General features: G+C 71.4%; 110 protein-coding genes and 2 pseudogenes (2 of these 112 cut by a window edge). 61 read left to right on the top strand and 51 right to left on the bottom strand.

The annotated features are described in order from the left end of the window. The 3 genes from F4553_RS01735 to F4553_RS01725 form a co-directional block, all read right to left on the bottom strand. Positions 1 to 1186, bottom strand: the 5' portion of a protein-coding gene (locus F4553_RS01735) for an alpha/beta hydrolase (RefSeq protein WP_184831199.1). It extends 236 nt beyond the left edge of the window; only the first 1186 of its 1422 coding nucleotides appear in the window; its start codon is at positions 1184 to 1186; its stop codon lies beyond the left edge, outside the window. 162 nt (positions 1187 to 1348) lie between these two features. After that, positions 1349 to 2344 (bottom strand): cytochrome d ubiquinol oxidase subunit II, encoded by a 996-nt coding sequence (gene cydB, locus F4553_RS01730; protein ID WP_184831197.1) that lies wholly within the window; start codon positions 2342 to 2344, stop codon positions 1349 to 1351. A 9-nt stretch (positions 2345 to 2353) separates the two neighbouring features. After that, positions 2354 to 3763, bottom strand: coding sequence for a cytochrome ubiquinol oxidase subunit I (locus F4553_RS01725; RefSeq protein ID WP_184831195.1), 1410 nt, complete (start codon positions 3761 to 3763; stop codon positions 2354 to 2356). 181 nt (positions 3764 to 3944) lie between these two features. On the opposite strand from F4553_RS01725, the gene F4553_RS01720 reads away from it, so the two are divergent. After that, on the top strand, positions 3945 to 4724 hold the full coding sequence (locus F4553_RS01720; RefSeq protein ID WP_184831193.1) for a lysophospholipid acyltransferase family protein: 780 nt from the start codon (positions 3945 to 3947) through the stop codon (positions 4722 to 4724). Between the two features lie 228 nt (positions 4725 to 4952). Here F4553_RS01720 and F4553_RS01715 read toward each other — a convergent pair whose 3' ends face one another. Then, a complete protein-coding gene (locus tag F4553_RS01715) occupies positions 4953 to 5189 on the bottom strand; it encodes a hypothetical protein (RefSeq protein WP_184831191.1) in 237 nt (78 codons plus the stop codon). Positions 5190 to 5406: 217 nt separating this feature from the next. Here F4553_RS01715 and F4553_RS01710 point away from each other — a divergent pair, with 217 nt between their 5' ends. The 7 genes from F4553_RS01710 (at position 5407) to F4553_RS01680 (ending at position 12939) form a co-directional block, all read left to right on the top strand. Then, complete coding sequence (locus F4553_RS01710; protein ID WP_184831189.1) at positions 5407 to 6771, top strand: MFS transporter; 1365 nt, start codon at positions 5407 to 5409, stop codon at positions 6769 to 6771. 11 nt (positions 6772 to 6782) lie between these two features. Further along, positions 6783 to 7424 carry a thymidine kinase gene (locus F4553_RS01705; RefSeq protein ID WP_312875058.1) on the top strand — a complete coding sequence of 214 codons (642 nt, stop codon included), beginning with the start codon at positions 6783 to 6785 and terminating at the stop codon, positions 7422 to 7424. 59 nt (positions 7425 to 7483) lie between these two features. Next, positions 7484 to 8275, top strand: coding sequence for a methyltransferase domain-containing protein (locus F4553_RS01700; protein ID WP_184831187.1), 792 nt, complete (start codon positions 7484 to 7486; stop codon positions 8273 to 8275). Between the two features lie 20 nt (positions 8276 to 8295). Then, positions 8296 to 8826 (top strand): DUF6886 family protein, encoded by a 531-nt coding sequence (locus F4553_RS01695; RefSeq protein ID WP_184831185.1) that lies wholly within the window; start codon positions 8296 to 8298, stop codon positions 8824 to 8826. Beyond that, complete coding sequence (locus tag F4553_RS01690) at positions 8823 to 9800, top strand: tyrosine-type recombinase/integrase (protein ID WP_184831183.1); 978 nt, start codon at positions 8823 to 8825, stop codon at positions 9798 to 9800. The genes F4553_RS01695 and F4553_RS01690 overlap by 4 nt, the downstream gene beginning before the upstream one ends. A 109-nt stretch (positions 9801 to 9909) precedes the next feature. Next, positions 9910 to 11343 carry a rifampin monooxygenase gene (gene rox, locus F4553_RS01685; RefSeq protein WP_184831181.1) on the top strand — a complete coding sequence of 478 codons (1434 nt, stop codon included), beginning with the start codon at positions 9910 to 9912 and terminating at the stop codon, positions 11341 to 11343. Between the two features lie 147 nt (positions 11344 to 11490). Then, the gene (locus F4553_RS01680; RefSeq protein ID WP_184831179.1) at positions 11491 to 12939 is read left to right on the top strand and encodes an FAD-dependent monooxygenase; all 1449 of its coding nucleotides are present in this window, start codon (positions 11491 to 11493) and stop codon (positions 12937 to 12939) included. 28 nt (positions 12940 to 12967) lie between these two features. On the opposite strand, the gene F4553_RS01675 is transcribed toward F4553_RS01680, so the two are convergent. Then, positions 12968 to 13609 (bottom strand): TetR/AcrR family transcriptional regulator, encoded by a 642-nt coding sequence (locus F4553_RS01675; RefSeq protein ID WP_184831177.1) that lies wholly within the window; start codon positions 13607 to 13609, stop codon positions 12968 to 12970. A gap of 102 nt (positions 13610 to 13711) precedes the next feature. On the opposite strand from F4553_RS01675, the gene F4553_RS01670 reads away from it, so the two are divergent. The 3 genes from F4553_RS01670 to F4553_RS01660 all read left to right on the top strand — a co-directional run bounded on the left by F4553_RS01670 (position 13712) and on the right by F4553_RS01660 (position 16469). Continuing rightward, on the top strand, positions 13712 to 14068 hold the full coding sequence (locus F4553_RS01670) for a DoxX family protein (RefSeq protein WP_184831175.1): 357 nt from the start codon (positions 13712 to 13714) through the stop codon (positions 14066 to 14068). Between the two features lie 147 nt (positions 14069 to 14215). Beyond that, the gene (locus tag F4553_RS01665) at positions 14216 to 15406 is read left to right on the top strand and encodes a sporulation protein (protein ID WP_184831173.1); all 1191 of its coding nucleotides are present in this window, start codon (positions 14216 to 14218) and stop codon (positions 15404 to 15406) included. 322 nt (positions 15407 to 15728) lie between these two features. Then, positions 15729 to 16469 carry a sulfite exporter TauE/SafE family protein gene (locus F4553_RS01660; RefSeq protein ID WP_184833114.1) on the top strand — a complete coding sequence of 247 codons (741 nt, stop codon included), beginning with the start codon at positions 15729 to 15731 and terminating at the stop codon, positions 16467 to 16469. A gap of 122 nt (positions 16470 to 16591) precedes the next feature. On the opposite strand, the gene F4553_RS01655 is transcribed toward F4553_RS01660, so the two are convergent. Next, positions 16592 to 17815: an MFS transporter gene (locus F4553_RS01655; RefSeq protein WP_184831171.1), complete on the bottom strand. Its 1224-nt coding sequence runs from the start codon at positions 17813 to 17815 to the stop codon at positions 16592 to 16594. A 262-nt stretch (positions 17816 to 18077) separates the two neighbouring features. Between F4553_RS01655 and F4553_RS01650 the strand changes: the two genes are divergently transcribed. The 6 genes and pseudogenes from F4553_RS01650 (at position 18078) to F4553_RS01625 (ending at position 27031) form a co-directional block, all read left to right on the top strand. Continuing rightward, positions 18078 to 19727 carry an IucA/IucC family protein gene (locus tag F4553_RS01650; RefSeq protein WP_312875057.1) on the top strand — a complete coding sequence of 550 codons (1650 nt, stop codon included), beginning with the start codon at positions 18078 to 18080 and terminating at the stop codon, positions 19725 to 19727. Continuing rightward, positions 19724 to 21256 carry an IucA/IucC family C-terminal-domain containing protein gene (locus F4553_RS01645; protein WP_184831169.1) on the top strand — a complete coding sequence of 511 codons (1533 nt, stop codon included), beginning with the start codon at positions 19724 to 19726 and terminating at the stop codon, positions 21254 to 21256. Before F4553_RS01650 ends, F4553_RS01645 begins: the two co-directional genes overlap by 4 nt. Further along, positions 21246 to 22403: an alanine racemase gene (locus F4553_RS01640; protein ID WP_184831167.1), complete on the top strand. Its 1158-nt coding sequence runs from the start codon at positions 21246 to 21248 to the stop codon at positions 22401 to 22403. The genes F4553_RS01645 and F4553_RS01640 overlap by 11 nt, the downstream gene beginning before the upstream one ends. A gap of 163 nt (positions 22404 to 22566) precedes the next feature. Then, positions 22567 to 24354 (top strand): substrate-binding and VWA domain-containing protein, encoded by a 1788-nt coding sequence (locus tag F4553_RS01635; RefSeq protein ID WP_184831165.1) that lies wholly within the window; start codon positions 22567 to 22569, stop codon positions 24352 to 24354. A 34-nt stretch (positions 24355 to 24388) separates the two neighbouring features. Then, positions 24389 to 24598: pseudogene (locus F4553_RS42795) on the top strand (leucine-rich repeat domain-containing protein); the annotation flags it as partial. Between the two features lie 24 nt (positions 24599 to 24622). After that, on the top strand, positions 24623 to 27031 hold the full coding sequence (locus F4553_RS01625; protein WP_184831163.1) for a COR domain-containing protein: 2409 nt from the start codon (positions 24623 to 24625) through the stop codon (positions 27029 to 27031). A 133-nt stretch (positions 27032 to 27164) separates the two neighbouring features. Here the strand turns inward: F4553_RS01625 and F4553_RS42185 are convergent, their stop codons facing one another. Next, entirely contained in the window at positions 27165 to 29054 is a 1890-nt protein-coding gene (locus F4553_RS42185) for an FG-GAP repeat domain-containing protein (protein WP_184831161.1), read from the bottom strand. Positions 29055 to 29063: 9 nt separating this feature from the next. Beyond that, positions 29064 to 29531: a hypothetical protein gene (locus F4553_RS01615; RefSeq protein WP_184831159.1), complete on the bottom strand. Its 468-nt coding sequence runs from the start codon at positions 29529 to 29531 to the stop codon at positions 29064 to 29066. A 147-nt stretch (positions 29532 to 29678) separates the two neighbouring features. Between F4553_RS01615 and F4553_RS01610 the strand changes: the two genes are divergently transcribed. From F4553_RS01610 to F4553_RS01595, 4 genes are all read left to right on the top strand, one after another. Continuing rightward, positions 29679 to 31949 (top strand): tetratricopeptide repeat protein, encoded by a 2271-nt coding sequence (locus F4553_RS01610; RefSeq protein WP_184831157.1) that lies wholly within the window; start codon positions 29679 to 29681, stop codon positions 31947 to 31949. 4 nt (positions 31950 to 31953) lie between these two features. Then, positions 31954 to 32688, top strand: coding sequence for a Type 1 glutamine amidotransferase-like domain-containing protein (locus tag F4553_RS01605; RefSeq protein WP_184831155.1), 735 nt, complete (start codon positions 31954 to 31956; stop codon positions 32686 to 32688). A gap of 243 nt (positions 32689 to 32931) precedes the next feature. Beyond that, positions 32932 to 33333 (top strand): helix-turn-helix domain-containing protein, encoded by a 402-nt coding sequence (locus F4553_RS01600; protein WP_221469653.1) that lies wholly within the window; start codon positions 32932 to 32934, stop codon positions 33331 to 33333. A gap of 79 nt (positions 33334 to 33412) precedes the next feature. Beyond that, a complete protein-coding gene (locus tag F4553_RS01595; RefSeq protein WP_184831153.1) occupies positions 33413 to 34357 on the top strand; it encodes a sporulation protein in 945 nt (314 codons plus the stop codon). 37 nt (positions 34358 to 34394) lie between these two features. On the opposite strand, the gene F4553_RS01590 is transcribed toward F4553_RS01595, so the two are convergent. After that, entirely contained in the window at positions 34395 to 35174 is a 780-nt protein-coding gene (locus F4553_RS01590) for a class I SAM-dependent methyltransferase (protein WP_184831151.1), read from the bottom strand. A gap of 123 nt (positions 35175 to 35297) precedes the next feature. Between F4553_RS01590 and F4553_RS01585 the strand changes: the two genes are divergently transcribed. Beyond that, positions 35298 to 35717, top strand: coding sequence for a DUF6188 family protein (locus F4553_RS01585; RefSeq protein WP_184831149.1), 420 nt, complete (start codon positions 35298 to 35300; stop codon positions 35715 to 35717). Here the strand turns inward: F4553_RS01585 and F4553_RS40525 are convergent. After that, complete coding sequence (locus tag F4553_RS40525) at positions 35708 to 35848, bottom strand: hypothetical protein (protein WP_246465797.1); 141 nt, start codon at positions 35846 to 35848, stop codon at positions 35708 to 35710. The genes F4553_RS01585 and F4553_RS40525 overlap by 10 nt on opposite strands. A gap of 33 nt (positions 35849 to 35881) precedes the next feature. On the opposite strand from F4553_RS40525, the gene F4553_RS40520 reads away from it, so the two are divergent. Next, entirely contained in the window at positions 35882 to 36022 is a 141-nt protein-coding gene (locus F4553_RS40520) for a hypothetical protein (RefSeq protein ID WP_246465796.1), read from the top strand. Positions 36023 to 36046: 24 nt separating this feature from the next. Here the strand turns inward: F4553_RS40520 and F4553_RS01575 are convergent, their stop codons facing one another. The 10 genes from F4553_RS01575 to F4553_RS01525 form a co-directional block, all read right to left on the bottom strand. Continuing rightward, positions 36047 to 36724: a nucleoside/nucleotide kinase family protein gene (locus tag F4553_RS01575; protein ID WP_184833109.1), complete on the bottom strand. Its 678-nt coding sequence runs from the start codon at positions 36722 to 36724 to the stop codon at positions 36047 to 36049. 20 nt (positions 36725 to 36744) lie between these two features. Then, positions 36745 to 37590 carry an alpha/beta fold hydrolase gene (locus tag F4553_RS01570; protein ID WP_184831145.1) on the bottom strand — a complete coding sequence of 282 codons (846 nt, stop codon included), beginning with the start codon at positions 37588 to 37590 and terminating at the stop codon, positions 36745 to 36747. Between the two features lie 309 nt (positions 37591 to 37899). Further along, a complete protein-coding gene (locus tag F4553_RS01560) occupies positions 37900 to 40386 on the bottom strand; it encodes an FAD-dependent monooxygenase (protein ID WP_221469651.1) in 2487 nt (828 codons plus the stop codon). Then, positions 40379 to 41737 carry an NtaA/DmoA family FMN-dependent monooxygenase gene (locus F4553_RS01555; protein ID WP_184831143.1) on the bottom strand — a complete coding sequence of 453 codons (1359 nt, stop codon included), beginning with the start codon at positions 41735 to 41737 and terminating at the stop codon, positions 40379 to 40381. The genes F4553_RS01560 and F4553_RS01555 overlap by 8 nt, the downstream gene beginning before the upstream one ends. Positions 41738 to 41761: 24 nt before the next feature. Further along, positions 41762 to 42586, bottom strand: a complete 825-nt coding sequence (locus F4553_RS01550) for an ABC transporter ATP-binding protein (protein WP_184831135.1) — start codon at positions 42584 to 42586, stop codon at positions 41762 to 41764. Beyond that, positions 42576 to 43427 carry an ABC transporter ATP-binding protein gene (locus F4553_RS01545; RefSeq protein ID WP_184831133.1) on the bottom strand — a complete coding sequence of 284 codons (852 nt, stop codon included), beginning with the start codon at positions 43425 to 43427 and terminating at the stop codon, positions 42576 to 42578. The genes F4553_RS01550 and F4553_RS01545 overlap by 11 nt, the downstream gene beginning before the upstream one ends. Further along, positions 43427 to 44299: an ABC transporter permease gene (locus F4553_RS01540; protein WP_184831131.1), complete on the bottom strand. Its 873-nt coding sequence runs from the start codon at positions 44297 to 44299 to the stop codon at positions 43427 to 43429. The genes F4553_RS01545 and F4553_RS01540 overlap by 1 nt, the downstream gene beginning before the upstream one ends. Before the next feature lies 1 nt (position 44300). Then, on the bottom strand, positions 44301 to 45284 hold the full coding sequence (locus tag F4553_RS01535; protein WP_184831129.1) for an ABC transporter permease: 984 nt from the start codon (positions 45282 to 45284) through the stop codon (positions 44301 to 44303). After that, on the bottom strand, positions 45281 to 46795 hold the full coding sequence (locus F4553_RS01530) for an ABC transporter substrate-binding protein (RefSeq protein WP_184831127.1): 1515 nt from the start codon (positions 46793 to 46795) through the stop codon (positions 45281 to 45283). Before F4553_RS01530 ends, F4553_RS01535 begins: the two co-directional genes overlap by 4 nt. 32 nt (positions 46796 to 46827) lie before the next feature. Then, positions 46828 to 48210, bottom strand: a complete 1383-nt coding sequence (locus F4553_RS01525) for an LLM class flavin-dependent oxidoreductase (protein ID WP_184831120.1) — start codon at positions 48208 to 48210, stop codon at positions 46828 to 46830. Positions 48211 to 48620: 410 nt separating this feature from the next. On the opposite strand from F4553_RS01525, the gene F4553_RS01520 reads away from it, so the two are divergent. Together F4553_RS01520 and F4553_RS01515 are read left to right on the top strand one after the other, a co-directional pair. Next, the gene (locus F4553_RS01520) at positions 48621 to 49514 is read left to right on the top strand and encodes a LysR substrate-binding domain-containing protein (RefSeq protein WP_184831118.1); all 894 of its coding nucleotides are present in this window, start codon (positions 48621 to 48623) and stop codon (positions 49512 to 49514) included. Further along, positions 49514 to 50026, top strand: coding sequence for a cupin domain-containing protein (locus F4553_RS01515; RefSeq protein WP_184831116.1), 513 nt, complete (start codon positions 49514 to 49516; stop codon positions 50024 to 50026). The genes F4553_RS01520 and F4553_RS01515 overlap by 1 nt, the downstream gene beginning before the upstream one ends. Positions 50027 to 50033: 7 nt before the next feature. Here F4553_RS01515 and F4553_RS01510 read toward each other — a convergent pair whose 3' ends face one another. Then, the gene (locus tag F4553_RS01510; protein WP_184831114.1) at positions 50034 to 51377 is read right to left on the bottom strand and encodes a HEAT repeat domain-containing protein; all 1344 of its coding nucleotides are present in this window, start codon (positions 51375 to 51377) and stop codon (positions 50034 to 50036) included. A 90-nt stretch (positions 51378 to 51467) separates the two neighbouring features. Next, positions 51468 to 52955 carry an MFS transporter gene (locus F4553_RS01505; protein WP_184831112.1) on the bottom strand — a complete coding sequence of 496 codons (1488 nt, stop codon included), beginning with the start codon at positions 52953 to 52955 and terminating at the stop codon, positions 51468 to 51470. A 306-nt stretch (positions 52956 to 53261) separates the two neighbouring features. On the opposite strand from F4553_RS01505, the gene F4553_RS01500 reads away from it, so the two are divergent. Next, positions 53262 to 53801 carry a hypothetical protein gene (locus F4553_RS01500; RefSeq protein ID WP_184831110.1) on the top strand — a complete coding sequence of 180 codons (540 nt, stop codon included), beginning with the start codon at positions 53262 to 53264 and terminating at the stop codon, positions 53799 to 53801. Positions 53802 to 53898: 97 nt separating this feature from the next. Beyond that, positions 53899 to 55239, top strand: a complete 1341-nt coding sequence (locus F4553_RS01495) for a hypothetical protein (RefSeq protein ID WP_184831108.1) — start codon at positions 53899 to 53901, stop codon at positions 55237 to 55239. Here F4553_RS01495 and F4553_RS01490 read toward each other — a convergent pair. Further along, positions 55139 to 56455 (bottom strand): tetratricopeptide repeat protein, encoded by a 1317-nt coding sequence (locus F4553_RS01490; protein ID WP_184831106.1) that lies wholly within the window; start codon positions 56453 to 56455, stop codon positions 55139 to 55141. The genes F4553_RS01495 and F4553_RS01490 overlap by 101 nt on opposite strands. A 295-nt stretch (positions 56456 to 56750) precedes the next feature. Here F4553_RS01490 and F4553_RS01485 point away from each other — a divergent pair, with 295 nt between their 5' ends. The 9 genes and pseudogenes from F4553_RS01485 (at position 56751) to F4553_RS01450 (ending at position 64965) form a co-directional block, all read left to right on the top strand. Then, complete coding sequence (locus tag F4553_RS01485) at positions 56751 to 57752, top strand: acyltransferase domain-containing protein (protein ID WP_184831104.1); 1002 nt, start codon at positions 56751 to 56753, stop codon at positions 57750 to 57752. Between the two features lie 25 nt (positions 57753 to 57777). After that, entirely contained in the window at positions 57778 to 59646 is a 1869-nt protein-coding gene (locus F4553_RS01480) for an acyl-CoA dehydrogenase family protein (RefSeq protein ID WP_184831102.1), read from the top strand. Beyond that, on the top strand, positions 59643 to 60671 hold the full coding sequence (locus tag F4553_RS01475) for a 3-oxoacyl-ACP synthase III family protein (protein WP_184831100.1): 1029 nt from the start codon (positions 59643 to 59645) through the stop codon (positions 60669 to 60671). Before F4553_RS01480 ends, F4553_RS01475 begins: the two co-directional genes overlap by 4 nt. Beyond that, positions 60668 to 61510, top strand: a complete 843-nt coding sequence (locus F4553_RS01470; RefSeq protein WP_184831098.1) for an SDR family NAD(P)-dependent oxidoreductase — start codon at positions 60668 to 60670, stop codon at positions 61508 to 61510. The genes F4553_RS01475 and F4553_RS01470 overlap by 4 nt, the downstream gene beginning before the upstream one ends. Next, on the top strand, positions 61507 to 62559 hold the full coding sequence (locus F4553_RS01465) for a beta-ketoacyl-ACP synthase 3 (protein WP_184831095.1): 1053 nt from the start codon (positions 61507 to 61509) through the stop codon (positions 62557 to 62559). The genes F4553_RS01470 and F4553_RS01465 overlap by 4 nt, the downstream gene beginning before the upstream one ends. 13 nt (positions 62560 to 62572) lie before the next feature. Continuing rightward, positions 62573 to 62821, top strand: a complete 249-nt coding sequence (locus F4553_RS01460) for an acyl carrier protein (RefSeq protein WP_184831093.1) — start codon at positions 62573 to 62575, stop codon at positions 62819 to 62821. Beyond that, positions 62818 to 63396 (top strand): annotated as a pseudogene (locus F4553_RS40515) (beta-ketoacyl synthase N-terminal-like domain-containing protein); the annotation flags it as partial. The gene F4553_RS01460 and the pseudogene F4553_RS40515, both read left to right, overlap by 4 nt. 133 nt (positions 63397 to 63529) lie before the next feature. Beyond that, complete coding sequence (locus F4553_RS40510; protein WP_312875107.1) at positions 63530 to 64054, top strand: hypothetical protein; 525 nt, start codon at positions 63530 to 63532, stop codon at positions 64052 to 64054. A 539-nt stretch (positions 64055 to 64593) separates the two neighbouring features. Beyond that, positions 64594 to 64965, top strand: coding sequence for a histone-like nucleoid-structuring protein Lsr2 (locus F4553_RS01450; protein WP_184831091.1), 372 nt, complete (start codon positions 64594 to 64596; stop codon positions 64963 to 64965). An 11-nt stretch (positions 64966 to 64976) separates the two neighbouring features. Here F4553_RS01450 and F4553_RS01445 read toward each other — a convergent pair whose 3' ends face one another. The 3 genes from F4553_RS01445 to F4553_RS01435 all read right to left on the bottom strand — a co-directional run bounded on the left by F4553_RS01445 (position 64977) and on the right by F4553_RS01435 (position 67998). Beyond that, positions 64977 to 65957, bottom strand: a complete 981-nt coding sequence (locus F4553_RS01445; protein WP_184831089.1) for a DMT family transporter — start codon at positions 65955 to 65957, stop codon at positions 64977 to 64979. A gap of 89 nt (positions 65958 to 66046) precedes the next feature. Then, positions 66047 to 66730 carry a response regulator gene (locus F4553_RS01440; protein WP_184831087.1) on the bottom strand — a complete coding sequence of 228 codons (684 nt, stop codon included), beginning with the start codon at positions 66728 to 66730 and terminating at the stop codon, positions 66047 to 66049. Beyond that, positions 66727 to 67998 carry a sensor histidine kinase gene (locus tag F4553_RS01435; RefSeq protein ID WP_221469650.1) on the bottom strand — a complete coding sequence of 424 codons (1272 nt, stop codon included), beginning with the start codon at positions 67996 to 67998 and terminating at the stop codon, positions 66727 to 66729. The genes F4553_RS01440 and F4553_RS01435 overlap by 4 nt, the downstream gene beginning before the upstream one ends. A 91-nt stretch (positions 67999 to 68089) precedes the next feature. Between F4553_RS01435 and F4553_RS01430 the strand changes: the two genes are divergently transcribed. Both F4553_RS01430 and F4553_RS01425 read left to right on the top strand, forming a co-directional pair. After that, positions 68090 to 69031 carry an ABC transporter ATP-binding protein gene (locus F4553_RS01430; protein ID WP_184831085.1) on the top strand — a complete coding sequence of 314 codons (942 nt, stop codon included), beginning with the start codon at positions 68090 to 68092 and terminating at the stop codon, positions 69029 to 69031. Continuing rightward, positions 69028 to 69819, top strand: a complete 792-nt coding sequence (locus tag F4553_RS01425) for an ABC transporter permease subunit (RefSeq protein WP_184831077.1) — start codon at positions 69028 to 69030, stop codon at positions 69817 to 69819. The genes F4553_RS01430 and F4553_RS01425 overlap by 4 nt, the downstream gene beginning before the upstream one ends. Before the next feature lie 66 nt (positions 69820 to 69885). Here the strand turns inward: F4553_RS01425 and F4553_RS01420 are convergent, their stop codons facing one another. Further along, positions 69886 to 71469 (bottom strand): M4 family metallopeptidase, encoded by a 1584-nt coding sequence (locus F4553_RS01420; RefSeq protein WP_246465795.1) that lies wholly within the window; start codon positions 71467 to 71469, stop codon positions 69886 to 69888. Continuing rightward, entirely contained in the window at positions 71466 to 72161 is a 696-nt protein-coding gene (locus F4553_RS40505; protein WP_246465794.1) for a PepSY domain-containing protein, read from the bottom strand. The genes F4553_RS01420 and F4553_RS40505 overlap by 4 nt, the downstream gene beginning before the upstream one ends. A gap of 112 nt (positions 72162 to 72273) precedes the next feature. On the opposite strand from F4553_RS40505, the gene F4553_RS01415 reads away from it, so the two are divergent. The 3 genes from F4553_RS01415 to F4553_RS01405 all read left to right on the top strand — a co-directional run bounded on the left by F4553_RS01415 (position 72274) and on the right by F4553_RS01405 (position 74160). Then, complete coding sequence (locus tag F4553_RS01415; RefSeq protein ID WP_184831075.1) at positions 72274 to 72753, top strand: PASTA domain-containing protein; 480 nt, start codon at positions 72274 to 72276, stop codon at positions 72751 to 72753. Between the two features lie 49 nt (positions 72754 to 72802). After that, positions 72803 to 73528 carry a hypothetical protein gene (locus tag F4553_RS01410; protein ID WP_184831074.1) on the top strand — a complete coding sequence of 242 codons (726 nt, stop codon included), beginning with the start codon at positions 72803 to 72805 and terminating at the stop codon, positions 73526 to 73528. A 161-nt stretch (positions 73529 to 73689) separates the two neighbouring features. Then, on the top strand, positions 73690 to 74160 hold the full coding sequence (locus F4553_RS01405) for a DUF8189 domain-containing protein (RefSeq protein WP_184831072.1): 471 nt from the start codon (positions 73690 to 73692) through the stop codon (positions 74158 to 74160). 47 nt (positions 74161 to 74207) lie between these two features. On the opposite strand, the gene F4553_RS01400 is transcribed toward F4553_RS01405, so the two are convergent. Then, positions 74208 to 75032, bottom strand: a complete 825-nt coding sequence (locus F4553_RS01400; protein ID WP_184831070.1) for an MOSC domain-containing protein — start codon at positions 75030 to 75032, stop codon at positions 74208 to 74210. A gap of 165 nt (positions 75033 to 75197) precedes the next feature. Here F4553_RS01400 and F4553_RS01395 point away from each other — a divergent pair, with 165 nt between their 5' ends. Further along, positions 75198 to 76544: an RDD family protein gene (locus F4553_RS01395; RefSeq protein ID WP_184831068.1), complete on the top strand. Its 1347-nt coding sequence runs from the start codon at positions 75198 to 75200 to the stop codon at positions 76542 to 76544. A gap of 91 nt (positions 76545 to 76635) precedes the next feature. Here the strand turns inward: F4553_RS01395 and F4553_RS01390 are convergent, their stop codons facing one another. Further along, positions 76636 to 77409 (bottom strand): ABC transporter ATP-binding protein, encoded by a 774-nt coding sequence (locus tag F4553_RS01390; protein ID WP_184831066.1) that lies wholly within the window; start codon positions 77407 to 77409, stop codon positions 76636 to 76638. Beyond that, entirely contained in the window at positions 77402 to 78301 is a 900-nt protein-coding gene (locus tag F4553_RS01385) for an ABC transporter permease (protein WP_184831064.1), read from the bottom strand. The genes F4553_RS01390 and F4553_RS01385 overlap by 8 nt, the downstream gene beginning before the upstream one ends. A gap of 128 nt (positions 78302 to 78429) precedes the next feature. Between F4553_RS01385 and F4553_RS01380 the strand changes: the two genes are divergently transcribed. After that, a complete protein-coding gene (locus tag F4553_RS01380; protein ID WP_184831063.1) occupies positions 78430 to 79032 on the top strand; it encodes a TetR/AcrR family transcriptional regulator in 603 nt (200 codons plus the stop codon). 68 nt (positions 79033 to 79100) lie between these two features. Continuing rightward, on the top strand, positions 79101 to 79625 hold the full coding sequence (locus F4553_RS01375) for a hypothetical protein (protein WP_184831061.1): 525 nt from the start codon (positions 79101 to 79103) through the stop codon (positions 79623 to 79625). Between the two features lie 386 nt (positions 79626 to 80011). On the opposite strand, the gene F4553_RS01370 is transcribed toward F4553_RS01375, so the two are convergent. Continuing rightward, entirely contained in the window at positions 80012 to 81613 is a 1602-nt protein-coding gene (locus F4553_RS01370) for a pectate lyase family protein (RefSeq protein WP_184831059.1), read from the bottom strand. 345 nt (positions 81614 to 81958) lie between these two features. Between F4553_RS01370 and F4553_RS01365 the strand changes: the two genes are divergently transcribed. Then, entirely contained in the window at positions 81959 to 83623 is a 1665-nt protein-coding gene (locus F4553_RS01365) for a pectate lyase family protein (RefSeq protein ID WP_184831057.1), read from the top strand. Positions 83624 to 83660: 37 nt separating this feature from the next. On the opposite strand, the gene F4553_RS01360 is transcribed toward F4553_RS01365, so the two are convergent. After that, positions 83661 to 84482 (bottom strand): DUF1206 domain-containing protein, encoded by an 822-nt coding sequence (locus F4553_RS01360; protein WP_184831055.1) that lies wholly within the window; start codon positions 84480 to 84482, stop codon positions 83661 to 83663. Positions 84483 to 84558: 76 nt separating this feature from the next. Here F4553_RS01360 and F4553_RS01355 point away from each other — a divergent pair, with 76 nt between their 5' ends. Further along, a complete protein-coding gene (locus tag F4553_RS01355; protein WP_184831053.1) occupies positions 84559 to 85203 on the top strand; it encodes a class I SAM-dependent methyltransferase in 645 nt (214 codons plus the stop codon). Here F4553_RS01355 and F4553_RS01350 read toward each other — a convergent pair. Then, entirely contained in the window at positions 85200 to 85637 is a 438-nt protein-coding gene (locus tag F4553_RS01350; RefSeq protein WP_184831051.1) for a winged helix DNA-binding protein, read from the bottom strand. The genes F4553_RS01355 and F4553_RS01350 overlap by 4 nt on opposite strands. 93 nt (positions 85638 to 85730) lie before the next feature. On the opposite strand from F4553_RS01350, the gene F4553_RS01345 reads away from it, so the two are divergent. Further along, on the top strand, positions 85731 to 86162 hold the full coding sequence (locus F4553_RS01345) for a MarR family winged helix-turn-helix transcriptional regulator (RefSeq protein ID WP_184831049.1): 432 nt from the start codon (positions 85731 to 85733) through the stop codon (positions 86160 to 86162). On the opposite strand, the gene F4553_RS01340 is transcribed toward F4553_RS01345, so the two are convergent. Then, a complete protein-coding gene (locus F4553_RS01340; RefSeq protein WP_184831046.1) occupies positions 86159 to 86770 on the bottom strand; it encodes a dihydrofolate reductase family protein in 612 nt (203 codons plus the stop codon). The two genes, F4553_RS01345 and F4553_RS01340, sit on opposite strands and share 4 nt — an antisense overlap. 105 nt (positions 86771 to 86875) lie before the next feature. Between F4553_RS01340 and F4553_RS01335 the strand changes: the two genes are divergently transcribed. Then, entirely contained in the window at positions 86876 to 87691 is an 816-nt protein-coding gene (locus F4553_RS01335) for a phosphotransferase (RefSeq protein WP_184831044.1), read from the top strand. Here the strand turns inward: F4553_RS01335 and F4553_RS01330 are convergent. From F4553_RS01330 to F4553_RS01325, 3 genes are all read right to left on the bottom strand, one after another. Further along, a complete protein-coding gene (locus tag F4553_RS01330; RefSeq protein ID WP_221469649.1) occupies positions 87645 to 87806 on the bottom strand; it encodes a hypothetical protein in 162 nt (53 codons plus the stop codon). The genes F4553_RS01335 and F4553_RS01330 overlap by 47 nt on opposite strands. Before the next feature lie 69 nt (positions 87807 to 87875). Beyond that, positions 87876 to 88001, bottom strand: a complete 126-nt coding sequence (locus tag F4553_RS41650; RefSeq protein ID WP_281394927.1) for a hypothetical protein — start codon at positions 87999 to 88001, stop codon at positions 87876 to 87878. Positions 88002 to 88050: 49 nt separating this feature from the next. Beyond that, positions 88051 to 88290 carry a hypothetical protein gene (locus F4553_RS01325; protein ID WP_184831042.1) on the bottom strand — a complete coding sequence of 80 codons (240 nt, stop codon included), beginning with the start codon at positions 88288 to 88290 and terminating at the stop codon, positions 88051 to 88053. Between the two features lie 229 nt (positions 88291 to 88519). Here F4553_RS01325 and F4553_RS01320 point away from each other — a divergent pair, with 229 nt between their 5' ends. Continuing rightward, a complete protein-coding gene (locus tag F4553_RS01320) occupies positions 88520 to 88852 on the top strand; it encodes a helix-turn-helix domain-containing protein (RefSeq protein ID WP_246465793.1) in 333 nt (110 codons plus the stop codon). Between the two features lie 54 nt (positions 88853 to 88906). Then, a complete protein-coding gene (locus tag F4553_RS01315; protein ID WP_184831038.1) occupies positions 88907 to 92158 on the top strand; it encodes a SpoIIE family protein phosphatase in 3252 nt (1083 codons plus the stop codon). 19 nt (positions 92159 to 92177) lie between these two features. Here the strand turns inward: F4553_RS01315 and F4553_RS01310 are convergent, their stop codons facing one another. Together F4553_RS01310 and F4553_RS01305 are read right to left on the bottom strand one after the other, a co-directional pair. Continuing rightward, positions 92178 to 92561 carry an ATP-binding protein gene (locus F4553_RS01310; protein ID WP_184831036.1) on the bottom strand — a complete coding sequence of 128 codons (384 nt, stop codon included), beginning with the start codon at positions 92559 to 92561 and terminating at the stop codon, positions 92178 to 92180. A 95-nt stretch (positions 92562 to 92656) separates the two neighbouring features. Then, positions 92657 to 92986 carry an STAS domain-containing protein gene (locus tag F4553_RS01305; RefSeq protein ID WP_184831034.1) on the bottom strand — a complete coding sequence of 110 codons (330 nt, stop codon included), beginning with the start codon at positions 92984 to 92986 and terminating at the stop codon, positions 92657 to 92659. Between the two features lie 193 nt (positions 92987 to 93179). Between F4553_RS01305 and F4553_RS01300 the strand changes: the two genes are divergently transcribed. Continuing rightward, positions 93180 to 94100: an ATP-binding cassette domain-containing protein gene (locus tag F4553_RS01300; protein ID WP_184831032.1), complete on the top strand. Its 921-nt coding sequence runs from the start codon at positions 93180 to 93182 to the stop codon at positions 94098 to 94100. Beyond that, positions 94097 to 94891: an ABC transporter permease gene (locus F4553_RS01295; RefSeq protein WP_184831024.1), complete on the top strand. Its 795-nt coding sequence runs from the start codon at positions 94097 to 94099 to the stop codon at positions 94889 to 94891. The genes F4553_RS01300 and F4553_RS01295 overlap by 4 nt, the downstream gene beginning before the upstream one ends. A gap of 18 nt (positions 94892 to 94909) precedes the next feature. On the opposite strand, the gene F4553_RS01290 is transcribed toward F4553_RS01295, so the two are convergent. Both F4553_RS01290 and F4553_RS01285 read right to left on the bottom strand, forming a co-directional pair. Then, the gene (locus tag F4553_RS01290; RefSeq protein ID WP_184831022.1) at positions 94910 to 96355 is read right to left on the bottom strand and encodes an MATE family efflux transporter; all 1446 of its coding nucleotides are present in this window, start codon (positions 96353 to 96355) and stop codon (positions 94910 to 94912) included. 93 nt (positions 96356 to 96448) lie between these two features. Further along, positions 96449 to 96886 carry a MarR family winged helix-turn-helix transcriptional regulator gene (locus tag F4553_RS01285; protein WP_184831020.1) on the bottom strand — a complete coding sequence of 146 codons (438 nt, stop codon included), beginning with the start codon at positions 96884 to 96886 and terminating at the stop codon, positions 96449 to 96451. 84 nt (positions 96887 to 96970) lie between these two features. Here F4553_RS01285 and F4553_RS42180 point away from each other — a divergent pair, with 84 nt between their 5' ends. The 4 genes from F4553_RS42180 (at position 96971) to F4553_RS01265 (ending at position 99738) form a co-directional block, all read left to right on the top strand. After that, positions 96971 to 98116, top strand: a complete 1146-nt coding sequence (locus F4553_RS42180) for a sensor histidine kinase (protein ID WP_221469647.1) — start codon at positions 96971 to 96973, stop codon at positions 98114 to 98116. Beyond that, on the top strand, positions 98107 to 98754 hold the full coding sequence (locus F4553_RS01275; RefSeq protein ID WP_184831017.1) for a response regulator transcription factor: 648 nt from the start codon (positions 98107 to 98109) through the stop codon (positions 98752 to 98754). The genes F4553_RS42180 and F4553_RS01275 overlap by 10 nt, the downstream gene beginning before the upstream one ends. Positions 98755 to 98784: 30 nt before the next feature. Further along, positions 98785 to 99369, top strand: coding sequence for an adenylate kinase (locus F4553_RS01270; protein ID WP_184831015.1), 585 nt, complete (start codon positions 98785 to 98787; stop codon positions 99367 to 99369). Between the two features lie 81 nt (positions 99370 to 99450). Next, entirely contained in the window at positions 99451 to 99738 is a 288-nt protein-coding gene (locus tag F4553_RS01265; protein ID WP_184831013.1) for a DUF1905 domain-containing protein, read from the top strand. A gap of 64 nt (positions 99739 to 99802) precedes the next feature. Here the strand turns inward: F4553_RS01265 and F4553_RS01260 are convergent, their stop codons facing one another. Further along, positions 99803 to 100762: an EamA family transporter gene (locus tag F4553_RS01260; RefSeq protein ID WP_184831011.1), complete on the bottom strand. Its 960-nt coding sequence runs from the start codon at positions 100760 to 100762 to the stop codon at positions 99803 to 99805. Between the two features lie 98 nt (positions 100763 to 100860). Between F4553_RS01260 and F4553_RS01255 the strand changes: the two genes are divergently transcribed. Next, positions 100861 to 101403, top strand: a complete 543-nt coding sequence (locus F4553_RS01255) for a CGNR zinc finger domain-containing protein (RefSeq protein ID WP_184831009.1) — start codon at positions 100861 to 100863, stop codon at positions 101401 to 101403. A 54-nt stretch (positions 101404 to 101457) separates the two neighbouring features. Continuing rightward, positions 101458 to 102432, top strand: coding sequence for a hypothetical protein (locus tag F4553_RS01250; RefSeq protein WP_184831007.1), 975 nt, complete (start codon positions 101458 to 101460; stop codon positions 102430 to 102432). Here the strand turns inward: F4553_RS01250 and F4553_RS01245 are convergent. Genes F4553_RS01245 through F4553_RS01235 form a run of 3 tightly spaced genes read right to left on the bottom strand, consistent with a single transcriptional unit; the run spans position 102429 to position 103605 of the window. Next, positions 102429 to 102803, bottom strand: a complete 375-nt coding sequence (locus F4553_RS01245; RefSeq protein WP_184831005.1) for a nuclear transport factor 2 family protein — start codon at positions 102801 to 102803, stop codon at positions 102429 to 102431. The two genes, F4553_RS01250 and F4553_RS01245, sit on opposite strands and share 4 nt — an antisense overlap. A gap of 26 nt (positions 102804 to 102829) precedes the next feature. Next, the gene (locus tag F4553_RS01240; RefSeq protein WP_312875056.1) at positions 102830 to 103264 is read right to left on the bottom strand and encodes an SRPBCC family protein; all 435 of its coding nucleotides are present in this window, start codon (positions 103262 to 103264) and stop codon (positions 102830 to 102832) included. Next, complete coding sequence (locus tag F4553_RS01235; RefSeq protein WP_184831002.1) at positions 103261 to 103605, bottom strand: ArsR/SmtB family transcription factor; 345 nt, start codon at positions 103603 to 103605, stop codon at positions 103261 to 103263. Before F4553_RS01235 ends, F4553_RS01240 begins: the two co-directional genes overlap by 4 nt. Positions 103606 to 103874: 269 nt before the next feature. Between F4553_RS01235 and F4553_RS01230 the strand changes: the two genes are divergently transcribed. Then, on the top strand, positions 103875 to 104402 hold the full coding sequence (locus F4553_RS01230; protein ID WP_312875055.1) for a DUF1062 domain-containing protein: 528 nt from the start codon (positions 103875 to 103877) through the stop codon (positions 104400 to 104402). 59 nt (positions 104403 to 104461) lie between these two features. On the opposite strand, the gene F4553_RS01225 is transcribed toward F4553_RS01230, so the two are convergent. Beyond that, on the bottom strand, positions 104462 to 105277 hold the full coding sequence (locus F4553_RS01225) for a hypothetical protein (protein WP_184830998.1): 816 nt from the start codon (positions 105275 to 105277) through the stop codon (positions 104462 to 104464). A 125-nt stretch (positions 105278 to 105402) separates the two neighbouring features. On the opposite strand from F4553_RS01225, the gene F4553_RS01220 reads away from it, so the two are divergent. Then, a complete protein-coding gene (locus F4553_RS01220; protein WP_184830995.1) occupies positions 105403 to 105846 on the top strand; it encodes a hypothetical protein in 444 nt (147 codons plus the stop codon). Here F4553_RS01220 and F4553_RS40495 read toward each other — a convergent pair. Both F4553_RS40495 and F4553_RS01215 read right to left on the bottom strand, forming a co-directional pair. After that, positions 105839 to 106696, bottom strand: a complete 858-nt coding sequence (locus tag F4553_RS40495) for a tetratricopeptide repeat protein (protein ID WP_281394955.1) — start codon at positions 106694 to 106696, stop codon at positions 105839 to 105841. The two genes, F4553_RS01220 and F4553_RS40495, sit on opposite strands and share 8 nt — an antisense overlap. Before the next feature lie 19 nt (positions 106697 to 106715). After that, positions 106716 to 108821, bottom strand: coding sequence for an AfsR/SARP family transcriptional regulator (locus F4553_RS01215; RefSeq protein WP_184830993.1), 2106 nt, complete (start codon positions 108819 to 108821; stop codon positions 106716 to 106718). A gap of 115 nt (positions 108822 to 108936) precedes the next feature. Here F4553_RS01215 and F4553_RS01210 point away from each other — a divergent pair, with 115 nt between their 5' ends. Next, on the top strand, positions 108937 to 109356 hold the full coding sequence (locus F4553_RS01210) for a hypothetical protein (protein ID WP_184830991.1): 420 nt from the start codon (positions 108937 to 108939) through the stop codon (positions 109354 to 109356). Between the two features lie 106 nt (positions 109357 to 109462). Here F4553_RS01210 and F4553_RS01205 read toward each other — a convergent pair whose 3' ends face one another. Together F4553_RS01205 and F4553_RS01200 are read right to left on the bottom strand one after the other, a co-directional pair. Beyond that, positions 109463 to 110653 (bottom strand): tetratricopeptide repeat protein, encoded by a 1191-nt coding sequence (locus tag F4553_RS01205; protein ID WP_184830989.1) that lies wholly within the window; start codon positions 110651 to 110653, stop codon positions 109463 to 109465. Continuing rightward, positions 110650 to 111631: the final stretch of a CHAT domain-containing protein gene (locus F4553_RS01200; RefSeq protein WP_184830987.1), read on the bottom strand. Its footprint extends 1280 nt past the window's final position; 982 of the gene's 2262 nt are visible here — the last part of the coding sequence; its start codon lies off the right edge, out of view; it ends in the stop codon at positions 110650 to 110652. The genes F4553_RS01205 and F4553_RS01200 overlap by 4 nt, the downstream gene beginning before the upstream one ends.

Below are 111631 nucleotides of genomic sequence, written 5' to 3'. Positions count from 1 at the left end.
GGGCGCCGAACTCGTCGCGGCTGGGGTTGAGGCCGTGGATCAGTTCGCCGCGGGCCTCGTTGACGATGACGCTGGGGATCGGGGCGAGCGGGTGGGGCACGACGGCGTACTGGATGGGGTCGTTGGCGGCGGTGGTGGACCAGACGTGGTCGCTGCTGATGCCGAGGTCGCCCGCGTTGTCGACGCCGACGCCGGGGCTGCCGACGAAGATCATGTCGTCGACGGCGAGGCCCTGGTCGCGTCCGGCGATGCCGACGGTCGTCGACCCGTACGAGTGCCCGATGATCGAGTTGTGCGAGGGCTCGCCCTCGTGGGTGATCCGCAGCCCGTCCTGGAACCGCGACAGCCCGCCGGCGGCGTTCTCGGCGTATCCGGGGTTCATCGCGTCGGGGACGATGCTGTCGGGGGCGTCGTAGCCGAGCCACAGGACGGCGCTGGTCTGCCGGGTCGGGTCGAGCTGGTTGGCGTCGGCGGCCATCCGGTCGGCGCGCACGAGGTCGCCGTCGATCTTGGACAGGTCGGCGCCGGTGCCGGGGACGTAGGTGATGACGTTCGCCGACTCGTCGGGGTTGTTGATCGCGACGATGGCCCGCCCGTCGCCGTTGGCGGCGAGCCCGAGCAGGTAGGCGCGGGGGTCGTGTTTCCCGGCGAGCCGGTCGTGCAGGGCGTCGAGGCCGGGGTTGTGCGGGTCCTTGCGCAGCAGCTGCTCCAGCAGGACCCGGTTGGCCGTGTCGCGGTCGGCGGCGGGGATGCCGTCGAGCGCGCCGATGCGCTGCGGCTGGTGGTGCATGAGGTCTTCGCGCTGCCGCTGGGTGAGCCCGGCCCACCAGTCCCGGACCGCGGCCGGGTCCGCGCCGGTGTGCGGGATCTGCGACACCGGGATCCGCTGCGCCGGTACGCCGCCCGAGGACGCGCCGTCGGCGGCGCTCGCACCGCGCTGCTGCACGGCGTGGTGGAGCAGTGCCTGGCTCATGGCGCGCAGCAGGTCGACGGCGGCGCCGAGGGCGGGTGCGTGCGAGGTCTCCCAGTCCGCGCGGGTCTCCTCCGCGTCGGCCCCCGTCCAGTCGGTGCCGTAGAGCTGCCCGCCCAGGCCCGCCCGCAGTTCGTCGATGCTGCCCGCCTGGGCCAGCAGCGACTGGCCGAGCGCGTCGAGCCGGTCGGGGTCGGCGCCGAGATAGCCGCTCATGTCGACAATCTAGACACCTCGGGCGCGGAAGGCCACGGGGAGAACTCCCCTGTGGCCGCGTTTCGCGCAGCGGTCACGTTTTGCAGCAAAGCGTGGCCATGTCGCGCGCCGAGGCCACGCTTTGCTGCAAAACGTGACCCGTCGCGACCGCGACGCGCTGCCTCACTCCGGGATGTGGTGGACGCCGATGCGCTTGCGGAAGACCCAGTAGGTCCAGCCCTGGTACATGAGCACGATCGGCGTGAACACCACCGCGACCCAGGTCATGATCTTCAGCGTGTACGGCGTGGACGACGCGTTGGTGACCGTGAGGCTGAAGACGTCCAGCCCGGTCGAGGGCATCACGTAGGGGAACAGTGCCGTGAACAGGCTCGCCACGGTGAGCCCGATGCACGCCGCGGTCCCCGCGAACGCCCACCCCTCGCGCTTGCGCCGCACCATCAGCAGGGCCCCCACCAGTGCCGCGGCCGCGAGCACCCCCAGCACCACCGACGCCGGACGGCTGCGGATGGCGAAGGTGAACGACAGGAACGCCACGGCGACGACCGCCACTGCGATCCCCAGCCCGTTGGCGAACCCGCGGGCCTTGTCCCGGATCTCCCCGGCGGTCTTCAGCGACACGAAGATCGCCCCGTGCAGTCCGAAGAGCAGCAGCGTGGTGACGCCGCCGAGGACGGCGTACGGGTTGAGCAGGTCCCAGAAGGTGCCGATGTACTCGTGGCCGGGGCCGAGCTTCACGCCGCGGAAGATGTTGCCGAACGCGACGCCCCACAGGAACGCCGGGACCGCCGATCCGGCGATGATGCACAGGTCCCACCGTCCGCGCCAGCGGTCGTCGTCGCGCTTGCCGCGGTACTCGAACGCCACCCCGCGGATGATCAGCGACACCAGGATCAGCAGCAGCGGCAGGTAGAACCCGCTGAACAGGGTGGCGTACCACTCGGGGAACGCGGCGAACGTGGCGCCGCCCGCGGTCAGGACCCAGACCTCGTTGCCGTCCCAGACGGGTCCGATGGTGTTGATCAGGACGCGGCGCTCGCGTTCGGTGCGGCCCAGGACCGGCAGGAGCATGCCGACGCCGAAGTCGAAGCCCTCCAGGACGAAGTACCCGGTCCAGAGGATCGCGATGAGGATGAACCAGACGGTGGTCAGTTCCATGTTCGGTCCTTAATACGCGAAGGCCAGGGGGCGGTCTTCGTCGTCCAGCGGTGGTTTCTCCGGCGGGGCCACGACGTCGGGAAGGCCGGCTTTGGCGTACTTGAGCAGCAGCCCGACCTCGACGACGGCGAGGATGCCGTAGAGCGCGGTGTAGACCGACAGCGACGTGATGACGCTGCCGGCGCCGACGGTCGGCGAGACGCCGTCGGCGGTGCGCATCTGGCTGAACACGATCCACGGCTGCCGGCCCATCTCGGTGAAGATCCACCCGAAGGCGTTCGCGGCGAGCGGGGTCAGGGGCAGCAGCAGCGCCGCGCGCAGCAGCCATGTCGAGGTGGGTACGCGGCCGCGGCGCAGCGTCCACAGTGCCAGCAGCGCGATGGCGGCGGCGAGCAGTCCGAACCCGATCATGGCGCGGAAGGTCCAGTAGGTGACCGGGATGATCGGTTTGTAGTTGCCGGGCCCGTACTTCGCCTCGTACTGCGCCTGCAGGTCGTTGATGCCCTCGACCTTGCCGTTGAAGTCGCCGGTGGCGAGGAACGACAGCAGCCCGGGGATCTCGATCTGCCAGACGGGCTCGGTGCCGTCGAGGGTGCCGATGGTGAGGATGGAGAACGGGGCGGGCTGCGCGGTCTCGTAGAGGGCTTCGGCGGCGGCCATCTTCATCGGCTGCACCTCGGTCATGATCTTGCCCTGGATGTCGCCGGTGAGCAGGATGGCGGCGGTCGCGATCAGCGTGGTCCAGGCGCCGACCTTGACGGCGCTGCGGTAGTCGCGCACGTCGACCCCGGGCCGCCGGATCAGGTGCCACAGCCCGACGGCGGCGACCAGGGCCCCGGCGGCGAGGAACGCACCGGCCAGGGTGTGCGGGAAGGTGATCAGGGCGACCTTGTTGGTCAGCACCGCACCGAAGTCGGTCAGCTCGGCCCGCTTGGTCTCGGGGTTGAACCGGAACCCGACCGGGTTCTGCATGAAGGAGTTCGCGGCGAGGATGAAGTACGCCGACAGCGCCGTGCCGATCGCGACCAGCCAGATGCAGGCGAGGTGCGCCTTGCGGGGCAGCTTCTCCCACCCGAAGATCCACAGCCCGATGAAGGTCGACTCGAGGAAGAACGCGAGCAGCGCCTCGATCGCCAGCGGCGCGCCGAAGATGTCGCCGACGAACCGGCTGTAGGCCGACCAGTTCATGCCGAACTGGAACTCCTGCACGATGCCGGTGACGACGCCCATCGCGATGTTGATCAGGAACAGTTTCCCGAAGAGCTTCGTCAGCCGCAGCCAGCGGTCGTCCCTGGTCCGCACCCACGCGGTCTGCATGCCCGCGACCAGGAACGACAGGCCGATCGTCAGGGGCACGAAGAGAAAGTGGTAGACGGTGGTGATGCCGAACTGCCACCGTGCCCAGTCGAGTGCGTCCATGAGCTGCTGACTCCCCCCACACGCGGGTTGATCTCAGCGTCACCATACGGTCCGGTCGTCCCCTTCGTGGGGGAAATGTGATCTATGCCGTAAGTGGCGCCCGTCACGGGAAGAACCCGGGGGCAGCCTCGGCGTCCCGGCGGAAGCGGACACCGGCCCCGGTGTGGCACGATCGGTCGCCATGAGCTCCCCGAGCATCCAGCGCTGGCGCAGCCCGCTCGTCTGGCGTTTCGCGCAGTGGGTGGCGCGCGGCGCCGTGGCCCTCGTGGCCCGCCTCGAGGTGACCGGCGACGTCCCGGCGGAGCTGCGCGACGGGCCGCTCATCCTCGCCGGGAACCACATCGGACCCTTCGACCCGATCCCGATCGGGGCGGCGACGGGCCTGCTCGGCGTACACCCCAGGATCATGGCCACCGGCGGCCTGTTCCGGGCGCCGGTGATCGGGCCGCTGATGCGCGCGGCCGGGCACCTGCGCGTCAACCGCACCCGCGTCGACCCGTCGGAGCCCGCCGCCGGCGCCGCGGTCGACGACGCCCTCGCCGCGCTCGCCGCCGGGTCGGTCGTGTTCGCCTACCCGGAGGGCCGCATCACCCTGGACCCGCACCTGTGGCCCGAGCGCGGCAAGACGGGCCTGGCCCGGCTGGCGCTCGCCGCCGACGTGCCGGTGATCCCGGTCGCGCAGTGGGGGTCGCACGAGGTGCTGCCCTACGCTGCGCCGACGGGCATGTGGCCGGCGGTGTGGGCGAGCATGCGGCACCGCCGCACGATCCGGATCCACTTCGGCGCCCCGGTGGACCTGTCGGGGCTGGTCCTGGGCCGTCCCGGCGACGCGATGCGCGCCACCGACCGGATCATCGCCGCGATCCGCGACAACCTGGTGCCGCTGCGCGCCGACGAGCCCGGCGCCCCCCGCCACACCGACCCGACCCGCCCGGCCGACACCACCCGCACGTTCCGCTGACCCGCCGGCGCCAGTCCCGATCCCGATCCGCGGCACGGTCCCCGAGATCGCCGCGACTGTTCAAGAGTTGGTCCTAACTGGAGCGCCGATAGCACCGACTCTTCAAGAGTCGGTGCGATCGGGAGCGCGGACGGCACCAACTCTCTTGAACAGTTGCGGCGATCTGCGGGCACGGTGCCGCGCGCGACCGGCGGGACACAGCCAGGCCGCGTCGGAGCGCACACTCCGCTATCTGCGCATGCGCCACCGGACATAGGCCGCTACTAATTCCCGGGTCGTGCCGACGCCGCGCCGTTCGCGCAGGTCGGCGACGCGCCGGTTGGCGGTGCGCAGCGACAGGAACTCCCCCGCGGCGGCAGCCGCGATCGTCTGCCCGTCGGCGAGGCGGTCCAGCAGCGCGCACTGGTCGGCGGCCATCTCGGCGAAGCAGTCGTCCGGGTCGTGCGGGGCGGCGCCGTCGGTCATGGAGACACCTCTCGGTGATACGACTTCATCGATAACGACCATGACCGCCAACACCCGAGGCAGTGCCGAACGTCGATGGTTTCCATCGGTGACGACGAGGTTTAGACATTGTTACCGACCAAGTCCGAATTGACCAGAGACCACGGCCGAACCGGTCGATCGACCCGCCGGAACGCCTGACCCCCATAAGCCGACCGGTCCTGGCATCATCTGCGCCATGACCGTCACCGTGGACGATGGCGCACCCGCCGCGCAGCCCAGCACCCGCCGCGAAAGAGTGGGGTGGTACTTCTACGATTTCGCGAACTCCGCGTTCTCCACGACGGTCATCTCCGTCTTCCTCGGCCCCTACCTGACCGCGATCGCCGAGAACGCCGCCGGCTGCGGCGACACCTGCGACGGGCAGGTCCTGCACCCCCTCGGCATCCCCGTGGCACCCGGCTCCCTGTTCGCCTACATGGTGTCGCTGTCGGTGCTGCTGCAGGTGGTCGTGCTGCCCGTCGTCGGCGCCATCGCCGACCGCTCCTCCCACAAGAAGCAGCTCCTCGCGCTGCTCGCCTACATCGGCTCCGGCGCCACCATCGCCATGCTGTTCCTCACCGGCGACCGGTACCTCGTCGGCGCGGTCCTGTTCCTCATCGCCAACATCGCCTTCGGCGCCAGCATCGTCGTCTACAACTCGTTCCTGCCGCAGCTCGCCGGCCCCGACGAGCGCGACAAGGTCTCCAGCATCGGCTGGGCCCTGGGCTACATCGGCGGCGGGCTGCTCCTGCTGCTGAACCTCGTCGCGATCATCGCGCTGCCCGACGTCGACAAGGGCCTCATCGCCCGGTGGAGCATCGTGTCGGCCGGTGTCTGGTGGGCGGCGTTCACCACCCTGCCGCTGCTGCGCCTGAAAAACCGCCCCGCGACCGGCGGCGAACGCCGCGGCTCGGCCCTCGTCGACGGGTTCCGGCAGCTCGGCCACACCATCCGCAGCCTCAAGGCGTACCCGCTGACCCTGTTCTTCCTGATCGCGTTCCTCATCTACAACGACGGCATCCAGACCGTCATCACCATGGCGTCGGTCTACGCCGACAAGTACCTGGGCCTGCCGCAGGAGGTGCAGCTGCAGACGATCCTCATCGTCCAGTTCACCGCGTTCGGCGGCGCCATGGCCCTGGGCGCGCTCGCCAAGCGCATCGGCGCCTGGAAGACGGTCCTGTTCAGCCTCGCCATGTGGACCGTGGTCCTGGTCATCGCGTTCTTCCTCCCCAAGAACCAGGCCCTGCCGTTCCTGCTGCTCGGCATGCTGCTCGGCATCGTCCTGGGCGGCAGCCAGGCCCTGAGCCGGTCCCTGTTCTCCCAGCTCATCCCCGCCGGCAAGGAGGGCGAGTACTTCGGCCTCTACGAGATCTCCGACAAGGGCACCAGCTGGCTCGGCCCGCTGCTGTTCGGCCTGACCTACCAGCTCACCGAGGACTACCGGGTCGCGATCATCTCCCTCATCGCGTTCTTCGTCATCGGGTTCGTGGCGCTGCTCGCGGTGCCGATGCGCAAGGCGATCGTCGCCGCCGGTAACACCCCGCCGGAGGTGTTGTAGGCTCCCCCGTCGTGCCTGATGCTTACCGCGAACCCCGGACCTGCCCCCCTGCCACGCTCAAGTTCTTCTGGGGCCCGATGGACTGCGGCAAGTCGACCCTGGCGCTGCAGATGGACCACAACCACGCCCGCCAGGGCCGCAAGGGCATCGTCCTGACCCGCAACGACCGCTCGATGGGGCCGAAGGTCACCACCCGCATCGGCCTCACCCACGACGCGATCGAGGTCACCGACGACCTGGACCTCACCGCCCTGGTCACGGACCGCCGTGACCAGGGCGGCACCGTCGACTACCTGATCTGCGACGAGGCCTGCTTCTACACCGAGGACCAGGTCGAGCAGCTCGCCGACCTCGTCGACACCCACCACGTCGACGTCTACGCCTTCGGCCTCGCCACCGACTTCAGGTCCTACCTGTTCCCGGCCGCGCGGCGCCTGTTCGAGCTCGCCGACGAGGTCCACCGGCTGCAGGTCGAGGTGCTGTGCTGGTGCGGCCGCACCGGCCAGCTCAACGCCCGCGTCGTCGACGGCGCCGTGGCCCGCGAGGGCGCCCAGGTCGTCATCGGCGACACCGACTCCCCGCACCACGACCCCGCCGAGGTCCGCTACCAGGTGCTGTGCCGCCGCCACCACCGCACCGGCGAACTCGGCTGATCTCCGGATCGACGCGTGGCGGGGTTGTTCGCCTGATCTTCGGCGATTAGCGTCACCGTATGGCATACGTGACGAGCGGTACCTTCGACGACGCGGTGGCCTCGTTCCGCCAGTGGCAGGACGCGCCGTGGGGCCGGCTGCGCTACACCCTCGCCGACGCCAACCTGCGCCGCCACCTCGACGACCAGCCGATGCGGGTCCTCGACGCCGCCGGCGGCAACGGTGTCGAAGCGGTCCGGCTCGCCACCGCCGGGCACCGGGTCACCCTGGTCGACTACTCGGGGCAGATGCTGCGCGGCGCCCGCGACCTGGCCCTCAAGGCCGGTGTCGCGGACCGGGTCACGATCATCGAGGCCGACATCGCCAAGCTCGGCGACCACGTCGAGGCCGGCGACTTCGACCTGGTCCTGTGCCACAACCTGCTGCCCTACGTCGAGAACGTCGCCGCGACCCTCGACACGTGCCTGACGGCGCTGCGCCCCGGCGGGCTGCTCTCCGTGATCGCCGTCAACGCCCACTCCGACGTGCTGCGCATCGCGGTCCGCGACCAGGACCCGGCCGCGGCGCTCGAGGCCGTCCTCACGGGGGTACGCACGACGAAGACCTTCGGTGCGAAACTCACCCCGCGCACGGCCGAGGAGACCATCGACCAGCTGCGCGACCTCGGTGCGTCGGTGCTCGGCCACTACGGCATCCGGTCGGTGTGCGACTACATGGCCGACGACGACCGCAAATACGACGCGAGTTTCTACGCCGAGCTGGAGAGCCTGGAGCTGGCGCTGGCCGACCGGCTGCCCTACAAGCTCACCGCCCGCCTGTTCCACGTCGTGGCGGTCAAACCGGACCTGTGACCCGCGGTTACAGTGTCCTGATGAGACCAGGTCCGGGTGAGGTGCTCCACTTCTCGGAGGACCCGACGATCACCGTCTTCACCCCGCACGTCGCCGCCACCGCCCGGCAGCCCGACGCGCTGGTCTGGGCCGTCGACGCACCGCGCAGCCCCGACTACTGGTTCCCCCGCCGGTGCCCCCGCGCCATGGCCTGGCGGGAGCCGCAGACGACCGCCGCCGACGCCGACCGGATCCTCGGCGCGGCCGATCGCGTCCACGCCGTCGAGTACACCTGGCTGCCGCGGCTGCAGTCGGTGCGCCTCTACGCCTACCGCCTGCCCGCGGCCCCGTTCGCCCCGATCGGCGACCCCGTCCCGCACGCCCACGCCGCCCGCGTACCCGTGCGCCCCCTCGGCCCGCCGGAGCCCGTCGGGGACCTGCTCGAACTGCACCGTGCCGCCGGGATCGAGCTGCGCCTGCTCGACAACGTGTGGCCGTTCTGGGACCGGGTCACCGCCAGTACCGTCGGGTTCAGCGGCATCCGCCTCGCCAACGCCGCCCCGCGCCCATGACCGAGCCCGCGCGCACCGCCGCGCTCATCCCCGCCCAGCCGGGCCCGGCGGCCCTGGCCGTGCCCGCGGCGACGATGGAGTTCACCGAGGCGTGGCTGGCCAACCGGCGGTTCTCCGACCACACCCGCGCCGCCTACCGCCGCGACGTCGCCGGGTTCCTCGCCTGGGCCGCAGCCGCCGGACTGGACCCGCTGCACGTGAACTTCCTGCACGTCAACGCCTACGCCCGCGACCTGGAGGCGACCGCCGACCCGCGCACCGGGCGGATCCTCAGCCAGGCCACCGTCGCCCGCAAACTGTCGGCGCTGCACAGCTTCTTCGACTTCCTCGCCAAGCTCGGCGCCCTTCAGAACAACCCGGTCGCCGCCGCCGACCGGCCGTCGGTCAACCGCGACCACTCCGGCACCGTCGGCCTCACCCCCGCCGAGGTCCGCGCCCTGCTCGCCGAGACCGCGTCGGCCCGCGGCGCCGTCGGCGCCCGCAACCACGCCCTCATGGTGCTCCTGGCCGACCTGGGGCTGCGCGTCAGCGAGGTCGTCAACCTCGACCTCGACGACCTCGGCGTCGAACGCGGCCACCGCACCGTCCGGTTCACCGCCAAGGGCGCCAAGCTCCGCCGCCGCGTCCTGACCCCCGGCTGCGCCGAGGCGGTCGACGCGTGGCTCGCCCTGCGCGGGTCCAAACCCGGGCCGCTGTTCGCGACGGAGACCGGGTCGCGCCTGGACCGCCACGCGGTGTTCCGGCTGCTGCGGCGGTACGCCAAGAACGCCGGCATCTCGTCCTGGGAGCACCTGTCGCCGCACTCGCTGCGGCACGCGTTCGCCACGACGGCGCGCGCGGAGGGCGTACCCCTGGAGGATGTGCAGGACGCGATGGGCCACGCGGACCCGCGGACCACGCGCCGCTACGACCGGGACCGCCACAACCTGGACCGCGACCCCGCCTACACCGTCTGGGCCGCCCGCGTCCGCTGATCTTCCTCCCACTTCAACGTATACCGGACCCCCGGTCTTGCCGCAAGACCCCGGTCGTGGGGCAGAATCTCCAGACGTCGCCAGTACCAGGGCTTTTGGGGGAATTCTCATGATTGATGTGGTCATCGCCGGTGGCGGGCCGACCGGCGTCATGCTCGCCGCCGAACTGCGGCTGCACGGCGTGCAGGTCCTCGTCCTGGAACGCGACACCGCACCGACCCCGGTCGTCCGGTCCCTGGGCCTGCACGCGCGCAGCATCGAGATCATGGACCAGCGGGGCCTGCTCGACCGGTTCCTCGCCCTCGGCACCCGCTACCCGATCGGCGGGTTCTTCGCCGGGATCCGCAAACCGGCACCGCAACGCCTCGACACCGCCCACCCGTACGTCCTGGGCATCATGCAGCCCGTCACCGACCGCCTGCTCACCGAACACGCGCTCGAACTCGGCGCCGAACTGCGGCGCGGCACCGAACTCGTCGGGCTCCGCCAGGACGACGACGCCGTCACCGTCGAGCTCGCCGACGGCACCACCCTGCGTACCCGCTGGCTCGTCGGCTGCGACGGCGGCCGCAGCACCGTCCGCAAACTCCTCGGCGTCGCCTTCCCCGGCGAACCGTCGCGGGTCGACACGCTGCTCGGCGAGATGGAGCTGACCGCGCCCCAGGACGAGGTGACCGCCGTCATGACCGAGGTCCGCAAGACCCAGCTGCGGTTCGGCGCCGGACCCGTCGGCGACGACGGCCTCTACCGCATCGTCGTCCCCGCCGCCGGGGTCGCCGAGGACCGCGCCGTCCCGCCGTCGTTCGAGGAGTTCCAGCAGCAGCTGCGGGCGACCGCCGGCACCGACTTCGGCGTGCACTCCCCGCGCTGGCTGTCCCGCTTCGGCGACGGCACCCGCCAGGCCGAACGCTACCGGGTCGGGCGGGTCCTGCTCGCCGGCGACGCCGCGCACACCCACCCGCCGCTGGGCGGGCAGGGCCTCAACCTCGGCATCCAGGACGCGTTCAACCTCGGCTGGAAACTCGCCGCCGACATCAACGGCTGGGCGCCCGCAGGGCTGCTCGACACCTACCAGACCGAACGGCACCCCGTCGCCGCCGACGTGCTCGACAACACCCGCGCCCAGATGGAGCTGATGTCGACCGCCCCCGGCCCGCAGGCCGCCCGGCGCCTCGTCGCGGAGCTGATGGACTTCGACGAGGTCAACCGCCACCTCACCGAGAAGATCATCGCCATCGGGATCCGCTACGACCTCGGCGACGCCCACCCGCTGCTCGGCCGGCGGCTGCGCGACGTGCAGCTCAAGCACGCGCGCCTCTACGAGCTCACGCGCACCGGCCGCGGGCTGCTGCTCGACCAGACCGGCCGGCTCTCCGCCGACGGCTGGGCGGACCGGGTCGACCACGTCGTCGACGTCAGCGAGGAGCTCGACGTCCCCGCCGCCCTGCTGCGCCCCGACGGCCACATCGCCTGGGTCGGCGACGACCAGCGGGAACTCCTCGCCGCCCTGCCCCGCTGGTTCGGCGCACCGCGCCAGGAGTAACGTGCAGGCGACCGTGACACCGCCCGAGGAGGTGAGACCCATGAACGCTGCACCGACCTGGGTGCTCCCCCTGCCGTCACGGGCGGGCGACTGACGTAGCCGTCGCCGGGAGCGCCGCCCACCAGGCACTCCCGAAAGGCGACACCCATGCACTCGCCACAGCCCACCCCCGCCTTCGACGTGGTCATCGCCGGATGCGGACCCACCGGCGCCATGCTCGCCGCCGAACTCCGCCTCCACGGCGTCACGGTCCTCGTCGTGGAGAAGGAGACCGAACCCGCGTCGTCCGTCCGCATCGTCAGCCTGCACATCCGCAGCCTCGAACTGATGGCGATGCGCGGCCTCCTGGACCGCCTCGCCGCACACGGACGGCGCCGCCCGGTCGGCGGCATCTTCGCCGCCATCCCCGCACCCGCCCCCGAGGACCTGGACTCCCCATACGCCTACCTGCTCGGCATCCCGCAACCGGTCGTCGAGCACCTGCTCGAAACCCACGCGGTCGACCAGGGCGCGCAGGTCCGGCGCGGTCACGCGGTCACCGGACTCGAGCAGGACGACGACGGCGTGACCGTCGAACTGGCCGACGGGCACCGGCTGCGCACGCGCTACCTCGTCGGCTGCGACGGCGCCCGCAGCACCGTACGCAAACTCCTCGGCGTCGCCTTCCCCGGCGAACCCGCACGGACCGAGACCCTGATGGGCGAGATGGCGGCGACCGCACCGCCCGACGAGATCGCCGCCGCGGTCGCCGAGATCAGCCGCACCCGCCGGCCGTTCTGGCTCCGGCCCGCAGGCACCGGGGTCTACAGCGTCGTCGTCCCCGCCGCCGGGGTCAGCGACCGGGCGCACCCGCCGACCCTCGAGGACTTCCAGCGGCAGCTGCGCGCCGTCGCCGGCACCGACTTCGGTGTCCACTCCCCGCGCTGGCTGTCCCGCTTCGGCGACGGCACCCGCCAGGCCGACCGGTACCGGGTCGGGCGGGTCCTGCTCGCCGGCGACGCCGCGCACATCCACCCGCCCATCGGCGGACAGGGCCTCAACCTCGGCATCCAGGACGCGGTCAACCTCGGCTGGAAACTCGCCGCCCAGGTCGACGGCTGGGCACCCGACGGGCTCCTCGACACCTACCACGCCGAACGGCACCCCGTCGCCGCCGCCGTGCTCGACAACACCCGCGCCCAGCAGCTCCTGCTCTCCACCGAACCCGGACCGCAGGCCGTACGCAGGCTCCTCACCGAGCTGATGGGCTTCGACGACGTGAACCGCCACCTCATCGAGAAGATCACCGCTATCGACGTCCGATACGACCTCGGCCCGGGTCCCGACCTGCTCGGCCGCCGCCTGCCCGACCTCGACGCGGCACCGGGCCGCCTCTACGGCCTGCTGCACCGCGGCCGCGGCCTGCTGCTGGACCGCACCGGACACCTGGCGGTCGGCGGCTGGTCGGACCGCGTCGACCAGCTCACCGACCCGGCCGCGGCACTGGACGCCCCGTGCGTGCTGCTGCGCCCCGACGGCCACGTCGCCTGGATCGGCGACGACCAGCCCGACCTCGACGGCCACCTCGCCCGCTGGTTCGGCCGGCCGGCCCGCTGAGCCCCCGCCGCTGAACCGGGACGCCGGCTCAGCGGCACATCGCGGCGTTCATCTCGTCCGGGCGCACCGGCGGCGGCAGCGGACCGCTCGCCGCACCCGCCCGGAAGCTCTGCAGCAGGTAGCCCAGCAGCCGCGCCGACAGCTGCGGTGCCGCATCGCCACCGGAGTGGATGATCCCCGTGTTCGCCATCATGATCATGATGAAGTCCTCGGGTACGAAATCCGCCCGCAGCGTCCCCTCCGCCTGCGCCCGCTCGATCAGCGCCCAGAACCCCGCCTGCGCCTCGGTCCGCCGCGCCTCGAACTCCCGGTCCTCCGGGAACCGCAGCGTCATCACATCCGCCAGACCCCGATCAGCCACCTGCAGCTCACACCACCGCCGCAGGTAGGACGCGAAACCCTCCCACGCCGACGGCAGCGCCAACGCCTCCCGGGCCGCCTCCGCGTAGCCCGCCATCCGCTCGATCGACGTCGCCACCACCAGCGACTCCCTCGTCGGGAACCGGCGGTAGAGCGTGGCGATACCCACCCCCGCCCGGCGCGCGATCTCCTCCAGCGGCGCCTCCAGGCCCTGCTCGGCGAAGACCGACCGCGCCGCGCACAGCAGCTTGGCGCGATTGCGCTCCGCGTCGGCGCGCAGGGTCACCGCGTCGTCGGCACTGGGGGTCATGGGTTCAGCCTAACGCCGGAATAACTGGAGGGACCCCTCCAGTTGGTGCTACCGTACCCCCGAACCGGAGCCAACCCTTCACTTACCCCGAGAGGCAACCCCGTGAACATCGCCCTCTGGATCGTCCAGATCCTGCTCGCCGTCGCCTTCATCGCCGCCGGCGCCATGAAAGCCACCTCCCCCAAAGAGAAGCTCGCCCCCAAACTCCCCTGGGTCAACGACTTCTCCGCCGCCACCGTCAAATTCGTCGGCATCGCCGAACTCCTCGGCGGCATCGGCCTCATCCTCCCCTGGGCCCTCGACATCGCCCCCATCCTCACCCCGCTCGCCGCCAGCGGCCTCGCCCTCACCATGGTCCTCGCCGCCGCCTACCACGCCCGCAAGAAGGAATACCAGGGCATCGTCGTCAACATCGTCCTGCTCGCCCTGTCCCTCTTCGTCGCCATCGGCCGCTTCTGAACCCCCACCGGCCCTCGCACCGACCCCGCTCGACATGATCGGCGCAACTCTTCAAGAGTTGCGCCGATCATGTGAATTTCCTGAGTCTTGGCTGTCAACACGGCGCCGTGAGTGGGCGATCTTGACCACTTCGGTCATCATGACCACATGGTCTTCAAGAAGCTGCTGGGAAGTCTCGGCATCGGCGGACCCACCGTCGACACCGTCCTCACCTCGCCGTCCACCCAGCCCGCGGGCAGGCTCACCGGAAACGTCCACGTCCGCGGCGGCGGCCGCGACGTCGAGATCGAATACGTCACCCTGATCCTCTCCGTGCAGGCCAACGTCGCCGGCGGCTTCCACTCCGGCGGCGGCGTCGAACTCCTGCGCGTACCCGTCGCCGGCCGGTTCCCCCTCGCCTCCGACAGCACCCACGCCATCCCGTTCAGCATCGAACTGCCCCCGACGACACCCTTCAACGCCGTCTACGGCAACCTGCTGCCCGGCATGACCATGGGCCTGCGTACCGAACTCTCCGTCGCGAAATCCTCCGACAAGACCGACCTCGACCCCGTCGTCGTCGAACCCATGCGCGCCCAGCAGCAGATCCTCGACGCGCTCGGCACCATCGGCTGCCGCTACATCCGCACCGACCTGCGCCCCGGCGGCCACGTCGGCGTACCCGTCCCCTACGTGCAGCGCGTCGTGTTCCTCCCGCCCTTCGAAGGCCGCCCCACCCCGCAGATCCCCCAGATCAGCTTCACCTTCGCCGCCGACGGCCAGGCCCTCCACGTCACCGTCGAGACCGGCCGCACCAGCGGCGACCGCCACAGCGTCGCCCACGCCGACGCCGAGCGCACCGACTGGGTCGAGATCGTCGACTCCTGGCTCCGGCAAGCCTTCAGCAAGCCCCAACCCGCCCCCAACCAGGGCGGATTCATGGGCGGCCAGCAAGGCTACGGCCAGCAGCAGTACGGGCGCCCCGGCTACGGCGGCCACCAGCAGCCCTACGCCTACCACCGCAAACCCGGCATGGGAGTCGGCGGAGCAGTAGCAGCCGGCGTCGGCGGCGCAGCACTCGGCTTCCTCGGCGGCATGGTCATCGGCGACATGATCGGCGACGCCTTCTCCCCCGACGGCGCCGACGCCAGCAACTTCGCCGACGGCGGAGACGGCGGATACACCGAGATGGGCGGCGCCGACAGCGGCGGCGACTACGGCGGCGGCGACTACGGCGGCGGCGACTACGCCAGCGGAGCCGAAGACTTCGGCGCGGGAGATTTCGGCGGCGGCGACTTCGGCGGCGGCGACTTCGGCGGCGGCGACTTCGGCGGCGGGGATTTCGGCGGCGACTTCTAACCTCCCTGAATTTTAATGCTGGACACGCCGCACCAATAGCAATAAAAGTCAGGATCGATTCCACGCGAATCGATCCTGACTTTTATTGCAGGATCCCCGGCGTGTCCAGCATTAAAATTCAGGGAGGAGGCTCGGAGAGCAGACGGCGACGGGAGCTACGCTGGCCGTCATGTTCAAGACCCTCGTCTGCTTCGCGCTCTTCTTCATCGCCGTCGGCGCCGCCGGCGCCTACTTCGCGAGACAGCGCAACAGCCGGGGCAACGGTCCGGGCAGCCGCTGACCCTTCGTGGAGTTCATCGACGGCACCGGCCTGGCCATCCTCATGGTCGCCGCCACCGGAGCAGGCTGGGTCGACGCCGTCGTCGGCGGCGGCGGACTCCTGCTCCTGCCCACCATGCTGCTCAGCTCCGGGCTACCCCTGCCCACCATCCTCGGCACCAACAAGCTGACCGCCATCGCCGGCACCACCTCGGCCGCGATCACCTACGCCCGGCGTACCCCCATCGACTGGCCCGTCGCCGGACCCGCCGCAGGCCTCGCCGTCGTCTTCGCCGGCGCCGGAGCCCTCGTCGCCGGATCCGTACCACCCTCCGCCTACCGGCCCGTCATCCTCGGCGTCCTCGCCGCCGTCGCCCTCTTCCTCACCTTCCGCCCCAGCATGGGACTCACCGGCGACCCCGCCAAACGCACCACCACCCGGATGGCGGTCATGATCGCGCTCGGCGGCGGCGTCATCGCCTTCTACGACGGCGCCATCGGCCCCGGCACCGGCACCTTCCTCGTCCTCGGCTTCACCGCCATCATCGGCGCCGACTTCCTGCGCGGCTCGGCGATGGCGAAGCTCATCAACGTCGGTACGAACTTCGGCGCGCTCGTCGTCTTCGGCCTGCTCGGCCACGTCAACTGGACCCTCGGCGCCATCCTCGCCTGCTGCAACATCGTCGGCGCCCAGTTCGGCGCCCGGATGGCCCTCAAACGCGGCGCCGGCTTCGTCCGCATCGTCCTGCTCGTCGTCGTGCTCGCGCTCGTCGCCCGCCTCTCCTGGGACCAGTGGCACTCCTGACCAAGATCGCCGCAACTCTTCAAAAGTTGGCCCTAACGGGTTTGTAGGGCCAACTCTTGAAGAGTTGCGGCGATCTTGCTTGGGGTCGGCCCGGCCAGACGGCCGCGGTGGGGCTCGGCCGCTCAGGCGGGCTGGGTCTCCGGGGCCGGGCGACGCAGCGGCAGCATCCGCCAGGCCGCGACCGCCAGGGCCAGGGCGATCGTCGCGGCGCCGGAGGCGAACAGCGTCCACGAACCACCCCACGCGGTCACCATGACGCCGCCCGCGATCATCCCCAGCGGAGTCGCCGGACCGGTCAGCGCGCCCTTCGCCGCGAGCACCGTCGACAGCTCCCCCGGCGGCGTCGCGTTCTGGAACGCCGTGGTGATGAACGCCGGGAACGGCCCGTAGACGAGCCCGCCGACGGCGAACATCGCGACCGTCAGCCCGGTCGGCGCGCCGAACCCGAAGGGCAGCAGGATCCCGCCCCACGCGATGACGACGGCGATCACGAAGGGCCACGTCCGCTGCGTACGCAGGAGACCGCCGAGCAGCCCGCCCACGATCGCGCCGATGCCGAAGGCGGCCCAGTACGCCCCCAGCAGCCGCGCCGAACCACCGCCCGCGTCGATGTGGATCGGCAGCGCCACCTCCACCGGGCCGTAGAGGAACCAGAACCCGGCGGTGACGAGGGCCAGGGCGAGCAGTTCGGGCCGCCGGACCAGCAGCCGCAGGCCGGATCGGCGGCCGTCCTCGGTGCTCGGCTCGACGGCGGTGACGGTGATGCCACGCACCGCCAGGGCCAGCGCCAGGAAGCTCACGGCGTCCAGGGCGAGCGCGACACCGGGGTTCACGGCGGCGACGAGCAGTCCGGCGGCGGGCGGGCCGAGCACGATGGCGGTGTTGAGGGCCGTGTTGACCAGCGAGTTGGCGGCGAGGCGTCCCTCGGCGGGGATGAGCGCACCGACGAGGGAGTAGATCCCGGCCTGTCCCCAGGCGGCGAGCAGCGACGACAGGGCGAGCAGGACGACGTAGCTCCACGGTCGCAGCTCACCGGCGAGGTGCAGCGCGGCCGCCGTACCCAGCATGGTTGCCCTGAGCAGGGCGTTGCCGATCACCAGGCGCCGCGACGGGAGCCCGCCGAGCCACCGGCTGAGGGTGAGGGCGCCGATCACCGCGGGCAGCGAGTAGGCGGCGAGCGCGGCGGCCGTGACCGCACCCTCCTGGCCCGGTGCGGCGAGGGTGAGGGCCAGCCAGGCGATGACGACGGCGCTCATGCCGTCGCCGAGGTAGGAGATACCGAGGCCGGCCAGGAGCCGCCGGAAGCCGGGTTGGCGCAGAACGCCGAGGTAGGTGTCGCGGAGCACCGCGTGATCATGCCGGTTCAAGGGGGCTTGAGGTCAAGACGCTCTCCCCCGGTGGAATCCGGACCCGATAAATCAAGATCAAAAACAGGGACCCGCTTTTCCGGTGAAAGCGTCGTGCCGCCCGCGTGCGGGCGGCACGACTTCCTTCTAAGGTCTGGCTCTGACATCACGTCACACCGCCTAGGGTGTCCTAGGACGCTAGGTTGTGAATCGAAGGGACACACTTCGCGAGCCCGTCATACCCGGCAGGCACAATGTGATCGTGACGGGAACCCCAGACGCCATGCCCGACCCCGGCCAGACCCGCGAAGCGCTGCGCGTCCACCAACCCGACCTGATCAACCGCTACGACGCCCGGCTGCCCGGCGCCAGGGCCGCGATCCTGGCCCGACTGTGGGGCGCGATCAACCGGGAGCCCATACCCGGCATCGCCGAGCGGCGCGCGGTCGGCTCGGACTCCCTGATCACCTTCACCGACGGCGCGCGGCTCATCGGTGCCGCCTCCGCCGCCGCGGCCTTCGCGATCCCCCCGGACGACCTGCACCTCACCCTGTCGCGGCCCGGCGGCGGCGAGACCCGCCACACCGACCCGGCGGTGCTGCTGCGGGCGCTGGCGCTGCCGGTGCCGGTGCCCGCCGAGCGGATCGACCGGTTCGCCAAGGAGCTCGCCAACAGCGTCGCCAACCTCGCCCTCGGCCGCGCCGACCAGCCCTTCCACCCCGACGGCACCCCCGGGCTGCTCGCCGAGTGGGCCGGGCGCCCCGGCGCGCTCGCCGCACTGGAGCAGGCGGTCGTCGACGGGCACCCGCTGCACCCGGGCTGCCGCACCCGCAGCGGCATGTCCACGGCAGATGTCCTCGCCTACGGCCCGGAGCACCACCCGGCGATGACCCTGCCGGTCTACGAGGTCCCCGCCGACCGCTGGCTCTCCAGCGGCGCCGGGCTCGCACCCCGGCTGCCGGTGCACCCGTGGCAGGCCGAGCACCTGCTCGCGGAGTTCGGCCACCTGAAGCTCACCGGCGACCGGATCGCCGTCGCACCGCTGATGTCGCTGCGCACCCTGGCGAGCCTCAGCGACCCATCGCGGCACTACAAGACATCGATCGGGGTGCAGATGACCAGCGCGGTCCGGCAGGTCTCCCCCGCCGCCGTGCACAACGGACCCCGCGTCGGCGCGCTGCTCGGCCAGCTCGGCGCCGACCAGGGCCTGGCGGTCTGCCCCGAACCCGCCGCCGGCTGCGTGGTCCACGACGGCACCCCGCTGGGGTCGCTCGCGGTCGCGCTGCGCCGGGTGCCGCTGCCCGGCCCCGGCGAGGTGTGGCTGCCGCCCGCCGCGCTGACCGCCCGCAACACCGACGGCCGCCCGGTGCTCGTCGAGGCGGTGACCATGGGCTACGGCGGGCACCCCGTCGCATTCTGGCGCGACCTGGTCAACGTGGTCGTCCCGCCGCTGCTGATGCTGCTCGGCCGCGGCGTCGGGCTGGAGGCGCACGGGCAGAACCTGCTGCTGCGCCTGGCCTACGGCCGCCCGTCCGGCCTCGGCTACCGCGACTTCGGCGGGCTGCGCGTGCACGCCGGGCGGCTGCGGCGCATCGGCCTGGAGGCGCCGAAGCTGCGCGGCGACCTGCTCACCACCGACGAGGACGCGCTGCGGGCCAAGGTCGTGGCGAGCGCGTTCGCGACCGTCCTCAGTGAACTCGCCGCCACTCTGGCCAGGGAATATGACACCGATCCCGACTCCCTGTGGCGTATGGTCGCCGTGCGCGTCGACGAAGCGCCTGACCCGCTGGACCGCGCCGCGCTGCTCGAGGCGCCGTGGCGGATGAAGGCGACCACGGCGATGCGCCTCGCCGCCGATCCCCTGACCGACATCTGGACCGACGTGCCCAACCCGCTGGAGGCGCCCGCATGAGGACACCCGCCGGCAACGCCGCGGTGGAGGCCGCACCCCAGTTCCACACCCAGGCGAGCAGCACCGTCGCCGCCCGGCTCGCCGGTGCCCTGCACCGGGAGGGCGTGCGCCGGTTCGGCGGTGTCGAGCACGCGTTCGACCGGGTCGAGGTCGCCGACGCCGGCGTCGACGACCCGGTCGACCTGCTCCCGCCGGAGCTGGAGAGCGGCACGCTGCCCGCCGAGCTCACCGACGCGGTGGAGAAGCTCTCCCTCGCCTACGCCCGGCGCGCCATCGACGACCGGGCAGCCCGCAAGTCCGGCGCCGCGGACATCTTCGCGCTGGTCGCGGGGTTGCGATCCGACGACTGTGTCGTCCGCCTCGAGAAGCTCGGCACCGAGGGCCACAACCTGCACCCGTGCGGGCGGACCCGGCTCGGCTGGACCATGCACGACGCGATGGCCCACGACCTGGAGTCCCCGGCGACGACGATCGGCTTCGTGGGCGTACCCGTCGGGGATTATGTCGGCGACGACCTGGGTGAGCGCCTCGGCGTGGCCGCACCCGACGGCATGCGCGCCGTGCCCGTGCACGGCTGGCAGCTGGGGCTGGTCGTGGACCGCTACGAGGAGCTGCCGATGCTGCCCAGGCTGCTCGCGGGCAGCCCCACCGCCGCCCTGCGCACGCTGTGGGTGCCGGAGCTGGGCGAATATCTCAAGCTGTCGCTCGACATCCAGGTCACCTCGACCCGGCGGACGATCTCGATCGCGTCGACCCGCAACGGGCCGCTCATGTCAGGGCTGCTGCCGGACCTGATCGAGGACGACCGGGTGCTGCTGCTCGCCGAACCGGCCGGCGGCGCGTCGACCCTGGGGTCGGGGCGGGACCTGTCGGTGATCGTGCGGTCGGCGATCGGCGAGCTGCGCCCCGGCGAGCTGCCGGTGCCGGGCAGCGCCCTCGCCGCGGCCTGCCCGATCACCGGCGAGCGGCTGATCGCGCTGCTCGCGGCCCGGTCCGGGCTCGCGCCGCTGGACTTCGTCGAGGAGTACGCGCGGCTGCTGCTGCCGCCGGTGCTGCGCCTGTCGACCCGGTTCGGGGTGGGCATGGAGGCGCACCTGCAGAACTGCGTGATGACCTTCGTCGAGGGGCGGCCGAGCCGGCTGATCCTGCGCGACCTCGCCGGGCTGCGCCTGCACGCCGGGCGGCTCGCCGCGAGCGGGCACGACTTCGCGCTGTGGCCGGGGTCGGTGGTCGGGACCGACGACGACGAGGTGCTGCTGTCCAAGGTGGCCTACACCGCGTTCCAGGCGCATCTGGGCGAGGTGATCCTGCGCCTGGCCGAGGCCGGGCTCGACGAGGCCGCCGCCTGGACCCGGGTCCGGCTCATCGTGGACGAGGTCTTCGACGACCTCGGCGACTCCGAGCACGCCAAGGGCGACCACGCGTTCCTGACCGCGCCGACCGTGCCGCACAAGGCGCTGGTCCGGATGCGGCTCGCCGGGACGGGCGATCTCTACGTGCCGGTGCGGAACCCGCTGCATGCTGCCTGACCGGATCGCGGCCGCCGTGCGCGGCGCACAGCAGCCCGTCTGCGCCTACGTCTACGACACGGCGGCCCTGGTGGCCAGGGCCGCCGAGGTCCGTGCGGCACTGCCGCCAGGCACGACGCTGCTCTACGCCATGAAGGCCAACGGACACCCCGACGTCGTCCGGGCCCTCGCCGGTGCCGCCGACGGCATCGAGGTCGCCTCCGGCGGCGAGCTCGCCGTCGCGGTCGCGGCCGGGGCGCGGCGGATCGCGTTCGGCGGCCCGGCGAAGACCGACGCGGAGCTCGCGGCGGCCGTCGCGGCCGGGGCGACGGTCCACGTCGAGTCCGTCGGAGAGCTGCGCCGCCTCGCCCACGTCGGCGGCCGGGCGGCCCGGGTGGCGCTGCGGGTCAACCGGGCCGGGGTCGCGGTCACCGGCAGCCACCAGATGACCGGGGTGCCGACGCCGTTCGGCATCGACGAGGCGCAGCTCGCGGACGTGGTGGCGACCGCGCGGGAGCTGGGGATCGCTCCCGTCGGCTTCCACCTGCACGCGGTGAGCAACAGCCTCGACGCGGCGGAGTTCGCTGACCATGTCAACGGAGCCGTGAGCTGGTCGCTGGCGGCCGGGCAGGCGCTGGGGATACCCGTGGAGTACGTCAATGCCGGCGGCGGTCTGGGGGTCTCCTACACCGGTCCGCAGCGCCTCGACCTGACCGCACTCGCCGCCGCGCTGGACCCGGTGCCGCAGGGGATCGAGCTGGCGGTCGAACCCGGCCGCTACCTCGCCGCCGACGCCGGGTGGTACGCCGCCGAGGTCCTCGACCTCAAACACACCCACGGCCGCTGGTTCGCGGTCGTGCGGGGCGGCACCCACCACCTGCGCCTGCCCGCCGCCTGGGGCTACGACCACCCGTTCACGGTGCTCCCCGTCGAGCGGTGGCCCTACCCGTGGGACCGGCCCGAGGTGACCGGAGAGGTCGACGCGGTCGGGGAGCTCTGCACCCCCCGCGACGTGCTCTGCCGGGGCCAGGCCGTGGACCGGCTGCGCGTCGGCGACGTGCTCGTCTTCGCCCGCGTCGGCGCGTACGGCTGGGACATCTCGCACCACGAGTACCTGCGCCACCCCCACCCCGAGCTGATCGTGCTTCCGCTCACCGCCGGTGACTGATCCACGACCAAGAGCGATGGGTCATCACAAGATGGTCTACGTCCCGTCCGTTATCCCCGTGTGACCACCTAGACTGTGCCGGTTCACCCCCCCAGCACCGACGAACACTCCGGCAACCTCACGCCGGCACCACTACTCCGGCAACCCCCACGGAGGAAACCCCATGCCGAACGGCCGCCCCGCCTCCGTCCGGTCTCACCGTCGCGGCGGCGCACGCCGCGGCCGGAAGACCGCACTGGCGATCACCATCCCGCTCGCCACGATGCTCGTCGCCAGCGGACTCGTCGGCGGCTACCTCTGGCTGTCGCGGCAGTCCTGCTCCGGCACCGCCTCCAGCACGGTGATCGCGAGCCCGACCACCGCCCCGCTCCTCGAACGCCTCGGCCGGGACTGGACCGCCACCCGTACCTCGGTCGACGGCGCGTGCGGCACCGTGAAGATCGTCGCGATGGAGTCGTCGAAGGTCGCCGAGTCGCTGCAGAGCGCCTGGAGCACCAAGTGGGTCGGCGACGCCCCCGACGTCTGGGTCCCCGAATCCACCGCGTGGGTACGCACCGCCTCCGGCAACGCCGAGACCGAGAAGATGATGCCGGACCTGCAGCCGAGCATCGCCCGGTCCCCCGTCGTCATCGCCATGCCCAAGCCGATGGCCCAGGCACTGGGCTGGCCCAAGACCCAGCTCGACTGGGCCGACCTGATCGACCGGTTCGCCGGTCTCAAGAACGGCTGGGGCTCCTACGGCAAGGACTGGGGCGCCTTCAAGATCGGCATGACCGACCCGGCGACCTCCACCGCCGGCCTGCTCGCCCTCTCGGCGATCATCGACGCCGACGACAACGAGGACATCGACGACGACGAGCTCAAGCGGCTGTTCCGGCTCAAGCAGGTCATGAAGGTCTACGAGCCCAACACGGCGCAGATCCTGCGCGGGTTCGACAGCGAGGGCATGGGCGGCGCCAACGTCCTGACCTACGTCTCGGCCTTCCCCGCGCTGGAGCAGGAGATCATCGCCTACAACATCGCGCACCCCAACGCCGAGCTCGTCGCCGTCTACCCGAAGAACAACACCGAGGCCGACAACCCCTACCTGACGCTCAACGACACCCCGTGGGTCGACGCCAAGCGCCAGGCCGTCGCCGGCGGGTTCCTCGCCTACCTGCGCAGCCCCGAGGCGAAGGCCGTCCTGCAGGCCGCCGGGTTCCGCGACCCCAACCGCAAGGCCGGCGCGACCGTGACCGAGGCGAACGGCGTCCTCGCCGAGCTCACCTCGCTCCCCCGCGGCGTGCTGCTCACCGACGCCGTCAACACCACCCTCAACACCTGGACGTCGCTGACCCGGCCCACCAACATGCTGCTCGTCCTCGACGTCTCCGGCTCGATGGGCGAGAAGGTGCCCGGTCTCGGGCGCACCAAGCTCGACCTGACGAAGGAGGCCGCGCGCCTCGCCGTGCAGCGCTTCGACGACTCGGCGAGCGTGGGCCTGTGGTCGTTCTCGTCCAGCCAGGGCGGCAAGCCCTACCGGGAGCTCGTGCCGCTGACCAAGCTCGGCGCCGAGACCTCCGACGGCGTCAAGGGTTCGGAGAAGGTGCTCGAGGAGATCAAGAACCTCAAGGCCGGCGGCAACACCGGCATCTACGACACGATCGCCGCAGCGCACGACGCGGTCCGGTCGAAGTACCAGGCCGACGCGACGAACCTGGTGGTCATCCTGACGGATGGGGCCAATGACGACCAGGGCAAGGGCCTGACGCTGGACCAGCTCACCAAGAGGCTCAAGGACGCCGACCCGAAGCGGCCGGTGAAGGTCGTGACGATCGCCCTCGGGCAGGAGGCGAACGGGTCGATCCTGCAGCAGATCTCGGCCGCCACGGACGCGCCGCCGCCGTTCGTGTCCCGCGACCAGTACGACATCACCGCCGTACTGCTGCGGGCGATCTTCCAGACCCGCTGACGCCGTCACCGCACGACCGACCCCGCCGCGCACTCTGCGCGGCGGGGTCGCGCCTTTCCGGGGGTACGCGGGTGAGCGGGCGCGGCTCACCGAACTCCACCTGGATGACAACAGGCTCACCGCGATACCCGAGTCCATCGGCAACCTCACCCGGCTCACCGAACTCCACCTGCACGACAACAAGCTCACCGCGATACCCGACTCCATCGGCAACCTCACCCGGCTCGTTACCCTCAATCTTCGGCGCAACCTCCTCAGCTCGCTGCCGGTGACATTGACCCGGAGACAGGCTGCGGGACTGAACGCCCGAGCCAATCCGCTGGCTCCCGAGATTCAAGCCGCATACCTGGATGGCGCCAACGAACTCAGCGACTTTCTGGAGCTGCTCCGGGATGACGGCGCGGTGATTCGGGAGGCGAAGCTGGTACTCGTCGGCGAAGGGGACGTCGGCAAGAGCAGCCTGCTCGCCGCCATGTGCCGTGAGGAGTGGAACGAAGGCCGGTCCTCCACTCACGGTGTCGAGATCAAGTCCGTCACCGTTCAGGATGACGGCGAGGTTCCACTCGTCCTCAACGGCTGGGACTTCGGCGGACAGCCGCAGTACCGATCCACCCATCAGCTCCACTTCACCGCACCGGCCGTCTACGCCGTGGTCTGGAATCCGCGGCGGGGGCCCGAGGTGAGCAAGGTGGACTACTGGATCAACCTGATCAAGAACCGCGTCGGCGACAGTGCGCGGATCCACGTGGTGGCGACCCATGCCGAGCACGACGACCGCGGCCCGTGGATCGACGAGAATGCCCTGGCGGACCGGTTCGGACCGATGATCTGCGGTTTCCACCACATCGACAGCCACACCGGACAGGGAGTCGACGGGTTGGTGGCAGCCATCGCCGCCACCGCCAACGATCTGCCACACTCCAGGCGCCGCTACCCTCGTACCTGGTCTCGACTGTTGAAGGCATTTCGCGAAGGCAAGGACGCATACCTCACCTACCACGACTACGAGGTCCGGGCGATCGCCGAAGGGCTCACGGCCACCGGCGCGCGGTCGCTGGCTCGCAACGCCAATGCCCTGGGCTACTGGATCCACGACGACTCCGACGACGAACACAGCCTGGTGATCTTCAAGCCGGACTGGCTGAGCAAGGCCATCGGCAGGGCGTTCGAAGCACCCGAGGCCAACGCGCATTACGGGCTGATCAGTCTCGAGCGGCTCTCCCATGCCTGGACGCACCCGCCGCGCCCGGACGAGGACGTCTACCCGCCGGCGCTGCACCCGGTGTTCCGGCATCTGATGCAGAAGTTCGACATCTCCTACCAGGTCACGCCGAGCAACCCGCATCAGGAACCGGAAGTCCTCATCACGCAGCTCGTGCCGAGCCGCCGCCCACCGCTGACCGCGTGGACCGACTACGAACCCGAGCTGTCCACGATGACCCGCTACTGCGAGGTGGTCGAGGCCGACACCGGCAACCGGTTCATCCCGGAGGGCTTCGTCTACCAGCTCATCGCCCGCTTCCACCGCTATTCGCTGGGCCGCGACGACCACACGGCGAGCGTGCACTGGCAGAACGGGATGGTCCTCGACGCCGGACGCTACGGCCGGGCGCTCATCACCGTCTCCGACCAGCGGATCACCATCGCCGTCCGAGCGGCGTGGCCGTCCTATCTCCTGGACCGGCTTACCGGCGACATCTGCGACCACCTCTCGTTCTGGCGCGGCCTCGCGGTGAAGGTCTTCCTCACCTGTGGCGGCGACTGCCCCGGCAACCGGGCCGGACATGGGCGGTTCGAGTCGCAGGCGGTTCTCAACAGCAAGCGCCAGGGAGTTGCGCTGACGCCCTGCCAGACGTGCAGCGCTCTACGCAATGTCGACGAGTTGATGCACGGTGTGACGGCGGGCATGGACCCGAACGTCAACAGATTCGCCGCAGCCGTCGCCGAGATCCTTCAGCCGCAGTTCGCGCAGGCCACCGACACCATCAACCGCCACAGCAGCGCCATCGCCGCAAAGGTCGGCGAGGAAGCGGATGCCACACGGGCGGCGATCAGCCAGGCTGAGGTGGGTTATCGCAGCCTGATCCGCTCCCTGGACGAACCTGCCCGCAACGGGCCACGGCTCATGACGATCGCGCCGGTCGGCCAGAGGGCGCTCAGGCGACGGATCACCACCGTCACGATCCGCGTCACCCTGTGGTGCGAGCACTCCCGGCTCCCGCTGCACGTCCTCGACGGCAACGGCACCACGGGTGTCTATGACATCGAGACGCCCCGCAAGTGGCTGGTCAATGCCCGCCCGTGGCTGCGGGCGACCTCGTTCGTGCTGCGGACGCTGCTGCCGGTGGCGATCGGCGAGCTGGACATCGCGCTGGACGGCGATGCCCGGTGGACGTCACTGGCGGAGCACCTCAAATCCGCCGAGAAGGCGCTGGAGGCGTCCACCGACATCGTCGGGCAGACCGGGCCCGAGGCCGGTCGGGATCAGGACCTGCAGCGGGTGTCCGGCCCGAATGCCGGGCCGGGCGAGCCGGACCAGGCGCTGCTGCGCACGCTGCATCAGATCCTCGGCGAACGGGATCCGTCGTTCGCGGGGATGCACCGGGTCCAGGAGCGGGAGCGGTACCTCTGGGTGCACCGCCGGTTCGCGGGCGAGTACGAGTACCGCGAGAGCTGATGCCGCCAAGATCGCCGCAACTCTTCAAGAGTTGGTCTAATGCAGCTCCCCGCCCTCCGCAGGGGCCGCAAGGGAGCAACTCTTCAAGAGTTGCGGCGATCTTGGCGACGACGGCGAACCCGCCGCCGGTGGATCAGCTCGGGTAGACGACCGGTAGGTCGGTGCCTAAGCCGAACCCGACGCTGTAGTCGCCGTCCCGGCTCTGGCGCAGGTACCAGGTGCCGTTGGCAGGCCGGAACACACCGAGGTCGACCCGACCGTCACCGTCGTAGTCGGCTGGCGAGACCACGTCTCCGTTCATCCCGTACGCCTCGCTGCGGTAACGCCCGTCGATGCTCTGCATGATGTGCCAGGTCCCGTTCGACGGCCGGAACACGGCGCGGTCCGTGCGGCCGTCCCCGTCGTAATCCGCCGGGACGACCTTGTCGCTGGAGACCCCGAACTGCAGGTAGGAATCCGTGTTGTCCGACGACTGGTGCACGATCCACGCCCCGACCAGCGGCCGGTACACCGCCACGTCGGTCTTGCCGTCACCGTCGTAATCACCCGGCACCGGCCGGTCCGTGGCGAGCCCGTAAGCGAAACCGTAGTAGCTGCCACCGCCCGACGGCAGGACGTACCAGGTGGTGTCCGACGGACGGAACACCGCGAGGTCGGTCTTGCCGTCGCCGTCGTAGTCACCCGGGACCGGCTTGTCGTCGGGGAGGCCGAACGACACGAACCGGTTCTCGTTCGTACCGGTGATCAGGATGCACCAGAGTCCGGCCCGGTAGACGGCCCGGTCCGTGGTGCCGTCCCCGTTGTAGTCGCCGGCGACCGGCTTGTCCCCGGCCATGCCCCACGCGACGGCGGTGGGACCGGCGGCGGGCAGCGACCACCAGACGCCGTCGCCGGGTCGCCAGACCGTCACGTCGCTGCGGTGGTCGCCGTCGAGGTCCACGGCGGCCGCTCGCCGCTGCAGGGTGAACGTCCGGGGCGAACCCGGCAGCTCCCGGCCCTCGTCGCCGGTGAGGTCGGTGCCCCGGGCCACGAGCGTGTGGGCGGAACCGTCGCGGTAGTCCGGCGGGATCGGCCAGCGGAACCCGTGGTCGCCGGGGTAGCCGAGGCTGGTGGTGATGTCGGGCCGGGGCCCGTTGGCGGGGACCCGGGCGACGAAGAACCCGTCGATGTAGAAGTCGACCGCGTTGGGGTTGGCGTAGCCGAGCAGGCTCGGGTCGAGGGTCCACCCGTTAGCGTTGCCCGCCGTGTCGATGCCCTCGAACGAGCCGATGGGCCGCTTGGGCAGGATGAACAGCTTCGGTGAGCCGCTCAGCAGCACCGGCGGGTCGTTGGTGGCGTCGATGCCGTAGGCGTAGAGCGTGTGCATCCGGGCGTCGAACCACTCGGCGGGCAGGGTGAATCGCATGCCGTGGTTGCCGGGCTGGATGTCGGTACGCCGCTGGTCGGCGACGAACGCACCGGCGAAGACACCGACCCCGGCGGGGCCGTCGATGTAGTAGTGCACGGTAAGGGAGGTGCCGGGGCGGCCGGGGTCCTGCGCCCAGCCCGCGACGACACCGGTGTTGGCGACGCCGTCGAGCCCGCCGATCGTCGTCGTCGGCGTGGGCGGGTCCGGCGGGCGGACCGGGCAGTTCAGGCACTTGATGATGCGGACGTTGGGTGCCGCGCCCGGTGCGGGGGTCTGCAGGCCGCAGCGGTACCAGACCACCGAGGTGGCGATCTCGGTCCACCCGACGGGGATCACCACCCCGCTGTCGATGCACATCTGCAGGGTGTCGTCCCGGTAGCGGTCGGTGTGCCGGGTGATCTCCCACTGGGTGATGACGGTATGCGGCACCGGGCCGGTGACACCGCAGACGTTGTAGATGGAGAACGAGTCGCTGTGGATCCACCCGACCGGAATGTTGGCGGTGCCGGGGCAGACCAGCTCCGACTCGGCGGCGGCCGGCAGGGCGGGCAGGAGCGGGGTGGTCACCAGGACGGCGGCGACCACGACGAGGATCGCGCGGAGGCGACGGATCACGGTGTCCTCCTAGGCCTGGTTGATGACGACGGTGCCGATGAGCGTCGACGTCTCGGCGTGCGGGGTGTTGCTCTCCCAGCGGATGTAGATCGCCCACGCCTCGTAGGTGCCGACCCCGATGGTCGCCGCCGACACCGCCTCGGGCTCCTGCAGCACGACGCAGTTGTTCTGCGACGGCTGCGTGGTGTGGAAGAACCGCTTCTGCGTCACCGGGTCATACAGCCCCCACCGGACGGGGGTGCCCGCGTGCACGGATCCGGCGGTGAACATCAGCGTGGTGTTCGTCGGGACCACGAGCGGCGGTCCGCCCAGCCACAGCGTCCCCCGTTGGGGTGACGTGGCGATGGCGACGTTCGTCGGCTGGCCGCACGTGTTGTGCGCCTGCGCCGAGGCGGGCAGCACCGCCAGCGGCACCGCGGCGACCAGCACCGCGAGCAGGCGAGCCGCCCGTCGCCGGGTTCGTCCTCCATGGAACATCAACAGACCTCCCAGATGTGGTGAAGCGCCGATCCTCGCCAGCCGGGAGCGCCGCCGGGGCGGATTCCGGACAGCGGCGGAAATCGGCGGACACCGGTGCCGTTGGGTACGCTGCCCTGTCGATGCCGCGACCCGAAGGGTTCCACTGTGGATGATCTATCGGCGCTGGCCGCAGCAGCCCGGACCGCCGACGCGCTCGCCGCGCTGCTGCGCGATCTGCGCCGCCGGCAGGCCCGCGAGCAGGGCCGCTCGGAGCTCACCTACCGCGAGATCGCGCACAAGACCGGCTGGTCGCTGTCGGCCGTCGGCGAATACTTCACCGGGACGACGGTGGCGCCGACGGACCGGTTCGACGTCCTCATCCAGCTCCTCGGCGCCACCACCGCCCAGCAGCGGGCGCTCGCCACGGCTCGGGACCGGGTCGACGAGGCCCGGCGGCGGCCCGCCGAACCCGCCCGGGGCGTGCCGCGACAGCTCCCCGCGGACGTGTCCGGCTTCACCGGCCGCTCCGACGCCCTCACCGCGCTCGACGAGCTGATCGCCGACACCGGCACCGTCGTGATCTCCGCCGTCTCCGGGACCGCGGGGGTCGGCAAGACCGCGCTCGCGGTGCACTGGGCGCACCGGGTCGCCGGCCGGTACCGCGACGGGCAGCTCTACGCGGACCTGCACGGCTACGCACCGCACGCCCCCGTCGACCCCCATGACACCCTCGCCGGGTTCCTCCGGGCGCTCGGCGTCGAACCCGCTGACGTGCCTCCCGGTGCCGACGAGCGCGCGGCGGCGTACCGGACGATTCTCTCGGGACGACGCGTGCTGGTCGTCCTCGACAATGCCCGCACCGCCGACCAGGTCAGGCCGCTCCTACCCGGCGCGGCCGGCTGCGCGGTCGTCGTGACGAGCCGCGACGAGCTGACCGGGCTCGTCGCGCGCGACGGCGCGCGGCCCGTCGCACTGGACGTGCTCTCCCCCGCCGAGGCCCTCGACCTGCTGCGGAACCTGCTCGGCGCGCGCGTCGACGCCGAACCCGACGCCGCCGCGACCCTCATCCGGCGCTGCGCCCGGCTGCCGCTCGCGCTGCGCATCGCCGCCGCCCGCGCCGCCGCGCGCCCGGCGCTCCGCCTCACCGCGCTCGCCGCCGAGGTCACCACGGCCTTCGACGGCCCGGACCCGATGACCAGCCTCGGCGCGGTCTTCTCCTGGTCCTACACGGCGCTGACCCCGGCCGCGGCCCGGCTGTTCCGGCTGCTCGGCCTGCACCCTGGCCCCGACGTCACGGTCGCGGCCGCGAGCAGCCTCGCCGCCGCACCGGCCGCGGCGCCGCTCGCCGAGCTCGCCGCCGCACACCTCGTCGCGGAGACGTCCGCGGGCCGCTACAGCTTCCACGATCTTCTCCGGGGGTACGCCCACCAGCGCGCCCACGAGGAGGAGTCCGCACCGCAGCTGGGCGCCGCCCGGCAGCGGCTGCTCGACCACTACCTGCACACGGGCCTGCGCGCCGCGCTGCTCTACTCCCCCATGCGCAACCCGATCATCGTCGGCGAACCGGCGCCCGGCACCACCCCGGAGCTCCTCGCCGACCGGGTCGACGCCCTGGGCTGGTTCACCGCCGAGCACCACGTGCTGCTCGCCGCCGTCCGCGACGCCGAGGCCGACACCCACACCTGGCAGCTCGCCTGGACCCTCACCGACTACCTCGACCGCAACGGCCACTGGACCGAGCAGCTCGCCGTGCAGGCCCTCGCCCTCGCCGCCACCCGCCGCCTGCGCGACCGCGACGCCCAGTCCCGCACCCACAACGCCATCGCCCACGCCCACATGCGCCTGGGCCGTTTCGAGCAGGCCCGCGACGAGTACGCCCACGCCCTCGACCTGTGCCGCGACCTCGACGACCTCGGCGGGCAGGCCCGCGCCCACAACAACCTCACCACCGCCTACGAGGCGCTCGGCCGGCCCCGCGACGGGTTGCAGCACGCGCTGCTCGCGCTGGACCTGCACCGCACCGCCGGAAACCACGCCGAGGAGGCGAACGCCCACAACGGGGTCGGCTACATCTACGCCCAGCTCGGCGACGACGGCGAGGCACTGCGGCACTGCGAGACGGCGCTCGCGCTGGTCCGGGCGCACGGCTACCCGCTGGCCGAGGCCGCCACGCTGGACAGCCTCGGCTACATCCACCGGCGGCAGGGGGCACTGGACCGCGCCGTCGGCTGCTATCGGGACGCCGCCGAGCTGCTGCGGAGCCTCAACGACCGCTACCACGAGGCGGAGGTGCTCAACAACCTCGCCGAGACCTGCCGGGACGCCGGCGACCCCGACGGCGCACGGGCCGCGTGGCGGGAGGCGCTCGCCATCTTCGAGGAGCTGTCGATGAGCCAGGCCGACGGCGTACGGGCTCAGCTCGCCGCTCTAAGGTAGGCCCATGAGAGCCCTCCTCACCTCGTCCGGGATCAAGAACAACAGCATCCACGACGCGCTGGTCGACCTGCTGGGCAAACCGATCACCGAGTCCAACGCCCTCTTCATCCCCACCGCCGTTTATCCCTTCCCCGGCGGGCCGGGCATGGCGTGGCAGGCGATCTCCGGCAAGGCCTCATCGCCGCTGTGCGAGCTGGGGTGGAAATCGCTGGGGATCCTGGAGCTGACGGCGCTGCCGAGCATCGAGGAGGCGGCGTGGGTGCCGACGGTCCGGGACGCCGACGCGCTGCTGGTGTGGGGTGGCGACCCCCTGTTCCTCGCCAACTGGATGCGGCGCTCCGGCTTGACCGGCCTCCTGCCGACGCTGCGCTCCGAGGCCGTCTATGTCGGGGTCAGCGCCGGGAGCATCGCTGCCGCCGCCACCTTCGTCGAGACCTACACCGAACCGCCGCGCGGGATCGACGGACCCCTGCAGTCGCAGGAGATCGTCTTCGCCACGCCCCAGGGTGACGTCGACAGGATCCTCGTCACGGGGCAGGGAGCGGGGCTCGTCGACTTCGCGGTGATCCCGCACCTGGAGCACCCGCACCACCTGGACGCCTCCCTGGCCAACGCGGAGCGGTGGGCGGCTCGGATCCCCGCGCCGACGTACGCGATCGACGACGAGACCGCCGTCAAGGTGGTCGACGGCATCGTCGAGGTCGTCTCCGAGGGGCAGTGGCGGTTGTTCCAGCCCTGATTTGCCGGAGCTTCGCCTCGGTGAGATCGCCCGTGGCATCGCCGGTAGCGTCACATCCCCTAAAGCATCCTAGGTTGATTGTGATGGCGGTGGGCTCATGACCACTGATACGTGGAACTGTACGGTTACAGGGGCCTCAGCGAGATCGCGCTACTTCCCGGAAGCAGGCCTTACCCACATGCTCTGAGGGGACTACTTCCCGGAAAATGCACGATCATGTGTCTAGTCAAGGAGGTGCTGATCGTGACGGAGCTACTGCGCATCGGCGAGCTGGCCGCGGCGGCCGGGGTCAGCACCCGCACCATCGACTTCTACACCAGCCTCGGCCTCATCCAGCCCGCCGAGCGGACCGGCGGCGGATACCGGCTCTACGACCAGGCCACCGTCGAGGTGATCGCCACGATCCGGCAGCTGGAGACGAGCGGCATGGCGCTGAGCGACATCGCCGCCGACCTGACCCAGGCCGTCTCCCCCGCCGACCTCGCCGCCACGGTGACCCGGCTCGACGCCGACCTCACCGCACTGAGGACCTTGGCCGAGACCGCCGGACCGGGGGCGCACTCCCTCGTCAACGCGCTGACCGTCCGCGCGCACACGCTGATCACCACGGCGATGGAGCTCATCGTCGCCATGCCCGACGTGTGACGTTCACGCCTGCCCAAACCATACAGTCGTACGTGTTACTGTAGGTCCCGTTCGTTCCCGGCTCGAAGGAGAACCTGCGGTGGTCTTCGGTAAATTGCTCGGCGCATTCGGCGTAGGCGGCCCCAGCGTCGACACGGTCCTGACCAACGCCCACACCCGGCCCGGCGGCGTCGTCAACGGGCAGGTCAACCTCACCGGTGGCAAGAACGACGCGAAGATCGACCGCATCGTCCTGAGCCTCGTGACCCGGGTCGAGGTGGAGAGCGGCGAGCACGAGCACGCGGCCACCGTCGAGTTCCACCAGGTCCAGGTCGCCGGGGGCCTCGTCCTGCCCGCCGGACAGCAGCAGGCCATCCCGTTCAGCCTGTCGGTGCCCTGGGAGGCACCGGTGACGCAGGTCCTCCACCAGCACCTGCGCGGCATGGTCGTCGGTGTGCACACCGAGGTCGAGATCGCGGGCGCGCGGGACAAGTCCGACCTCGACGCCGTCCACATCGAAGCCCTGCCCACGCAGCAGTCGATCCTGGACGCGTTCGTCAACCTGGGCTTCGGGTTCAAGGGCGCCGACCTGGAGCACGGGCACATCCCGGGCACCGGGCAGACCCTGCCGTTCTACCAGGAGATCGAGTTCTACCCGGCCCCTCAGTATTCGCACGCCGTCAACGAGGTCGAGGTCACCTTCATCACCGACCCCCGCCGGGTCACCGTGGTGCTGGAGTTCGCCAAGCGCGGCGGCATGTTCAGCGGCGGCCACGACGCGATCACGCAGTTCAGCGTCGACCACCTCGCCGCGCCGACCGACCTGCGCGCGGTCGTCGAGGGCTGGCTCCAGCAGGCGGTCTCCCGCCATCAGAGCAGAGGCGGGTACGGGTACGCGCAGCACGGCTCGCACGGTTCGCACCACGGCGGGCACGGCGGCGGGATGGGTGCCGCGGCCGGCGGTCTCGCCGTGGGTCTCGTGGGCGGCTATGTCGCCGGGGAGATGCTCGAGGACGCCTTCGAGGACTTCGGCGGCGACGAGTAGCTCGACCCGGACCGGCGGGCTGGGCGGTCGGCGGCTTTCAGAGCCGCCGGGCGCGCAGTACGCCGGTCAGCATCGGCAGGGTGAACTCGCCGTGCGCGGTCTCGGGCCGGCTCGCGAGGTAGGCGCGGATCCGGTCGAGCACGGCCTCCCGTTCCCGCTCCGGCAGGACCAGCAGCCCCGCACGCGTCGCCAAGGTCGCGACGAGGGAATCGGCGGTGCGGAGCTGACCGTGCGGGAACTCGGCCTGCTCCGGCGATCCGAAGCGGGCGGCCAGACCGGCGGGCGGAAGGTGCAGGCCTGCCGTCGCCGCGCGCCAGCGGCTGAACGTGTCGCGGGGGCCGACGACCGCATCTCCGCCGACCCGTTCGAGTCCGGCGACCCAGTCGACCCTGTCGTCCATGACGTTCCACAGACCGGCCAGGACACCGCCGGGCACCACGGCCCTCGCGATCTCCGGACCTGCGACGGCCATGTCGAACCAGTGCATGGCGTTGCCCGCCAGCGCGGCGTCGACCGACGCGTCCGGCAGCGGGATCGACTCGGCGCCACCCGCCAGCGCACGGACGTCCGGCAGCTCCCGGCGCAGCTCGGTCAGCATCGCCGGGTCGGGCTCGACCGCGACGACGTCGGCGCCTGAGGCGACCAGCGCGGCGGTCAGCTTCCCGGTCCCGGCACCGAGGTCGAGCACCCGCGAGCCGGGTGCGTGCTCCAGTGCCCAGCGCACCGCGGACCGGGCGTAGTCGGGGCGATGCTCGGCATAGGCGACCGCCGCCGCACCGAACGACGAGCTGTGACGGTGCCGTTCGTCCTGCTCCACGCGGTTTCCCCCGTCTGCGCCGCGAATACATCTGCCGCCGTGGACGCTACGCCCTGCGGCCGGCTGCGGCCAAGACCTCTGACCCGGCCGTCGACCTGATCCCCCGGGGGCAGAATCGGCGGTGTGGATGAGGCACCGCCGATGTTGGCAGAGCACGACGACCACTGGATTCTGCCCTTCCAGGGTCTGACCGTCACCCAGGTCCGGGTCGACTCCGCCTTCGAGCTGGTCCTCGACGGGAAGGGCAACGTGCGGATCGAGAGCACCGCGACGCTGGGCCGGGCCGAGGCGGACGTGTCGGAGCAGGTGGTGCTGGACCCCGAGCACCAGCACGTCGCGGCCGGCCTGGTGCTGTTCGACACGGTGGTCATGATGGCGGTGGCGGCCACGTCCGGCAGCCTGCGGCTCGTGTTCAGCGGCGGCCATGTGCTGCGGGTCGAGCCGGACCCGCACTACGAAGCGTGGACGGCGTCGGCGCCGGGCGGGCTGCTCGTCGTCAGCCTGCCCGGCGGTGGCCTGTCGGTGTGGTCTGATCACTCCTGATTCTGGACCGGGAGCTGCGGGCAGGAGGCGTGCTCGCCGCCGGTGTGGATGACGTGCCGCCCGCTGTTGGCGGGGATGTACTCCTGCAGCCGGGGCATCATCGGCCCGGCGTACACCTGCGCGACGACCACGACACGCGCCTGCGGGCGGGCCTCGCCTCCGCCATGCTGATGGGGATCATCGTCGCGCGGTGCGTCGTCCGCGTACCGACGATCGCCGACGAGGACCTGGACTCGATCGTGGTCGCGACTGCCGACGCGTTGCAGGCGCTGCTCGTTCCCGCGGGCACCGGCTCGCCCGCGTGACGGCCGGAGCCGGCTGGCATCGATTCAGCGCGGTCGGATCTCCCACGACGGCCGCTGCGGATCGTCGTTGTGGACGACGACGTCGGCGTGGTCGAGCGGGCGGACCGTGTCGAAGTAGAGCTGCTGGGACGGGCGGTAGCGGCTCTGGAAACGCCGCTCGACCCGCTCGACGGAGCCGTAGACGGCCAGGTCTCGGGTACGGGCGCGCTGCAGCGTCTCCTCGAACGCGACGGACACGAAGATGCGCAGTTCCCACCGCTGCACCAGTTCCGGCCGCATGAGGAACACGCCGTCGAAGAGCAGCACGGCGTCGGCCGAAGCCGTCGTGACCGGCTGGACGATCGAGGTGTCCGTGCCCCGGTCGTAGACCACCTGGTGGAACCGTCGGTCTCCGCCGGGGCCCAGCGGATCGAGCAGCGCGCGGTAGAGCGTGTCGAAGTCGAAGGAGTCGTGGTAGCAGCCCTCGGCGGAGTCCTCGCCACGCCGGTGGCGCTGTGCCACGGGAAGGAGGAAGTCGTCGATCGACGCGCGGATGACCTCGCGGCCCTGCTCGCGCAGCACGGCGGCGAGCTCATCGGCGAGCGTGGTCTTGCCCGCGGCGGGCCGCCCGTCGACCGCGACCCGGACCGGGTGCGCGGTCGCGACGGATCCGACCTCGTCGGCCAGGCGGCCGATCAGCTCACGGCGGGTGCCGTCGTCCATGTTCTCCCCCGGATCCTGGGTCACTCGCGCAGGAAGAAGCCGCGCAGGACATCGCCGACCCGGACCGGGTCACCGTCGTTGTCGGGGCCCGAGTGGTCCAGGCCCTTGAGCGTCACGCGCCGCGCGTCCGGCAGCACCTCGGCGAGCGCCACCAGCGCGACCTGGAGATAGTCCGGACCCCGGGTGCCGCCGAGCAGGAGTACCCGCGCCTGCAGACCCGCGTAGTCGCCGGCCGTGTCCGCCATCTCGCCCACCACGCGCAGGTCATAGCGGAGGGTGGGCACCAGTTCCGGGATCGGCACCTCGTCCTCGGCCTGGCCGCCGCGGCCCAGCCCCAGACGCAGCACCGGTGCGAGCAGCCGCCGGGGCACCCGGCCGAGGACGGGCGCGACACCGATCCCCTTCAACGCCGTCACCAGCGCACCCGTCACATCGCCCGCGGCGAGCTCGCGGTCGTAGCGGGGCACCCAGGCCACCGGTACGGAGCCGTCGACCGACAGCGGCGGTTCGTAGACCGCGATCCGGGTCAGGGCCGGGGTCGCGAGCGCCGTCCGCAGGACGACGAGCCCGCCGGAGCTGAGCCCGAAGGCGCCGGCCGCACCGGTCGCGGCGACGAGTGCCTGGATGTCCTCGACCTCCCGGGCCACCCCGAAGTCGTCGCCGTGCGGCCCGCTCATGCCGCGCCCGCGCCGGTCGGGCACGTAGACGGTGTACGTGTCGGCGAGGGCTGCGGCGAGACCGGTGAAGTGCTGCGAGGCCTGCATTCCTCCGTGGACGACGATCACCGGCGGTCCGGCACCGAAGCGCCGGTAGCCGATGGTGGTCCCGTCGGCGGAGGTGACGCTGCCGGTGGCGTAGTCGGTCATGGGCCGATGGTAGTGGCGGATCTCCTCAGGCATCCCCCTGCGGTCGGCGCGGTGAGCTCCGTGACACGGTGTGGGACGGGCGTGATGCAATGGCCGTCGCACCGTGGCCGGTTCGGAACTACGGATCGATACGTTTCATCGATGAGACGTCGATCGGCTATCTCGTGTACCCGAAGGGTTCGGGCGGCGATCCGAACCTGTTGACGACGTGACGGCGTCGAACTTCGCAACTGCTCTCTGATCAAACCCGGTGAACCGCTCGGCCTCTGCCCGCCGCCGCTGACTCGCCCGACGACCTCGACGGGGTGATCACCAGGCGCTGTGGGCGGTCTGGATGATCGGTGCCAGCGGCGGACCGGACCGCAGCGCCTCCAGGAACGTGACGATCTCCGCTGCCACGGTCCGGTGCTGCAGGTCGTTGAGGACGTCGTGGTGCCCGCCGTGGACCACCGCCAGCCGGGCCAGCGGCAGGGACTCCGCCAGCCGGGCCAGCCGCTCGCGGTCGCTGTAGGGGTCGTCGGCACCGGCGAGCAGCAGGTGCGGCAGGTCCGCCGTGCCGGCGTACGCCGTCTCCAGCAGCAGCGGAGGGATCGGCTCGGTCAGCGACCCCGGCCGGACCGACGGGTCGTCGCTGAGCACGCCCCGGTGGACCGGGCAGTGCGTCCGCCCGTCCAGCTCGTCGTCCCAGTTCTCCGCCTGGTACGCGGTCCCGCCGGGCAGCCCGGCGAGGACCACGGCCGCCGGCCACCACGCCGCGTCGGGAGCGGGCCGGGTGACCAGCCCGGCGACGACGGCGGCTCCGGTGTCGGCGCCGACGAGGACCAGCGGGGTCACCGGGCCGTCCTCGCCGACTCCCTTGACGGCGTCGGCGAGCAGCGACGCGTACCGGTCCAGGGAGCCGGGAACGTCGGTGTCGTCGATGATCGGGGCGGGCGCGACGCGTACCCGATAGGAGTCTGCGGCCAGGCGCGCGCCGAGCCGGCGGTAGGTCGCGGTGCTCTCGCCGCGACCGGGGACGATGAGGACCGTCCCGCGGGTCCGCAGCCCAACCGGGGCGGTGAAGTCGAGGTAGTCGGCCATGGTGGTGGTCCCTTTCGATGCGTGCGGGAGGGCGAGGATGCGGTCGAGGACAGCGGCGGCACCGCCGGGCGGCAGGGTGTCCCCGCGCCAGGCGACGTGCTGGTCAGGGCGGATCAGGATGCTGCCGGTCTCGGTGCCGTAGCGGTAGCGGGACGGGCCGTCGGTGAGGTGCACGACGGTGAGCCGCAGGCCCCGGGCGGCGGCCTCGGCGGTGAGGGCGTGCTCGACGGTCCGGTCGTCGCCGAGGACGAGCAGGCCGAAGTCGTCGCCGAGCCGGTCGTAGAGGGTGTCGCCCCAGGGGTCGACGTAGAGGTCGGGGGCGCGGTGCCCCGGCCGGGGGTCGTCCTCGTAGACGGCGGCGGCCCAGGGTGTCTCGTCGGCGAGCTGGCCGGGCTCGTGCCAGATGACGCCGGACGCGTCGTAGCGCTCGTCGAAGGTGACGCCGGGGGCTTCGCCGCGGTTGCCGCCGTCGCCGGTGAGCAGCTCGCCGATCTCGGCCCGGCGGGCCTCCGCCGCCGGGCTGAGGTCCGCGTCGTCGGGGATGCCGCCCGCGCGGATCTCGGCGAGGACGGCCCGGGACCGGCGGGACCGGTCGAGGGCGTGGTCGGCGATGCGCCAGTTGTGCGGGCGGCGCTCGGCGTCGTAGGAGTCGAGCAGCGCCTCGGGCGCGAGTCCGGAGTGGACGGCGGCGAGCTTCCAGCCGAGGTTGACCACGTCGCCGAAGCCCTCGCCGAGGTTGCCGCCGGGGGTGCGGACGTGGGCGGCGTCCCCGGCGAGCAGGACCCGGCCACGGCGGAAGGTCTGCGCGATCCGGGTGGCGTGGTAGAAGGTGGTGGCGGAGGCGAGTTCGAGGTCCACGTCGGTGCCGAACGCCGCCCGCGCGGTCGCCAGCAGCTCGCTCTCGGCCGGTTCGGCGTCGAGGGCGTAGGGGCCGGCGTAGACCCGCCACTCGCGGGTGCTGATCGCGGCGAGGAACCCGGACGCCTTCTGGTTGACGACGATGTTGGTGCCGCTGGGTGCCGGTCCGAGCGCCCCCTCGGCGGTACGCACGACGAGCCGGAACATCTTCTCGGTGGCGTGCTCGCCGTCGCGGCCGATCCCGGCGAGGCGCCGGACGGTGCTGCTGCCGCCGTCGGCGCCGATGACGTAGTCGGAGCGGATGGTCCGGGTGGCGCCGGTGGTGGTCTCGGTGACCGTCACCCGTACGCCGTCGCCGACCTCGTCGAGCTGCTCGACCCGCCAGCCGCCCGCGACGGTGACGCCGCGCTGCCGGAGGTGGTCGAGGAAGACCTGCTGGAGGGCGGTCTGCGGGCGGCGGATCGGCCGGGCCAGGGAGAATCGGCCGGGCCCGTCGCCGAGCGGGCGGACCGGGACCAGGTCGTGCCCGGCGAGCGAGGTGACCAGGCGGATGCCGCGGTTCCACTCCGGCGGGAAGGTCCACGCGGCCCGGATCCGGTGCAGCAGTCCCCACCGGCGGAAATGCTCCACGGTCCGGGGCGAGTGCCCCATCGCGCCGGCCCGGACGAGCACGACGGAACGGGCGGCGTCGACCACGGCGACGGGCACGCCCCGGGCGGTGAGCTCGACGGCGGCGGAGAGCCCGACCGGGCCCGCGCCGACGATGAGCACCGCAACCTGGTCGGGCGGGTCGGCGGCGGGGAAGCGGACGGTGTGGATGTCCCGGCCGCCGGTGGCGGCGTGCGGATCGTCAGACATGGCTGGCCTCCCTGGCGTCGAGGTGCTCCCGCTCGGCGGTCCAGCGGTTGGCGGGGATCGGCAGACCGAGGTTCCCCCGCAGGGTGTCGGCCTCGTAGTCGGTGCGGAACAGGCCGCGCTCCTGCAGCAGCGGCACCACGTCGGCGACGAAGCGGTCCAGGTCCTCGGGCGTACGCAGGCCCAGGTTCAGGCCGTCGAAGGCGCGCCCGGCGTACCACTTCTCGATCGTGTCGGCGACGGTGACCGGGTCGCCGGTGAACGGGGACGGTTTGTACTCGGTGAAGGCGAGCACCGTCTCGCGCAGGGTCAGGTTGCCCTCGCGGGCCCTGTCGACGATCTTGGCGGCCTGGGTGCGCCCGCCCCGCTCGGCGAGCGCGGAGACGTCCGGGAAGGGCGCGTCGAGGTCGTACTGGGAGAAGTCGTGTGCGCCGAAGCCCCGGCCGAAGGCGGCTAGTTTGCGGTCGAAGTCGTTGTCGGCGTCGAAGATCTCTCGGGACAGGCGGTGCGCCTCGGCGTCGGTCCGGGCGATGACGGGCTGCGCGCCGAGCAGGATGAGCACGTGGTCGGGGTTGCGGCCGAGCGCGGCGGTGCGCTGCTTGATGTCGGCGTAGTAGGCCTGCGAGTCGGCGAGGGTGCCGCCGGGGGCGTAGATGCCCTCGGCGACGTGGGCGGCGAGGTTGCGGCCCTCGTCGGAGACGCCGGCCTGGAAGATGACCGGCTGGCCCTGCGGCGACCGCTGGATGTTGAGCGGGCCCGCGACCTTGAAGTGCTCGCCGTCGTGGTCCAGCGCGTGCAGCTTCGCCGGGTCGAGGAAGACGCCGCGGTCGACGTCGGCGGGGAACGCGTCGTCCTCATAGGAGTCCCACAGTCCGCGTACCACCTGGACATGCTCCAGAGCGCGACCGTAGCGCGTGGCGTAATCCAGGTGCTCGTCGAGCCCGTAGTTGCGCGACGTGCCCGCGTCGAGGCTGGTCACGACGTTCCACCCGGCCCGGCCGCGGCTGATCAGGTCGAGCGAGGCGAAGCGGCGCGCGACGTTGAACGGCGAGTTGTAGGTGGAGCTCAGCGTGCCGACCAGCCCGATGTTGCGGGTGTGGGTCGCGACGGCTGCGAGCAGGGTGAGCGGTTCGAGCCGGTTGAGGTAGTGCGCGGGGTAGGTCGCGTTGATGAACTGGCTGTCCACGATGAACAGCGCGTCGAACTTCGCGTGCTCGGCCGCCGTGGCCTGCGCGATGTACCAGTCGATGTCGACGCTGGCGTTCTTCGGGATACGCGGGTCCTTCCACAGGCTGTGCTGGCCGGGGCCGCCGACGCCGTAGGCGCGCAGGGCGAGCTTGATCTGGCGGGTCATCGGGTGTTCGCCTCCATGGTGCGGTCAGATGTGCAGCAGGTCGCGCAGGGCATCGCGGCGCGCGCGGTCCGCGTCGGCGGTGCGCAGCGTCGGGGCCGAGCTGACGAGCAGTCGGGTGTACGCGTGCCGAGGCGCCGTGATCACCTCGCGCGCGGTGCCCACCTCGACGATCTCGCCCTGGTAGAGCACGGCGATCCGGTCGGCGATGCCGGCGACCGAGCCGAGGTCGTGCGAGATGAAGACGAGCGCGGCACCGGAGTCCCGCAGCTCCTTGAGGAACTCCAGGGCCTGGACCCGGTTGGCGGAGTCCAGGGCGCTCACCGGCTCGTCGAGGATGACCAGCGCCGGGTCGGTGACGAGCGCCCGGGCGACGGCGACGCGCTGCCGCTGGCCGCCGGAGAGCTCGCCGGGCAGCCGGGTCAGCAGCGACTCGTCCAGGTGCACCCGGGCGATGTAGGCCCGGGCCCGCTCGACCGCCTCCGTACGCGACCGGCCCTGGATGAGCAGCGGCTCGATCAGCGACTCCTCGATCGTGAGGTCCGGGTCGAGGCTGCGCAGCGGGTCCTGGAAGACGTACTGCAGGACCCCTCGACGGCGCAGCGTTCGCCACTGCCGGGACGAGTAGCCGGTGATGTCTTCCCCGGCGACCACGATCCGGCCCGCCGACGGGCGGACCAGGCCGAGGACGGCGCGGGCGAGGGTGGACTTGCCGGAACCGGTCTCGCCGATGATCCCGACGGTCTCGCCGGGCGCCACCGACAGCGACACCCCGCGCAGCGCGTGCAGGCGGCCGTGGCGGCGGCGGTAGTGCACCTCCAGATCGGTCACCGACAGGACGTCAGCCGACATGGTTCAGCTCCTTCAACGGCACGAGCTCGTCGCGCGGGTCGTCCTCCAGCAGGAAGCGGTTCAGGCCGTACTGCCGGTGCTCGGCGATGAGCAGCCTGGTGTAGTCGTGCTGCGGGTCGTAGAGGATGTCGGCGGCGGTGCCCTGCTCGACGACCTCCCCGGCCCGCATCACCAGGACCTCGTCGCAGAGCTGCGCGACGACGGCGAGGTCGTGCGAGACGACGATGAGGGCGAGCCCGGTGCGTTCCCGCAGGTCGGTGAGGAGGTCCAGGATCTCGGCCTGCACCGTGACATCGAGCGCCGTGGTGGCCTCGTCGGCGATGAGCAGCTGCGGGTCGGCGGCGATCGCGGCGGCGATGAGGACCCGTTGCAGCATGCCGCCGGAGAGCTCGTGCGGGTACTGCTGGTAGACGACGTCGGGGTCGCGCAGGCGTACCGCCTCGAGGAGCTCGATCGCGCGGCGGCGCGCCTCCCGGCGGCCCGCGCCCTTCTTCACGCGGACCACCTCGGCGATCTGGGCGCCGACCCGAATCGAGGGGTTGAGGTAGGACGCGGGGTCCTGGAACACCGCGCTGACCACCGATCCGCGCAGGTCGGTCCACTCGCGCGGGGTGAGCGTGGCGGTGTCGCGGCCGGCCAGCTCGATCGAGCCGCCCGCGACGGTGAAGTGCTCGGGCAGGATGCCGAGGACGGCTCGGCAGGTCAGCGTCTTGCCGCTGCCGGACTCCCCGACGATGCCCACGACCCTGCCCGGTGCCAGCTCGAAGGAGACGCTGTGGACGACATCGCGGTCGCCCACGGCGTCGTGGACGCGGACGTTGCGCAGGCGTAGCAGAGCCATCAGGCACCCCTTCCGACAGCGGCCGGACGGCCGCGGAGCTTCCTCGTGTTCAGCAGGGCCTTGCCGGCCTGGCCGTTGACATCGCGGATGGTGTCGGCGAGCAGGTTGCAGGCCCAGACCGTCGCCATGATCAGCGCGGTCGGGACCAGCGGCGCCCACGGCCGGTAGCTCAGGTATCCGAGGTCCGAGGCGAGCACCCCGCCCCAGGTCGGGGTCGGCGGCTGCACGCCGATCCCGAGGAAGGTCAGGCTGGAGACGACGACGAACCCCACCCCGGCGGTCTGCGCCAGGGCGATCGCGATCGACGGCAGCACCTTGGTCCAGACGTGCTTTCGGACGATCCAGCCGACCGACGCGCCGGAGATGATCGCCGCCTCGACGTACGGGGAGCGGGCGACCTGCAGCGTCGACGCCCGCGACACCCGGAAGAACAGCGGCGAGACCATGATGCCGACGGTGAACATCGCCTGCGTGATGCCGTTGCCGAGCAGCGCCGTCACCGCGACGGCGAAGACCAGGAACGGCAGCGCGATCAGGGTGTCGGTGAGCCGCAGCGCCGCCCACTCGAAGGCCCGGCCGAGGTAGACCGACAGGATTCCGGGGACCACCCCGACGACGAGCGCCATCAGCGTCACCTGGACGGCGCCCAGGACGCTGAGCCGCGAGCCGTCCAGCAGGCGGCTGCCGACGTCCCGGCCCAGGTAATCCGTGCCGAGCAGGTGCTGCCAGGAGGGCCCGGCGAGCATGTCGTCGCTGCCCGCGAGCGGGTCGTAGGGCGCCAGCACCGGGCCGAGCAGTGCCAGTAGCGCGATCAGGCCGAGGATGACCGCGGCGGTGCGGCCGGCCGGGAGGCTGAGGATACGGCGGACCATGTCAGACCCCTCTCGCCGAGGCCGGGGTGACCCGGGTCAGGATGATGTTGACCAGGACGTTGAAGACGACGACGAGGACGATGGAGACGACCAGGACGCCCTGGACGGCCGGGACGTCGCCGCGCTGCGCCGAGCTCGCGGCGAACTGCCCGAACCCGGGCATCCCGAAGATCGACTCGGTGACGACGGCGCCGCCGAGCAGGTTGGGGAATTTCAGGCCGAGCACCGTGACCGCCGGTCCGATGCCGTTGCGCAGGATGTGCCGGAAGAAGATCCGGCGCGGGCTGAGCCCGCGGACGACGGCGCCGGTGACGTAGTTCTCCGACGCCGCCGCGACCAGCCCGGCCCGGAGTTGCCGGGCGACGTCGGAGACGGTGTCGAAGCTGAGCGCGATCGCCGGCAGGATGATGTGCGCCAGCCAGAGCCCGGTCCCCCGCTCCGCCGGGACGTACCCGGCGGAGGGGAGCCAGCCCAGCGACACCGCGAAGACCGCCACGAGGACGATGCCCACCACGAAGGACGGCATGACCGAGATGAAGGTCATGACACCGGTGATGGTGCGGTCGATCCAGGTGGTCCGCCGCAGCGCCGCCAGGGTGCCGAAGCCGAACCCGAGCACCACGCCGATGAGCAGGGCCAGCCCAGCGACCGAGAGGCTGATCACCGCGCCCTCGGCGAGCAGCCGGGAGATGTCGGCCCCGTTGTACCAGCTGGTTCCGAGGTCGCCTGCGAGGACCTTGCCGAACCAGTCGCCGTACTGGGTGAGGAAGGGCCGGTCCAGGCCCCACTCGTGCTCGATGCGGGCGATCGACTCCGGTGTCGCCGACTCGCCGAGCTGCACCTGCGCCGGGCTGAGCCCGCTCAGCGACCGCAGCGCGAAGGTCACGAAGGTCGCCACCAGGAACACCGGGACGAAGATTCCGATCGATCGCGCTGCCACGGCGGCGGTGCGGCCCGCCGCCCGGCGAATGCGGGCCGCGCTCATGACGACGCCACCGTGAGGCCGGCCCAGTGGATCTGGCCGGGGATGGGGGTGATGGCGGAGACCCGCGGGCTCTTCACGAAGACGTTCGGGAACGAGTAGGTGAAGACCAGCGCCCGGCTCTGCAGCCCGACGCGGGTCGCCGCCTTCAGGTTCTTGGCGTAGTCCGGCGAGTCCAGCGGCGTCTGGCGCGCCAGCGCCACCGCGGCTTCGAAACCCTCCGGCTGGTACGGCGTGCTCAGGTTCAGCGGACCGTTGGGGCCGAAGTGGGCGGTGAGGGTCTGCACCGGCGATTCGCGGCCGGTGGTGCCGTAGACCGACAGGGTGAGGTCCTTGGCGAAGAACGGGGTGGACCAGTTCGGGTTGACCTTGATCGTGGTGGTGATGCCGATCGCGGCGAGCTGCGACTGGATGATCTCGGCCGCCGTGGACTGCGCCGGGATCACAAAATCGATCTTGATGTCACCGGGTGCGTATCCGGCCTCGGCGAGCAGCGCCTTCGCCTTCGCCACGTCGTAGGGGTACTTGTTCGCCGACTCCTCGTCGTAGGCGATGTACCCGGGCGGGAACGCCTGGTCGGTCGCCTTGCCGTAGCCGAAGGTGACCTTGTCGACGAACTCCTGGCGGTTGACCGCGTAGCGGACCGCGTCGACGACCTTCGGGTTGTCGAACGGCTTCTTGTTGACGTTGATGCTGATGTTGGAGGCGTTGTAGCCCGGTTGGAAGACCACGTCCAGCTTGGCCGCCTTCGCCGCCTTGATCTGCGTGGCGTCGAGGGAGGCGAAGTCGTAGACGCCGGTCTGCAGGCTGGAGACGATGGTGGCGGAGTCCGGTGCGGCGTGCACCTCGACCCGGTCGATCTTGATGTTCGCCGCGTCCCAGTAGTCCGGGTTCTTCTTCAGGTAGACGTGCGAGCCCGGCACGATCTCGGTGACGACGAAGGGTCCCGCGCCGACCGGGGACTGGTCGAGCTTCGCCGGGTCCTGCGCGGCCTTCGGGCTGGTGATCTGCGCGACGCGCTCGCCGAGCAGCAGCGGGATCTGGTAGTCGACCTGGGTCAGGTTGATGACGACGTCGAGGTCGCCCTTGGCCGTGATCTCCTTGATCGAGGTGAGGTCGCCGAAGAGCGCGGAGTTCTTCTGGGTCTTGGCGCGCTCGAGGTAGAGCTTGACGGCCTGCGCGTCGAGCGGCTCGCCGTCGGAGAACTTCAGGTTCGGCCGCAGGCGGAAGGTGACCTGGTCCCCGGTGGCGTTGTAGTCCCAGCTCGCAGCCAGGCTCGGCACCGCCTTGCCGTTCTCGTCGATCTCGACCAGCGACGCGTACGCCAGGGAGAGGATCCGGAACTGCGCACCGCTGCCGCTGACCACGGGGTCCCAGTGCGCGGGCAGTGCGATCGCCCACCGCAGGGTGGTCTCGGCGGTGGAGCTGCCGGTGCCGGTGGCGCAACCCCCCAGCGCCAGAGCCGCTGCGGTGGCGGCTGCGACGAGCCATCTCCTACGTCGTGTGGTGGTCATGGCGGTGCCTTTCTGAGGGGTGGTGTTCGCGGTCACGGCACGAGGCTCGGGACGGGAGCGGCGACGGGGGCGGGGACCTGCGGCTCGGCGTTGCGGGCCGCGGTGTGGACGTTCTCGGGGATCGGCAGGCCGAGGTTGCCGCGCAGCGTGGTCGACCGGTAGCCGGTCCGCACGACGCCGCGCTCGCGCAGGATCGGCAGGACCTCGTCGGTGAACCGGGCGAACTCGCTCGGCACGGTGATGGTGATGTTGAGTCCGTCGAAGGCGCCGGCCCGGAACCACCGCTCGATCTCGTTCGCGACGGTCAGCGGCGAGCCGACGAACGGGGAGCGCTGCGAGTCGAGCTGGTGCTGCACGACCTGGCGCAGGGTGAAGCCGTTCTCCTTGGCGAGCTGCTTGATCCGCTCCGCGTGGGTCTTGAAGCTGCGGTCGCCGAGATCGCCGAGGTCCGGGAAGGGCGCGTCGAGGTCGTACTGCGTGAAGTCGTGCCAGCCGAAGGGGCGGCCGAGCTCGGCGAGGGCGCGGTCGAAGCTCTTCGCGCCGAGGATCTGCTGCTCCTTCTCCCGCGCCAGCTCGTCGGTGTTGGCGAGGATCGGGCTGATGCCGGGGAAGATGATGACGTGGTCGGGGTTGCGGCCCTTCGCGGCGGCGCGCGCCTTGATGTCGCGGGAGAACGCCTGCCCCTGCTCGATCGTGCGGGAGTGGGTGAAGATCGCCTCGCCGACGGCGGCGCCGAGGTCGCGGCCCTCCTCCGAATCGCCGGCTTGGAAGATCACCGGCTGCCCCTGCGGCGAGCGCTGGATGTTCAGCGGCCCCACCACCGAGAAGTGCTCCCCCACGTGGTTCAGCGCGTGCTGCCGGGAGCGGTCGAAGAAGACGCCGCGCTCCTTGTCCCGGGGGAAGGCGTCGTCCTCATAGGAGTCCCACAGGCCCTGCGCGACCCGGACGTGCTCCAGGGCTCGGCCGTAGCGGGCGGCGTAGTCGTAGTGCTCGTCGCGGCCGTAGTTGCCGGCGGTGCCGCCGTCGCCGGTCGCCACGACGTTCCACCCGGCCCGGCCGCCGCTGATCACGTCCAGCGAGGCGAGCCGCCGGGCCAGGTTGTAGGGGTCGTTGTAGGAGGTGGTCAGCGTGCCGACGAGGCCGATGTTGGTGGTGTGCACCGCGATCGCCGAGAGCAGCGTGAGCGGTTCGAGCCGGTTGAGGTAGTGGTGGGGCGAATCCGGGGTGATGAACTGGCTGTCCACGATGAACACCAGGTCGAAGCCGGCCGCCTCGGCCTGCTGGGCGCGGGCGATGTACCAGCGGACGTCGACGCTGGCGTCGCCGGGTATCTCGGGGCTGAGCCAGGTGTTGTGCTGGCCCGGCCCGCCGACGCCGAGCAGGACGGCGCCGAGTTTGAGGGTGCGTTCGGTCACGGTGAAGCCCTTCGGGGTACGCCGCTACCGCCGCACGGAGGCGGCGGGGCGGCGGGATGCGTACGGAGGGTGCGAGTCATCGGCCCGCAGGAGGCGGACGGGACTCGGATCAGAGGCAGACGGCCCGCGACGGTGCGGACGGGCAGGGTGCGAAGCACACGGCGGCCGGCTCACTCGACCGGCGCCGCGGGATCAACAGAGCGTTGCGCCGCTGCGTGCGTTGTCGAGCCAGCGGCGACGCGTCAGCATCGGTTCCACTCTCGGGCTCATGGGTTGAAGTCTCACGGGTGACCAGGGCGGATGTCCAACGACGGATCGTGATGGCGACCCATCACGATTCGTGATGGATGTTCGAAACACGTGAAACTTCGTTCACCGCCTGTCTGTTATTGGTTCCTAAACTGATCTTCATGAGCCGCATCCTGGACATCGCCCCCCTGCGCAGCTTCGTGGCGGTCGCGGACTGCGGCGGTTTCCAACGCGCAGCCGCGGCGCTCTATCTCAGTCAGGGCGCCATCAGCCAGCACGTCCGCCGGCTGGAGACCGCGATCGGCCGCCCGCTCGTCGAGCGGCAGGGCCGCGGTTCGCGGTTCACCGGCGACGGCGAGATCCTGCTGCGCCAGGCCCGGCGCATCCTCGCCGTGCACGACGAGACGCTCTGCGAGTTCGGCGTCGAGCCGGAGCAGACCCTGGTGATCGGCTCGACCGAGCACGCCGCCGCGCAGCTGCTGCCGGAGCTGGCCGGTGCCCTGACCGACACGTTCCCCGACTGGCGGGTGCGGTTCCGCATCGACCGCGGCGCGCAGCTGCGCTCGGTGCTCGCCGATGGGCGCATCGACGTCGCGCTGCTGCTCGGCCCCGCCGACCACCCCGACGCGCAGGTCGTCGGCGAGCTGGAGCTGACGTGGTATTCGGCGCCCGCCTGGCAGCCGCCGCGACGGCGCGAGCCGATCCCGCTCGTCGCGTTCGACGCGCCCTGCGCACTGCGGACCCGGGCACTGGACACGCTCGCGGCGCACCGGCTCACCGCCGAGGTCGCCTGCGAGGCGGCACACCTCGCCGGGGTCCAGGCGGCGGTCCAGGCCGGTCTCGGTGTCGGGCTGATGGCGACCCTCGGGCAGACGCCGCAGGGTCTCGTGGCCCGCGACGACCTGCCCGCGGCGCAGCCGCTCGCACTCTCCGTGTGGTCGCGCCGAGGGCTGCGCTCCGAACTCGCCGCCGGCACCGCCGACGCGCTGCGCCGCCTGCTCGCCCGCACCGACGCGGGATCCGCCGCACCCGTTCTCGCCCTCCAAGGAGCCTGATGAGCATCCTGCACGTCCCCGCCGACTCCGCCGACGTCGTGCGTACGCCGAGCGGGGTGCTGCTGCCCGCCGACATCGACCCCTTCCACCGGCGACTGCACCGGATCGCGTCGGACGGGCTGGTCGCGCAGACGACGCAGACGCCGGGCATGCAGCGGCTGGAGGCGATCAGCGGCAAGACCGTCGGCGCCCGCAACCTGTGGATGGGCCAGACGCACGTCCCGGGGGCGACGAGGTCGGCCGACCACCACCATGGCGCGTCCGAGACCGCCATCTTCGTCGTCTCCGGCACCCCGGTCTTCGTCTTCATTGACCTGGAGGGCGAGGAGCCGGTGGAGACCCGGATCCAGACCGGCCCGGGCGACTACATCTTCGTGCCGCCCTATGTGCCGCACCGCGAGGAGAACCCGGACCCGGAGACCGAGGCGGTCGTCGTGATCGCCCGGACCACGCAGGAGGCGATCGTCGTCAACCTCGACGGCCTCGACTGGAGCGCGGTCACCCTGGCCTGACCTGGCTCTAGATCTCCAGGGCGCCCGGCGGGGTGGGTAGGTCCCGTCCACAAGCCGTACGGGCGATGACTCCGCCGCCCTCCACACGCAGGTGCGGACCCATGGCGGCGGGATCGACGGAGAGCTGCCGGGCGATCGTCGTGGCGGTACAGGTGTCCGGAATCGCATGGTCGAGTTTCAGCTGATCCCAGCGCGCCCCGACGGCCGCTTGGTCTCGGAGGTCGACGCCGTCGAAAGCGTCGGCCGGCAGGGCTGGTCGCTGGTCGGGCAGGAGGTATCCGGCCTCGGCGGGGTGCGGTGGCCCGATCTCCGTGTCGTGCTCGACGGCGTAGAACCTGATGACCGCGCCATGTTCGGCGATGCACCATGAGGTGAACCCGTCCCCGCAGCTCATGATGTATCCGTGCGCCGCACCGAAGACGCCGCTGAGCTCCGCGCACTGCCGCTGGGTCTGCTCCGCCCAGGTGTCGGGGTCGTGGTCGTGCGACGGCGTCCGGCCGAAGACCAGCGTCCACCCGTCCAGCGCGGGTGTGACGTAGGCGCGGGCGTGCCCTGAGTGATCGTCGAGGACGCCGCCGCTGTGGTTGTCGTGGTTCCAGGCAGACTCCCCCAGCCGCATCGTCACCGGGAACGGGTCGCTGAGATCCAGCGCCGCCAGCACGGCGGCCTGGTCGGTGGTGGGCAGGGCCAGCCATAACCCGCACAGGTGCATCGGGGCGGGGACCTCGGTGAGCTGCTTGACGCGGATCAACCGCCGCAGCGCCGCCTTATCGCGGAGGTCGAGGGCATCGGGGTCGGTGTCGGCGAGGGCGGTGAGGACCCGGGCCCGCAGCCGGCCAGGGCCGTCTCGGCGGATCCGCTGCAGGGCCGGCACCACTCCCGGGCCGAGGTGCGGCAGGGCCCATCCGGCTCGCTCGCGCACCTGCGGATCGGGATCGTCCAGCAGCGTGATCAGCTCTCCGGCATGCGGGAGGGCGCGCTCGCCGCGACCCTGCAATGTGTAGGCGGCGGCGGTGCGGACCCGCGGGCTGGGGTGTGCCAGCAGCCGTGCGACAGGAGCCAGGTCGGTCAGCTTGTCTGCGATGGAGCCCAACGCGAGCGACGCCTTCCAGCGGACCATCTCGGCTGGATGTCCGTCCAGCATCTCGACCACGGGGCCGAGCGCGGGCAGCCCGATCCGCCACAGCACGCTGGCCGCAGTCTCGGTCGCCACCGTCGACACGTCAGCACGCATCAGTGCCGCGACCGCCGCAACCGCGTCCTCACCAAGATCTATCAGCTCGGCCGCCGCAGCCTGGCGGACCGGTTGGGCCCCGGCACCGAGCCGGTCCAGCAGTTCGGTGATCTCCACCCCGGTACGGTAGTCCGCCCGTACGACGGCCGGCTCACCTGCCGTCGTGGAAGGACGGCAGGCGAGCCGGGGTTCGGCGGGCAGGTCGGGTCAGCTGCGGACGCTCTCGTCCGCGTGGTGGCGCAGGTGCGGCAGGTGCAGCTCCTCGGGCTCCGGCGGCAGGTCCTCGACACCGGCGCTGACGGCCTGCTCGTGGCGGCGGCGGGCCGAGGGCAGGGCGAGCGCGGCGAGGATCGCCAGGGCGGCGACGGCGGCGCAGACCCAGAACCCGGCGGTGAACGCCGTATCGGTGGGCAGGCCCTGCGGCGTGCTGTGCGAGGTGATCACGGCGGCGATGACGGCGGTGCCGATGCTGCTGCCGATGGTCCGGGCGATCGTGTTGACGCTGCTCGCCTCACCGGTCTGCGCGGCGGGCACGCTCTCGATGATGGCGTTGGACATCGCCGCGAAGGCCAGGCCGATGCCGGCACCGGTCAGCAGTCCTGAGGCGAGGATCTGCCAGATCGCGCCGTGCCCGAGGGCGGGCAGCACGAACGCGGCGGTGACGGAGACGACGCCGAGGAACATCGGCACCTTGGGTCCGTAACGGCGGTCCAGCAGCCCGGCGAGCGGGCCGAAGACGATCATCATCAGGACCGTGGGCAGCAGGAACAGGCCGGCCTGCGAGACCGACTTGCCGAAGCCGTAGCCGGTGATCGCGGGCAGCTGCAGCAGCGTGGGGACGAGGACGAAGGTCCCGAACATCGCGAATCCGAGGATCACGGCGACGATGTTGGTCGCCCAGACACCGCGGATGGCGATCAGGCGCATGTCGATGAGCGGCTCGGCGACCCGGCGCTCCACGAACACGAAGACGACCAGCGCGATCGCGCCGAGCGCCAGCAGGCCGAGGGTCTTCGGCTCGCCCCAGCCCCAGGACTGGCCCTTGCTGATGGCGAGCAGCAGCGAGATGAGCGAGACGGTCAGGATCGAGGCGCCGAGCACGTCGAGTCGGCCGGGCTTGCGCACCGTCGACTCCGGCATGCCGAAGATGGCGCCGAGCAGCGCGATGACGACCAGGACCAGCGGCAGCCAGAACAGCCAGTGCCAGGAGAGGTGCTCCACGATCGGACCGGCGGCCACGATGCCGACACCGGCGCCGACGCCGAAGATCGCCGAGAGCAGGCCGACGGTGACGCTGACCCTCTCCCGGGGCAGCTGGTCGCGGACGATGCCGATAGACAGCGGCAGGATCGCGCCGGCCGCGCCCTGCAGCACGCGGGCGACGATCAGCACGGTCAGGTTCGGGGCGAGCGCGGCGAGCAGGGTGCCGACGGCGAGGGTGGCCAGGACGCCGATCAGGACCTTGCGCTTGCCGATCATGTCGCCGAGGCGGCCGAGGATGGGCGTCAGCACGGAGGCGGCCAACAGGTATGCCGTGAGGATCCAGCTGATGTCGGCGGTGGAGACCTTCAACTCGTGCCCGATGGTCGATAGCGCGGGCGCGACCAGCGACTGCAGCACCGCGAACGCCAGGCCTCCCAGTGACAGGTAGAGCACCAGGAGCTTGCTGTTGACGGTGCGGGTGGCGGTTTGCATGGGTAGTCCTCGGAGCTAGATGTAAACGCTTGCTGACTTACTCCAGTATCCGCCACCGGAGGCCAGAGTCAACAATCGTTTACGTCACACTCGTAGCCAGGCGGTTGCGACCCGCTGGTCGACCATGCCAGGCCTGGTTCGATGCCCGTTCCGGACCGCCGACCTCCAGCGCGCGAGCGCACGCCTCGCCACGCCGCGAACTCCGGTCACCGCACTGACAACGGCCGTTCCGCTCGGCGGAACACTGTTTTGACCAGCATTCCGGAGCCATGGTCGCCTGAGGACTTCACTCTCGAAGGAGTCGAAATGCATCGCAAAGGATCTACTATCGGCCGACTGGTCATGACCGCCGCCGTGCTGGTGTCGGCGTCGACAGCCGTCGGAGCGAGCCCCGCCGCCGCGGATGCGGTCGACCTGTCGTGTACCGGCAGCCAGACTGCGGCCTACTCACCCGGCCTGACACTCACATCTCGAACCGTCACCGCCTCGGGATCCGGCTCGTTCTCCTGCCCGGTCTCCTCGGACCCCACGCTGACCGGCGGAATGTTCGCCATCGGCCCGTTCGCCTACACCGGCACGTGCGGCCTCACCGCCAACTCCAACGCCACCTACACCTACACGTGGAACAACGGCCGCACCTCTACCGTGCAGGTGGGTGTCTACGTCTACTCCACGCTCGGCGCGGTGGTGGCGACCTCGACCGGACCGGTCATCGCGGGCGAGTTCCTCGGCGACACCTTCGCTTTCACCTGGACCGGGACGAGTCCAGGCCTGACCGACTGCCTGACGACGACGGGCGTCACCGAGTACGCGGGTCCGATCACCCTCACCCTCACCTCCCCGTAGCCGTGCCCACTCCGTGGGTGCTGGCGGCCTGGCCCAGGTGACGCTATATCGGATATAACGTACATAACATCACCTTGGGCTACGAACAGGGGTGCGAATGAAGAGATCCAAGCTCCCGGAGCAGTGGTCGGTCCCGAGTGACGGCCGGGCCGGTGAGGTGTTGGTCGCCACGGCCGTGGAACATCCCCACCGCGGCGTGGTGGACTGCGCGGCGGCACCGCTCGTGGCTGCGAGCCTGCGTCGCCAGGGCATCCGCGTTCGCCTCCGCGCCATGACCGTCTCACCCGGATCAGCGGGCGATCTCGATCTAGCCATGACCTCCTATATCGGGCACGACGGGCGTGCAGTCGGGGTCGCTGCCGCAGCGGCGACGGGCAGTTCGCAGCTGCAGGCCGTACGAGCGGCGGTGGCGGAGTGGTCGGAGGTGTTCCGTACCCGCAGGGTCCTGGTAGACGACCGCCGGCCGGGATGCGCCGGGTCCTGGCGGGCAGCCGACCTGCTGGACCACGCGCTGGCAACGACTGACGGACCGGTGTTCGCCCTCGGCGAGTTCGCCACCGATCCCGAGTCCGGCACCGCGCTGGCGAGGCGGGGGTTGCTGTCGATCGTCGACCCGCGGGAGGTACCGCCGGGGGCGACCTTGGTCCTGCCGGCCTCCGGAGTCGCCGCGGCAGTCCGGGAGCAGGCGGCTGCGCGGCTTCTGCGTGTCGTCGACGGCACCTGTCCCCTGGTCTCGTCGGTGCGTGACGAATCTCGGCGGCGAGCCGCCGACGGAGATGTGGTCCTGGTGGCCGGTCGGTCCGGTCATGCCGCACTGCCGGGCCTGATGACGCAGGTTCCAGGAGCGGAGGTCCGGCTGGTGGAGACGGTGGCCGACGTGGCTGCACTGCCGCCGCTGGACCCCGCGGGCGTGTCCTACGTGGTGCAGCCGGGAGTGGACCTGTCGGACCTGGCACCCGTGCTGACCGCGCTGCGGGTGCGGTTTCCGCGGCTGCGCGGGCCGCACCCCGACCAGTGGTGCTACGCGGCGACCGACCGGGCGCAGTCCGCCCGTTTCCTCGCCGCTCACGCCGATGTGGTCCTGGTCTGCGGCGACCCGTCGGCACCGGACACCGCCGATCTGGTCGGGCTGGTGACCGCTGCTGGCGGCCGCGCCGAGATAGTCGCGGAGGTCGCCTCGATCCGGGCGGAATCCCTGCTCGACGCGTCCACCGTCGGCCTCCTCACCGCGGTGTCGGCCCCTCGCGCATTGGCCGACGAGGTCATCACCGTGCTGGGTGGTCTTGGTCCGCTGAGCGTCGTCCGGCAGACGATCTCGACGTCGGTCGGGCACACCGCTAGCGGCGCAACCGCTGCGCCCGACGGAGCAACGCCGCAGCCGGCGAGTGCCGCTGGAAGGGGCGCACCTTGCTCCGCATTGACGCCAGCGCACCATTGACCCGTCCGGATTCCAGATGCGGGTAGTCGTCCAGGAACAGGTCCCAGGTCTGGACGGCGCGGTCGAGGTGTCCGTTGGCCAGGTGGATCTCGGCGAGGCGGGACAGCAGGAATGCTCGGGACCGGCGCTCGCTGTCGGGACGAGAACGAAGCGAGATCTCCAGTGACGCCGCGGCCGCGGCGCGTTTGCCCAGGTGGGCATGGACGGCAGCCTCCTGGTGGGCGAGCGCGGCACGGTGATAGCCGCCCAGGAGGAGGTCGCCGGCGGCTCGCTCCAGGTGCGCTTCGGCGAGGCGCAGCTGCGAGAAGGCGGCGTGCCGGTCGCCGGTGGCCCCCTGCGCCACTGCCACCTGGCCGTGGAGGAACGCGCGGGTCACGGGCGGGACCGTCGAACCGCCCGTGGAGAGCGCGCTCTCGGCCAGCTGAAGCGCATGGGAGTAGTGGCCGAGTGCTCGGGCCTGCACGCTCAATGCGCGCAGCGACAGGGCGGCCAGTTCCGGGCGCCCCGCATGCCCGCCCAGCTCCCAGGCGGTCTGGTAGTACTTCTGGGCATCGCCGTGCAGCCCGTCGTCGAAGTGCATGAAGCCGCACAGGTAGCTCAACTGGGCGGTGACGGCGAGCAGCCGGTCCCGTACCCGAGCCGGTCTCCGCGCGTGCAGCAGGGGCGCGAGCGCGGCGAGGTAACCGGCGAGGGCCGTGCGGGCGCGCCCACCGCCGAACGCAGCGTCGGCGTCGGCGAACACCTCGACCATGAGTTCGACCGCCCTCACGTCGGCGGCCGATACGTCGGTCGCGACCGCTCGGCGGAGCGGGGCCGGCACCGTGCCCGCCGTGGTCGAGGCGGGTGACGACGCCGCACGGTAGACGAAGACGGACCGTCCCGGTCCGCCGGCATGGAGGGCGAGCAGGCTGCCTGCCGCGCTCGCCGCCCGGTCCGCCTCGTCGGCCAGTCGCGATCCGCCGCGGGTCAGCCCGGTCGCGTCCAGCGAGATGACCCTGCCCAGCCGCCGGGTGAGCGCCTCGGCGATCAGTGCCGGAACCGGAGCACGGGGACAGACTCCGGCCAGCCAATGCGCGACCGAGGTCCGGTCATAGCGCAGAACCAGGCCGATCTCGTTGCCGCAGGAATTGACGGCTTGAGCGAACGCGCCTCCGGTCCAACCGGCCTCCTGGACCAGTGCCCGAAGTCGGGTGTTGGGATTCAGCGGGGTCCGCATGACGACGATCCCTCCGACGGGTGACTTCCTCCGGCGAGTGAACACACGGCCGACTCGAACTCCTGGCGATCACGTTCGGCAGTACACCATGCATTTAAATATTGCAGTTTTCGATTGAATTACGAGATCGCTGCCATCAGGACCGACGCGTGCAACATGCCCGAATTTTCAACATCCCCGCACGTCACGACCTATGCGTCAGGGCAAGCGGCCATGCGTAACTTGTCAGGTCGGCCTGATCCGGTCGGATGGTTGCACCGCATGACGGGGCAGCAGCGGAGGCGGTGAGAGTTACGTGCGCTCTTCTGAGACCCCCGGTCGGCCGTCGCCGGTCGGCTCCGTCCCGGGGACCTCCGCCCCCGCTGGCACGGTCCACCTGTTCCCGGGACAGGGCGACTTCGCCGTCAGCTCGCTCGCCGCCGGCCTCCGCCGGAGTGATGCGCTGCGCCGAACGGCCGTGGCGGTCTTCGACCAGGTCGACCAGGTCGCTACCGAACGGGAGCTGCCGGAACTGGGGCCGTGGCTGCTCAGCGCGGACCCTCCCTCCGGCCGCGACCTCGCCGCAGCCCCCGCCGGCACGCCCCAGCTCGCGATGTACGGCGTGGCGGTGCTGCTCCACCAGGCACTGTGCAACGTGCGTGGCGTCCCCCGGGCCGTGCTCGGAGTCAGCTTCGGGGAGATCGCCGCGATGACCGCAGCCGGGATTCTGTCGATCAGCGACGGTGCCCGCATCGCCCATGACCTCGCGCGGATCCTCACCGCATGCCCCGGCGCCCTGACCCAGCTGAGCTGCGACGAGAAGACCGCCGAGAAGCTCATCGCTGCCGCAGACGCCTGGGACGTGGCAGTGGCCTGCGTCAACGACGACCGCGAGAGCATCGTCAGCGGTTCACTCGCCGGGTTGGCAGCCGTCGAACTCCAAGCCGAGAAGGACGGGGTGGATACCGCGCGGCTGCGACTCCCGTTCGCAGCACACCACCCGTCCTTCACGCCTCAGGCCGCGGAGTTCGCGCGCGCAGTGCGCAGCTATCCGCTGGGCGCCGCCCGCTTCCCGATCTACTCGGCGGTGGCCGGTCGCGCCTACACCTCCGACGACGACCTCGCCGCCGGCCTGGCCGACTGCCTGATCCGACCGGTCCGGCTGCCGGGCGTCCTACATCAGATCGCCGACCTGCGACCGACCGCGCTGTTCGAGGCCGGCACCGGCAGCGCGTTGTCCCGCAGCGCCCGCCGAGTGCTTTCCGACCAACCAGTTGCCATCCTGGCCCCGCTGGTGCAGTCCGATTTCCCCTGGTGACCACGAGACCCATCCGGAGTGCGTTATGCCCCTGCCCGCCACACCTCCTGCCGGATCCGCTGCCCTCGCCGAACTCGAAGACCTCCTGCACGGGCCGTGTGATCCCGGCTTCCTGTCCGCCCTGAGCCGGGCCCTGACGAGCGATCAGATGCCGGCCAGGCCAGATCTCGCCGACCGCGGCGACCGGCTGCCGCGCCGGATGCAGAGCCTGGCCCGGGAACTCCCTCCGGTTCGTGAGCTACTCGCCGACCCGGCCCTGATGGCAACGGTCCTGGCCTGGGTGACGATCGCCGAACCCGCGCTGTCCATGACCGTCATCGGCCAGAACCTGCTCTGTCTGGGTTCGATGATGCGGCTGTCCCCCGACCACGAAGCGCTCAAGGCCCAGTTCGACGCGCTGGAGTCCGGGCAGGTCCGGGGCTGCTACCTGGTCACCGAGGTCGGCCAGTCCAACAGCCACCTCGCCACCCGGACCCAGGCGGAATTCGATCCGCAGACCCGCGAGTTCGTCCTGCAGACCCCCGATCCGGTCGCGACGAAGTTCACCAACGTGGCCGCGGGCGGCGGGCCGGCGTCAGGGGTGGTGGTGGCGCGGCTCGTCGTCGGGGGCGTCGACTGCGGCGTGTTCTCGTTCCTGGTGGACCTCACCGACGACAACGGCCCGCTGCCCGGCATCAGGATCTCCACCGGTCTGGAGGTGAGCACGCTCCCGCTGGATTACGCGCAGGTCCGCTTCGACCGCTACCGCGTGCCGTATGCGCGCTGGCTCCGCGACAGCGCGCAGATCACCGACGAGGGAGCTTTCGAAGACCCGCTCGGCTCGGCGGACCTGCGACTGCAGCGCACCCTGTGCATCGGGCAGGGCCTGTGGGGTGCTCTGCCCGCCGCCGCGGCGGCCGTCTGCCGTCAATCCGCCGTCCTGTCGCTGCGCTACGCCCGGCAGCGCCGGACCCAGGGCCGGCTGGCGCCCGGAACCCCGCTGCTGGACTACCGCACACAGCAGCACGCGGTCCTCGGCGGCCTGGCCGAAGCATTCGCGCTGACCTGCTCGGCCGACCGCGCCCGAGTCCTCTGGGAAGAGTCGCTGTCCACGACAGACGGTGCGGCCGGTGGTGGTAGCCCCATGACCTTCTCCCCGTGGACGGCGGTCAGCCGACCGCTCTCCGCCTACAAGGCGCTCGCGGTCCGGACAGCGGCCCGGGTCACCGCCGACTGCCAGCGGCACTGCGGCTTCCCCGGCCACCTCGATGTGAATCGCCTCTCCGCCTACCACGGGTTCTTCCAGTCGTTCGACGCCGCGGGCGGAGACAGCCAACTCATCCTGTACGACCTGGGCCGCACCCGGACCGACGACGCCGACGACGAGTCGGCGGGTACGCCGTACCCGTCGAATCCGGCGGAACCCACCTGGTGGCCGGCGGTCATCCGGGTGCATGAGCAGCGCCTGGCTGAGCGGCTCCGTGGCCTGCGCGACGGCGGCGCCGAGACCGGGACCAGCGCGTTCCAGGCGTGGAACCCGCTGCTGGGGCGCGCCGGGGAACTCGGGGAGACCTGCGCCATGCGGCTGGCCGCCGACGATGTCGCCCGGACGCTGGCAGCGGTACGCGACCCGCACCTGCGCACCGTCCTCGACCGGCTGGCCAGCCTGCACGGTGTCATGACCGCACGCCGCTGGGCCGGCTCGCTGCTCACCGCCGAGACCCTCCGCGCGTCCGACTTGGCCGGACTGTCGCAGATCGCCGACGCGCTGTGTGACGAGCTGTTGCCCCACCTGCCGCTGCTGGAGGAGGCGTTCAGCTACCCCGCCGAGGTCGCCGGGGTGCCGCTGGCGGCTGCCGACTACAACCAGGCGCTGGTCGACACCCTCGAATGGCACCACGGGGAAGCGGCATGACCGCACATCCGCCGACCACGTCCATCGGGGTCCTGGGGACGGGCACCTACCTGCCGCTCCGGATCCGCACGAACGCCGACGTCGCCCGCACCACCGGGATGTCCGCCGAGTGGATCAGCGAACGCACGGGGGTGCACAGCCGCCATGTCGCCGCACCCGACCAGGCCGCGTCCGACCTGGCCGCCGCCGCTGTGCGCTCGGCGGCCGACGCCGCCGGGATCGACGTGGGCGACCTGGACCTTCTGGTGTGCGCTACCTCCACCCCCGACGAGCTCGGGCCGTCCACCGCCTGCCGGATCCAGGCCCTCGTCGGTGCCTCCCACGCCGTCGCGCTGGACGTCGGAGCTGCCTGTTCCGGCTGGCTGTTCGCGGTCAAGGTGGCTCACGACTGGCTGCTCGGCGACGACCGGGCACGCTACGCCGCGGCGGTCGGTGTCGAGGCGTACTCGAAGTTCCTCGACCCGGCCGACCGGGGAACCTCGGTCCTCTTCGCCGACGGGGCCGCAGCCACCATTCTGGGTCCTGTCTCAGCACCGAACGGCTTCGCCGACTTCGCCTTCGGCTCCGACGGCACCCTCGCCGACTGGGTCCTGATCCCCGGCGGCGGCAGCCGCCGCCCGGCCAGCGCCGCCACCCTCGCCGCGGGCGAACACCGCATCCGGATGGACGGGCGGGCCGTCAGCCGCTTCATCACCGAGGTCTTCCCCCGCCTCATCCAGGACACCGTCGACCGCAACGGGCTGCGGATCGAAGACATCGCCTGCGTGGTCGCCCACCAGCCCAACCCCGTCGTGCTGCGCCGACTCGGCGACCAGCTCGGCATCGCCGCCGACCGCATGGTCATCGTGGGCGACCGCGTCGGCAACATCGGCGCGGCCAGCGCCCCGTTCGCACTTGCCGAGGCCGCCCGCCAGTCACTGCGCCCAGGCGACCGGGTCCTGCTCGCCGTCTTCGGCGCCGGCATGACCTGGGGCAGCTCGTTGCTGACCTGGGGAAACACCTCAACGGAAGGGCATCAGCCATGACCATCGCCCACCTCTCCCGGCTCGACGGCGCCCGCGCGCTGATCACCGGTGCTTCTCGCGGCATCGGCCGCAAGGTCGCTGAGACACTCGCCGACGCCGGTGCGGATGTCGTCGTGTCCGCACGCACCCTCGGCGCACTCGACGACGTCGTCCGCGCCGTCGAGGAGCGCGGACGAAAAGCCGTCGCCGTCGCCGGCGACCTGGCCGAGCCGGGGACCGGGGCCGCAGTCGTCGACCAGGCCGCCGCCGCGCTGGGCGGGCTCGACATCATCGTCCACAGTGCCGGGATCGTGCCGCAGTCCGACGACGGAACGACGGTGCTCCTGCCGTTCCAGGACTTCCCGCCGGATCAGTGGGCGCGCGTCATCGACGTCAACCTCAACGCCACCGCCGCCGTATGCCGTGCGGCCCACCCCCACCTCCTCGGCTCGGACAGAGCCAGCCTGCTGCTCGTCTCCTCCTGTGCCGGAGTCATGGGGACTCCCCTGCTCGACGCCTACGCCGTCACCAAGGCCGCCCAACTGTCCCTCACCCGCAGCCTCGCCGTGAGCTGGGCCGGGCAGGGCATCCGCGTCAACGCCCTCTGCCCGGGCTGGACCCGGACCGAGATGACCGCCTTCGCCGCCGACCAGGCGCCCGTGTCAGAGTGGCTGATCAGCCACGTCCCGATGGGTCGATGGGCCGACCCGAAGGAGATCGCCGCCGTGGCGCTCTTCCTCTGCTCGCCGGCAGCCTCCTTCGTCACCGGGCACGCGCTCCTCGTCGACGGCGGGCTCTCGATCGCCGACGGCGGCCTGGCCGGCACCCCGAAGCCGCCGTCGCCGTTCGCCCCCGCATGAAGACGACCGGAACGCGCTCCGACGACGTCGCCGCAGTGATCACGGGCCTCGGCACCTGCCTCCCCGATCACATCCTCGGCAATGACGACGTCATCGCCGCCGGTGAGCTGATGACCACCGACGAGTGGATCCGCAGCCGTACCGGCATCCGGCGCCGCCGCCGCGTCGTCCCGGGCACCAGCACCGGGGATCTGGCAGTCGCGGCAGGCCGAGCGGCCCTGGACTCCGGCGGCGACACCCGCCCGGACCTGCTGATCCTGGCGACGAGCACACCGGACCATCGCTGCCCGGCCACCGCCCCCGATGTCGCGCACCGACTTGAGCTGGGCACCATCGCCGCCTTCGACCTCTCCGCCGTATGCTCCGGGTTCCTCTACGCCCTCATCACCGCCGCCGGGCTGATCCGCAGCGGAGTCTGCACGGCACCGCTGGTCATCGGCGCGGACACCTATTCGGCCATCATCAACCCGCGCGACCGGGACACCGCCGCGATCTTCGGCGACGGTGCCGGTGCCGTGCTGCTGCAGGCAGGCACCCCGGAGAGCCCCGGCGCGATCCTCGCCACCGACTGGGGATCGGACGGCAGCGGCAGCCCGCTCATCGGCATCACCGGCGGCGGTTCGCGGCACCCCGACAGTCCTGGACGCTACTTCCAGATGCACGGCAGGGAGGTCTACGCGCACGCGGTCCGCAGGATGACCCATTCGGCATACGCGGTCCTCGACAAAGCGGGCTGGCCCGCCGAAACCGTCGGCGCCTTCATCGGGCACCAGGCCAACCAGCGCATCCTCGACGCGGTCGCCGAACGCCTGACCATCGACGCGCCGCACTGCTTCGGCAACATCGGCGAGGTCGGCAACACCGCCGCCGCCTCCATCCCCCTGGCCCTGGCCGAAACCGCCGGCAGCGGCCTGGTCGCACCCGGCGAACGCACCCTCCTCACCGCATTCGGAGGAGGCCTGACCTGGGCGTCGGCCGCCCTCACGTGGCCTGCCGTCACACCACGCGCCCATCCGGGCCACTCGATCCCGGCCCCCGCACACACCTAGGAAGGAAGCACTCATGGACCGCGTGTATGAGCACCTCGCCACCGTGCTCGCCGATAAGTTCGAGGCCTCGGCGGAGGAGATCCAACCCCAGTCCACGTTGGAGGAGCTGGGTCTGGACTCCCTCGCCGTCATCGAACTGCACCTGACGCTGAAGGAGCACTGGGACATCCCCCTCGACGACAGCGGCACCACGGCCCAGCTCACCGTGGATGACGTCGCCCGCTCTGTGCAGATCCTCCTCGACCGGGCGGCCGTGGAATGACCAGTGCGTCGGCTGCGGTCGCCGTCACCGGCCTGGGCCTGGTCACCCCGGCAGGAGCCGACACCAGCAGCACCTGGGAACGGGTCTGCGCCGGGTTGCCGACCGCCGCACCCGACCCCCTGCTCGCCGGGCTGCCGGCAGCATTCTCCTGCCGGGTGCCCGACGACGGGTTGCCGCCCCCGCAAGGTACGCAGTCCTGGCGCCTGGACCGGGCTACCCGCCTCGCGCTGGCCGCTGCGCGGCAGGCGGTCGCCGACGCGGGGCTCGACTGCGAGACATGGCCGCGTGAACGCGTCGCCGTCGTCCTGGGGTCGGCGGCCGGCGGCATCGGCACGCTGGAGACGCAGCACCAGCGGATGCTCGAACACGGTCCGTCGGCCCTGTCGCCGCTGACCTTGCCGATGTTCCTGCCCAACATGATCGCCGGGCAGTTCGCCATCGATCTGCGGGCGACCGGTCCCGTACTGAACATCTCCACCGCGTGCGCCTCGGGCGCAACGGCGATCGGCATCGCCGCAGGGCTGCTCACCAGCGGAGTCTGCGACCTCGCCATAGCCGGCGGTGCCGACGCGATGGTGACCAGGCTGTGCTCCGCCGCGTTCGCCCGGATGGGCGCGCTGTCCAACCGGGGCCGCCGACCCCGCCGCCGCGTCGAGACCCTTCGACACCGACCGCGACGGCTTCGTCCTCGCCGAGGGCGCGGGGGTCCTGATCCTCGAACGTGCCGCCGACGCCATCGCCCGCCACGCCCCGGTCCGCGCCTTCCTGGCGGGATTCGCCGCGACCGCCGACGGCTACCACGCCACCCGACCCGACCCCCGGGGCGGCGGAGCGGAACGTGCTCTGCGCCAAGCCCTCCACCAGGCCGGTGCCGTCGCCCGAGACATCGACCACGTCAACACCCACGGCACCGGTACGGCGTTGAACGACACGGCCGAAGCAGCCGTGCTCGGCCGGGTACTCGCCGGACGGCACCCGCCGGTCACCTCCGCCAAAGGCGTCCTGGGACACACCATGGGCGCAGCCGGAGCCATCGAAGCCGCGCTCACCGTCCTCGCCATACAGCATCAACTCGTGCCGCCCACGGCGAACTTCACGCGGCCCGGACCCGACACCCGCGACCTTGACGTCGTAGCGGGAGCGGCGAGGCCGCACCGGATCGAACTCGCGGTGAGCAACTCCTTCGGCTTCGGAGGGCAGAACACGGCCCTCGCCTTCCGCTCGGCGACCTGACAGCGCGGATCGCGCGGCGACGAGACGCCACACGATCCGCGCGATCATAGTCACGCCACTCCGCGAACCATGCGGATTGTTTCTCAGGTTGGTTTATCGATGGCGGCGTTGTCGCCCTGGCGACGTACCGAGAAGGGCTCCGACTGCGAGCGGCGGGCGCAAGCGCCCGCCGCTCGCGCCATTCGCAACGGTTCCCGAGCCCGCCTTATTGAGCGATAACCGGCGCTCAGCCGGTCGCCGGATCAGTGATCGATGCAGCGGCACCCGCAGCGCACCCCGCCGCTTATCGCCGCCCATTCAATTTATTGAGCTGAACTTTCGCAATCGCCGATTGCCGACTGATCGACGGGCGGCGTTCGCACTCCGCGAGCCGCGAACAACGGATCCGGCCGCAGTGACCAAACTAACCAACAGATAGCGATGAATCAGCGTGGCCCGACTAGTGCCGACGGTATGGATGCGCTAATCTCACGGCGATTGTCACAGACTCGCACTATTGCATCGCACCCCCCAATTGCAGTGAAAACAGAGGAGCGGTAATGGCTCGGCACGAAATTGTGGTCTACAAGGACGACCTCGACGGAACGGAAGAGGGCGTCGAGGTCGTCAAGTTCGGACTCGACGGCCTCAACTACGAGGTCGACCTGGGACCGGCCAACCAGGAGCAGCTCCGCGCCGCACTCGCCCCGTTCATCGCGGTCGCCACCAAGACGGGAGGCCCCGTCACCGGCCGCCGGCCTTCGCACCGGATCGCGGCGGTATCGGTTCGCCGCGCCGAGGCCTCCAGCGAGCAGCGGGCGTTCAACTCCCGGGTGCGCACCTGGGCCACCGCCAACGGATACGCGATCAAGGAGCGGGGCCGGGTGCCGGAAAAGGTCATCGAGGCTTACACCAAGACCGGCGGCAAGTAGACCCCGAGCACCTACCCTGCGCTCTCCGAGGCGGAACTTCCGGCGTACTCGGCGGCGTGTTCCCGGTGGAGACGGACCCGGCGGTGGCGGACGTGGCGGACTCCCCTCGGCCGGGGAGCCCTGCCGCGAGCCGCCGCCGGTGCGGCGGGGCGAGGATGCGCCGGGCTGTCCGCGGCGTGTCCGGTGAGGACCGCGACACCGTAAGCGGCCAGTCCGAAGGCGGCGAGGGCGAGCGGAATGCCGGCCAGTCCCCCGGTGACGCGCTCGCCGAGCACGACGATGCCGACAGCGGCCGCGGCGACGGGGTTGGCGAGTGTCGCGGTCGCCAGCGGTGCGGCGAGCCCGTAGCGGTAGGACGCCTGCGCGAGCAGGGCGGCTGCCGCGACGAGGGCGGCGATTGCGAGCATGACGGCCGCGTTGGCGCCGATGCCGCCGCTGGTCATGACGATGGTGAGGGTCTGCGCCAGGGCGGACGAGATACCGAAGGCGATGCCGGAGCCCGCCGCGTAGGACAGGCTGCGGGTGGCCGGGTTGGCCGACCGGATGGCGAGGACGACGAGCCCGGCGATCACCAGCCCGGTGACCGCGGTGGCGGTGATCGCTTCACCGACGGTCAGCGGGCGGAGCGCCGCCGACGACGAGGTCAGCACGACGAGTCCGGCGAGCCCGGCGATCGCCGCACCGGCACCGCGCCACTGCGCGCCGGTCACCCGGCGGCGGGCGACGGCGGCACCGAGCGGCATCGCCAGCACCAGGGTGAGCATGCCGAGCGGCTGGACCAGGGTGAGCGGGCCGAAGCGCAGCGCGGCGACGTGCAGCGCCGCCGCCGCCAGGTTCAGCAGCGTCGCCGCCCACCAGCTCGGGTAGCCGAGCGCGGCGAACCAGCCGAGCGGGGCGTCCAGGCGGGCGGCGAGGCGCTGCTGCGTCACAGCGGCCCCGGCGTAGCCGATGGCCGAGGCGAGCGACAGCACGAGCGCCAGCTGGGTGGTCATGGTTCCATGATCGTCCCTGGTACGCGTCGCGGCATCTCCCAGACGCGGGTGCTTGGCCCTGCCGCAGCGGCGGTACGCCGACGGCGGAGCTACTGCGGCTGCGGTAGGTCGCCTGGCCGGACCAGCCCCGTCTGGTAGGCGATGACCACCAGCTGGGCCCGGTCGCGGGCGCCGAGCTTCGTCATGGCCCGGTTGACGTGGGTCTTGGCGGTCAGCGGCGACAGGTAGAGCTGCTCGGCGATGTCGTCATTGGACAGCCCGGTGGCGACGAGGGCGAGGACCTCGCGTTCCCGGTCGGTGAGGCCCTCCAGCCGGGCCGGTGACGGCACCGGACCCGGTTCGGGCTGGGTGAGGAAGCGGGCGATCAGGCTCTGGGTGGCCTTCGGCGACAGCAGCGCGTCGCCGCGCGCCACCACCCGGATCGCCTCCAGCAGGTCGGCGGGCTCCACTCCCTTGCTGAGGAAGCCGCTGGCACCGGCACGCAGGGCGCGCAGCACGTTCTCGTCGACCTCGAAGGTGGTGAGGATCAGCACCCGGACACCGGCGAGGTCGTCGTCCGCGGTGATCAGGCGGGTCGCCTCCAGCCCGTCCATCTCGGGCATCCGGATGTCCATCAGCACCACGTCCGCCCGGGTGCTGCGGGCGAGCCGGACCGCTTCGGCGCCGTTGGTCGCCTCGCCGACCACCTCGAGGTCGGGTGCGGAGTCGATGAGGACGCGGAACCCGGCGCGGATCAGCGTCTGGTCGTCCGCGAGCAGCACCCGGATCGTCACGCCACCGCCTCCTGCCGGTCGGATGCGCCGGAGCGCGGCGTGGGCAGGACCGCCCGTACCCGGAACTGCCCGTCCGTGCCGATACCGGTGCTCAGGGTTCCGCCCACGGACGCCGCCCGCTCGCTCATCCCGATGATGCCGTGGCTGGTGCCGCCGGCCGGCCGGGCCGGGTGCGGTACGGCGTTGCCCACCTCCAGGGTCAGCGCGTCGGGCGTGTACTCCACCCGCAGGTGCGCCACGCCGTCCGCGCCGTGCTTGTGCGCGTTGGTCAGGGCCTCCTGCGCGATCCGGTAGGCCGTCAGGTCCACCGCCGCCGACAGCGGGCGCGCCTCGCCGGTCAGCCGGTACTCGACCCGCAGACCTGCGGCGGCGAGCGAGTCCAGCAGCTCGGCCAGGCGTCCGAGCCCGGGGGTGGGTTCGGTGGCTGCCTCGGCGTCGTCGGGCTGGCGCAGCACGCCGAGCACCGTACCGAGCTCGTCGAGGACGCTGCGGGCCGCCGTCCGGATGTGCTGGAGAGCCTGCTCGGCGGCGTCGGGCCGGGCGCGCAACACGTGCGCCGCGACTCCGGCCTGGACGTTGATCACGGCGATGTTGTGCGCCACCACGTCGTGCAGCTCGCGGGCGATGCGCAGCCGCTCCTGCACCACCCTGGTCCGGGCCTCCTCCTCGCGGGTCTGCTCGGCCCGGCGGGCGCGCTCCTCGACCGCCGCGATATAGGCCCGGCGGCTACGGGTGGCGTCGCCGACCGCTGTCGCCATGCCGGTCCAGGCGAAGATGCCGATGTTCTCCGGCTCCGCCCAGCCCTCGTTCGACCAGCGCACACTCGCGGCGTACATGATCAATGCGGCGGCACCACCGGCGAGCCAGGCGGTTCGGCGGGGGTAGATCGAGGCGACCGTGTAGGCGGCGATCACGGTGGCCACGATCACCGCCGAGCGCATCCCGCCGGCGGCGAAGGCGACGACCGTCGCCGACGTGGCGACCGCCAGGACCGGCAGCGGCCAGCGCCGCCGCAGCGCGACCAGCACGAACATCAGTCCGGCGGCGACGAAGTCGGCCGTGCCGGGGCTGCGCCCGTGACCGCGGCCCGGACCGGTCACCATCGCCACCAGGACGGACGCCGCCAGCGCCGCGCCGAACACGGCGTCGACCACCGGCGGGCGGCGGGCGGCGACGCGCCACGCGCGGAGCCACCGCCTGCCCGTCTCGACCATGATGATCACGGTACGCCGGTCGGCACCCGCCCCGCGTCGTCTGGACGCGGTCATCCGCGGGCGGCGGCTACCACGGCTGCGGTAGCCGCGATTGACGACGGCGGGACGACGCCGACGAGGACCCGGTCCGACCATCGTTGAGCACATGATCGAGGTACACGAGCTCACCAAGCGGTACGGCGACAAGACCGCCGTCGACGGGCTGTCGTTCACCGTCAAGCCCGGCATCGTCACCGGCTTCCTCGGCCCCAACGGCGCCGGGAAGTCCACCACGATGCGCATGATCCTCGGGCTGGACCGGCCGACCTCCGGCACCGCGACGGTCAACGGCCGGCCCTATGACCAGCACACCGCCCCGCTGCACGAGGTCGGCGCGCTGCTGGAGGCGAAGGCCGTGCACACCGGCCGGTCCGGCTACCACCACCTCGCCGCGATGGCCGCCACCACCGGCGTACCCCGGTCGCGGGTCGACGAGGTGATCGACATCGTCGGCCTGCACGACGTGGCCCGCAAACGCGCCGGGGGCTTCTCCCTCGGCATGGGGCAGCGGCTCGGCATCGCGTCGGCGCTGCTCGCCGACCCCAGGACGCTCATCCTCGACGAGCCGGTCAACGGCCTGGACCCGGAGGGGATCCTCTGGATCCGCAACCTGATCCAGAGCCTCGCCGCGCAGGGCCGCACGATCTTCGTCTCCTCGCACCTGATGAGCGAGATGGCGCTCACCGCCGAGCACCTCATCGTCATCGGCCGCGGCCGCCTGATCGCCGACGTCTCCGTCGACGAGTTCATCGCGCAGGCGTCGAGAAACACCATCCGGGTACGCACACCGCACGCCGCCGCACTGCACGACCTGCTCGCCGGCCCCGAAGTGACGATCATGAGCCTGGACCGCGGGCTGTTCGAGGTCGCCGGCCTCAGCGCCGAGCAGATCGGCGACCGTGCCGCCGCCGCCGGCATCGCCCTGCACGAGCTGTCCCCGCAGCAACCGTCCCTGGAGGAGGCGTTCATGGAGCTGACCCGCGAAGCCGTCGAATACCACGGCGCGACCAGCGCCCCGCTCGCGGCGGCGGGCAGGGCGGACCGGTGACCGCCACGACGCACGGCCTGCGGGTCACCCAGCGACGGGTGATCCACTCTGAGTGGATCAAGTTCTGGTCGCTCCGGTCCACCATCATCAGCCTGATCGCCGCAGCCGTGGTCTTCATCGGCATCGGGCTGCTGGCGGCCTCGATCACCAGCGGCGGGGACGGTTTCGGCCCCCGGGGCGGCGGACCCGGCGACCCGACCGCCATCAGCCTCGCCGGGGTCACCTTCGGGCAGTTGGTCCTGGGCACCCTCGGCGTCCTGTTCATGGCGAGCGAATACACCACCGGGATGATCCGGTCCACGCTGGCCGCCGTACCGAAACGGCTCCCGATGCTCTGGGCCAAGGCCGCGGTCTTCACCGCCGTCGTCTCCGCGCTGACCCTGATCGCGGCCTTCGTCGCGTTCCTCGGCGGGCAGGCGATCATCGGCACCGACGGCGCGTCCCTGTCGGACCCCGGCGTGATCCGGGCCGTGGTCGGCTCCGCCGTCCACCTCACCGGCGCGGGGCTGCTCGGACTCGCGCTCGGTGCCCTGCTGCGCTCGACGGCCGCCGCGATCAGCACCTTCTTCGGCGTCATGTTCCTGCTGGAGGGGATCGCCGGGCTGCTGCTACCCGACAGCTGGAGCGATGCCCTGCGCTACCTGCCGTCCGAGGCCGGCAGCGCGATCAGCGCGGTCACGACCGCCCCCGGCGAGCTCACGCCGTGGGCCGGGCTCGGGGTCTTCCTCGGCTACCTCGTCGTGGTCGGCGGCGCGGCGGCCTGGCGGCTCCAGCGGCACGACGCATGACGGCGGTTGCCCGCTTCCGCCCGGCCTGCGGGCAGCCGGGCGGACGCGGGCAACCGCCGTCGATCCCTACTGGAGCGCGATCGTCCACGAGTCGATCTTTCCGACGTCGCCCGCCGCCGAATCCTGTACGCGCAGCTTCCACACCCCGTTCGCCAACTCCGTGGCGAGGTTCAGGATGTAACTCTGATGGATGTTGTCGGTACCGCCGCCGGTGCGATTGTGCAGCACGTACAGCGAGCCGTCCGGCGCGACGAGGGTGACGGTCAGGTCACCGATATACGTGTGCAGGATGTGTACGTCGACCGGGTTGTACCCGTTGGCGTAGCCGGGGCAGCCGGTGACGGTGATGGACGACTCGACCGTCGACAGATCCACGATCGCGACGTCGGTCCCGGAGGTGAAGCTGCAGCCGGGCAGCGGGCTGCCGACCGTGAGGGTGAAGGTCACGGTTCTCGTCACGGAGGCCGAGACACCGGTGACGGTCACCGGGTAGCTGCCGGGAGCCGTCGCCGCGGCGGTGGAGATCGTCAGGGTCGACGTGCCGCCGTTCGAGGTGATGGTCGCCGGGACGAGCGCCGCCGTCACCCCCGTGGCCGAACTCGCGCTGAGGGCGACCGATTCGGCGACGCCGCTGACGAGCGCCGAGGCGACGGCGGTGCTCAGCGTGCCGCCGACGGGGACCGACCCGGAGGCGGGCGAGGCGGTGAGGGTGAAGTTGTTCCCGGGTGAGCAGGGCGCGTCGCTGCCGGCGACGGCGACCGAGGTCCACGCCGCCTGGACCGCCCGGTATTCGACGCCGCACAGGCCGTAGAGGTCCGCGGTGGCGTGCAGGGTGCCGGCACGGGCGGTGTTGGCGGGGTTGGCCGTGTTGACATAGGACGTGCCGGCGAGGAAGTAGACGTCCAGGGCGCGGTACCAGATCCGCTCCGCCTTCAAACGGCCGATCCCGGTCACCGCGGGCGCGGAGCCGCAGAGCGGGCTGGTGCCGTAGGCGGTGGCACCGCTGCCTTCGGCGAGGTTGAAGAAGAAGTGGTTGCCGACACCGGAGGAGTAGCGCACGTCGAGGCTCTTGGTGGAGGACGACCAGCAGCCGTGCGACGCGCCGTCGAGGGGCGGGTTGTACATGTGGCGTACCGGGCTGCCGTCGCCGTTGATCCCGGTCCGATCGCCCGGCCGGTAGTCGCCCGGGTCGGTGGCGTTGGCCGCGTAGAACTCCACCATCGCGCCGAAGATGTCGCTGGACGCCTCCCGCAGGCCGCCCGCCTCACCGGTGGTCATCGGCGGGAGGATGGAGTCGTTCACCGCGTGCGATAGCTCGTGGGCGGCGACGTCGAGGGAGGCGAGCGGCTTGGCATTGCTGAGCCCGTCGCCGTAGGTCATCTGCGTGCCGTCCCAGAAGGCGTACGGGTACTGGTTGCCGTAGTGGACCCGGGAGACGGTGCCCGTACCGTTGCCGAACAGTCCGTTGCGCCCGTGCACGTTCTTGAAGTAGTCGAAGGTCCTGGCGGCGGCGTAGTGCGCGTCGACGGCGACCGACTGCCTGTTCGTGGTGGAGCCGTTGCCCCAGACGTTGTCGAGGTCCACGAGGGTGGCGCAGGTGCCGGAGGTGAGGTCGCAGGTGCGGCTGTTGCCGCGCAGCGGGTCGATCATGCTGTAAGAAGCGCCGGAGAGGGTGGTGTCGACGGTGACGGTCCCCGAGTAGAGGACTGGCCGGTCCCGGCGACGGCGATCGTGGATCCGGCGGCGGCGGCGATCGGCTCGGCGGCGGCCGAGGCCACGACGGAGATCTCGTCGAAGGACCGGATGACGGAGCCCGTCGTCGCATCGGTGACCACGTGCAGCCGGGAGGGGGTCTGGCCGTCCGGACGGTACCCGCCCACCACCGTCTCCCAGGCCAGCACGCCTCGGCCGCTGGTGGCGTCGACGAAATTCTCCGGACGGCCCACCTCGGCGATGGCGCCGGTGAAGGCGGCGCGGGCGGCCCGTGCCGCCTGCGCGGCGGTGGTCATCGCCTCGGTGGAGAGAGACAGCGGCGCGATGAGGCCCACGGACGTGCCGGCGTAGCCGCCGTCGGCGCGGCCGTGCACCACTATCTCACCACCGGCGACCCGCAGCCCTCGGTAGGTCCGCTGGTATCGGAGATGCCGGACGCCGTCGGCTTCGGTTCTGGCGTCCTGGACGGTGAAGGCGTCCTCGACGGAGGCGCGCGCGTCCGCCGCGTGGACGGCGGTCGGCAGCGAGGCCCCGGCTGCGGGAACTGCGCCGGGACTGGCGTGCCCAGGTGCCGCGACCAGTGCCAACAGCGCGACGACCGCACCGACGGCGGTGATGATCCTCTTCATGCGTCCTCCCGGGCCAACAGATGGGAGAGCCAATTGTATTTGCATCTGTCGATGCAGTCTGGAACGCGACTGCGCATCCGGCATGGACCGTGCCAGGGCTACGATTCCCCCCATGCGAGTGGCACTCCGCGTCGTCCTGTACGTCACGGCGATCGCCGTCCTGGCGGCATGCGTCAGCAAGGGCAAGGACGGGACCGCCGCCGGGTCCCCGGAGCCGGTGGCGTCCGCCGCCGCCTCGCCGAGCGATGAACCGAGCGCCGAGCCGAGCCCCTCGGACGCCGCCGACCCCACTCCCAGCCCCACCCCGAGCCCGCGCGCGACGAGCGCCGCACCGGCGAAGGACACCCTCGACTTCGCGATGCCCGACTTCAAGGGTTCGGTCCTGCAGGACGCCCAGGATGCGGTCCAGGAGCTCGGCATCTTCTACTCCACGTCGCACGACCTGCGCGGCAGCCGCAATCAGCTGATCGACTCCAACTGGCGGGTGTGCACGCAGTCGCCCAGGGCCGGGACGCGGGTCAGGGGCAAGGCCGCCGACTACGAGGGCAAGATCGATTTCGGCGTGGTGAAGCTGACGGAGTCGTGCCCCTGACCACAGCGCAGGGTCCGCCGACGTTGACGACCGTCATTAGCATGGGCGAATGCTCGATCGTGATCTTCGATGGCCGGCGATCATAGCCGTCGCGGGTGTCGGCTACGGCGTCATTCTCGGCGCTTCGGCGGTGCAGACGCTGGTCGACGGCGGTGTCGGCCGCGACGCCGCCATCTGGGCCCTTGCCGCTTCGGCGCTGACGATCTGGATGCCGGTGCTGTGGCTGCTCCGGCTGATCCGGATGAGGCGAACAGCCGGGGCGACACCGGCAGCGGCGATGGTCCGGGTGATGGTGGCGTCCGGCTACAACGTCAACACCGGTACGAGCCAGACGTTCCGGTGCTTCGTCCGCATCCGCACCGCCGACGGTCTGGTGTGGAGTCAGCGGGTCATCCATGCGCCCCTGTTCCTCACCCTCGGCGGAGCCGACCACCAGGCTCAGGTCCGCCCCTGCCCTGGATTGCGGCCGATGTTCGTCATCGACATTCCCGGCCGTGGCACGCTGTGGCCGGCCGCGGGTGCCTGGCGAGCGCTAGAGCCGCCGATGACGACGTTGTCCGATTTCCGGGCGCAGCCGGAGCGAAAGCTCTTCTCAACCGGACGGGTGCTCGCGTTCGTCGGCGTCGCCGCCATCGGTCTGTCATCGCTGGTGTTCAACCAGGTCGGCCTGCTACTCGTCGGCTACCTGGTCGTGTGGGTCGCGGGCGTCTGGATCTGGGGCGCGGCACCGCCGGGTGCGCAATGGCCGTCCGACCAGCCCGAACCGAAGTTCTGACACCCGGTCTGACACCTGTCGGTCCGGGCGGCGGCATAGCACAGGGCTGCTTGTCGTCGCGGACGTGTTGCCGATCCAGTTCCGTCCGGAATGGACACGGCGCGAGGCGGCCTTCGCCAATATGTTGGGCGAACAATCGACATACGCCACTGGAGGTTGCTTTGCTCAAGACAAGACTCGCCCAGGTGCTGGTCGCGGTCATGGTCGCGATCGCGGCCCCGGCCGCCGTGGCGGCGCCCGCGCACGCGGCGAGCTGCCCCACCGACGCGACCGACGCGGACGGTCGCGCTGTACCCGGCGGCTGGCTGATCTGCGGGACCAACGACGCGTGGGCCTGGTACGACGGGCGCCGCCACTACTTCGTGGTCGGCACCGACAACGCCATCTGGCACACGTGGCAGACCTGCAAGGGCAACTGCGGCTACGCCGCCTGGTCCAGCCTCGGCGGCAGCGCCCAGAACTTCATCAACTGGGGCACCTATACCCAGGCAGGCCGTGCCGCCCTGGAGATCGTCATGCGGGCGTCCAACGGCTCCCTCATGTGCAAGAACTACAACGGCACCTACACCGGGGCGTGGTGGCCCAGCACCACCGGCTGGACCTCCAACGGTGCCGACTGCCTGATCTTCTGAGAGATCGAACAGAGTGATGGCGTGCCCCTCGGGACCACGCCATCCTTCTACTCGCCCACCGCCACCGCGTCACCCTGCCGGATCAGTCCCGGCCGCACCACGTCGAGGTAGACGCCGACGCAGGTGAGGGCGCCCAGGGTGAGCACCGGGACGCGGTGGACCCGGGCCGCGACCCGCATCAGCTCCGGGTCGGCGGGCAGCCCGCCATGGGCCAGCGTCGGTACGGCACACCGCGGAGTCGGCACCGTGACCTCGACGACGGCCTCCCCGATGCGCAGGCGGGAGCCGACCCAGTCGTCCTCGGGGAAGCCCGCCGCCGACCCGGTGTCCACCACGATGTTGGGCCGGAAGCGCCGGGCATCCCCGATCCCGGCCCGCAGCGCGGCGAGACCGGACGTCGTCACGAGGTGGAGCCGACCGAAGTCGAAGAAGGTGCCGTCGGCGACTCCTCCGGTGGTGAGCAGCGCCCCGGTCTCGTCGGCGGTGACGGCGTCCCGCAGCAGGTCGGGCAGCCCGCCGTCGAAATCGGGGACCACCCGCTGCAGCGCACCGCCGGTCGGCGGGCGGTCGGAGAGGGTGACCGGGCGGCCCAGCAGCTCGCCGAGCCGGGTGTCGAGTTCGGAGCTGCCCGCCGCGAGCCGGGTGCCGTCGGGGAGCTCCACCTCCGTGGCGAGACCGATCCGGCGGCTGCGGCACCGCAGCAGCGCGCCCCATGTGCGCGGGTGCTTCGCGCTGCCGATGGCGCCGGTCGCGTCGAGGACCGCGTGGATCCGGTCGCCGTCGAGGCCCCGCGCGGTCACCATCCCCTCGCTCAGGGCCTCGCCGAGCATCGACTTCACCGGATATCTGAGCAGCTCCGCCACGGTCCCCATCCGACGATTATCGCCGAACGGCGTCGCCGGGTCGGCCCGGAGAGTCGCCGTCCCCCGCCGGCGGAGACCGCCATGGCGATGCGTCCATGGTGGAACTTCGCCGTTCACCGGTGAAAGCGCCGACCCGTCCTCTTATGATGTCGTGATGAATTCACGGAGGGCGATGTGACTAACCTCGATCAAGGCACAGACCACGCCGTGCCGGCGGTAAAGCGCCGGGTGATCGGCTGGCTCATCGACTATGCGTTCGTCATGGTGCCCGGCATCTTGCTCGTCGGTTTCGCGATCGTGGCAGTCGCCACCGATCCCCTGGCCGCCGTGGGTGCGGGGTTGACGCAGGTCCCCGGAATCGTGATCGGCAGCAGCGGCATCAGCGATTCGGCATCGGACGCATGGAACACGGTCATCGGGCCGGTCATCCTCGCGATCCTCGTCGTTCCCTTCCTGCAGTTCGTCTATCTCGGTGTGGCGCTGGCCTGGCGCGGACGCACCATCGGCAAGGCGATCATGGACACGAAGGTCGCACCGCAGGCCCCTGGCGAGACCAGGCTCACCGGCCGTCGCGCCGCCGTCCGCGCGGCCTGCACCACCTTCGTCGATACCGGCCTGGTCAGCCTCGCCCTGGTGGTCTTCCTGTCCAAGAGCCTCTTTCTCGGGGTGTTGCTCTGGCTGGTGGCGGTCGCCTTCTTCTGGGGCAACCTCGCACCGGCCCTCGGCGCGCGCCGGCGCACCATCATCGACAACATCGCCGGGACCAGCGTCGTACGCACGAGGCACTATGCGAATGCCGCCGCCATGGTGACCGGTGCCGCCCGCAGGACCTCCGAGGTCGCCGTCACCGCCGGTCGTCGGACGTCCGACGCAGCCGTCGGCACGACTCGTCGGACCGCCCAAGCCGCCGCCACCGCGAGCCGCCGGACGTCCGAGGCCGCGGTCGCCGTCGGCCAACGCGGCGTCGAGGCGGCCTCGGCCGCCGCGCAGCGGACTCGCGAGAGCGCGGAGGAGCTCGCCCGCAGCGTCCCCGTCCAGCAGGCCGTCGCCAAGATCAGCGACGCGGCCGCGGCCGCCGTGCAGGTCACCCGAGACAACGTCGAGCAGGTCGCCCGCAGCATCCCCGTCCAGCAGGCGGCCCTCAGGACGAGCGAGGCTGCGGCCGCCGCCGCGCAGCGGACCCGCGAGAGCGCGGAGCGACTCGCGCGCAGCGTCCCCGTCCAGCAGGCGGTGGCCAAGACCACCGACGCCGCGGCCGCCGCAGCGCAGTCGGCCAGAGAAGGTGCGGAGCGGCTCGCACGCAGTACCCCTGTCCAGCAGGCGCTGAGCTCCCGGCCGGCTCAGCAGGCACAGGCGCTGGGCGCGGCCGGGGCCGAGCGGGCACGCCACCTCAGCGGCCGGGCCAGGCAGCTGTGGCAGGACCGTCAGGCCCGAGGCGCCGACCAGCCACCCGCAGACGAGGTGGACGTCGCGGCGGTGGAGGCGGCCGCCGAACAACCGCGATCCCCGGAGCCTTCCTGACCGGCACCGGATGCGTCGTTGACGCCCGGCAAGGCCACCGATATTCGCGACATCCTATACCTAGACCGCCCGAAGATCGCCTGATCCACACCTATCGATCAGATGTCGCGAACCCCTCGTACGCCCTGAGCACCTCGTCGGTCGGGCCGTCCATCCGCAGCACCCCGGCCTCCAGCCACAGGGTCCGGTCGCAGGTGTCCCGGATCGACTCGAGGGAGTGGCTGACGAGGAAGACCGTCCCGGCCTGGGCCCGCAGTTCCCGGACCCGGTTCTCGCTCTTCGCCCGGAAGGTCGCGTCTCCGGTGGCGAGGGCCTCGTCGATCAGCAGCACCTCGTGCTTCTTCACCGCGGCGATGGCGAAGCGGAGCCGGGCCGCCATGCCGCTGGAGTAGGCGCTCATCGGCAGCGAGCTGAACGCACCGCGCTCGTCGATCCCCGAGAAGTCGATGATCTCCTGGGTACGGGCCCGGACCTCGGCCGGGCTCATCCCCATGGCGAGGCAGCCGAGCACGACGTTGCGCTCGCCGGAGAGATCGTTCATCAGTGCGGCGTTGACACCGAGCAGCGACGGCTGGCCCCGGGTGTAGATCCGGCCCCGCTCGGCCGGGAGCAGCCCGGCGACGGCACGCAGCAGCGTGGACTTGCCGGAGCCGTTGCTGCCGATGAGCCCGATCGCCTCGCCCTGGTAGGCGGTGAACGAGACCCCCTTCACGGCGTGGACCTCACGGATCGCCGTCGACGGGGCCCGCGTGGCGATGCGTTTGAGCGTCGACAGCGCCGAACTGCCGCCCGCCCCGCCGCCGAGGACCCGGTAGACGATGTGCACGTCGTCGACGACGACGGTGGGGACCCTGTCGTCAGCCACGTCCGTACTCCTGCTCGCCGCGCCAGAACCAGAGATATCCGCCCAGGCCCACTCCGACCGACCACGCGGTGGCGACCGTCCACGTCAGCCATAGCGGCTGACCGGGCGGTGGCGGTGTCTCCAGCAGCGCGTACCGGGCGAGCTCGATGTAGGCGAGCATCGGATTCGCCTGGAGCGTGACCGTGACGGCGGTCGGCAGGTGGGTGTCGAGCAGGTCGACGCTGTAGAAGACCCCCGAGGCGTAGAGCCAGGTCCGCAGGACGAACGGCATCAGCTGCCGCAGGTCGGTGGCCTTCGCCCCGAGCCGGGCGATGGCGAGTGCCAGCCCGGTGTTGAAGACGGTCTGCAGCGCGAGCACCGGGAGGAGCAGCAGCCACGCCGCCGTCACCGGTTCGCCGGTGATGAGGATGATCGCGAGCAGCACCGCGACCGAGGCGCCCATCTGCTGCAGCTGGCTGAAGGTGGTCGCCACCGGCAGGCTCGCCCGGGGGAACTGCAGCGCTCGGATCAGGCCGAGATGGTCCGGGATGCTCCGCACGGCGGCGAGCACCACCTGCTGGGTGTATCCGAAGAGGAAGACGCCCGCGCAGAGGTAGGCGGTGAAGTTGTCGATGCCGTGGCTCGTTTTCAGCACCACGCCGAAGATCAGGTAGTAGACGACCGCGTTGCTCAGCGGTGTCAGGACCTGCCAGATCTGGCCCAGCCGGGCGGTGGCGAAGACCGCCGCGTTCTTGGCACTGCCGAAGGCGGCGATGAAGTGCCGGTAGCGCCAGAGCTCGCGGGTGTATGCGGCGAGGCTCGGCGTCACGCCCGCCACGCGGAGCCGGTGCCGGGCGGCGAGCTCGGCGGGGGTGCGGAGCGGCGCCGGCTCGGCCAACAGGACCTCGGCCATGCTGCCTCCGATCGGGTCGTGGTTGTTCCCACCGTCGACGACGGGACGTTACCGTATCGTCGTCACGCCGACACTAGCCCGGACCAGCGTCGCGACGCAACCGTATCGTCGCCACGTAGACTTCCCCCATGACCGCCGAACCCCGCCGCGCCCCCGCCGGAGCCGCCGTCCTGCGCGAGGGGATCACCAGCGCGCTCCAGCAGGCGGTGATCGAGGAGCTCGCCTCGGTGGGCTACGGGCGACTCTCGATCGAGGCGGTGGCACGCCGGGCCGGGGTCGGCAAGACGGCCGTCTACCGCCGGTGGAGCTCGAAGTCGGCGATGGTGCTGGAGATCGTCGCCGAGGTCGCCGCCCAGCGGCTGCCCCTGCCCGACACCGGCACCCTGCGTGGCGACATCGAGGCGCTGACGGCGATCCTCATGCTGGCGCTGCGCCACCCGCTCTTCTCCACGGTCGTGCCGGACCTGCTGGCCGAAGCGGCCCGCAACCCCGAGCTAGCGCAGACCCTGCAGGAGGCGCTGCGCGCCAACCAGCAGGAGATCGGCCGTCTGCTGATCGGCCGCGCGGTCCAGCGGGGCGACCTCGCCGCCGACACCGATCCGGTCCTCGCCGCGGACCTCATCATCGGGCCGGTCTACTGGCACCTCGCCGTGACCCGGACGCCGCACACACCCGACTTCCCGCAGCGGATCGCGGCGATGGTCGAGGCCGCACTGCGCAGCACCGGCTGAGGGGCCCTGCCCGGGATCCGCTTGCCACCGGCTCATACGCTGACACCCCCAATCCCGAGGAGCCAGCCGTGACCGTCCGCATTCCCGCCCACCGGGTCGTCGCCGAGAACGGCCTGCCCGATGTCTGCGCGGCGCACGGCAATCCGGCGACGGTGCGCATGGAGACGAGGATCGAGTCCTCCCCGCCCGGCTGGGTATGGGCGACGCTCCCCCTGGGACTGCTCGTCTTCTTCATCCTGCGTGCCGCCCTGCGCAGGTCCGTCACCGCACCGAGCTGGGGCTTCTGCCGCGACTGCCTGGTCACGCGCCGCAACCGCCTCGTCACCGGCCTGGCTCTGCTGGTCGGCGGCGTGGCCAGCGGCATCGCGATCGTCGCCTTCGCCGAGGCCACCTCGCGCTTCGGCTGGCTCGGTCTCGTCTGTCTGCTGCTCGTCATCGCCGGCTACGTGGTCCTGCGGATCTCCGCCGGGGAGGTCGTCGCCCGGGCCAGCGTCACCCGGGACGGCGAGTTCGTCGAGGTGCGCCACCCCGCCCCGGCGTTCGCGGCGCAGGTCGATGCCGCGTTCGCAGCATCCTCTTCCGCCGGCGTGTAGCGGAGCAGGTGCCGACCGCGACCCATCTTCCAGTCGACTGATCGGGGGCCCCGTGGCGATCGTCTTCATGCTCGCCGTGAACTTCGGGCAGAACTGGCCGAGAAGCGACTCGATGGGCTGGTCGTCTCCAATGAGCTGACCGACCTCGTCGCGACGAGCCCCGGGTTCACCGCATTCGCCGACGGGTTCTCCTGGATTCCGTATGCGGGTGAAGTGCCGTCAACACTCACCCGGAACCCGGATGCTTGACGAACGGACGGCCCGGTCCTGCGCGAGCGGGCTGCAACGCCGACAACCCCCCACCTCGGCCGGTACGGGTGAAGCCCGCCGAGCCGACACCGGTGCCGGTCGGCGGGCTCCACGCGTACCCACCTGGGTTCAAGGGGTTAGAGCTTGCCCGCCCCCGCGCCCGCGGTGACCGACGACTTGACCGTGCCGACATCGGCGGCGGTGTAGCCGTAGGGCAGCGCGGCGACCGTGCCGTTGGTCTCGCACGGCCCGGAGTTGGTGAGCGAGTTGTTGCGGGCCACCAGGCGGCCGGGGTCGGAGTCGGCGTAGCCGCTCGCCGACCAGCACGCCTGCTGCACGTTCTCGAAGACGTTGCCCTCGACGAGCACCCCGGCGTTCATCACCGAGGCGATGGCGTAGGAGTCGGCGTTGTTGTTGACGTTGGTGTAGTAGTTGTTGAAGACGTGCACCGTCTCGCCGAAGCGCACCCGGGGGCTGCGCTCGAAGGTGTGGTCGAACCAGTTGTGGTGGTAGGTGACCCGCAGGTGGCCGACATCCTCACCGGCGTTGCCGTCGGAGTGGCCGACGAGCGAGGTCTTCCAGTGGTCGCGGATGATGTTCCACGACACCGTGATGTAGTCGCCGGCATGGGTGATGTCGATCATCCCGTCGTATACATCGGGGTTGCTCGCGATCGTGCTGGTCATGGTGTTGTGGTCGATCCAGATGTGGGTGGCGTTCTCGATCTGGATCGCGTCGTTGCCCAGGACGCCGCGGATGTTCAGGTTCTGGATGATCACGTTGGCGGGATGCATGTCCTCGATGTTGAGCGTGCTGCCGGAGATCCCCGAGCTCGCGCCGACACCCTGGATCGTCTTGTTGGCGCTGATCTCGACGGTGCCCGAGCCGCTGAGCATGCCGTTGACCAGGATGGTCCGGGTCCCCGCGGCCTGCGCCTGCGTCTTGAAGTCGGCGAAGGTGCTCACGGTGACCGTGGCACCGCCCGCACCGCCGGTGGTGCCGCCGCCCTGGGTCGCCCAGCCGACGATCCCGCCGGGCGGCGGGGGCGGGCTGGTCGAGGTCGACGGCGACGGGGACGGCGAACTCGGCGGTGAGACCGACGGCGAGGCGGACGGGCTCGGGCCCGCCGCGTCGGTGACGAGGACATCGTCGAAGGTGCCCGCGACGTAGTTGGCGACGAGCCCGGCGCGCCCGGTGGCGTAGGAACCGTCCGAGACCGACACGACCTGGCTGCCGTTGACCGAGCCGACCAGGGAGCTGCCGGTCGCGCTCAGCGACAGCGTGTAGGTCGTGCCGGCGGACGCCGAGAACGGCGCGGTGGCGAGGGTCGTCGTCGCTCCCTTGCGGATCTGCACCGCGGTGGCGGTGAGGACGAGCGCGTAGAAGTTCGACGTGCTCTGCGCCCGGGCGGCGATGCCTATCCCGCGCGAGGCCGAGCTGCCGAACGTGGTGGCCCGCACCTTGGCCGAGACGGTGGCGGTGGACCACGAGGTGGATCCGGCGAGGGCCTTGGCGCTGGCGCTGCTGCTCGACTGGGCATAGGCACCGGACGCCACCGACCAGGTGCCGCCGGAGGTACTCCAGCCGGTGGAGTTGCCGTCGCTGAAATCGTCCGAGAAGAGCGTGGCCGCGTTGGCCGCCGCACCCATGGTCAGTGCCAGCGCCACGATCACGGTGCTGGCACCGGCGACCAGGGCGCTGCGGGTACGCCTGCTCAGCCGGCGTTGGTTCTCATACATTGTGGGACCTCCCGACGTTGGAATGGGCCTTGCCGCCAACATAGGAAGATGGGCTTAAACTAGTCAATGGCTACCATTTGCAGTTTTGTTGCATCCAATCAGGACAATCACGAATAGCCGACCCGTCGGTCGGCTGCGGTATGGGGGATATTGCCGGATTCGCGGTCGTACCCCGGACCCGTTCATTCGCAGGATTCGCGCCGATCCACCTCACTCCCGCCCCGAAATGCAACAAACCTGCACACGCGATCGCTTGTCCAACGGAAAGCGCTTTCCATACTCTGATTTCCATCACCTTACCCGCATGTTTCGATCTCGTCCCGCATCGACAGAAGGAGCGATCCCATGTGGACACTTCCCGGACGGCTCGCGGCGACCGCCCTCGCCGCCTCCGTCGCAGCCCTGACCGTGATCGCGGTGGGCCTGTCCGCTCCGGCCTCGGCCGCCACCCTCTTCAGCGATGACTTCGCCGACGGCGACTCGGCGGGCTGGTCGTCCACGGGCGGCACCTGGTCGGTCGTGACCGACGGCTCACCGGTGCTCCGGCAGAGCGGCACCAGCTCCGACGCTCGGTCCCGGGCCGGCTCCGCGAGCTGGACCGACTACGCCGTCACGGCGCGGATCAAGCCCACCGCCGTCAACGGCGGCAACCGCTTCGTGGCACTGCTGGCCAGGGCGCAGTCGAACACCAACTACTACTACCTCGCCCTGCGCAGCAACAGCACCGTCGAGCTCAAGAAGCTGGTCGGCGGCTCCTCGACGACGCTCGCGAGCGCCCCGGCGGCCTTCGCCCTCGGCACCTGGCACACCCTGGCGCTGGAGGTCGCCGGCACCAGCCTGCGCGGCACGGTCGACGGCGTCAGCCTGGTGACCGCCACCGACGCGCAGTTCGCGTCCGGCCAGATCGGGGTGGCGACCTTCAACGCCGCCGCCAACATCGACAACGTCCTGGTCACGTCGGGTGCGCCGTCGTCGCCGAGCCCCAGCCCTTCCTCCTCGGCCGCCCCTTCGGCCTCGCCCTCGGCGAGCCGGAGTCCGAGCGCGAGCCCCAGCCCGAGCGGGCCGCCGATCCCACCGCTGCCCGGCGGCCCCGACGGCTTCGCCACGGTCGCGGGCTACGGCACCGCCACCACCACGGGCGGCGCGGGCGGTCCGACGGTGACCGTCTCGACGACGGCGGCGTTCCTCGACTACATCGCGCGCCCCGGCCCCTACACGATCCAGGTCGCGGGCACGATCACACTGCCCACCGGGACCACCGACGGCATGCACAGCGTCTCGTCGGACAAGACGATCGTCGGCCTCGGGTCGACCGGCCGGCTCACCGGCGGCGGGCTCAACGTCGGCATCCCGGTCAGCGACGCCGTCACCACTCCCCCGGCCGACGCCGTGCACAACGTCATCATCCGCAACCTGACGATCGACAACTCCACCGACGACCTCATCAACGTGCAGATGTTCTCCCACCACGTCTGGATCGACCACAACGACCTGTCCCGCGGCGGTGACGGCGCGGTCGACATCAAGCGCGGGTCCGACCTGCTCACGGTCTCCTGGAACAGGTTCCACGACCACTACAAGACCACCCTGGTCGGGCACGACGACGCCAACGGGGCCCAGGACACCGGGCGGCTGCGGGTGACCTACCACCACAACTTCTTCGACCGCTCCGACCAGCGCAACCCCCGGGTGCGCTTCTCGCCGCTGGTGCACGTCTACAACAACTACTACTTCGACAACAGCTACGGCATCGCCTCGACCAACGAGTCCGGGCTCTTCGTGGAGGGCAACTACTTCTTCAGCGTCAACAACCCCGGCCGGGTGGAGTTCAGCGGGCCGCTGGGCCGGATGGTGGAGCGCAACAACATCCTGGTCGAGTGCAACCACCCCATCGAGGTACGCGGCAGTGTGCCCGACCCGGCCGGCTTCTACGGCTACACCGTGGATCCGCCGGCGAGCGTGCCGACCCTCGTCCCCGCGGGTGCGGGCGTGGGCAAGGTGACCTCGTAGACCTACCCGGGCCGGGTCACGGGGTACGGCGGTCGGGTCACACGTCGCGGTAGCGCGCCTGCACGAAACAGTAGGCGCCGAACGCCGCCAGCCCGGCCGCCACCACGGCCAGAAGCAGCGGACCGAACGGCTGCTGCGGCAAGGTCTTGAGCGCCGCGTCCAGCCCGCCGGACCTGCTCGGCTCGTAGCGGATCCCGGCGAGCGCGACCAGCACCCCGACGACGACGTACGCGAACCCCTTGGCGAGGTAGCCCAGCTGGCCGAGGCGCACGGACGCGGTGCGTACGGCGGGGCTCATCTCGCCGGTCCGCAGGTGCCGGACGAACTTCTTCAGCAGCCCGTAGACGGCCAGGCCGATGCCGAGCCCCACCACCGCGATCCCGGCCACCACCACGATCGCCTGGCCGGCGCCGTGCCGCAGCAGGTCGGCGGTGAAGTCCTGCTGCTGCCGGGCGCTCGGGGTCGCCGTCCCGCGGACCACCTTCCACGCGGTGAACGCCAGCGCGGCGTAGATCACGACGCGGCTCAGCGACGCCAGCCGCTCGGCCGCCCGCTTCCAGCCCTGCTCGTCCTGGTGGCCGACCGCGGCGAGCAGCAGCTGCCAGACCGCCATCGCGATCAGGCCGATCGCCGTCACGATGAGGACGAACCGGCCCAGCGGCTGCGCGGCGATGGTCCGGAACGCACCGGTCTGCCCGTCGTCGGCGGCACCCCGGCCCAGCAGGATCTGCAGGCAGAGCCAGCCGAGAGCGAGATGCAGCAGCCCGTAGCCGACGAATCCGACCTGGGTGAGCCGCTTCAATATCACACTGCGCCTGGCTCGACGGGCGTGGCGCTGCGCACCTCCGACAACTGTCATATCAGGGCTATCTCCGTGCCCGGCTCCCGGCAAACCCCCGCCCCGCTGGGATTCCCGTCACCGATAGCGTGTCGGCATGACGGCGGACACCTGGTTGGCTGACACCCGCACCTCCTACGACACGGTCGCGGCCAGCTACGCCGATCAGGTGCGCGAGGTGTTGACCGGTGAGCCGTACCTGCTGGGGGTTCTGGCCCTGTTCGCCGACCTGGTCCGTGCCGCGGGCGACGGGCCGGTGGCGGACGTGGGCTGCGGGCCGGGACACGTCACCGCCCACCTGCACGGGCTGGGCCTCGACACCTTCGGCATCGACCTCTCCCCGGCGATGATCGAGGTGGCCCGGGGGGACCATCCCCGTCTGCGGTTCGAGGTGGGTTCGATGACGGAGCTGGAGCTCGCCGACGCCTCGGTGGCGGGATTGCTCGCCTTCTGGTCGCTGATCCACATCCCGGAGGCCGAGGTTCCCGTCGTCTTCCGGCACTTCCGGCGGGTGCTGCGCCCCGGCAGCCCGCTGCTGGTCGGCTTCCATGTCGGCGAGGGGTCGCGGCTGAAGACCGAGGGCTACGGCGGGCACCCGATGAGGGTGTACGTCCACCGGCGGACACCGGAGCTGGTCAGCGGCTGGCTGCGCGAGGCCGGGTTCGTGATCGAAGCCCAGATCCTGCTCGACCCGGACGAGAGCCACCCGGGCGCCGTCGTCTTCGCCCGCCGACCGGTCTAACGGGCGGCGGCCGCGGTCTCGGCGGTCTCGGCGTTGAGGCGTTCGGTGATGACGGCCAGGACGCGGGCCGCCGTGGCGAGATCCTCGGCCGGCAGGCCGCCGTAGGCCCGCGCGACCACCTCGTCGACGGCGGACCTGATCTGCCGGTGTAGCGCCGCGCCCTGTTCGGTGAGGGCGACCGTGGTGCCCGCTCCGACCAGCAGGCGTGCGTCCACCAGCTCGGCGATGGCAGTGGCGGCCGCAGCGTCGTCGATCTTCAGGGCGGCATGGAGGCGGCCGGCGAGCTGGTCCCGGTCGAACGAGCCGCCCGCGGCGGCGGTGAGGGTGAGCGCCACCCACTGGTTCTTCGTGGTGCCGGTGCGGGCCAGGATCCGCGCGAGCACCGGCAGGTGCGCGTTCTCCGCCTGGCCGACGATCTGAGGGGTGAGCGTCATGGTGACTCCGTCCATAGTCGTTGGCAACACCAACGGTTGCGAGAACACGGTATCAGATCGTTGGCAGCACCAACGATCTGATACGGTCGGGTCATGACACCCCCGCGGCTGGCCGCGCTGCCGAGCTGGCTGCTCACCCAGACCGCGGCGCACGCCCACCGGCTGGTCGCGGACACCTTCGCCGCCCAAGGCTCCCGGGGCTACCACTACCGGCTGCTCGCCGCGCTCGCCGACGGCGGCCCGGCCAGCCAGGCCGTGCTGGGACGGCGGACCGGCATCGACCGCAGCGACGTCGTGGCCGCCCTCAACGAGCTCGCCGACCAGGCCCTGATCGAGCGCTCCCCCGATCCGGACGACCGGCGCCGCAACACCGTCACGATCACCGGCGCGGGCACCGCGCGCCTGGACCACCTCGACGAGGTTCTGACCGGGGTGCAGGATCAGCTGCTGGCCCCGCTGTCGCCGGACGAGCGCGCGACCCTGATCCGGCTGCTCACTCGGGTTCTGGACCAGGCCGCCCCCTAGTCCTGCGGCAGGTGGGTCCTGGCTTCCTCGTAGCCGCCGGTGCCGACCGTCCCGGCCGGTGCGTAGAGCAGGCTCAGCACGCCGGTCTTGAACGTCTGCGACGAGATCAGGGTCAGCGGGATCGACGGCTCGCCGTCGTCGAACAGCCGCTCGCCCTTGCGAACGGCGATCGGGTGCACCAGCAGGTGCAGCTCGTCGAGCAGCCCGGCGGCGAGCAGCTGGCGGACGATCGAGACCGACCCGCTCATGGCGATGGCGCTGTCACCGGGTTCGTTCTTCAGCGCCGTGACCGCCTCCACGAAGTCGCCCCGGAGCTGCTCGGAGTTGCGCCAGGTGAAGTCGAGCCGCTGGTTCGACACGACGATCTTGCGCGCATCGCCGAGCTTCGCCGCGAAGTGGGCGTCCTCGCCGCCGGCCGCCTCCCGATCGGGCCAGGCACCGGCGAAGCTGTCGTAGGTCTTGCGCCCGAGCAGCATGGTGTCGGCGGCACCGAGGGTGGCGTCGACCGAGGCGCCCATCTCGTCGTTGAAGTACGGAAAATGCCACTGGTCCGGCGCTTCGACGACCCCGTCGAGTGAGATGAAAAGGCCTGCCGTGATCTTCCGCATGATCTCTCCCCCACTCGCCCGACGTGTCGACTCCAGTAAAGGCGATCCGCCCGCCGGCCGCATCTGGATCGACCATCGCCACTCACCGAGGGTTATCTTGTGGGCGTGACGCCGCATGATGTCCGCCTTCTGCTCGCGGAGTGGCTGCCGGTCCGCTCGGTCGCGCCGCTGGGCAGCGGGCTGGACCACCGGGCGTACGCGATCAACGGCGACCTGGTGGCCCGCGTGGCCGACGGGCCCGACGCCGCCGAAGCGGTGCAGCGGGACGCGGCGATCCTGGCCGCGCTGCCCGGCCACGCGACGCTGCCCACCCCGCAACCGGTGCTGGTCCGCCCCGAGCACGGCCTGCTCGTCTACCGCCTGCTGCCCGGCGTTGCGCTGCTGGAACGCCCCGACCGCAGCGGCTACGCCGACACGCTGGGCGCCTTCCTCGCCCGCCTGCACGCAGCACCGGCGGACCTGCTGGGCGAGCTGGCCGGTGTGGACGACACCCCGCCGCGCGAGTGGCTGGACGAGACCCGGGAGCTCGCCGGACGGCTGCCCGACGAGGTCCGGCGGTTGGTCGCGGAGTTCCTCGACACGGATCCGCCGGCGCCGGCCGACGACCTGGTCTTCACGCACAACGACCTCGGTGCCGAGCACATCCTGACCGTCGGCGGCGAGATCACCGGCGTCATCGACTGGACCGACTGCGCCGTCGCCGACCCGGCCGCCGACCTCGGCCGGCTCGTCCGCGACCTGGGCCTGCCCGCCCTGGACGAGCTCCGCCCCGGGCTGGACCACCGGACCCGGGAGCGGGTGCTGTTCTACGCCCGGTGCACCACAGTGGAGGATCTCGCCTTCGGGCTGGAGACCGGCCGCGATCCCTACACGCTCAACGCCCGCCGGGCGCTGGGGCGGCTGTTCGACCGGGATCGATGATTATCTTGGCGTGGTCGTCGGGCCGGGCGAGCGCCTCGAAGGCGGCCGGTACGCCGTCGAGGCCGACCGTGCCGGTGATCAGCCCCGCCGGGTCGACCTTGCCGTCGGCGAGCATCCGCAGGGTGTCGCTGAATTCGAGCGGCGTCTAGCCGACCACGAACCTCAGGTCGACCTCCTTGTCCAGCTACCGGTGGCGCAGGTAGACCTGCAGGAGGTAGCGGTGGCGCGGGTTGTCGATCGTGGCCAGGACGCGTTCCACGGCCCGGTTCTGCTCGGTGATGTCCAGCGTGAGGTCGCCGACCTGCACCATGGTCTCGCTTCTCCTACTCAAGGAATAGGGAATGCGCTCCGACGGCCGGTCAGAGTGCGGGCTCGGGCGCGAGCATGGCGGCGCGGTCGGCCTTGACGAACCGGGCGGCGAGGATCATGCCGAAAGCCGCGACCGCGAACGCCACCGGAACGGCGAGCATCATCGCCTGCTGCAGTCCCTGCGCGGCGCCGTCGACGGACCCGGTCGAGTCCGGGGCGAGGGCGTCGGACAGGAGACCGACCCCGATCCGGTCGCCGGCGCCGGCGAGCAGGTAGCCGATCGCCGCCATGAGGCCGATCGCCCCGGACCGCTGCCGCCAGGTAGATGATCCCCAGCAGGTAGCTCACGCTCAGGAACACCACGAGCTGCCACAGCGCCTGCTGCCCGGCGGCGAGCCCGGCGAAGGCGGACCGCGGCCGCGGCCAAGCAGACCGCCGCCACGACGACCCGGGCGGATGTCGACTTCGCCGCGGCCCGGTTCAGCCCCCCGGCCGCCGACCAGCAGCCCGATGACACCGATGACGAGGTCGCCGATCGCCCGGCGTCGGCCAGGTCGAGGCCGTAGTAGCGCCGCCCGCCTGTCCGACCGGCACCTGCAGGCCTTCGACGGCCCGGTCCGGGCGAACCACGACATCGAGGAGACCACCCGGGTCTACCTCGAGTGCAACCAGCGGGTACGCGAGGTCTCGCAGCGGCTCGGCGTGCACCCGAACACCGTCCGGTACCGGGTGCAGCGGTTCCAGCAGCTCACCGGCCTCGACCTCAAACGCACCGAGGACCTGGTGACCGCGTGGTGGCTGCTGAACCGCCGACGCGGCCCGGCGAGGAACCCGGCGCGCCCCGGGCGCTGACCCGGCTGTGGCGATCACGGAGTTCCGCCGGTGGTGCTGTGCGAGACTCTCCGGATGGATCCCGCGAGCCCGCCGCCGCGTACCCTCCGTGATCTTGTTCTTGCCACCGACTGGGCGGCGACCGCGCTGGGGAGCGTCGACGGCTGGTCCGACGCGCTCAAGACGACCGTGGGGCTGGTCCTCGGCGCCCGGATCCCGGCGATCGTCTTCTGGGGCCGCGACCTGGTCCAGGTTTACAACGACGGCTACGCGCCGCTGATCGGCGCGAAGCATCCCGCCGCGCTGGGCCAGACCGCGCAGGAGTGCTTCCCGGAGATCTGGGATGTCATCGGCCCGATGCTGCACGGTGTGCTGACGACCGGCGCGGCGACCTGGGAGCAGGACCAGCGGCTCTTCCTGGACCGGGCCGGGTTCGCCGAGGAGTGCTACTTCGTCTACACGTTCAGCCCGGTCGGCATCGACCCGATCGAGGGCGTCTTCTGCGTGGCGCTGGAGACCACCGCGCAGGTGATCGCCGAGCGGCGCTCGGTGCTGCTGCGCGACCTGGCCTCGTCGCTCGCCGCGCTGCCCAGCGCCGGGGAGGTGTTCGACACCGCCGTCGCGGTCCTGGGCCGCCACCGCGACGATGTCCTCTCCGGACACCTGCGGATCCTCGACGGCACACCGCCGCAGACCCTCTCCTGGGGCGGCGGCGACCCGGCACGCGGCGGCGTCGGCCCGGCGGAGGTCGACCGGCTGGTGGCGGCCGCAACGGCAGCCGGGCGGGTCGTCGTGGAGAACGCCGCCGTGCCGTCGGCGCCCTATCAGCTGGGCCGGCCCGTGGTGGTCGCCGCTCCGGTCGCCCGCCTCGGCTCCCCCGGACCGGCCGCCGTGCTCGTCATGGACGTGAACCCGCGGATCCCGTTCGACCTCCCCTACGGCGACTTCGTCGCGCAGGTGGCGGCGGTGATCGGCGCGGCGCTCGCGGTGGCGGAGGGGTTCGAGGCAGCCGCCCGGCGTGCTCGGGCGCTGGAGGAGCTGGACCAGGCGAAGACGGCGTTCCTGAGCAACATCAGCCACGAGTTCCGTACCCCGCTGACCCTGCTGCTGGGACCGCTCGCCGCCGCCGCCGACGACGACCGGCTCCCCGCCGACCTGCGCGCGTCGATGACGATGGCGCAGCGCAACGGCCGCCGGGTCCTCACGCTCGTCAACAGCCTGCTCGACATCTCCCGGCTGGAGGCCGGCCGGGTCGCCGCGACCTACCAGCCCACGAACCTGTCGGCGCTCACCGCCGACCTGACCAGCATCTTCCGCGGTGCAGCGGAGTCGGCGGGGCTCGACCTCGTCATCGACTGCGAGCCGCTCGGCGAAGCCGTCCACGTCGACCGGGAGATGTGGGAGCAGATCGTCACGAACCTGTGCGCGAACGCGGTGAAGTTCACCGACCGGGGCACGGTCACGGTGCGGCTCACCCGGGCCGGGGACGCCGCCCGGCTGGAGGTCGCCGATACCGGCATCGGCATCGCCGCCGCTGACCTGCCGTTCGTGTTCGATCGGTTCCGGCGGGCCGAGACCGGCCCCGCGACGACCCGGGCCGGCAGCGGGTTGGGGCTGGCGCTCGTCCGCGAGCTCGTCGACCGGCACGGCGGCCGCGTCACCGCGCGGAGTACGCCCGGCGTCGGATCGACGTTCGTGGTGACGGTCCCGTTCGGCACCGGGCACCTGGACCCGGCGCAGGTGGCGACGGGGCAGGTGGTGGCGCCGCGCGCCCTGTCCGCGTCGCCCGCCGACGTCGTCGAGGACCTCGGCGAGCACGGCGCCCACCGGCCGGACCCGCATCCGCTGGCCGCCTCGGCGGTGCGGGCCGAGGGCGGCGAGGCGACGATCTGGGTCGTGGACGACAGCACCGACATGCGCGACTATCTGACCAATCTGCTGCGCCCCGCCTGGGATGTCGTCGCCTTCGCCGCCGCCGAACCGGCCCTCGACGCACTCGCCGGGGCGCTGCCGGACCTCATCCTCAGCGACGTGATGCTGCCCGGCGCCAGCGGCCTGGACCTGCTCGCGGCGGTCCGCGCGGATCCGGCGACGGCCGGGGTGCCGGTGCTGCTGCTCTCGGCGCGAGCGGGCGAGGAGGCGACGCTGGAGGGCCTGCGGGCCGGTGCGGACGACTACCTCGTCAAGCCGTTCACCGCCCGGGAGCTGGTCAGCCGGGTCCGGTCGAACCTGCACCTGGCGGGTGTGCGGCGCGAGGTGGGCGCGCGGGCGCTGCGCCACGCCGCCCAGCTGGAGGCGCTCGCGGGCGTCGCGATCCAGATCATCTCCGCGGACACCCTGGACGACATCGCCGCCGCGGCGCGGGAGTTCGTGCGCGACAGGACCAGCGCGGGGGCCTGCTCGGTGACGCTGGTCCGGCCCGCCACCACCTGGCCGGAGCCCGGGGAGCCGGGCGCCGGGTCCGTGCGGATCCCGCTCACCGCCGACGACGGGTCGGCGCTCGGCTCCATCGACCTGGATCCGCGGCCGGGAGCGGAGCTGGGCGAGGAGGACCTCCGCCTCGTCGAGCAGCTCGCCCTGGTCGCGAGCCGGCGCATCGAGAACCTGCTCGACTACCGCCGCGAGCGGGGTATCTCCCACGCCCTGCAGCGCAGCCTCCTGCCCACCTCGCTCCCCCGGCTCGCCTCGGCCGAGATCGTCGCGCGCTACCGGCCCGCGGTCGCCGCGGTCGATGTCGGCGGCGACTGGTACGACGCGCTGATGCTCCCCGACGGCAGGCTGATGGTCACGGTCGGCGATGTCATCGGACACGACCTCACCGCGGCGATCGCCATGAACCAGATCCGGCTGCTGCTGCGGGCTCTGGCGGCCGACAGCGCCGGCCCGGCCGAGCTGTGCTCGACGGTCAACCGCCTGCTGCCGGCCGCCGGGGCCACGAGGCTCGCCACCATGGTCATCGCGTTCATCGATCCGGCGACCGGGCACACCACGATGGTCAACGCCGGGCACCCGCTGCCCATCGTCCGCTCCCCGGACGGCGTGGGCGAGGTGGCCGTACCCGCCTCGCTGCCCCTGGGGGTGCGGTCCGGCACCCGCTATCGCGACACCGACGTCGTCCTGGCGCCCGGTTCGATGCTGCTGCTCTACACCGACGGCCTGGTCGAGCGCCGGACCGAGCAGCCCCGCGACTCGCTCGACAAGCTGTTGCGCCGGGTCGCGGAGCTCGACCTGACCGACCTGGGTACGGCCGTGGACGCGCTGCTCGACGCTGGTGGCACCGACGCCGACGACGACATCGCCCTGCTCGCCGTACGTCGGTCGGCCTGACGCCTCGGCCGCGCCCGGGTCACGCGGGACGCAGGAAGAGCCGTGCGGTGAGGCCGTCCGATCGGTTGATCATGGCGAGATCCGGGAACAGCTTCCGGGTGATCCACAGCCCGCGCCCGCCCTGCGTGGTCGGTTGCGGGCGGTCCCGGGCCAGGTCGCGGTGCAGGCCGGGTCCCCAGTCCTGCACCTCGACCACGAGGCCGTCGGCGGTGCGCTCGACGGTGAGCCGACCGCGCCCGCCACCGTGGCGGATGGCGTTGGTGGCGAGCTCGCTCACGGCCAGGACCAGGTCGTCGCTGCGGCTGCCGCAACCGGCCTCCGCTGCCGCGTCCCGTACCAGCCCGCGGACCAAGGCCAGCCCGTTCAGCGTGAACTCCAGGTACACCGCGTTCGGCTCAGCCATTTTGGTACCTGCTTTTCTGCCCGATCCGGGCTCGGATCATGCCTACCCCGGCGTCGCCGCCGCGAAACACCGCCAGCCGTCTGGTCTCGTGGTGGTCAGGTGCCCGCCTCGATCTCCTCACCGGAGAGGTAGGGCCAGACGCCGGCGAGGTCGAGCACCCACCGGATGCGTTCACGGGGGTTGGTGACGGCGAAGCCGACACCGTGCTCCTCGGCGAGCTGGTAGCCGGTGATCAGGGCGGCGATCCCGCTGGAGTCCAGGAACGTGACACCGCCGAGGTCGACGACGATCGCCTGCGGGCGCCCGCTCACCGCCGCGGTGAGCGCCGCCGACAGCTCCGGCACGGTGGCGAGGTCGACGTCCCCCGCTATCGCCACCCGGACCGGGCCGGGATCGGCCTGCGACACGTCGATCGTCAGCCCCACTCCGACTCCCCCTCGATACCCATGTGCTCGCTCATACCCGATGCGGCGCGGCACAATCGCAGGTTACACACGCAACCGGTCGGCCGTGCGGCGGATCTCGGTGCCGGGACGTTCGCCGGTTACGGTTTTCCGCCATCGGATCCGCCGGATTGGCCCCATGGTCCGCAGCACCGCCACTGCCTAGCGTCGAGGCATGATCAGTCTGCAAGGCTTGACGAAGCGCTACGGCGAGCGCCTCGCCGTCGACGGCCTGTCCCTGGCACTCCGGCCGGGCACGGTGACCGGTTTCCTCGGACCCAACGGCGCGGGCAAGTCGACCACGATGCGCATGATCCTCGGCCTCGACCGCCCGACCGCGGGCGTCGCGCTCATCGGCGGTCGCCCTTACCACCAGATCAAGAATCCGCTGTGTACGGTCGGGGCGCTCCTCGACGCCCGCGCCGTGCACCCCGGGCGCAGCGGGGAGGCGCACCTGCTGGCCCTGGCGCGCAGCAACGGCATCGGGGCCCGCCGGGTGGGCCAGGTGCTGGAGACCGTCGGCCTGGGCGGTGCGGCACGCAAGCGGGCCGGGACCCTGTCGCTGGGCATGAGCCAGCGGCTGGGCATCGCCGGCGCACTGCTCGGCAACCCCGCGGTGCTGATCTTCGACGAGCCGGTCAACGGGCTCGACCCCGACGGTGTGCGCTGGGTCCGGCACCTGATGCGCGAGCTCGCGGCGCAGGGCCGCACCGTCTTCGTCTCCAGCCACCTGATGAGCGAGATGCAGCTCACCGCCGACCACCTCGTCGTCATCGGCAAGGGGCGCCTGCTCGCGGACGCGCCGCTGGCGGACGTGATCGACGGCGGCACCCTGGCGAGCGTGGTGGTGCGCAGCCCGTACGCCGGTGACCTCGCCGGGCGGCTGCGTGCGGCGGGGATGGCGGTCCGGCGGGTCGCCGAGAACGAGCTGGAGGTGACGGGAGCGGCCCTGGACCGGGTCGGCGACGCCGCCTTCGACGCGGGCATCCGGTTGCACGAGCTCAGCGTCCGCAGCGCGTCGCTGGAGCAGGCCTACCAGCGGTTGACGGCGGACAGCGTCGAGTTCGGCGCGCAGACGACGGGAGCAGAGGCATGATGCGCGAAGTGCGGCAGGTCATGGGTTCGGAGTGGACCAAGCTGTGGTCGGTCCGGTCGACCTGGTGGTGCCTTGCGGGCACGGTCGCGCTGATGGTGCTCAGCGCGTTCACCCTCGGCGGCGCCAGGGCGACCGACATGCTCAACGCCGCCGGCCCGGGCACCCCGTTCGCCGCCACCCAGCCGGTAATCTCCGCGGCGGTCTTCGTCCAGTTCACGCTGATCACCCTGGCGATGCTCGCCATCACCGCCGAGTACGCCGGCGGCGGCATCCGCACCACCCTGCAGGCCACGCCGGTCCGGGGGCGGCTGCTCGCGGCGAAGGCGCTCGTCATCGTACCGGTGATCTTCGTCGCCGGGATCGTGTCGGGTGCGGTGGCGGCGGGAGCGACCTACGCGGTGCTCTCGACGGAGCTGTTCGGCGGCTATGCGACGCTGCCGCCCGGGCGGACCGCGGTCGACCTCGCCCGGGTCGGGGCCTTCCTCGCCCTCGTCGGCCTGTTCGCCCTCGGGGCCGGCACGGCGCTGCGCAGTGCGGCGGGGACGCTGACGGTGGTGTTCCTGGCGCTGGTCGGATTCCCGATGATGCTGGTGATGACCGGGAGCGAGGCGGCGCTGGCGGTGGCGATGCGCCTGCCGCTCTTCGCCGGGCTGGCCTTCATGGGCAGCGACGACGCCCTGACCGGCGGCCCGATGCCCTACCCCGCCGCCGAGGGCCTGGGCTGGCTGGTGGGCTGGGCCGCGCTCGCGATGGGCGTCGGCTACGCCGCGCTGCGCCGGCGCGACGCGTAGCCGGTCGTGGGCAGAGGATCAGCCCTCGGCGTGCTCGAGCGCCTCTTCGGCGCGCTCGGGGCTGCCCTCGGCGAGGCCGCGGTCGATCGCGCGGCGGGACGCGAGCCACATCACGACCCCGGCGAGCAGCACGATGCCCTCGGTGACGGTCAGCGCCCAGATGATGCCGGCCAGCCCGAACCAGAGGTTGCCGAGGATCACGATCGGGATGAACAGGACGCCCTGCGTCACCGACATCACGGTCGCCGCGAGCACCCGCCCGGTGGCCTGGAACAGCGAGGTGAGCAGGCCGGTGAACCCGTTCGCGATCATCGCCACGAGCTGCGCGGTGAGGATCGTGACACCGATCGCCAGGACCGAGTGGTCCGCCACGAATGCGGAGAACACCTGCTCGCGGAGGATGAACACGGCCGTCGAGAAGACCAGGGCGATGCCGCCGACCGTGATGGCGGAGGCGCGCAGGGCCGAGGTGAGGCGGGCGCGGTCGCCCTTGCCGTAGGAGTAGGCGAGCAGCGGCAGCACTCCGAACGTCACGCCCATGACCAGGAACTCCGGCACCTGCGCGATGCGGACCGCGACGCCCATCGCCGCGAGCGGGTCGTCGCCGTAGGCGGCTGCCAGGTTGTTGAGCACCAGCGAGGTGACGATGAGGAAGGCGGACTGGAGCAGGGTGCCGACGCCCACGCCGAGGACGGGCTTCAGCACGGCCGGCGCGAGCGTGAACCAGCGCGGTGCGAGGCTCATGTGCTCGCTGTGGCGGGCCAGCCAGACGGCGAAGTAGCCGACGACCACGAGGTTCGCCAGTCCCATGCCGAGCGCCGCACCGGCGACGCCCCAGTGCAGCACCAGGATGAACAGGACGTCGAAGACGACGTTGGCGACGGCGGAGGCGATCAGCCCGATCATCACCTGCCGTGCGGCGCCCTCCGCCCGGACGAGTTGTTCGAGGCAGACCGCAGCGGCGAGGACGGGGACGAAGGCGAGCATGACGGCGACGAAGGCTCGCGTCGCAGGTGCGGCGGCGGTGTCCGCGCCGAGGGCCGACACGAGCGGGTGCAGCGCGAGCAGCCCGATGCCGCCGAGCACGGCGCCGACGATCACGGAGCCCCAGACGGCGAAGGACGACACCCGCCTGATCTCGCCGGCCTTGGCGGGTTCGTGCTCCGCGGCGCCGAGCAGGCGCGAGACCAGGGCCCCGCCGCCGACGCCGAACACGTTGCCGATCGCCATGACCAGGCCCAGCACCGGCGCGCCGAAGGTGATCGCGGCGAGCAGCGAGGTGTCGTGCAGCGAGCCGATGAAGCCGGCGTTGATGAGGTTGTAGACGGCGCCGACGATCATCGCGGCGGCCATCGGCACGCAGAGGTGGATGAGGGCGCGGACGATCGGCGCGGCCGAGAGGTACCAGCGGTTGGTGCCGACGGCGGCCTGCGCCGGGGTTTCGAGGTTCGCGGTGGTTGTCATGACTGCTCCTTTTCCGGGCAGGGTGGATCGCGCGCCGGCGGGCGCCGGCACGGTGAGGTGGTGGTGCGCGGCCCTGCCGCGCGGCTGCGGTCGTTAGCGGGTCGGCTGCGGCAGTTCCGCGGTGATCTTCGTGAGCAGGGCGTGCAGGGCGGCCCGCTCGGCCTGGTCCAGCGGGGCGAGGATCGTGTCGTCGGCGGCGGCCATCGCGGTGTCGAACCCGGCGATGAGCTCGACTCCGACCGGCGTCGCGTAGACGCGCTTGCTGCGCTCGTTGCCGCTCTCCGTGCGGCGCTCGACGAGGCCGCGGCGCTCCAGCCCTTGCAGCAGGCTCGAGACGCTCGCCGCGCTCGTGCGGCTCACCTCGGCGATGTCGCGCTGGATGGCACCGGGGTTCTGGACCAGGTAGCCGAGCACGAAGGCCTGCTCATGGGTGAGCTCACGGGCTCGGATCCAGTCCTCGCCCGCCTTTCGCTGCGCCCATCCGATCCAGCGGACCAGTCCGAGAGTGCCTGTGAGTTCCGGTGCGTCCATAATTAGAACTCTAACTGTTCGAACTCTAACTGTCAACGCTCGAACTGATCACGGGACCGGTGTATGCCCCTAGACTTCGTTCCCGTGCCCGGTGGACGCACGATCCGTACCCTCGTCGGCGTGCTTCTCGGCATGCCGCTCGCCGTGGTGGAGCTCGCCCTCGTCACCGTCGGCACGCCGCTGCGGCTCATCGGGGCGGCCCGGACCAGCGTCGACCGGGCCGTCGCGCGGCTGATCGCGCTGGAACGGGCCCGGCTCGCGGCCTGGTTCGACCACGGCACGACCCGCACCGGCGGGCCGGGCTACCTCGCCGTCCGCGCCGCCCTCGGCATCGCCGCCGCGGCCGCGAGCGCACCCGTCGCGTTCCTCAGCGCCCTCTTCCTCGGCGGCGCGCTGTGGGAAGTGATCTCGGGCCGCTCCTCCCCCGTGCCGGTGGAGCTGCCCGGGGTCAAGCTCGCCACCAGCAGCTGGGCCCTCGGACTGGCCCTCGCGGCGCTGCTCGCCGCGGTGGCGGTGCTCCTGCTCCTCGCGGTCGGGGCTGCCGAGCGGCGGCTCGCCGACCGGTTCCTCAACCCCGACGGGCGGGAGACGATGCGGCGGCGCATCGCCGAGCTGACCGCCACCCGGTCCGGCATCGTCCGGGCCGTCGACGACGAGCGGCGGCGCATCGAGCGCGACCTGCACGACGGGGTGCAGCAGCGCGGTGTCGCCCTCGCGGTGCTGCTGGGACGCGCCCGGCACGCCACCGATGCGACGACCACGGCCGCGCTGCTGGACCAGGCCTACGCCGAGTCGCGGCACCTCCTCGACGAGCTGCGCAGCGTCGCCTGGCGGATCTACCCGACCGCGCTGGACGAGCTCGGCCTGCGCGCGGCGCTCGCCGGGGTCGCCGAGCGGTCCCCGGTGCCGGTGACCGTGCACGACGGGCTCACCGAGCGGCCCGTCTCCGCCGTGGAGACCGCGCTCTACTTCGTGGCCCGCGAGGCGATCACCAACGCCGTCAAGCACGCGGGCGCCCATGACATCCTGGTCATCCTCACCTGCGACGATCAGGCGGTGCGCGTGGTGATCTCCGACGACGGCAGCGGCGGCGCTGACCCGTCCGGCAGCGGCCTGGCCGGCCTGGCACGGCGGTGCCGCGCCCTCGACGGCGACCTCACGGTCGACAGCCCGGTCGGCGGGCCGACGACCGTCACCGCGACCCTGCCCCGGGCGGCACCGTGCGACTGATCCTCGCCGACGACTCGGTGCTGCTGCGCGAGGGTCTGAGCAGGCTGCTCGAGGACGCCGGCCACGAGGTCGTCGCCGCGGTCGGCGACGCGCCCGCGCTGCTCGCCGCGGTCGAGGCGCACCGGCCCGACCTCGCCGTCATCGACGTGCGGATGCCGCCCACCCACACCGACGAGGGGCTGCGGGCGGCGCTGGAGATCCGCGAGCGCCATCCGGGTACGGGCGTGCTGGTGCTGTCGCAGTATGTCGAGAAGACCTACGCCGCCACGCTGCTCGCCGGGGTCGGCGGTGGCGGCCTGGGGTACCTGCTCAAGGACCGGGTGTCGGAGGTGGGCGACTTCCTCGGCTCGATCGAGCGCGTCCGTGCCGGGGAGGCCGTCTTCGACCCCGAGGTGGTCCGGCAGCTGCTCGCCCGTACCTCGCACGCCGACCGGCTGCTCCGGCTGAGCGAGCGCGAGTCGCAGGTTTTGCGCCATCTGGCGGCGGGCATGGTCAACGGGGCGATCGCCGACCGGCTGCATGTCTCCCTGAGTACGGTCGAGAAGCACGTAAACTCGATCATGGAAAAGCTGGAACTGCCCCAGACGCCCGGCTACAGCCGCCGGGTGCTGGCGATCCTGCATTACCTCGACGGCTGACCGATCTTCCCGACAACGACGGAGCCCGCGATGAGACTGCTGATGATCGGTGCCCCGGGCAGTGGCAAGGGGACCCAGGCCACCCGGGTCGCCGCCCACTACGGCATCGAGCACATCTCCAGCGGGGACCTGCTGCGCGAGCACGTCACGGCCCACACCGGCATCGGGCAGACCGTCGCCGGCTATCTCAACCGCGGCGACCTCGTCCCCGACGAGATCGTGATGGACGTGCTGCGCGGGCCCGTCGCCGAGGCCGGCGGGCGCGGCGGTTACATCCTCGACGGCTTCCCCCGCACCGTCGACCAGGCCCGCGCCGCGCACGCCGTCGCCGAGCCGCTCGGACTCGCCATCCGGATCGCCGTCTACCTGCGCGTACCCAGGCCCGACCTGGTGCGGCGGCTGCTCGGCCGGGGCGCGAAGTCGGGCCGCACCGACGACACCGCCGCCGTCGCCGAGCACCGGCTGCAGGTGTTCGACGACCTCACCGCACCCCTGCTGGACTACTACGCCGAGCGTGCGACGGTCGTCACCGTCGACGGTGCCGAACCCATCGACAGCGTCACCCAGGCGATCATCACCGGCATCGACGGGGCGGACACCCACCCCGACCGGTAGCGAGCCCTCCGTCGCGGCACGGCCTCCGGCGGCGGGTCGGCGGCGACGGCCGCTGTCCCAGCGGCGCCCTATCCTGGGCGCATGAACCTGGAATTCAGCGGCGAGGTGTGGTTCTGGAAGGGCCCTGCGCCGTGGCACTTCATCACCGTCCCGGAGGCGGAGTGCGCTGCGCTGGCCGCCGCCTCGTCGGCGGTGACATACGGCTGGGGCATGATCCCGGTCGCGGCCCGCATCGGGGAGACCGACTGCACGACGTCGCTGTTCCCGAAGGACGGCGGCTACGTCGTGCCGGTCAAGGCGGCGGTGCGCAAGGCCGAGGACCTCGACGTGGGCGACACGGTCGCGGTCCAGTTGACCGTCGACATCTAGTTCGTAGATCTGGTGCGTTTTCGGTCGTCATGATGACGGAAACGCACCAGATCTACGAATCGCGCTACGCGTCCACCAGTGCGGGCGTGCGGATGTCCTGGTCGATCCCGGCTCGCTCCGGACGGAGTTCGTCGATGCGCACCAGCACCACACCGGCCACGATCAGCCCGCCGCCGAGCATCTGCACGGGCGTCGGCAGCTCGTCGAGGACCAGCCAGGCGATGAGGACCGCGAAGAGCACCTCGGTCAGCCCGACGAACGACGAGAGCCGGGCGCCGAGGATCCGCGCCGCGCCGATGCCGGAGATGTAGGCGACGACGGCGGCGACCAGCGACAACCCGAGGATCGGCACCAGCCAGCTCATCGTGCTGCCGGCGAACTGCACATCGCCGAAGGTGGCGTGCAGCGGCAGGATGCCGACGGCGCCGAGGAGCACCAGCGCGCCGGTGCCGACGGCCATGCCGCCGCTCGCGACCGCCATCGACGGCAACTCGGGGTCGATCCTGGCCGACAGGACGAAGTAGACGGCCAGGCCGATGGCGGCGCTCAGGCCCCACACCACGCCGACCGGGTCGATGCGGTCGCCGCCGGTCAGATCGAGGACGAAGGCCAGGCCCAGCATGGCGGCGACGGAGCCGGCGACCGTGAGGCGGCGCGGCCGCTGGCCGTGGGCGACCCACATCCAGCCGACGACGAGGATGATGCCGAGATACTCCAGGAGCAGCGCGACCCCGATCGGCAGGTAGCGCACTGCGTTGAAGAAGGCGACCTGGGCGCCCGCGACCGCGAGCAGCCCGAAGACGCCGACGGTCCCGAGGTTGCGGCGCAGGACGTGCCACCGGCCGCGCAGCGCGAAGGCGGCGGGGACGGCGAGGACCAGTGACGCGATGCCGATGCGGGCGATGATGGCGGCCGGTGCCGACCAGCCCGCGTCGATCAGCGACCGGGCGAACGTGCCGGACGTGCCGAAGGTGACCGCGGACAGCAGCGCCAGACCGAGGCCGAACCTGGCGGTGGGGCGCATGAGCTTCTCCGATCGCCGTCAGTGCCGTGGGCAACTGTCGTCATGAGCAAAACACGTCTATGCTCATGACAGTATGCGAGCGTGTGACAGGAGTCAAGATGGTTTTTGCCCATGACACCGAGGTTTCGCTGGTCGCCGCCGCCGCCCTGGTCAACACCGACGGGGACGAGGAAGGGCTGGCCGACCTGGCCGCGCTCGACGAGTTCGTCCGGGCCAACGGCTGGACCGGTCAGCGGGACCGCACCCTCGCCGAGCTCCAGGCGGTCCGGGACCTGCGCCCCCGCCTGCGCCGGATCTGGTCCGCCGACGAGGACGAGATCGTCGAGATCACCAACACCCTCCTGCGCGAGTTCAACGCGTTGCCGCAGCTGGTCCGGCACGACGAGTGGGCGTACCACCTGCACGCGACCCCGGCCGACGCGCCGCTGGCCGCGCGGATGGCCGTGGAGGCGGCAATGGCCTTCGTCGACGTCGTCCGCTTCGGCGAGCTGAGCCGGCTGCGGACCTGCGACATCCCGGACTGCGGCAGCGTCATGGTCGACCTGACGAAGAACCGCTCCAAGCGCTTCTGCGACACCACCTGCGGCAACCGTGCGGCGGTCACCGCCTACCGCGCCCGCAAGGCCGCCGCCAAGGGCTGACACCGCGCCGACCGCCTTCCGGCGTCCGCTGTGGAGGGTCATATGTTGACCGCCATGACCTCCCCCTCCACTCCCCTGGTGCCCGGCTGGGGCCCGCTCACCTATGAGCTCGGCCGGGCCGCGTCACCGGTCGCGGTCCACTTCACCACCCGCTACCCGTACGCCAAAGCCGTCCAGCATCGCTATCGCGACTCGGCCGGGCCGATCCTGATCGGCAGTGCGGGAGCGCATCCGGGGACGCTGGGTACGGCGTTCGACTGGGCGGTGCGGTTCCAGCTGCACCCGTTCCCCAGCCCCGATCTCGCGCTCGCGGGGGTGTGGCGGCGGTCCCCCGCCCTGGCGGACGCGGCCATGGACCTGATCCTGCGGCTGGGCATCGCCGTCGACGACGACGGTGCCGCCGGAGTCGCGACCTTCACCGGCCCGGCGGCCGGGTCGACCGCCGATCGGGAGCTGCTGTTGCGTGGCTGCTGGGCACTGGCCCTGCTCACCGAGGTCTTCCGGATCGGCGGGGTCCATCCGCAATCCGCTCTCGCCGCCCTCGACGGCGGGGGCCGGATCGACGCCGACGACCTGCTGGCCATCGCCCCGACCGCCGCGGTGGACGAGCTCGGGCAGCTCGCCGACCTCGCCGCCACGGCGCTGGTCGCGCCGATCGCGCAGCGCACCGGCGTGTGGGCGCTCGGGCCGGCCTTCGAGGGTTCCCGGCTCATGGCGGCCGACGCCGACTTCATCGCCGGCGGGCTCCTCGTCGAGATGAAGTCCGGGCTCGGCGGCAAACGCGCCGACGGCACCCGCCGCCTCGGCCTCGACGGTTCGACGCTCTACCAGCTGCTCGGGTACGCGCTGCTCGACTTCGCCGACGAGTACGCCCTGGACTCCGTCGCCGTCTACGCAGCCCGGTACGGCCACCTCGCCCGATGGCCGCTGGCGGAGCTGCTCCGCGAACTCACCGGCCGCGCCACCGATCTGGCGACCGAACGCGCGGCGCTCCGCTCGGTCCTCCTGCCGGTACTGGACATCGGCTAGCGGAGAGCCTGGTCCTGCGGCAGCGGCACGACGTAGGAGTCGACACGGGCGATGAGTCCGTCGCGGAAGGTGAAGAGGTCGTTGAAGGCGAAGCGGAACGGCCCGTGGTCGAGGCTGACACCTCGGCCCTCGCCCGTGGTGACGACGACCGGTCCGTCCTCGTAGACGCGCTGGACGTCGAGCTCGGGGCTGCCGGTGAAGGCCGGATTCTCGATCTCGCCGTCGAACTCGGCCTTGCCGCGGGTGGTCCGATGGCCGTGGATGACCCACTCGACGTCGTCGGTGAGGGTCGCGAGGATGCGCGGGTGGTCGCTCGTGCGGAACCCGCCGAAATACTCCTCGACGAGGTGGCGCTGCGTGGTCCGGTCCATCGTGGTCTCCGTCCTGGTGCGGTGGATCAGTGCCGCAGGTGTGCGGCGAGGGAGTCGAGGATCGACGCGAGCCCGTCGGCCGCCTGTGCCGTCCGGAGCTCCGGGGGAAGCCGGCGCTGGTGGACCGTCAGATCCGTGCCGTCGCCGACGGCGTGGAGGGTCACGGTCGTGCGGAGCCCGGTGACCGGCTCGTCGAAGACGAGCTCGTGCGGGGCGGCGACGCTCACATACACGAATCGGAGCCGGGTGGTCGCGCCGCTCGGTGCCCGGGTGTCCAGTGCGAACTCTCCGCCGGGCCGGAGGTCGACGGTCACGGACTCAGGGGTAACGGTCGCGTGCGAACCGCCCCAGAACGCCGCGATGCTCGCCGGTGACGTGAACGCGGTCCAGACCCGCGCGGGTGCCGCCGACAGGCGGCGCCGGGCGATCAGCTCGTCGCCGTGCAGTTCCGCGCCGGTCACAGGGCCGCTCCGTCGGTGAGGTGCGCTTCGAGGGCGCTGAGCCGGTCGTCCCATGCCCGGCGCTGGTCGTCGATCCAGGTGCCGAGCTGAGACAGCCGGTCGACTCGCAGCCGGCACGGTCGCCGCGTGCCCTCACGCCGCTGCTCCACCAGGCCGCATCGCCGCAGCACGCCGATGTGGTGAGAGATGGCCTGCTGGGTCATGTCGAACGGCTCGGCGAGCTCGCCCACCGTGGCGTCGCCGCGAGCCAGGCGGGTCACCAGGGCGCGGCGGACCGGGTCGCCGAGGGCGGCGAAGGCGGCGTCGAGTCCCGGGCCGGGAGCCGCGAGTGGGGCGGGCATGGCATCACCCTAACGCAAACAACTGTTTTCACAAGCAACCGTTTGTTGAGTGGTGCGCGGAAACCAGCGAAAACCGGTGGACCGGCACCGCCGGGCGCGCTTACCGTTCTGCCGAGCCATGCCGCCGAGCCGAGGACGTTCCGTTGTACGCCCTGTGAGACCTGCCGAACGCTGATTCGTCGCGCGTCGCGCCCTGTGCGCCGCGCTCCTTTTTGCTGCGGACTTCTCACTGAAACCGGTGTATCACTGTGCTCATATCCTGGGCCGTCGTGCCCACCCGCATGCCCCTCGTCCTGCGCCGCTGCCACGCGTGCGCGTCCGAGACCTTCCGGGCGAACGGCAAATTCCGCGTCAACGCCAACCACAAGCTCCTCGATGTCTGGCTCCTCGTGCTCTGCACCTCGTGCGGGGACACCGCCAAGCTCACGGTTCTGGAGCGGACCAATGTGCGCTCCATCCCTCCCGAACTGCTGGACCGACTGCACGACAACGACCTCGGCCTCGCAGCCGAACTGCTCCAGGACCCGGTCGTGCAGCACCGCAACCGCATCGCCCTCGACTGGGACGACGCCTGGCGTCTCGACACCGGCGGATCGGACCATCTGGACCGCGAGGTGGTCGATGTCTCGGTCCGGTTCGGGGCGCGGATCCCCGTCCGACCGGCGCGGCTGATCGCCGAAGGCTTCGCCCTGTCGCGGGGCGAGGTCGAGCGGCTCATCACCGAGGGGAAGCTCGTCTCGGCGGTCCGGCTGAGCGGCAAGCTCTCCGGCGACTTCACCTACACGCTCAAACGCTGAGTCCCCACGGACCCCGGGGCCGGTCCGGCACGAACGCTGGACCGGCCCCGGGGCGCTGATCAGTTGTGGCGCAACGAGGTGATCCAGCGGACGGTGCCGCCGGTGTTGTAGGGCACCGCGAGCAGCGGGCGGTCCTGCGGCGTGGTCACGGCGTAGGTGACCAGGGCACCGAGCGTGCTGAAGTCCATCGGCCGGCCGTCGTTGTCATAGGCCACCTTGACGACGTTGAACGTGTTGTCGGGGTTGGTGCTGATGTCGAGCACGCTCTGTCCGCTGCAGAGGGTGTTGATCTGCGACCGGGTGATGCCCGCGTACCAGCACCAGCCGTAGCCCTCGTCGTTGCGGACGAAGATCACGACGAACCGGTTCTGGGCGTAGCTCACGATGTTGGTCAGCCGGTTGGTGCTGCCCAGGCAGGCGCCGACCCCGGCGAAGTCGGTGTCGCACCATCCCCACGTCTTGGCGTTGGCGCCGGTGTTGGAGACCATCACCACGGCGTAGAGGGTCGAGGAGTGCTTCACCGCGGTGATCAGGCGCGCGCTGTTCTGCGTGAGCAGGGTGTTGACCTGCGCCATCGTGACACTCGGGTACCACCACGACCCGGTCGCGTAGGCGCCGGTGTTGCGGACCGCGGTCCACCGGAAGCGCAGCGGCGAGGAGGTCACGACCCGCAGGTCGGTGATCCGCGCGTTGTTCGAGACGAGGAAGTTGGTGGTCCACGCGCTGTCCACGTTGTCGTATGTCCACCACGAGGTGGCGACGGACTTCACCCGGTCGTCGGCCGGACCGGGGTAGGCGTGTGCCGAGCTTGCCAGGCCGAGCAGCAGCGCCGTCGACGCGGCGAGCGTGATGATCGTTTTCTTCCAGAAGCGCATCGGGCTCCCTTTCCATCGGGGTTGGGGTGAGCGCCATGTCTACGCCGGCACCGGCAACGCCGCGGTGGTGACCGCACCCGCAAGATCACCACCGGATCACCACCGCCATGGGGCAGGCTGCGGGCATGATGTTCAGCCCTGTGAAGTCCATGCGTGCGGGTGCCCTCGTGGCGGCAGCGGTCCTGGCCGCAGTCACCGTCATCGGTCTGTCCCCGGCAGCAGCCGCACCGTCGCCCACTCCGGCGGCGGCCGGGGTGGGTTACGAGACGGGCCTGCTCTGCCCGCCCAAGACGTGCATCGGCGGCAGCGGTTTCATCTGCGCCGGGGGCAGCGACTGCGGCCTGTGGGTCCTGCGCAACGGATGCGGGGACTGCCGGCGGCTCGCCCTCGACTACGACCTGCGCGCGCACACCGCCGCGCACGACCCGGAGGTCTTCACGGGCCAGGTCGTCTTCGAGTCCGGCCAGGCCGTCACGACCCTGGCGTTCCGGCCGTCCGCGGCCGTGACGAGCATCGACGTTCAGCTGAAGGTCGACGGCACGGTGGTCCACCGGCAGACCGTCAGGTAGCCCGGATCAACTCATCCGCCTCGGCGGGCGCGTTCGCCCTCCGGTAGAGCCACACCGCCCGCTGGCGGTGCTCGTCGGCGACGGCGTCCTGCCCGCCGCGACGGGCCAGCTCGGCCAGCGCGCGATGGATCGCGGCCTCCTCGTACGCGTCGGGCACCGCCGCCCGCAGGGCGAGCGCCTGCCGCAGGCACTCCCCGGCGGCAGCCAGCTCGCCGTCGCGCAGCTGCACCCGCGCCATCGCCGTGAGGCACACCGAGATCTGGTGCTGATCACCGAGTTCGCGGCCCAGCTCCAGCGCCTCCCCGACGTGGTCGAAGGCTGAACCCCGCTCGCCCGCTTCGAGCAGCACGGTGCCGATGCGGAGCAGGCTGTCGACCTGGTGCTGCCGGTCGTCGATGGCCTGCTGCAGCTTGAGCGCCTGGCGGTAGCTGTCCAGCGCCGCCTCCCGGCCGCCCTGCGCCAGGCAGGCCTCGCCCAGGCCGATCAGCACCATCGCCTCCATGCGCTGGTCGCCCGCGTCCCGGGTCAGCCGCAGCGCCTCGGCCAGGTCCGGTCGGCCCAGGTCCGGCCGCCCCTGGCGGACCCGGCCGAGGCCGATGTTGTGGAGGGCGACCGCGACACCGATCCGGTCGCCGACGGCGAGTTGCGCGGCGAGCGCCTGCTGGTAGATCTCGACCGCCTCGTCGAAGCGCCGCAGCCGGGCGTAGGCGGTGCCGATGCTGTTGCGGATGCGCCCGGCGCCGAGATCGTCCCCGGCGGCCCGCGCGCGCTCCATCGCCGGATACAGGCAGTCCAGCGCCTCGGTGAACCGCAGCATCCGCAGGTAGGCCAGCCCCAGCGCGCCGCCCATCACGCCCTCGGCCAGGGCGTCACCGGCCCGCTGCGCCGCCGTCAGGCCGAGGCGGCACAGCTCGATGCGGTCCGTCCACTGCCCGCGCGTGCTGTAGAAGCCGCTGAGCAGGTAGACCAGCTGCCAGGCGGCGACATCGCGCCCCTCGTCCACGGCGAAACGGGTCACCGGCAGCAGGTTGGGCCGCTCGGCGTCGAGATAGGCCAGCAGGGCCCGCACCGCCGAACGGCAGCTGCGCGGGTGGATAGGTCAGCTCCGGCGTCACCCGGTCGTAGGTCGAGGGCTGCGAGCGGTTGGCCGCGTCGGCGATGCCGAGGTACCAGTCCAGCAGCCGTGTCACCGTCTCGTCCCGGCTGTCGTCGACGCACTCCCTGGCGTACACACCGATCAGATCGTGAAAGCGGTAGCGGCCGCCGCCGACGGCGGCGATCAGGTGCGCGCCCACCAGCTCCGCGAGCGCCTCCGTCTGGTCGCCGCCGCCGACGGCTGCGGCCAGGTGCGGATCAAAACCAAGCTCCGGTTGTACGCCGAGCCGCCGGAACAGCGCCGCGGCAGGCTCGGAGAGCGTCCGGTACGCGCTGGCGAGGACGGCCCGGACCCCGCGTGCGTCGCCCTCGATGTCGAGAACGCCGAGCCGGTCCACACCGGACAACTCGGCCGCCAGCTCGCCGAACGTGAGTTCCGGCCGGTGCAACAGCTTCGCCGCGACGATGCGCAGCGCCAGCGGCAGCCCGGCGCAGAGCCTCGCCACGGTGGCCGCGTCGCTGCGCTCCCGGTCGATCCGCGGGGCGCCGACCACCGCCCGCAGCAGCGCCAGGGACTCCTCGCCAGACATCGCGCCGAGCTGGACGGCGCAGACCGAGTGATAGGTCGTCAGGGCGGCCATCGCCCGCCGGCTCGTCACCACCAGCGCGCTCGTCGGTGACGCCGGAACGAACGGCAGCACCTGGTCGCTGCTGGCGGCGTTGTCGAGCACGATCAGCACCGACCGTCCGTCCAGATGCGACCGCAGCAGGCCCATCTGCTCCTCCCGGTCGCCCGGCAGCCAGCTCTCCGGCACGCCCAGCGACCGCAGCGCGTGGACGATCGCCGCCGCCGGGGTCATGGCCAGGCGGTCGTCGTGGCCGCGCAGGTCCAGGAAGAGCTGGCCGTCGGGGAACCGGTCCCGCACGGTGTGCGCCCACTGCACCACGACGGCGGTCTTGCCCATCCCGCCCGCGCCGCTGACGACCACGATCGGCGCATCGGAAGCACCGTCGAGCGCCTCGTCGAGGGCCCGCATCTGCTCGCGCCGCCCGGTGAAGTGCCCGACCCGGGGCGGGAGCTGGGCCGGACGCGGCATCTGCGGCCGTGGCGCATCCTCGCGGGCCGCGTCCTCCACGGCCACGTCCTGGCGCAGGATCGCCGTGTGCAGCCGCTGGAGATCCGCCGACGGATCGGCGCCCAGCTCGTCGGCGAGCCGCACCCGCAACCGCCGGTAGGCCCCCAGCGCCTCGGCCGGCCGACCGGACCGATAGCAGGCCTGCATCAGCAGCTCCACCATCCGCTCCCGCAACGGGTGGTCGACCAGCACCCGTTCGGCCTCGGCCACGACCGAGCCGTGGCGACCGAGGCGGAGCTCGGCGTCGCACAGGTCCTCCACGGCGGTCAGGCGTACCTCCTGCAGCCGATGGACCTCCGCCTCGCCCCAGCCGAACAGCTCCCCGTCCTGCACCGGATCGCCGCGCCACAGCGCCAGCCCGTCCCGGAACCGTTCGACGGCGCGGGCCAGCCGGTTCTCCGCCAGGTCCGCCCGCGCCGCGGCGACGATGTCCTCGAACCGCAGGCCGTCGACGTCGTCGCGGCTCGCCGCCAGCAGGTATCCGGAGCCCGACGTCACCAGCAGATCCGGTGAGCCGCACGCGTGCAGCACGCGGCGCAGCCTCGCCACATGGCCGTGCAGTGTCTTGAACGCCGTCCGCGGCGGCTCGGCGCCCCACAACGCGTCGACCAGCCGCGCCGACGGAACGGACCTGCCCGCGTTGAACGCGAGCGCACCCACCAGTGCCCGCTGGCGTACGCCGCTGAGCACCGCGTTGCCGCTGGGCCCGGTGAGCTCGACCGGACCGAGTAACCGGACCGCCATGGCATAGATCGTAGTGCCGCTCGGTGCTCGAACCGCCAACCGATCTTGACACGTCTTCATCGATCGACTTACGATCGCCGATATTCGCATTCACTACTCCACGGGGAGAAGCACTGTGAAACGAGTTGGAACGCTGGTCATCGCCGTCCTGGCATCGACGGCTCTCTGGACCGCACCCGCCCAGGCGGACACCGGCGGAGGCTGCGCATCGGGGTCGAACTCCTCGGTCTGCATCAGCGTCACGTCCGGCACGACCAATCCGCTGAAGTCCGACTACTACCTCTCCAGCACGAGCCTCGGCGAATACTCCGCCGACGTGTACCTCGTCTACACCTACAGCTCCGGTCCCTGCACCTCCATCAACGGGACCAACTCCAGCTTCAAGGGAACGGTCGCGCCGGTCTGGACCGGCCACTCACCGGTCTACAGCACGACGAAGCCTGCCGGCGCCAACTGCGGCCGCACCCACGTCATCTTCCGCAACAGCTCGGGGAGCTGGATCTACGACAACTACAGCCCCTGGCAGCGCTGGTGACGTTTCCCGGCTCAGGCCGCGCTGACCGCTGATTGATCAACGGGTATGGAACGCGATTCGCGTTCCATACCCGTTCACCAGTGGTGACTTCGGCGGGTGTGCTGGTTCAGCTCCTGCCATGGAGTTGTGCTCGTTGATTGCGTAGTTGTTCGAGGAGGGCCATGTCGGCCGCGAGGTCTGGGTGTTCGGTTTGGCGGTCGAGCTCGACGACGATTTCGAGTTCGCTGATGGCCTGGTCGAGGTGGCCGCCCGCCCGGTGGATCATCGCGATGTTGTAACGGGCGACGGCTTCGCTGGCCCGGTCGCCGACCTCCTGCATGATATGCAACCCTCGCTCACAGTAGGCCAATGCCTCCTGCCGATCACCTGACCTCGCGTGCACCATGCCGATGTTGTTCAGCGCAGCTGCTTCGACAGCCCGGTCACCGACTTCCCGCAGGATCGGCAGCGCCTGCTCGTAGTAGGCCAGCGCCTGCTGCCGATCACCCAACCCGTCGAACACCATGCCGATGTTGTTCAGCGCAGTCGCTTCGCCGACTCGGTCGCCTACCTCCCGCAGGATCGGCAGCGCCTGCTCGTAGTAGGCCAGCGCCTGCTGCCGATCACCCAACCCGTCGAACACCATGCCGATGTTGTTCAGCGTGATCGCTTCGCCGACTCGGTCGCCTACCTCCCGCCGGACCGGCAGCGCCTGCTCGTAGTAGACCAGCGCCTGCTGCCGATCACCCAGCTCGTCGTGCACGGCGCCAATGTTGTTCAGCGTGGCCGCCTCTCCGGCCCGGTCGCCAACCTCCCGCCGAATAGACAACGCCTGTCCGTAGTAGACCAGCGCCTGCCGTCGGTCGCCCAGCACGTTATACACGCCGCCGATGTTGGTCAGCGTGGCCGCCTCTCCTGCCCGGTCGTCGACCTCCCGCGCGATCGGCAGAGAATGCTCGTAGTAGGTAAACGCCTGCTTTAGGTCACCCAGCCGGTGGTACACCATGCCGATGTTATTCATCGTGGCCGCTTCGCCGGTCCGGTCGCCGACCTTTCTCAAGATGGACAGCGCCTGTTCGTAGCAGCTCAGCGCCTGTAGGGGGCGGCCGGTGGACGATAGTGCCCAACCCAGGTCGTACAGGGCGTCGGCAGCCGGGCCCAACGTCAGCGTCGCCTGAGCCACTGCCTCCACGTCAGCGAACCGCGACCAGCCCAGCCACACATTGGCCACCCGACGCCCGACCTTCCGGGCGATCTCCGGTTCCCGGCCTGCTACCGCGAGTCGGTGCACTTCGGCCCAGTGGTTGATGGTGGTCATGGGGTGGGCTCGGCCGGGATGGGGCCGGTGACCCAGAGTTCGTAGAGGGATCGAGCGGCGGCGGCACAGGCCTCGGTGTATTCGTCGTCGGTGAGCAGGGGGCGGATGAGGGGCCGCAGGACGTTGGAGACGTAGTAGCGGGATTGGCGGGTGTCGGGGTCGGTGCCTTCTTCAAGGAGGCCGAGCTGGACGGCGCGGATGACGTGAACCCGGGCATCGGGGTGGTCGTGGATGGCGTGGACGGCCGCTTCGGGGATGGGCAGTTCGACCACGTTGATTTTGGCGAGCATCTTCTGCAGCTCGATCGCCTGCGAGCTGAGGAGGTTGGTGGCGAGGATGGTTTCGCGGCGGAACCGGTCGGCTTCGTTCTCGATGGCGGTGAGCAGGCCGTCGATGTCGAGGGCGGAGTCGGCGACGATGAGGTCGAGCCAGTCGAGCAGCCGGGGGTTGCCGGCCGCCGCCGCGACGGCCCGCTGCCGGATGGTGCGGTCGACGGATGAGCCGTGGCGCAGGTTGACGAGGTTGGCGACCTTTTTGGCCTGTTCGACGCTGGTGAGGGTTTCCAGGGACTCCACGCCGATGCGGGTGCCGGCGGGGGCGGGGAACCGGTAGCGGCTGGTGATGATGACGCGGCTGGGGCTGTTGGTCTCGCGGATGGCGCGCAGCAGCGCCGGGAGGATCTCGGCCATCTCGGCGGAGAGCACGTAGGTGCCGTCGCGCTGGTCGAGGTTGCCGGCCTCGAAGTCGTCGAACACGAACAGGCACGGAGTCTGGCCGAGGGGCCCGTCGGGATGCAGCAGGTGGCGCAGGCGTACCAGGAGGGGGGTTTGGTCGTTGTCGAGCAGCCGGGCCGCTTCCTCCTGCCGCTCGACGGAGGGGAACGCGATGTTGGTGGTGAGTTCCCGGAATTTGATCAGGTCGACCCGGCCGTACCAGACGACACGCTGGTGGGTCGGCATGCGTTCCAGGAGCCGGGAG

Origin of the sequence: Allocatelliglobosispora scoriae, assembly GCF_014204945.1 — a bacterium.
GTDB lineage: Bacteria > Actinomycetota > Actinomycetes > Mycobacteriales > Micromonosporaceae > Allocatelliglobosispora > Allocatelliglobosispora scoriae.
The sequence above is the reverse complement of the archived record's forward strand: the minus strand, read 5'-3'. Positions and strand labels throughout refer to the sequence as shown.

What these genes read in the sequence shown, in the direction of transcription:
- F4553_RS01470 (WP_184831098.1), top strand. Translation starts at nt 60,668, where the DNA reads ATGACCATCGCCCACCTCTCCCGGCTCGACGGCGCCCGCGCGCTGATC.
- F4553_RS01250 (WP_184831007.1), top strand. Translation starts at nt 101,458, where the DNA reads ATGACCTCCCCCTCCACTCCCCTGGTGCCCGGCTGGGGCCCGCTCACC.
- F4553_RS01420 (WP_246465795.1), bottom strand. Translation starts at nt 71,469, where the DNA reads ATGATCGACCCGCTGCGCGGCAACAGCCGCACCTGCGACCTCACCTCC.
- F4553_RS01320 (WP_246465793.1), top strand. Translation starts at nt 88,520, where the DNA reads ATGACGAGGTCGCCGATCGCCCGGCGTCGGCCAGGTCGAGGCCGTAGT.
- F4553_RS01265 (WP_184831013.1), top strand. Translation starts at nt 99,451, where the DNA reads ATGAACCTGGAATTCAGCGGCGAGGTGTGGTTCTGGAAGGGCCCTGCG.
- F4553_RS01695 (WP_184831185.1), top strand. Translation starts at nt 8,296, where the DNA reads ATGAGACCAGGTCCGGGTGAGGTGCTCCACTTCTCGGAGGACCCGACG.
- F4553_RS01640 (WP_184831167.1), top strand. Translation starts at nt 21,246, where the DNA reads ATGCTGCCTGACCGGATCGCGGCCGCCGTGCGCGGCGCACAGCAGCCC.
- F4553_RS01385 (WP_184831064.1), bottom strand. Translation starts at nt 78,301, where the DNA reads ATGGCCGAGGTCCTGTTGGCCGAGCCGGCGCCGCTCCGCACCCCCGCC.
- F4553_RS01680 (WP_184831179.1), top strand. Translation starts at nt 11,491, where the DNA reads ATGCACTCGCCACAGCCCACCCCCGCCTTCGACGTGGTCATCGCCGGA.
- F4553_RS01310 (WP_184831036.1), bottom strand. Translation starts at nt 92,561, where the DNA reads ATGGCTGAGCCGAACGCGGTGTACCTGGAGTTCACGCTGAACGGGCTG.
- F4553_RS01345 (WP_184831049.1), top strand. Translation starts at nt 85,731, where the DNA reads ATGACACCCCCGCGGCTGGCCGCGCTGCCGAGCTGGCTGCTCACCCAG.
- F4553_RS01315 (WP_184831038.1), top strand. Translation starts at nt 88,907, where the DNA reads ATGGATCCCGCGAGCCCGCCGCCGCGTACCCTCCGTGATCTTGTTCTT.
- F4553_RS01225 (WP_184830998.1), bottom strand. Translation starts at nt 105,277, where the DNA reads ATGCGCTTCTGGAAGAAAACGATCATCACGCTCGCCGCGTCGACGGCG.
- F4553_RS01270 (WP_184831015.1), top strand. Translation starts at nt 98,785, where the DNA reads ATGAGACTGCTGATGATCGGTGCCCCGGGCAGTGGCAAGGGGACCCAG.
- F4553_RS01330 (WP_221469649.1), bottom strand. Translation starts at nt 87,806, where the DNA reads ATGCTCGCCGACGGCAAGGTCGACCCGGCGGGGCTGATCACCGGCACG.
- F4553_RS01325 (WP_184831042.1), bottom strand. Translation starts at nt 88,290, where the DNA reads ATGGCGGCGATCGGCTACCTGCTCGCCGGCGCCGGCGACCGGATCGGG.
- F4553_RS01675 (WP_184831177.1), bottom strand. Translation starts at nt 13,609, where the DNA reads ATGACCCCCAGTGCCGACGACGCGGTGACCCTGCGCGCCGACGCGGAG.
- F4553_RS01430 (WP_184831085.1), top strand. Translation starts at nt 68,090, where the DNA reads ATGATCGAGGTACACGAGCTCACCAAGCGGTACGGCGACAAGACCGCC.
- F4553_RS01720 (WP_184831193.1), top strand. Translation starts at nt 3,945, where the DNA reads ATGAGCTCCCCGAGCATCCAGCGCTGGCGCAGCCCGCTCGTCTGGCGT.
- F4553_RS01615 (WP_184831159.1), bottom strand. Translation starts at nt 29,531, where the DNA reads ATGTTCCATGGAGGACGAACCCGGCGACGGGCGGCTCGCCTGCTCGCG.
- F4553_RS01690 (WP_184831183.1), top strand. Translation starts at nt 8,823, where the DNA reads ATGACCGAGCCCGCGCGCACCGCCGCGCTCATCCCCGCCCAGCCGGGC.
- F4553_RS01360 (WP_184831055.1), bottom strand. Translation starts at nt 84,482, where the DNA reads ATGACAGTTGTCGGAGGTGCGCAGCGCCACGCCCGTCGAGCCAGGCGC.
- F4553_RS01215 (WP_184830993.1), bottom strand. Translation starts at nt 108,821, where the DNA reads ATGGCGGTCCGGTTACTCGGTCCGGTCGAGCTCACCGGGCCCAGCGGC.
- F4553_RS01220 (WP_184830995.1), top strand. Translation starts at nt 105,403, where the DNA reads ATGATGTTCAGCCCTGTGAAGTCCATGCGTGCGGGTGCCCTCGTGGCG.
- F4553_RS01350 (WP_184831051.1), bottom strand. Translation starts at nt 85,637, where the DNA reads ATGACGCTCACCCCTCAGATCGTCGGCCAGGCGGAGAACGCGCACCTG.
- F4553_RS01380 (WP_184831063.1), top strand. Translation starts at nt 78,430, where the DNA reads ATGACCGCCGAACCCCGCCGCGCCCCCGCCGGAGCCGCCGTCCTGCGC.
- F4553_RS01295 (WP_184831024.1), top strand. Translation starts at nt 94,097, where the DNA reads ATGATGCGCGAAGTGCGGCAGGTCATGGGTTCGGAGTGGACCAAGCTG.
- F4553_RS01495 (WP_184831108.1), top strand. Translation starts at nt 53,899, where the DNA reads ATGAAGAGATCCAAGCTCCCGGAGCAGTGGTCGGTCCCGAGTGACGGC.
- F4553_RS01550 (WP_184831135.1), bottom strand. Translation starts at nt 42,586, where the DNA reads ATGTCGGCTGACGTCCTGTCGGTGACCGATCTGGAGGTGCACTACCGC.
- F4553_RS41650 (WP_281394927.1), bottom strand. Translation starts at nt 88,001, where the DNA reads ATGGTGCAGGTCGGCGACCTCACGCTGGACATCACCGAGCAGAACCGG.
- F4553_RS01535 (WP_184831129.1), bottom strand. Translation starts at nt 45,284, where the DNA reads ATGAGCGCGGCCCGCATTCGCCGGGCGGCGGGCCGCACCGCCGCCGTG.
- F4553_RS01575 (WP_184833109.1), bottom strand. Translation starts at nt 36,724, where the DNA reads ATGGACGACGGCACCCGCCGTGAGCTGATCGGCCGCCTGGCCGACGAG.
- F4553_RS01445 (WP_184831089.1), bottom strand. Translation starts at nt 65,957, where the DNA reads ATGACCACCCAGCTGGCGCTCGTGCTGTCGCTCGCCTCGGCCATCGGC.
- F4553_RS01260 (WP_184831011.1), bottom strand. Translation starts at nt 100,762, where the DNA reads ATGCGCCCCACCGCCAGGTTCGGCCTCGGTCTGGCGCTGCTGTCCGCG.
- F4553_RS01480 (WP_184831102.1), top strand. Translation starts at nt 57,778, where the DNA reads ATGCCCCTGCCCGCCACACCTCCTGCCGGATCCGCTGCCCTCGCCGAA.
- F4553_RS01725 (WP_184831195.1), bottom strand. Translation starts at nt 3,763, where the DNA reads ATGGACGCACTCGACTGGGCACGGTGGCAGTTCGGCATCACCACCGTC.
- F4553_RS40520 (WP_246465796.1), top strand. Translation starts at nt 35,882, where the DNA reads ATGCTGATGGGGATCATCGTCGCGCGGTGCGTCGTCCGCGTACCGACG.
- F4553_RS01300 (WP_184831032.1), top strand. Translation starts at nt 93,180, where the DNA reads ATGATCAGTCTGCAAGGCTTGACGAAGCGCTACGGCGAGCGCCTCGCC.
- F4553_RS40495 (WP_281394955.1), bottom strand. Translation starts at nt 106,696, where the DNA reads ATGGGCGGCGCGCTGGGGCTGGCCTACCTGCGGATGCTGCGGTTCACC.
- F4553_RS01635 (WP_184831165.1), top strand. Translation starts at nt 22,567, where the DNA reads ATGCCGAACGGCCGCCCCGCCTCCGTCCGGTCTCACCGTCGCGGCGGC.
- F4553_RS01285 (WP_184831020.1), bottom strand. Translation starts at nt 96,886, where the DNA reads ATGGACGCACCGGAACTCACAGGCACTCTCGGACTGGTCCGCTGGATC.
- F4553_RS01255 (WP_184831009.1), top strand. Translation starts at nt 100,861, where the DNA reads ATGGTTTTTGCCCATGACACCGAGGTTTCGCTGGTCGCCGCCGCCGCC.
- F4553_RS01355 (WP_184831053.1), top strand. Translation starts at nt 84,559, where the DNA reads ATGACGGCGGACACCTGGTTGGCTGACACCCGCACCTCCTACGACACG.
- F4553_RS01245 (WP_184831005.1), bottom strand. Translation starts at nt 102,803, where the DNA reads ATGGACCGGACCACGCAGCGCCACCTCGTCGAGGAGTATTTCGGCGGG.
- F4553_RS01700 (WP_184831187.1), top strand. Translation starts at nt 7,484, where the DNA reads ATGGCATACGTGACGAGCGGTACCTTCGACGACGCGGTGGCCTCGTTC.
- F4553_RS01645 (WP_184831169.1), top strand. Translation starts at nt 19,724, where the DNA reads ATGAGGACACCCGCCGGCAACGCCGCGGTGGAGGCCGCACCCCAGTTC.
- F4553_RS01235 (WP_184831002.1), bottom strand. Translation starts at nt 103,605, where the DNA reads ATGCCCGCCCCACTCGCGGCTCCCGGCCCGGGACTCGACGCCGCCTTC.
- F4553_RS01520 (WP_184831118.1), top strand. Translation starts at nt 48,621, where the DNA reads ATGAGCCGCATCCTGGACATCGCCCCCCTGCGCAGCTTCGTGGCGGTC.
- F4553_RS40505 (WP_246465794.1), bottom strand. Translation starts at nt 72,161, where the DNA reads ATGAAGAGGATCATCACCGCCGTCGGTGCGGTCGTCGCGCTGTTGGCA.
- F4553_RS01205 (WP_184830989.1), bottom strand. Translation starts at nt 110,653, where the DNA reads ATGACCACCATCAACCACTGGGCCGAAGTGCACCGACTCGCGGTAGCA.
- F4553_RS01475 (WP_184831100.1), top strand. Translation starts at nt 59,643, where the DNA reads ATGACCGCACATCCGCCGACCACGTCCATCGGGGTCCTGGGGACGGGC.
- F4553_RS01555 (WP_184831143.1), bottom strand. Translation starts at nt 41,737, where the DNA reads ATGACCCGCCAGATCAAGCTCGCCCTGCGCGCCTACGGCGTCGGCGGC.
- F4553_RS01605 (WP_184831155.1), top strand. Translation starts at nt 31,954, where the DNA reads ATGAGAGCCCTCCTCACCTCGTCCGGGATCAAGAACAACAGCATCCAC.
- F4553_RS01530 (WP_184831127.1), bottom strand. Translation starts at nt 46,795, where the DNA reads ATGACCACCACACGACGTAGGAGATGGCTCGTCGCAGCCGCCACCGCA.
- F4553_RS01465 (WP_184831095.1), top strand. Translation starts at nt 61,507, where the DNA reads ATGAAGACGACCGGAACGCGCTCCGACGACGTCGCCGCAGTGATCACG.
- F4553_RS01515 (WP_184831116.1), top strand. Translation starts at nt 49,514, where the DNA reads ATGAGCATCCTGCACGTCCCCGCCGACTCCGCCGACGTCGTGCGTACG.
- F4553_RS01435 (WP_221469650.1), bottom strand. Translation starts at nt 67,998, where the DNA reads ATGACCGCGTCCAGACGACGCGGGGCGGGTGCCGACCGGCGTACCGTG.
- F4553_RS01290 (WP_184831022.1), bottom strand. Translation starts at nt 96,355, where the DNA reads ATGACAACCACCGCGAACCTCGAAACCCCGGCGCAGGCCGCCGTCGGC.
- F4553_RS01490 (WP_184831106.1), bottom strand. Translation starts at nt 56,455, where the DNA reads ATGCGGACCCCGCTGAATCCCAACACCCGACTTCGGGCACTGGTCCAG.
- F4553_RS01560 (WP_221469651.1), bottom strand. Translation starts at nt 40,386, where the DNA reads ATGTCTGACGATCCGCACGCCGCCACCGGCGGCCGGGACATCCACACC.
- F4553_RS01340 (WP_184831046.1), bottom strand. Translation starts at nt 86,770, where the DNA reads ATGCGGAAGATCACGGCAGGCCTTTTCATCTCACTCGACGGGGTCGTC.
- F4553_RS01715 (WP_184831191.1), bottom strand. Translation starts at nt 5,189, where the DNA reads ATGACCGACGGCGCCGCCCCGCACGACCCGGACGACTGCTTCGCCGAG.
- F4553_RS01660 (WP_184833114.1), top strand. Translation starts at nt 15,729, where the DNA reads ATGGTCGCCGCCACCGGAGCAGGCTGGGTCGACGCCGTCGTCGGCGGC.
- rox (WP_184831181.1), top strand. Translation starts at nt 9,910, where the DNA reads ATGATTGATGTGGTCATCGCCGGTGGCGGGCCGACCGGCGTCATGCTC.
- F4553_RS01665 (WP_184831173.1), top strand. Translation starts at nt 14,216, where the DNA reads ATGGTCTTCAAGAAGCTGCTGGGAAGTCTCGGCATCGGCGGACCCACC.
- F4553_RS01540 (WP_184831131.1), bottom strand. Translation starts at nt 44,299, where the DNA reads ATGGTCCGCCGTATCCTCAGCCTCCCGGCCGGCCGCACCGCCGCGGTC.
- F4553_RS01500 (WP_184831110.1), top strand. Translation starts at nt 53,262, where the DNA reads ATGCATCGCAAAGGATCTACTATCGGCCGACTGGTCATGACCGCCGCC.
- F4553_RS01545 (WP_184831133.1), bottom strand. Translation starts at nt 43,427, where the DNA reads ATGGCTCTGCTACGCCTGCGCAACGTCCGCGTCCACGACGCCGTGGGC.
- cydB (WP_184831197.1), bottom strand. Translation starts at nt 2,344, where the DNA reads ATGGAACTGACCACCGTCTGGTTCATCCTCATCGCGATCCTCTGGACC.
- F4553_RS01460 (WP_184831093.1), top strand. Translation starts at nt 62,573, where the DNA reads ATGGACCGCGTGTATGAGCACCTCGCCACCGTGCTCGCCGATAAGTTC.
- F4553_RS01370 (WP_184831059.1), bottom strand. Translation starts at nt 81,613, where the DNA reads ATGTATGAGAACCAACGCCGGCTGAGCAGGCGTACCCGCAGCGCCCTG.
- F4553_RS01365 (WP_184831057.1), top strand. Translation starts at nt 81,959, where the DNA reads ATGTGGACACTTCCCGGACGGCTCGCGGCGACCGCCCTCGCCGCCTCC.
- F4553_RS01570 (WP_184831145.1), bottom strand. Translation starts at nt 37,590, where the DNA reads ATGACCGACTACGCCACCGGCAGCGTCACCTCCGCCGACGGGACCACC.
- F4553_RS01410 (WP_184831074.1), top strand. Translation starts at nt 72,803, where the DNA reads ATGCTCGATCGTGATCTTCGATGGCCGGCGATCATAGCCGTCGCGGGT.
- F4553_RS01710 (WP_184831189.1), top strand. Translation starts at nt 5,407, where the DNA reads ATGACCGTCACCGTGGACGATGGCGCACCCGCCGCGCAGCCCAGCACC.
- F4553_RS01450 (WP_184831091.1), top strand. Translation starts at nt 64,594, where the DNA reads ATGGCTCGGCACGAAATTGTGGTCTACAAGGACGACCTCGACGGAACG.
- F4553_RS01415 (WP_184831075.1), top strand. Translation starts at nt 72,274, where the DNA reads ATGCGAGTGGCACTCCGCGTCGTCCTGTACGTCACGGCGATCGCCGTC.
- F4553_RS01400 (WP_184831070.1), bottom strand. Translation starts at nt 75,032, where the DNA reads ATGGGGACCGTGGCGGAGCTGCTCAGATATCCGGTGAAGTCGATGCTC.
- F4553_RS01505 (WP_184831112.1), bottom strand. Translation starts at nt 52,955, where the DNA reads ATGCAAACCGCCACCCGCACCGTCAACAGCAAGCTCCTGGTGCTCTAC.